We start from the raw sequence: 115,343 nt of genomic DNA, 5'->3' as shown, positions 1-115,343 counted from the left end.
TGACCGACATCACCGTCGATATTCCCCGTCCGCGTGAACAGCACCGGCAGGAAATCGCTGCATTGGAAGAGCAGATCATGGCTCTCTTGAAAACTGAAATCGATAAAGTCATAGACGAGGAGCAAGCATATGAAGCCGGCAGTTAAACGAATCATTTTTTTCGCCGCGCTCATCGTCTTCTGGGAACTGGGTTCCCGCTTTGAACTGTGGCACGAAACCATCCTTCCTTCCCCTGTCAGCGTCTACGATTCGCTGGTGGCCGGATTTGCCGATCTGACATTGGTCTATGACCTGATCGCGAGTTTCCGCAGGCTGCTGATTGGTTTGGTTGCAGCTGTCATCATCGGAACCGGCATCGGCATTCTGCTGGCACGTTCGAAAACGGCAGATGAAACCCTTGGAACCCTGGTGCTCGCCTTACAAAGTGTACCAAGCATCGTCTGGCTGCCCCTCGCAATGATGTGGTTCGGCCTTGGCGAAGGCTCCATCATTTTCGTCGTCATTTTGGGCGGTACATTCGTCATGATCCTGAATGTCCGGACCGGCATCAAGAACGTCGATCCCCTCTTCATCAAAGCTGCACGGACCATGGGGTCGAACGGCCTGGATCTGTTCATCAAAGTGATCATTCCGGCATCTGTTCCGTATTTCGTAACGGGTGCACGCCTGGCCTGGGCATTTGCCTGGCGGGCGTTGATGGCCGGAGAACTTCTCAGTTCCGGCCCCGGACTCGGGTATACGCTGCGCTATGCATCCGATTTCGGCAATATGTCACTGGTCATCGGCGTGATGATCATCATCGGCGTCGTCGGTGCAATCGTCGACCTGATGATTTTCCAGCGAATCGAAAAGAACGTCCTCAAGCGGTGGGGATTGGAGACATAAAAATTAAATGTTGCAGCAAAGCCATATCACGAATAACTATTTCAACACACAGGAGGAATTCATCTTATGAAACGTATTTTTTCACTTATTGCACCTGTCGCGATGGTCGGTATTTTGGCAGCTTGTGGTTCACCTGACGCAAGCGAAGATTCATCTTCTGTAACAATCGGCTATTTCCCGAACCTTGACCACGTGCCGGCCATGGTCGCAAAAGATCAGGAATTATATGAAAAGAACCTTGAAGACGGCACAGCCGTTGAATACGTGACTTTCGCGGATGGCGCGGATTTTATGACGGCATTGAAAACCGGTGATATCGATGCCGGCCTTGTCGGACCTGGTCCCGCAATGAACAACTACACAAATGGCGCAGATGTCACCATGGTTGCCGGCGGTGCTTCAGGTGGTACAGTCGTCATGGCGAGAAATGGCAGCGGCATTGAATCCATCGAGGATTTCGCAGGCAAGACGTTCATTACGCCGCGCGTCGGCTGCACACATGATGTTCAATTTGAAACCTTCATGAAAGAACACGGCATCACTTCAAACCGCATCGGCGGCGAGATGCTTCACCAAACAGGCAACCCTGCTCAATACGAAGCGATGTTCGCTACTGAAAAAGTGGACGTTGCCGTCGCCCCTGAACCTTGGGCATCTGTACTGAAGCAAAACACAGGCGCAAAAGTGATCATCGAACCGGATGAGATTTCATTCGGCACGACATTGCCGGCTTCTGTTCTGGTGACTTCAAGCAAGTTGATTGAAGAAAATCCGGAAACGGTTCAAGGCATTGTTGACGCACATAAAGAAGCGACTAAATTCATCGCTGAAAATCCAGACCAGGCAAAAGAAATCACCATCAACACCATCGATGACATCACTGGCCAGAAGCTGGAAGCCTCCATCATTGATGGGGCTTGGGAGAATATGATTTTTGATACCGCTCTTGCTCCTGAAGAAATCCAGGCATTCGGTGATTCATCGTTCGACTTGAAGTTCTTGAAAGAACAGCCGGATTTTGCGTTATTGACGGATACGCAATTTCTTGATCAATAATTCAACCGACAGCAGAAATTTTTTCTGCTGTTTTTTTATGTCCTTTTATTGGTCTGCTCTCTCTGAGCTTTTGAGCAAGGTTTTTCGATTGGAATTTGCTACACTGATTAATGGATTAGATTTACACTAAAAGGAGCGGTTCACATGCAGAAGTTAACAGGGAAAAATGCGTTGATTACAGGAGCTGGAAGAGGAATTGGCCGTGCTACAGCCATTGCTTTTGCAGCGGAAGGCATAAATGTAGGATTGGTCGGACGTACGGCTGAAAACTTGGAAAAAGTTGCAGCGGAGTTGGAACAGTACGGAGTCAAAACAGTATTTGCAGTGGCTGATGTAGCGGACCCGGAAGCGGTCAATGCAGCAGTCGAGCATGTACTAGCTGAACTTGGCACCATCGATATTCTGATCAACAATGCCGGTATCGGCAAATTCGGCAAGTTCCTCGAATTGTCGCCTGAAGAATTTAAAGGAATTATCGACACCAACCTGATGGGTGTATATTATGTGACCCGCGCTGTACTGCCGCAAATGATCGAGCGTCAAGCTGGTGATATCATCAACATTTCATCAACAGCCGGCCAAAAAGGTGCACCTGTCACAAGTGCTTACAGTGCTTCGAAGTTCGGCGTTATGGGATTGACGGAATCGTTGATGCTGGAAGTCAGAAAACACAATATCCGCGTCAGCGCCTTAACGCCAAGCACTGTCGCCACTGATTTGGCAGTTGAAGCAAACCTGACCGATGGCAATCCCGACAAAGTCGTACAGCCGGAAGACCTTGCTGAAATGATGGTTGCACAATTGAAGTTGCACCCTCGCGTTCTATTGAAATCGGCTGGTCTTTGGTCGACAAATCCATAAGCGTTGACTTCTAAAAAAAGCCTGATCGAAATGTATAGCGGTGCATAATCCCCAACCGGTCCGGCCACTTCGCTTTCCGTGGGCTCAGCTTCAGGCTCCTCGTCACTGGAAAACCCATGCTCCTGCATCGCTGCGCTAGCTTCGTCGCAAAGGCTTGACCTCACAAATTTCGGCCAATGCCTTTCCTGCGGGGTCTTCAGCTTTCGCTGTCCCACAGGAGTCTTCGTGGCCAGCCCGCTTGGAAGCGTATTGCTTCAATCAAAGAGAGAAGCTTGCTAGTCTGTTCTAGAAAGAATAGTCCTAACAAATCTAGAAAACCCTTCACTCAAAGATCCGGAGCACAAGGCGGCGACTCCTGCGGGAGCGACGAAGTGCCGAAATCCACTCGGGCGCTAGTCCGAGTTAGTTCGGCGCGAGCCCGCGGAAAGCGTCCGCCTGAAGCGCAGGATCCGGTATAAACATGATGAAGTGTGTGTTCATTCTTTAAATGACATCAATATTCTTTTGTCTACAAGCTAAAAGCTCAGTCCACTTTTGTGGACTGAGCTTTTTTTCAGTGCTTTATTCAAGGCTATTTATCCTTTATTTCTTTCAACAGTTCAATCACCTGTTTATTTTGTTCGATTAATTTGTCGTTTTGTTTGTGCAGTTTCACAAAATCGAAAAGAAAGACCAGCAAGATGGCTGTAACAAGAAACCCCATGGATAGACAAACCCCTTTTCAGTTTAGGTAAGAAACAGAATTAAAACGCTGTATTTCAGCTTATTCAAGCATCCATCTTTACCGTCTTTTTTGTAGACCAAAGTACGACCGGTATCAGGATCAGTGCAAGAAATCCGCCGCCCAAAGACATCACGGCGTAACTGGACTGTGCCATGACCAGTCCCGAAATCCCGCCGCCTGTGGCTCCTGCGAGCGCAACCAATACATCAACAGTGCCCTGCGTTTTGGCACGGGTAGATGGATGGGTCGAATCGACAAGGAGGGTGGTTCCGCTGATCAACCCGAAATTCCAGCCAAGCCCAAGGAGAGCCAGCGCGACAATCAGCACAAACAAGGAATCGTTCGGCGCCAGCGCAGCCACAATTCCAGCAGCCATGAATGTCACCCCGGCTGCTATCGACATGACAATACGTCCCAGCTTGTCGACAAGGACGCCTGTGACGATCGAAGGCAGATACATCGCCGCTATATGGATGCTGATGACCAGTCCCACATCTCCAAGATCATGCCCATAATGCCCCATATGAATTGGCGTCATCGTCATAATCGCAAACATGATCAATTGGGTCAGCACCATAACGGTTGCCCCGAGCACGACGCCTTTTTTATTGATGGAAGCCGCAGCCAGCGGTTCCATGTCTGGCGTGTTCACTTCAAGCCTTTGCTGATGCTCCGTTATCGCTTTTGAAACCAGCAATGGATCGGGACGCAGGAAAATCAGCAAGACCACTCCCGCCAAACTATACGCTGCTGCCGCTAAGATAAAAGGGCCCGCTAAAGCCGGAATGCCGATGGACTCAGCAAACCGGCCCATAACACCGATCAGGTTCGGCCCGGCAAACGCACCAAAGGTCGTTGAAACCAGCGCAATGCTGATGGCCGTTCCCCGTTGTTTTACAGTTGCCAGGTCTGTGCCTGCATAACGCGCCTGCAGATTGGTGGCGGTTCCTGCTCCGTAGATCAACAAGGACACAAACAACAGAAATACATTTTCGGATAAGGCCGCGGCCACTACTCCAATTGCACCAACTCCTCCGGCCAGAAAACCTGAAGCCAAACCGGTACGCCGGCTGAAGCGTTGGGACAGCCGGCCGATGAGGAGCGCTGCCGCTGCCGATCCCAGGGTAAACAAAGCAACCGGAGCACCGGCGAAGCGATCCGTGCCAAGCATGTCCTGTGCGAGAAGTGCGCCGACCGTTACTCCTGCAGCCAGCCCTGCTCCGCCGAAAATTTGTGACAGTACAACGATCCATAAGGTGCGGCGGTAAAGCCCCCTGACCTTTTCAGGTGATTCAATATAGCTTTGCAGCATCGCCTGCTGTTTGTCAGATTGCCTCATGACGTTTCCTCATTTCATGGTAACTACATTTTTCTTCTGAATAATTTTAAAATTGGCTCAAAGAATAAATCCATATTCTTTTTTCAGTATAACGGTTTTCCATATAGTCGCCATGAACTTTTTAAAAAAAGAGGCTAATGAACACTAAAAGCTGTTTTTCCATATCCGTATCTACCTTTATCCCGTTTTAACGGGCAGTAAGACTCCCGCTTCTATAAGCGAGAGATCAACTGACCGTAAAAGTCCGATTGGATCAACTAACAATCAGTGAGGGATGAAGAAAACCCCCACTGATTGAAATTTCTCTTTATAATGAAATCAGCAATGACCCGAATGGAGTGGCTGGAATAATGGCTGAAGCAAACAAAAAGAAACTGCAGCGCTCTGCCAGTTGGATGTGGTTAGCCGTGGCATTCGTCATTTTGATTGCCGTGAGTGGTTGGCTGTTGAAGAGCGAATCACAGGAAGCAAAAAGCCTAAAAGCTGATTTGCAGGCTATCATCACCCAACAACTTGGAGAGAAGAACAACCTGGACAAAAAACGCATTGACGGAATTTCGGTTTCCCGAGTTTCAGAGGGCTGGAATGTGGAACTTGCCTTAAATGCCGATAAAGGATTTACGATGGTTTCAACAAAACAGGCTATGTGGCAGCAAGCCATAGCTATACTGGCTCCCTTGTCAGACATCAGCAAATTGAACGATATCTCCATTTCGTGGATTTTTCCTGTGGAAGATTCCCAAAACGATGTAAACGATAAAAGCGTCATGTCTTTTCGGATGGACAAAGCAACGCGCGACCAATTGATTTGGGGCAATGTCGAACCTTCCATCCTCCCCGACATCGTTTTCGACTACACGGAACACCCTGTTCTGAACCAATGACCGCAACCATCCAAAAAGGTGAATCGATTATTTACCGATTCACCTTTTAAGATTACTGGCGTTTGATTTTCTTAAAGTAGCTCTCCATCACATTCCTTGTTTTCATTTTCATATAGTCATAGGCATTCGCCATGGATTCTTCCGGTGAAATTCCATCATCCGCTACAGCATGGACTTCTGCAAAATAAGGAGATAGCTGGTCTCTGTCTGTTTCGTCGATCATTCCCGAAATTAGGACGACCGGTTTCCCGTGGCGATTGGCCAATTCCGCAATGCCAATCGGCGTTTTTCCAGACAAGCTCTGGACATCGGTTTTTCCTTCTCCTGTCAACACCAGATCAGCATCAAGCAACTGCTCTTCAAAATTCATCACTTCAAGCACCACATCAATTCCCCGTCTGATCTCTCCTAAAAAGAATGCCTGGAAAGCCCCTCCTGCACCGCCGGCAGCACCTGCTCCTTTTTTATGGTGCAGCGCTGTACCGGTAAAGCGCTCAACAATATCCGCGAAATTCGTTAAGATTGCGTCGAGCGTCTGCACCATTTCAGGTGTCGCCCCTTTTTGCGGCCCAAAGACGGCTGATGCACCTAGAGGTCCGATCAAAGGATTTTCGACATCACTGGCAATCAAAAACCGGCTTTCCATGATGCGTTGATCAAATCCATGTGGGTCAATCTTCGATAAACCATTCAGCGCCACAGTTCCAGGGCCCAATTCCACGCCATTGGCATCTATAAACTTCATGCCCAATGCCTGAAGCATGCCGATTCCTGCATCATTGGTTGCACTGCCGCCAAGGCCGATGATGAACTTCCGGTAGCCGGCATCCAGTGCGCGAGCAATCAGTTCACCGGTACCATAGGTTGAAGCAAGCAACGGGTTTCGTTCCTCTCCGGCCAGTAGAGTCAGTCCAGATGCCTCTGCCAACTCCACCACGCAGGTTTCCTGGTCTCCGAGTACGCCATACTGCGCTGTAATTTTCCGTCCGAGTGGATCTTCCACTACTGTTCCAATCGTTTTTCCACCAGTTGAAGCGACCAGGGTAGCCAATGTGCCTTCTCCGCCATCAGCTGCCGGCAGTAAAACCACCTCTGCTTCTGGAGATGCCTCCTGAACCCCTTCAGCCATTGCCCTGGCTGCTTCTATCGCTGTCATGCTCCCTTTAAATGAATCAGGTGCTATCAAAATCTTCACTGGATCTGCCTCCTATGCAACGCGCTATATTGTAGATTATAGAACTAATCCCTCTAAAATTCACTCCACAGCAAAAAGCGGCTATCGCAAAAATCTGCGATAGCCGCCTTACCTCTTAACAGAAGCTGATAGCCATTCCGTCACAAGGCGAGGAATCCTGCAAGTAACTTTTCCATCTCGGAATGATGAATGGTCCGAAAGTCAATGCATACCCGTTCTTCCTGGATTCGCGTTACAATTGCCGGCTTTGCCTCCCTTAATTGGGCTGCTAATTGTTCAGCACTTAAAGTCCTGTGTGTAATCGCCGCAATATAGGTGGGGATTTCCACTCCCGGCATGGTGCCTCCTCCTATTTGGGAGGTGCTTTTCTGAAGCTCACCGACATAATTACGGGAATCCGAGCGCAAACTGCTTAAAAACGACTGTGCTTGAATCTTAATGTCTTCAGCTGGTCGGATGATATCGCGGACAGTGGGCAGTTCAATGATTTTCTCCGGGCCCGACAAATAGCTTTTCAAGGTTTCTTCCAGTGCTGCCAGCGTCATTTTATCCACCCGCAAAACACGCGCCAATTGATGTTTCTTCAATTGATCGATCAGTTCTTTCCTGCCGGCGATCAATCCAGCCTGCGGACCACCGAGCAGCTTATCGCCACTGAACGAAACAAGGTCCACACCGCTCTGGATCACTTCACGGACAAGCGGCTCCTCGCCAATGCCATGTTTTTTAAAATCATAAAGCGCGCCGCTCCCCAAATCTTCATAAAAGATGAGATTCGGGTGTTTCCCCGCCAGTTCAGCCAATTCGGATGTCTCCACTGTTTCCGTAAAGCCGATCATTTTGAAATTGCTGGTATGCACTTTCATGATCATGGCGGTTTCTTCGCCCACTGCATTTACGTAATCGAATAGATGCGTCTTATTGGTCGTCCCCACTTCAACGAGCTCTGCGCCGCTTTCTTCCATGATGGAGGACACTCGGAAAGAGCCGCCGATTTCAACCAATTGGCCGCGGGAAACGATGACTTCCTGTTTTTTGGCCAATGCGCTCAAAATCAGAAATACTGCCGCTGCATTATTATTGACCACCATTGCCGCTTCTGCACCTGTTGCTTCCAACAATAAATCTTCGATGATGGCGTGGCGCGACCCGCGGCTTCCTTCCATTAAACGATATTCAAGGTTGGAGTAATTCGCTGCTGTTTTTGCCACATGGGCGATTGCCGCATCGCTTAAGCGGGACCGTCCCAAGTTGGTATGCAAGACTGTCCCCGTTCCATTGATCACCCGTGACAATCGATCTTCCTGCCACTTGCTTACCCGGGTTTCCACTGACTTGAAAAGCTGGCCTGTAAAATCAGGGCCAAGCTCTTCACTCGCCCACTCTTCTGCCAGCAAGCTTTGCCGCAGCCTGCCGACTTCCTGCTGCAGAAAGTCCGTCAGCTGCGCGCCACTTAAGCTGAAATCTTTTTTCAGGTCTTCAAAGCGCGGGTCTTTCTGCAATTCATGGATTGCCGGCAACTGCCGCAAATACTGTTTCATAGCTTTTCCTCCATCCAGTAACGCTGATCTTCTGACCGTTTTGTAAAATTCAGTTCATCCAACAAGTCCAAAAACGGTATCATGTATTTCCTCGATAAATTAAGGATCTCTTTCGCCTGCTTCAAATCAAAAGAAGCTCCTGTATTCGTTCGCAGCTGGTTTAAAGCTTGTTCAAAAGCCGTACGGTGGATAAGTGTATCTTCCCTCAAGCGATAGGCCTGGCCGCTTTCAAGCAGATAGGCTGTCAGTTCTGCAATTTCCGGCTTCGGCAATGGACTGCCTGCAAAATACGCTTCCCATTTTTCCGCCTGGAAGCCATCCTTTTCCAGAGAGCCGATTACCTGCTCCATTCGTGCACGCCATTTTTTTGGAAGATGCGGTTCGAAAAGAGCCAGAGCTACAAACTGGCCGGATCGCTGCAGTTCATGTTGCTCCATCAATAAATTCAGACTGAACTCAAGCAAGGGTTTCGGATAAGCAGCCGCAACTGATTGGATCAGTTCAGCTTTGCCTATGCCTTTTCGCATCGGAAAGTCTCCATGAAACTGCCACAGCCTTGCCAATAACTCGTCTTTTATTTTAATGAACGTTTTGGTCAAGCTATAGCCTTGGCGCGGTATCTCCAGCCAGACACCAGAAGCCAAGCCTTCCGCCAAAGTTTCATTCAAGATGCCGTCATCCAGGGAAGTCTGCTGCATCAGCTGCTGCTGGTCGAGCAGAAGGGATTTGCTGAGGGCATCCGCCACTAAATCCTCTGGCGTCCCCTGTTGCTGATGGCGAAGCATAGTGATGGTCTCTTTGCCGAACTTGTACTTGCCGCCATTCGGCTGAATGACCCAGCCGCCTCCAATCGTCTCCATTGGACTTGGTCGCCGCAAAATAAACCGGTCCCCCCTGCGTACCACAATTTTTTCATCCAAGCGGATTTGGCATAACACTTCGTCCTGTGTGCTCGCCAGCTCATTGCGGTCAAAAAAGACAATTTTGCCCATCACTTCAGACGTACCGATATGAAGCCTGACAGCTGTCCGCTGTTTAAGAGGCGCAAACTTCCGGCCAATCACCTGCAAAGCAACATCAATGGTATCTGTTACGAGAAAATGCTCCGAATCCACCAGCACATCTCCTCGCTTCACGGCTGTCCGTTCGATGCCGCCGAGGTTGATGGCCGTCCGCTGTCCGGCTCTTGCCTTTTCGCATTCCTCATGATGCACTTGAATTTGCCTCGCTTTCACTGGAATCCCAGCCGGCAAAACCATCAGCTGAGCCGCTTTCCGGACGACACCTTCATAGACAGTCCCCCTAACGACCGTCCCTTGTCCCTGGACCGTAAAAACCTGGTCAATCGGCAAACGGAAGGAACCATAAGCGTCACGGAAATCAGTTGATTTCAATTCCGTTAAAATCAATTGCTTCAATTCATCGATCCCTGTACCCGAAAGACTATCAAGTGCAATAGAGGGCGCCTCATGAAACACGGTTCCCGCTAACCTTTCCTTAATATCATCCGTCACCAATTCAAGCATCACTTCATCGACCCGGTCCATTTTCGATATGGCTACGATGCAGCGTTCCACACCTAAAAACTGCAGGATCTCCAGATGCTCTTCAGTCTGCGGCATGATGCCTTCGTCCGCCGCCACCACCAGAACCACCAAATCGATTCCCGCAACACCTGCAATCATCTGGCGAATAAACCGTTCATGTCCCGGCACATCGACAATCGATACAAAGACGTCATCTTCCAGCTGCAACGGCGCATAGCCCAATTCAATGGAAATGCCTCGTTCCTTCTCTTCTTTCAATCGGTCCGTGTCGACATTCGTCAAAGCTTTCGTCAAACTGGTTTTGCCATGATCAATATGGCCGGCCATGCCGATTGTAAAATATCGTTCTTCCATCTTTTTCACACGCCTTCTCTAATCGCTTCTCCCTTTACTTTAGTCTTCAGCAAAGGCTGTTTCAAGCCTGAACTCCGCTCTTCACCGTTTTACCCGAGCGCTGTTCTTGCGCAGATCTTTTTTTCGGTATAAACTTGTACAGGTCGGCCGACAATATCCTGGGGTTGGATGGGTGACTGGTGTCCTCCTGGGTCTTCAAAACCCTGAGGGGCCTGCGTGCCAGGCTCGGTGGGTTCGATTCCCACACAATCCCGCCAATACATACTGAAATGCTGAGGCACCCGTGTAGATTCGACGGGCATAAGACGCGCTGGCGAAGCGGCATGTTTTCAGCCGCACAGCCAGAGTGGCTTATGCCCAAGAATCTGGGTGCCGAAGCTGGACATACAGAAAAGCTGAAGCGCCTGTCGAGCCCCGACAGGCTTAAGTCGAATCGGTTGTGTGGCGTTTCTTTGTCACACTGCCGGTTTGGCTTAAGACCCCGAGGGACTGGGCGCTGAAGCTAGACAACAGAAATGCTGAAGCGCCCGTACAGTAGAACCACAAAAAACAAGGTTAAAAAGATTGCCCTGCCGGCAATCTTTTTTTAATGAAACGAAAGACGACTTAAGTGACAAACTTACTTTGTTTTAGGATAATTCAATGGAGCGGAAGTGTTCAAACGCCAAATTGTCGGATCAAAGGATGAAGAAGATGAAAATTGTTTTAGCTTCACCGAATTACCCACAACTGCGCGGAAATACCATAACGGTTCAACGCATAGCAGACAACCTCAAAATGCTGGGTATGGAGACGGAAATCATTTCGACAACAGACGAGAACGCCATCCATACATTCCCTGCTGCTGATATCGTTCATGGATTCCATGCCTATAATTTCTATAAATTTCTGCAAAAGTTGGATCGCCAGCCGCCTCATTACATGGTGACCATCACAGGAACCGATTTGAACCAAGACCTATTTAATCCGGATAAACGGGAGGATGTTCTGGCTTCCTTAAACGGAGCAAAAGCCATCCATGTATTTGATGAGAAAGCCAGAGCACTCCTGGTAAAGGAAGTTTCCGGGATTGCCGGCAAAATCTTCATCATGCCCCAGGGAAATCAGGCTTCTCTTTCAGGAGTTTCACTTTTCAAGAAAGAACCCGATAGCTTTTTATTTTTCCTGCCTGCCGGTATCCGGAAAGTGAAGAATATACCCGCAGCAATTTCGATGCTCCATGACCTTCGCCAGCATTATCCGCAGCTTCGACTTTGGCTTGTCGGACCTGTGCTTGAAGAAAAGGAAGGCCAAGTTGTACTTGAACTTGTCGAACGCCACAAAGAGTGGATCCGTTACCTTGGACAAGTACCACATGAAGACATGGGTTCTGTTTATCGGGAGACGGATGTTGTATTGAATACCTCGCTGTCGGAAGGTCAGCCGGCCACCATTTTAGAGGCGATGGGCTATGCTCTTCCAGTGCTGGCTTCAGACATTCCCGGCAACAGCAGCATCATTTCCAATGGGGAAACAGGGTTTTTATACAAAACCCGAAACGAATTCCTTGATTATGCTGAAAAGCTCATGAATAATAACAAAATAAGGGAAAGTATTGGCCAAGCCGCTAAAGCTTATGTGAGACAGCATCATTCAAGCGAACGCGAAGCCGAGACTTTGCTGAAAGTTTATCAAGGGATTGTAAACTAAAAAAAATTACCCTGTATAATAGAATAGGAATTTGAAAAGGAGAGATTGACATGGTTGAAAAAGAAACAGTGAGATTAACTTCTTTATCTACAAAAGGCGGTTGAGGCTGCAAAATTGGTCCTGAGGACCTGGCGCAGGTTCTGCGTCACTTACCGAAAAATGTAGATGATCCAAACTTGCTGGTCGGTCTGGAAACAGCTGACGATGCAGGAGTTTATAAAATTAATGATGAAACCGCATTGGTCCAAACTTTGGATTTCTTTACTCCAATTGTAGACGATGCTTATATGTTCGGCCAAATTGGTGCGGCCAATGCTTTGAGTGATGTTTATGCCATGGGCGGCAAGCCTTTGACTGTCATGAACATCGTCGCGTTTCCGATCAACACCTTGGATAAAAGCATCTTAGCCGACATCCTGGCCGGTGCTTCCGATAAGGTCAAAGAATCTGGCGCCACCTTGGTGGGCGGCCATTCGATTGACGATCAGGAGCCTAAATTCGGACTTTCCGTCACAGGTACCATCCACCCCGACCGCATCCGCTCCAATGCAGGTGCAAAGCCGGGTGATCGCCTCATTTTGACCAAACCGATTGGTGTCGGTATTTTGACCACTGCCATCAAACAAGGGATTCTGGAAAAAGAAGACCTGGATGAAGTGATGAATGTCATGGCCACCTTGAACAAAACTGCGGCAGAAGTGATGGAAAAATACACCGTCAATGCCTGCACAGATGTTACTGGATTTGGGCTGCTCGGCCACACGATGGAAATCGCCAAAGGCGGCAAAGTCGGCGTTACAGTGTATAACCAAGATGTCCCTGTCCTTTCACGTGCCAAAGAGCTTGCGGAACAAAACGTCATTCCTGGCGGCACACGCAAAAACCGCCAATGGCTTGCAGATGACATCGATTATGCAGAGAACATCAGCGAAATCGATCAATTGATCTTATGCGATGCAGTCACTTCCGGCGGTCTGCTGATTTCAGTACCGGAAGCCGAAGCTGACGCCTTGCAGGGCGAATTGCTGAAAAACAACGTCCAATCCGCCATCATCGGGAATGTGACAAGTGAAAATGCTGGTCGGATTCACGTAAAATAAGAACTGCTGATTAAAGAAGAAAAGCTTAAAAGTAGCAATAGTTAAGCTTTGGACAAGGACTCTATGGGGGTCCTTGTTTTATTACGCTCAGCTACATACCAAAACATGAAGAGGTGCTTGTATTGAAAAAATGGATTTTAACGATTTCTGTACTTTTGCTGGCATTATTCCTGTCAGCATGTGGAGACGATTCAACTGATACTGAAAGTTCAACAGGGTCCAGCAACGAAGAGCCCTTTACAATCGGCGTAATTCCTGCCCAGACAGAGGGCGAAATGCAAACGGCCATGGATAAACTGCAAACCATCCTGAGCGAAGAATTGGACCGCGAAGTCGAAATTGAAGTTTACCCAGACTATAATGGTGTCGTAGAATCAATGAATTACGACCAGATCGATATGGCTTACCTTGGGCCTTTAACGTACGTCATTGCAGAAGCAAACAGCAATGCCAAGGCAATCATCACTCAGTTGGTGGACGGCGAGCCATTCTACAATGCGTATGTCATCACCCACACCGACAATCCTGCTACTTCACTAGATGAATTATTGGAGAATCCGGGTGAAGTCCAGTTCGCTTTCGGTGACCCGAATTCCACTTCCGGTTCATTGATTCCTTCAATTGAATTGCAGGACCGCGGAGTATACGAGTCTGAACAGGAAAATCAATTTGAGACTGTTCGCTTTACCGGTTCGCATGATGCAACTGCGCTTGCTGTTCAAAACAAGCAAGTCGATGCGGGTGCCATTGACAGCGCTATTTACAATCAGCTGCTGGAATCAGGCAAAATTGATGGAGAACAACTAAAGATCATCTGGAAATCAGAGCCTTTGTTCCAGTATCCATGGGCCGTTCTTGAAAGCACAGATGACGAAACTGTCGCAAAACTTCGCGAAGCATTTTTAGCAATAGAAGATCCTGAAATCCTTGATGCATTTGGCGCTACCGGTTTTACTGAAGCTACTAATGCCGATTACGAAAGCATCAAACAAGCCGCTATAAAGCAAGGTATCATTGAAGAATAGAGTTGATCAGCTTGTGGTTTAAAAAAAGTAATTTCATCACAGTAATAATCGTCCTTGTGCTGGTTTATTTCAGTATGCGGATTACGGAATTCGACTTGTCCAAGTTCAGGGATTTCCGCAACATGATCGATTTTCTGTCTCAATGGTGGCCGATGGACTTTTCCAAGCTTCCAGGTATGGTGGAAGATACACTCGAGACTTTAGCAATGGCTTTTCTTGGCAGTGTTTTTGGTTTATTGATCGCATTGCCGATCAGTTTCATTGCGGCGCGCAATACGGCGCCATCCAAGTCCCTCTTCCATTTCACCCGTGTGGCACTCAGTTTTGTGCGTTCGATCCCTGAAATCGTATTTGGTCTGATTCTATTGACGACCCTGGGACTTGGACCTTTTCCAGCAGTTATCGCCATCATGTTCCATAATGTTGGTGTCTTTGGAAAACTGGTCTCTGAATTGATTGAAGCTGCCGACCCTGGCCCTCAGGAAGCTATGCGGGCAGTGGGCGCGAAGAAATGGCTGGCTAATCTGTTCAGCATTCTTCCGCAAATCTGGCCGAACGTCCTGTCCCAATTTTTCTATCGTTTTGAAGTCGCCATCCGTACATCGCTTATCCTGGGCTTTATAGGCGGCGGTGGAATCGGCCAACGCCTGTTCAATGACTTTAAAACTTTCCAATACTCTTCCGTTTCGCTGGACGTCCTGATTATTATGATCATGGTGATCGCCATCGACTTTTTAGCCAGCACCATTCGAAATCGCGTCATTTAAAGGAGTGGCTATATGATACAAGTGAAAGACCTGTCTGTACATTATCCGGATACAAAAGTAGAAGCACTGACTGATATCAGCCTCTCACTTGAAAAAGGCGATTTCGTCTGTGTACTGGGTAAAAGCGGTGCAGGAAAATCGACGTTCATCCGCTGTCTCAATGGATTGCAAAAACCGACCGGCGGAAAAATTTACTTTGACGGTGAGGATATCTCTATCCATACTGAAGAAAACCTGCGAAAAGTACGTCGTGAAACCGGGATGATCTTCCAGCATTTCAGCCTGATTCCGCGTTTGAGCGTCATGCAGAATGTGCTGACCGGCATGTTCGGCTACCGTTCTTCTTTTAAAAATTTGATCGGTTGGTTCACTGCAGACGAGTTGGCCTTGGCTAAGCGTGTCATTGCAGATGTCGGCCTTACGGAAATGGCTTACCGGAAAGTGGAACAGCTGAGCGGCGGCCAAAAACAGCGTGTCGGCATTGCCCGTGCGCTTGCCCAACAGCCCAAAGTCCTGCTTGGGGATGAACCGGTCGCCAGCCTCGATCCCGGCACTTCCAACCATATCTTTACTTTACTGACGGAAATGCATGAACGTTTGGACTTGCTGACAATCATCAATGTTCACGATATTGAGTTGGCAAAGCGCTATGCTACCCGCATTCTGGCCTTGAAAGACGGAAAACTTATTTTTGATGGTCCACCTGAAAAATTCTCCGATGCGGAATACCGTCAAACCTATACAGCTGATCCGCAACCCGCTTTTTTCGATCCTGGCATTTAACAGCGAAGCGAAAGGAGATGTTCTGCATGATTAAAAGTCCATGAGCAGTTGATCAATCCAGGGTCGTGTACGACTCTACTCATCCGCAAATCATTACATCCAATCGATTGCACAGCAACAAATCCGTCGTTCTCAGTTTTGATGACGGCCCAAGCAAAGTACTGCCGCAAATTCTGGATATCCTGAAACAGGAAAATGTGCAAGCCATGTTCTTTTGGCAATCGCGTCTGCTCTACCCCGCTAGACCGTGGCAGCGCGTGCTCGATGAAGGCCATATCATCGGAACACATTCCATGAAACATCGAAACCTGGTGCAACTTTCCTACGAAGAGCAGTATCAGGATATCCGCAACAGCGTTCAGCGTATTGAAAAGACAACCGGCACACCGGTTGTCCATTTCCGTCCTCCTTATGGGCGTTTCAACAGCCACACTTTAAAGGCAGCACAGGCGCTGGGCTTAACGACTGTCATGTGGCGCATTGCTTCAATGGACTGGGAACTGAAAGACGATCCCGGCCAAATCATTCGGTATGCTACAGAAAACCTGGAGGACGGGGCCATCATTCTGCTTCATGAATTAGAGCAGACCGTTGCCGTACTGCCTCAATTGATTAAAACCATCAAAGAACAAGGCTACAGCTTTTCGCTGTTGCCTTCTGAAAACAAATAAAAAATCAGCACCGGTAAAAAACTGGTGCTGATTTTTTTAGGAACAATGCTTGTAGGTAATCAACTTCTTTTCGTCTTCTATTTATTTACTGATCCAACCGACTTTATAACTTAAACGACTTAAGCCAATCGCTACATACTTTCTGCTCACCAATACGCTTCGGAAATTGTACGTATTCAAACGATTACGTTAGTTCAGCTTGATAGACAGCCCTCTTTCCCTCTAAAGTAAATACATCTATCTCACTCACGCTGTTCCTTCTTTTCGAGTATTCGCACTCCACTCTCTCCACCTACCAGGACGATATCCGTCATGTTGATGAATAAGCCCGTTTCAACCACTCCTAAAATCAGTTTTAACTTTTGATGAAGTGCAGTTGGATCAACTATTTCATTGAATTGGCAGTCCACAATATAATTGCCGTTATCAGTGATAAAGATTTCATCGTTTTCTCTTCTGAGCTTCGGCTGACAGTACAAGCCGGCTATTTTTTCTGCAGTATTTTCCCAACCAAATGGAACGATTTCAACTGGCAATGGAAATGCTCCAAGTTGATTAACCAATTTGCTGTCATCCACAACGATGATCAATTGTTCAGCTGCATCATTCACCAATTTTTCCCGAAGCAATGACCCTCCTCCTCCCTTAGTTAAATGAAAGGAAGGATCCACCTCATCTGCTCCATCAATAGCCAAATTCAGGCGACGAGCTTTTGAAAGCGTAGTTAAGGGAATGCCGAATTCTTTCGCCCATTCTTCAGTTCTTAAAGAGGACGACACCCCTTTGACAGTCATCCCTTCCTTTACACGTTCCCCCAGTTTCTTCAACATCCAATAAACGGTGGAGCCAGATCCTAATCCCAATACCATGCCGTCTTTAATGTATTCAACCGCTTTTTCTCCGACTTCTTTTTTCTTTTCATCTATCATGTCTGCCATGATTTCCACTCCTCTTTTGAATTTGCTATTGATCCGCTTTAGACTGATTTGTATGGAAAGAACCTTCTTAATCAGTTTTTCTGTAAGTATCAGCACCAAAGTAATCTCTTTGTATCTGCCATAGAACTGCTGGTATATTAGCTGATCGATAATTATCGAAATACGGATCCAATAGCAGATTCTTCAGCTGGAGATTTCGTTCGTAATTGGCCTAAATTGAAAAAAAGGAGAGACTGCTCTCTCCTTTTTTATACTTAGTTCTGCTGGTCAAGAATATCTTGACGCACAGGAGTAAAAACATCCAAGATGACACATTCCTCAATCACGTTTACTTGATGTTTTACATTAGACGGAATATATTGGGTATCCCCTTTGTGCAGGATTTTTTTCTTACCGCCTACTCCAAACTCTACAATACCTTTTTCGATATAACTGATCTGCTCTTGCGGGTGCTGATCCACGTCTCCTCTAAAACCTTCTGCCAGGTGCACTCTTACAAGCATAAGTGAACCAGTGCTCGATAATACTTCTCTTGAAACCATAAAATCGTCCTTTCTTTATTGAGTGTATTTTATAAGAATAGACCCGGGTTAATCATTTTCGGTATAAAAAATGCAATATCCGGGAAGAAAGCCACGAATAGCAGTACCACGATAACAATCAAGATGTAAGGCAATACCGCCACTAAAGATCGCTCTATGCTCAAACCACCAATTTTTGCAGCTAGCAACAGACATAACCCATAGGGTGGGGTGATTAAACCGATCGCTAAAGTCATAACGACGATTAACCCTAAATGGACTGGATCCATTTCGAATAAGGTAGCTGTCGGTAAAATGATGGGAACAAACAAAATCATCGCTGGGATGGCATCCATGAAGGTGCCGATAAACAGGAAAAAAGCAATGATGATCAAAATGAACAGCCATTTAGTTCCTATATGATCGACAAAGAATTGCTGAGCTACAACTGATAATTGGTAATAGCTCATTAATTCACCAAGAGCACTTGCTGCCGCTAGGGCAAATAGCGATAGCGAACTCAACGCCAAAGTGTCTTTCAAGATTCCCGGTAAATCAGCTACCTTCAAGGTTTTATAATAAAACATACTGATTACCAATGTATAAAGAGAGGCTACTGCTGCAGCTTCTGTTGCAGTAAAGAAACCTGTAATAATACCGCCGATAATGATTACCGGCGTCAACAAGGCTGGCAGTGTTTCGAAAACCAGTTTTAAGAATGTTCCCATAGACGCTCTTTCAGATCGTGGATAGCCTCTTTTCAGAGCCATGATGTAAATGAATGTCATCATCCCAACACCAATCAAGATACCCGGGACAATACCGCCCAAGAACAATGCACCAATCGAAGCATTTGTTAATCCCGCAAAGATGATCATCGGAATACTCGGAGGGATGATGACACCGATTGTAGAAGAGGCTGCTGTAACCGCCACTGCAGTTTCTGTGTCATAGCCCTGCTTTTTCATATTCGGAATCAGTATTTTTCCGACTCCTGCTGTATCGGCTTGTGCTGCACCAGAGACTCCAGCAAAAATCATGGATACCAGAATATTGGAATGAGCCAATCCCCCTCTTATATGGCCAACTACTGAAAGAGATAAATCAATCAGTTTTTGTGAAATTTTCCCGTGATTCATTAAATTTGCGGCTAGGATAAATAACGGTACAGCCAACAGCACAAAAGAATCGATGCCGTTCAGCATTCTTATCGGCACGGTTACTTCAGGGAGGGTTTCAATACTCAAGACACCGATAAATGAAACAATTCCAATAACAAAAGCGATGGGGACACCGATGAACATAAGGACCAGAAAGATCAGAACAAGTAAAATGCCAATCATGCATCAGCCCCCCTTTTCAGATTTCTGAGGTCTTTAAAGCCGTTGAAGAGATGGCCAAGCGTATAAACGGCCATGGTGAAGCCCATAATCGGCAACGAAATCCAAACATAGCCCATTTTCATTTCGGGCAGGGCGACCCAATTATAATCCCAAAAAGTTTGTGCCGCTTCAATCCCGAAATATAAAATAGCCAGCGCAAAAAGTAAAATGATTGTGTCAATCACCAATACCAATACCGTCTTTTTTCTGCCTTTCAACTTAATCGTTAAAAAATCAAAGCTGAAATGTTCTCGTTGGTTGACCATGACGGCTGCTCCCATAAAGATAGACCAAATAAATGAATAGTTCGCCACTTCTTCAGTCCATATAATGGCAACACCCATGTGTCTGGATACAATTTGAATGATGATAGCAATAAAAAATATCGATAAGGTTATTACTCCAAACGTCATTTGCGCCTTCTCTAAGACCTTTATCATGGAACCATCCTTTCATAAAAATTAAAAGGGAGAATAGACAAGCTGTTTCTCCCTTTTAACAATCATAGAATTATTTTTGCTCTACAATCTTTTGATACATTTCTTCTGCCCCGATGTCTTTGGCTGCCTGTTCCTGAAGCGGCTTCGCTAATTCAGCAAATGGTGCTGTATCAATTTCTCCGATTTCGGCACCATCAGTGATTGCGATTTCTTTGTATTCATCTTCTTGTGCAAGCAAAGCTTCCCGTTCAGCTTGAACCGACTCTTCAGCTGCTTTTGTAATAATTTCTTGCTGTTCAGGCGTATAAGAATCAAATTCATTTCCGTTTACCAATAAAAATCTTGTTGTGTAATCATGCGCTGTTTCTGTCACGTATTTCCCATTGTCCGTTTTATGGTGGTTTTGCTGAACGAAATAAGGATACGAGTTTTCTGATGAATCAACTACGTTTTGTTGCAGAGCCTGATACAATTCGCCCCAAGCCACAGAAGTAGGTACTGCTCCTGCTTGTTTCCAGTAATCAGAAACCACACCAGAAGTCTGAGTTCTGATTGTCATTCCGTTTAATTCATCCATGGATTCAAGCGGTTTTTTGCCATAGAAATGTCTTACACCGGCAGACCAATATCCTACGATTTTAAAATCATTGTTCGATTTTTCATTGACGATAGTCGCCATTTCTTCTCCAACTTCACCATCAACCACTTGTTCCCAATGCTCGTAGCTGTCAAATAGATAAGGAAGAGCGAATAGATCGACCTCTTTAATACCTGTTTGAGTCATAAATCCTGGAGATACCAAAACAACATCTGCTGCCCCTAATTTCAGTTTTTCCACTAATTCGGATTCTTCTGTCCCGATTGTCCCGGCATGTACTTCCACTTCAATATTTCCATCAGATTCGCTTTCCACCACTTCTTTGAATTTTAATAACCCGACCTGATATGGATTATCCGGTGATGTTTGGTTATGCGCTGCAATCAGTTTAATTTTCTCTGGTGCCCCACCGTCTCCACCTGCTGATTCTTCACTTCCGCATCCTGTTAATGCTGCTGCTAAAACCAATGGCAAAACTAGAAACTTTTTCATCTTCTTGTTCATATCTTTTCCCCCTTATTTTGAAGTCCTTAAATCTCCCATGTCCTGTTACATAGCCATAGATTACCTGTTATTCAAAGTTTGTATGCCGTCTGGTCATTTCCTCATGCATATCTTTATTTCCATTCCCCTCTAATGTTCCGATTATAATGGCATCCAGTACAAGATGGACAGATTGATCAAATTGATTTCCGAGTGGTTGGATTGTTGCAGGCTCTTCCGGCCGACGATGTTTAGTGGCGGCTGGAATATTCAATACGCAGTCACAAATCGCTGCGATTTTGGATTCTTTGTTGGTTGTCACCAGGGAAACCTTTGCTCCTGACTCTTTAGCCTTTGAAGCAAATTGAAGGATAGCTTCTGTCGATCCCGATCCCGAAATAGCGACCAGCAAATCTCCCTCTTCAATACTTGGAGTGATCGTCTCGCCAACTACAAAAACCTGGAACCCACCGTGCATCAGCCGCATTGCGAAGGCTTTGCCCATCAAGCCTGATCGCCCTTCTCCATAAACGAAAATCCGCTTTGCCTCTTTTAGCTGAGTCGAAAGTTGGACCGCTTCTTCTTCTTTGACATTCGATAAAACCATTGAAATTTCATCAGCTACTTTTTGTATGATTGATTTCAAAATGCTCTGCCGCCTCCTTCATCTCTTTTGCTTCCTGTGCCGGATTTGCAGCCTTTGTAATGGCACTCCCGATAATTACAGCAGTAAGCTTTTTATCCAATAAAGAAGAGAGTGATTCTTTGTTGATTCCTCCTGCTATTGCTATTTCCATACCCGTTAATCCTTGCGCCAGCTTTAACAGGTCTCCACTCATTTCCTTTTCGAGCTGCATATCCTTTCCATGATGCAAACCGACAAGCTCGACTCCCATACTTTGCAATTCCTTAAGGCGGTCCGGATCAGTCACTCCCAATAAATCGATCATGACGCGTTTATTTAATTCTTTTGCTACTCCCAAGGCATCCGAAATTGTCTTGTTAGCTGAAAAAGCCATAACCGTTGTAATATCCGCTCCTGCCTCAAAAGCTTGGAGTGCTTCGTGTTTACCGGCATCGCATGTTTTCATGTCTGCCACCAAAATCTTATCGGGATAGGCTTCTTTAATCTCTCGGACAATTGCCATTCCATATTGCTTAATAACACCTGTCCCTACTTCAATCCAGTCAATATAAGGAGCTGTTTCATGCAGAATCGCAAAGGATTCTTCTCTTGTTAAGCGATCTAGAGCCAACTGGAATTTCATCTAATCATCCTTTCTTCAGAATAAGTTAGATCTCAACAGGAGTTTCTGATGACTAATTTAGGCTCAAAACGATGAATTTTCTCCTGATCTACTTTATCTGCCTTTTGAATTTTTTCCATTAAGAGTTCTGCAGCTTTTTTTCCAATTTCAGCTGCGGGCTGCTCTACGATGGTCAATGCTGGTTCAAAAAAAGAGGCAAACGAAACGTCATCAATTCCAATTACCGCTATATCTTTTGGAATTTGCAAATTTTGGCTTTTTAAATACTTTAGAATTTCAATCAAGGTTAGATCGTTTCCGGCTAAAATCGCTTGAGGTGGATCGTCAAGCGCCAATAATTCTTTGACACCTTGTTGAACCTGCTTGATTTCTAATGCCTTAATATAATCTTCTTCTATAGTTATTCCATTGCTTTCCAAGGTTTTTCGATGTCCTACAATCCTCTCAATTCGAGGGATCACAGCATCAATTTCATTTGTGATAATACTGATTCTCTGATAACCCATATCGATAAAATGTTGGACTGCTAATCTCGAAGCCATCTCATTGTTCACCATGACTGACGGAATGGAAACATTGGGTAATATGCGATCCACAAAGACTACCGGATAATTGCTTTGGACCATATCATTATAAATGTCTTCATTATGGCCGGTGGGGATAATGACCATGCCATCAACTTGCTTGGCACGCAGCATGTCAATGTATTTTCTTTCTTTGATGCAATCGTTATCTGCATTGCAGACAATCAGATGAAAATCTGTCTGATTGCAAATATCTTCAATCGATCTGATTACTTGTGCCGAAAAAGTGTGCAGGCTATTCGCTACAATAACTCCAATTGTCGTTGTAGTTTTTTGCTTTAAGCTTCTTGCTAAGATATTCGGCCGGTAATCCAATTCTTTAATCGCGTTTTCAACTCTTTGTTTCGTTTCCTCACTCATATGCCCATACCGGCCATTTAAAAAGTGGGAAACGGTGCTTTTTGAAACTTGTGCATGTTGAGCAACTGTCGCCATCGTAATTGATTTCATTTGAATCTTCTCCAAACTTATTTAAGGAAGGTATACCGGTTTACTAAACCGATGTACCTTAGTATAAAGAAGATGTAAGCGCTTTACAATAGGTTTGATAAAATAATCTGATTTTTTTATCATCATTCTTTTCTGAGAGGATTTATTTGAAAAAAATATGACAATGATTCCAAACGATAATGAAGGCTTAGATAATTGAATTATCTAAGCCTTCATTATCGTTTAATTTAGTTTAAAAATAATAGCTTCCATTCACTCTGATCTATCATCCCCATCAGGCGGTGGCCATGCGCTAATCAAACGGCGTGCATAGACAACTTGTCCCGCATGATAGCTGTTGTGATTGATCAGCACCATCAGCAAATCTGCTGCTGTTCTTTTTCTGCCGCCGAGACCTTCTTCCAAAGAATCTTTTGATGCTTGCTGCGTCGCTTGCCCTAGGCCTTTTAAAAACTGAGTCACTGCCTCTGTATATTGTTGTTCGTTTGAAGGGAATGGAGAACCTGGCCAAGACTCTGACAAGTCCTGAGGGCTTTCCGGCTCCTCTTCACGAAGCTCCGCTAAAATGAATTCCTGCCAGTAATTCATGTGAAACAAAAGTTCCCATACGGAATGGGGGCTCCCTTCCGGCTTTTCTCCAGCCATTTCCCAACTTAGGCCATTAAACAGCAGATCTGTCTGATAGTGAGCATACTTTCCCTGAAGTCCATTCTGTAAATAACGATTGATCATCATCGATTCCTCCTCACCTTATTAATTGTTTAATTCCCCAAAAATCATAAAAACCCTTTTCTTTCCTTCTCTGTTTTTGTATGTTTTCAGTACTGGAAACAGAAGTTCAGATGGCCTCACTACTCACTGGTCTCGTGCAAAGTCACACTTTCAATATAATGGATGTAGCGTCTAAGTTCTTTCGACTGCTCTCTCGTAACATCTCCGGCTACATACATCTTATAAATTTCAGATCGTCCCATATCCATCACAATGACCCGCAATTCCTCTTTCTGTAATTCGTATTTTTCATCATACAAGGCTTCCGGTGTTTTTAATCGGCTGACCATCTGCTTATAATCCGAAACGACGGCTTCCACAATTTCTTTCGGCTCGTATTTCTTTGCATAGTTTTCGAGCCCCAGCAGAGCTGACTGCAAAGCCTCCAACTGGATTTCACGCCCTTCTTGAAATTCAATCAGACGTGTTTCTTCTTCTTTTAGGTTTTGTCCTCTGAAACGTCTCCATGCCCTGATCAGTTTCCCTTGCAGATACAGCATGGTAGAACGCGTATTATTGGCAAGTACTTCTTCACGGCGGTCCAGAGATTTCTCGAATGCTTCGTATATTTCTTGCTTCATTTCTTTTTTGCGATAAAGCTCCTGGATGTATTTGCGTTCAAGCCTTAACGCCTTTAACCGGACTTCCCGCATCTTGCGCTGATATTTTTTATTTGCCTGGGCGGCCGTATCTTCTTCCGGCTGAATTTGTTGGAAACGTAATTTGTATTCTTCCATCAACTCATAAGCGGCGGCTTCATTCTCTTCCGTAATTTCGGATTTTATTTTTTTAATTGAGGCCAGCAGTATCCGCCTCCGTGTCTCCTCCAAATCCATCTTCAACGTATCTTCACCGTCGGCCAATTGTCCTTTACTGAGCATTGGGAGGAAAATCGTCGCCACAATCAATGTAAAGAGAATCGTTCCGGCTGCCAGAAAAAGAATAAGTGATCGGTTCGGAAAAGCTTCTCCATTGTCCATGAGAAACGGCAGCGACAATACACCTACCATCGTTACTGTTCCGCGTACCCCTGTCAAGCTGACGTACAAAGTCAATTTCAGGCTCGGCTTTGCCGCTTCTTCCATTTTGCCGAAGCGGAATTCATACACAGAGAACAGATATGCCCAAATAAACCGGATTCCCAGAATCATGATGCCAATAGCGGCAACATAGGAAAAAATTAGCCACAGGCTGGTGTTTGGATTTTCCAAAACTCCGCTCATCGAAGTCGGGATATTCAGACCCAACAATAAAAAGACGATCCCATTCAATATAAAGATGATGATTGTCCAAAGATTTTCTGTTACAACCTGTTCTTCGGCAATTAAAGTCTCTGTCTGCTCCCTTACCAGCGCGTGGACGATTCCGGCGACCACTACTGCAATAACTCCGGAGGCGTGCAGAATGTCTTCTGTAACAATGAAAATCAAAAATGGTGTCATGATCTGCAGTAAGGTGTGGAAGGTAACATCATTTATTCCCTGCTTTCGCAAGACCAGACGAATCCCGATGATCAATAAGCCCAAAGTCAGCCCCAACAGTCCGCCCGCCACAAATTTATATGAAAAATCCAATACGGCTTCTGATAAGGAAAAGTAACCGGTGACCACAGCGGCTACAGCATAATTGAACGCCACAAGACCTGACGCATCATTAATCAGGGACTCTCCCCGTACCAGACTCAACACCTTCTGGGGAATCCGGATGCGCTGCGCGATGCCATTGACCGCCACAGGATCTGTCGGAGACAGGATAGCCGCTAAAGCAAATGCAGCCGCGAGAGGAATTTCCTCTATCAGCCAGTGGATAAAGTATCCTCCCACAACAGTCGTCAGCAGCACCAAAATGATGGCATTGCCCAAAATGGGTCCTTTCATCCGCCACAGTTCTTCCCTTGGAAAGTGGCTGCCGTCATTGAATAGCAGCGGTGCGATGAACAGCAGCAAGAACCATTCCGTTTCGATATCAAAAGAAATGTCCTGATAAAGCAACACCAAGACAATACCGAGGGCAATCTGGATTAAAGCAGTCGGGATAAAAGGGATGTAATGGCTCACAACATTGGATATCAATAGGCAAATCAACAAAAGAAAAATCGTAAGCAATAAGTCCATGGCTGTTCTCCATTCTGCTCCTGGCGCGAATTCTTTCCATATGAGTAATTCATGTATACCCAAAATCATCTTCTGAGTATGCTTTTTCTGATTTATTTCATTTAAAACCCTGCTTGGATATGCTGCATTCCACCTCTTTTTTTCTGTAAGAAAAAGAGGTTGGATCAAAAGATTCGGGTATACTCTTTTTAACTGACATCAGGAGGTGCCGTCATGTTCTATCTCAGTCTGGCATTTATCATCGGATTTATGATTATTCATATATTTACGAATTACATCAAATTTTTGGACCGGAAGCCTAAGAACCGACTAATGTCATTCGTCTCGGGAGGTTCAATCGCTTATGTCTTTCTGCATCTGGTTCCCGAATTGACGCATTACCAGGAAGTGGCTGAAGAAGCTCAATTGGCTTCTTGGCTGGAAAGCCTCGATTTCGTCACCTATTTAGTGACGCTGGCCGGCATTGCATTTTTCTATGGGATCAGCCAACTAAACGATAAATCCCAAGAGAAAAATGAAAAGGAAAAAGACATCACCCGGCCTAGCAAGCCGGTATTTGCACTTGAGATTGTTTCCTTCTCTTTATACAATATGCTCATTGGCTACTTGCTGGTGGATTTAAGCGGTGAAAAGCTCGCCGATTACTTCATCTATTTTATTGTCTTTTCATTTCATTTTATCGCCAACAATCGTGTACTACACTTGACCCATGAAGATTTATATACCAATATCGGCCGTTGGATATTGGCAGCTGCAGTGCTGGTGGGCTGGTTGTTTTACAATTACACTGAAACTACCGAGCTGAATATCGCTTTCTTTTCCGCATTTCTCACAGGAGGCGTCATCCTGAATATTTTAAATGATGAACTGCCGGTTGAAAAAAACAGCAGTTATCCCTCTTTCCTTGCGGGCCTTGCCTTCATTACTATCCTGCTGCAGCTCATTTTGTAAAAAGCTGGCTCTTGCCATTACTGACTAATGGCTGTGCTATCGGGGGCAGGTTTATTTTATATGTTAAAGTGGTACAAAAGATATATGCAATATTCTAAAAAGTCTGTTATTAATGAATAGTATGAGTTGTTTTGACAGAAAAATAGGCAAAGTGAAACAAATCGCTGGAATGGGGGAATATCTGATGAAGATTATTGTAGCAGGTGGAGACGGATTTTGTGGTTGGCCCACTGCCTTGCATTTATCTCAAAAAGGACATGACGTGTCCATCATCGACAGCATGGTCAGAAGACAGATTGACGAAGAACTGAGATCAAACTCACTCACACCCATCGCCAGCCTTGAAGAACGGGTGGCTAAATGGCATGAACTGACTGCCAAAGAAATACGTACATATGAAGGCGATCTTCAGGATTTTGATTTCCTGAAAAGCGTCCTTGAAAAAGAACAGCCTGACGCGTTCGTCCATTTTGCAGAGCAGCGATCTGCTCCGTATTCCATGATCGACCGTGAGCATACGGTCTATACACAGGTTAATAATGTGGTCGGAACATTGAACGTTCTTTATGGCATAAAGGATATTGTTCCCGATTGCCATTTGATTAAGCTCGGAACCATGGGCGAATACGGGACACCCAATATTCCAATCGAAGAAGGCTATTTGGATATTGAACATAAAGGCCGCAAAGATCGGCTGCCATTTCCTAAGCAACCCGGGTCCTATTATCATCTTTCCAAAGTCCATGACAGCCACAACATCATGTTTGCCTGCAGGGTTTGGGGGATTCGCGCAACCGATTTGAACCAGGGAATCGTTTACGGGCTATCGACAAAAGAAACCGAGCTGGATCCAATTTTGGCCAATCGGCTGGATTACGATTCCGTGTTCGGAACTGCATTGAACCGATTTATCATCCAGTCAGCCATCGGGTTTGATTTAACCGTCTACGGAAAAGGCGGCCAGACACGCGGCTTCCTGAATATCGAAGACACGGTTCGCTGTATAGAAATTGCGGTTGAAAATCCAGCTGACTCAGGTGAATTCCGTGTATTCAATCAGTTCACGGAAGAGTTTTCAGTAATGGAACTGGCGCAGATGGTCCAGAAAGTAGCAGCAGACGAGGGCTTGACTATCGGACTTTCCCACTTGGAAAATCCCAGGGTGGAAAAAGAAGAGCATTTCTACGAGGCTGTTAACACCAATTTATTGGATTTGGGATTAAAACCTCATTTATTGACCGAGAATGTCATACGTGAAATTTTAAAAACCGTTATTAAACATAAAGATCGTGTCATCAAAGAAAACGTCCTGCCAACCGTGACGTGGAAATAAGTAGCGGTTGATCCATTGAACTTTTACGTAGGGAGTTGTTTCGATGAAGATCATGATCGTCACTGAGACTTTCTTGCCCTCTACCGACGGCATCGTTACTAGACTGACAGCTTGTATCCGCTGGCTTCATCGGGATGGACATGAAGTACGGATTATTGCCCCGGAATTGGGTGTGAAAGAATATGACGGAGCCATTGTCCAAGGTGTTCCTGCATACGCTTTTCCTTTTTACCGCTCCAAAAAATTCGCTTTTCCGAACCGCCTGGTGAAGAAATATATGGCCGACTTCGAGCCGGATATCGTTCATGTCGTCAACCCTGCGGTTGTCGGCTATTCAGGCGTGAATTATGCTAAAAACCTTGGCATACCGTTGATTGCTTCTTACCACACGAATATCCCTCAATATATGTCCTATTACAAGCTTGGCAAGTTGAATTGGCTGATGTGGTGGTTCATGAAAAAAATGCATAATAAAGCAGATCTCAACTTATGCACTTCGCAGACTGTTTTAAAGGAATTGACAGAAAAAGGGTTTGAACGGATGCAGGTATGGAAGCGCGGTGTTGATACGGAGCAATTTCATCCAAGACATTACACAGCTGAAATGCGTACCCGTTTAAGTGGTGGACAAAAAGATAAAATCCTTCTTCTTTATGTGGGGCGTTTGGCCGCTGAAAAGGAAATCGAAAAAATCCGAGATGTTTTAACGGAATCGAATCGATTTTGTTTGGCAATAGTAGGAGATGGCCCTCACCGAAAAGAACTCGAAAAACATTTCAAGGATACACGGACAGTGTTTACCGGCTTTATACACGGGGATGAACTGGCTTCAGCTTTTGCTTCAGCAGATGCCTTTGTCTTTCCTTCCACAACTGAAACGCTGGGTTTGGTCATTATGGAGGCCATGGCTTCAGGTCTGCCGGTAGTGGCGGCAGAAAGCGGCCCCACAAAAGAACAGCTTACAGATCGAAGAAACGGTCTGCTCTATGATTCAAAAGATCCCAAAAGTTTCAAAGACACCGTCCGTCTGCTTGAGGATTCCAGCTTCCGGCAACAACTCGCACAGCAGGCAGCCGCAGACGTATCCGACCTGGGATGGGCGGCTGCCGCGGAACAAATTCGGGATTTATACAGCCAGATAGCCGAAGCAAAAGCGGCGGAATCTTTTCAGGCTGCTGAATAAGAAAATCCGGATTGTCCGGAGAACAGAGGGATGCTATGGAGAACAGCGAAAAACGGCGGACTCCTGTTCAAACCCTGCAATTTACAGTGATCGGCATCTCCAATGCAGCTGTCGATATTGGTTCGCTCAATTTACTGTTGCTGCTGCATCCGACTGATCACAGCGTTAAATTGACTCTATTCAATACCATTGCCTATAGCCTGGCAGTGGCCAATAGTTATATATGGAATTCGATGATTACTTTTCGCCATACGGCTAGAGGCACCACCAAACAGCGTTTCGGTTTTTTTCTGCAAGCCCTGTTTAGCCTGTTCATTAATAATGGCGTTTTCCTGGGGTTCAATTTGCTGTTTCAATTCATTGGCATGCCTGCTTGGATTCGTCATAACCTGGCAAAAGGATTGGCAATGTTCGCTTCATTTTCAGCCAGTTTCCTCATGATCAAATACCTCGTATTCAAAGACGATCAACGCCGTAAGCAGCAGAAGTAGAATAACGAACCTCTTCATCAAAGCTTTTTTTGTTGGAGAGGCTTTTTCATGTCTTATGCATCCAGTCAGCAAACAGAATTCCTAAGGCTCATTAATATATATAGGCATCCCCATCCTGCACCAAAGGGTTTAAACTTCTTTGCGATTCGGATAATTGATATTATCTTCAAAAAGGTGGGATGGTTATGCGAATTTCCTGTATGGGCAGTCTGCTCATTTCAATCATACTTTCAATTATCTTGACGATTCTGCTGAATCTGCTGTTTTTCTAGAGATCACAATACACGCGCTATCGAACAATAATAGCGCGTGTGTCTTCTTAGTCCTTCAGAATCTCTTCCTTTAATTCTTTCAATCCATTCTGAAATACGTGATCGCTTCCTGACAGTTCCTTTACTGTTGCACTCGGCAAATTTTCTTTATACTTTTCAAGATGTTTGAAAGGTACAATTTCGTCATCGGTGCTGTGGAAAAGAACAACATCAGGTAAAAGTGAATTTCGGGACACAAAATCCTCTGCCAGCGTAAAGTCCTCCAGTTGCCAATCCGCATCGATTCCCCAAAAAGGTGCTGCAATCGTAATGACTTTGGCAAATGACTTTCCAAGCTCCTCTTCCGATAAAAACTTCAATAGAGCCGAGCCCCCTATGGAATGTCCCACCAATACCGCTCCATCATCCAAAGCTGCAATCTCTTTTTTTAATACGTCCTTCCACGGCGCGTACTGTGGATCTTCCGGGTTCGGCATTTTTGGAGCATGCACCTCATAAGCTGATCCCAATTCATCTTGCAAATACTGCACCAACCCCGCGCTTCCCTGTTGTTCTCCTTGAGGGCCAGCACTGTGAATGAATAAAATTTGCTGCGCCATTGCAACCGCCTCCTTTTAGTTCATCCCGAAGCCAAAAGCAGCTTGCCGCTAAAGTTATTTTCATTTACTATTTCTCCGTTATTTCGTTTTTCAAACATACCCTTTCTGCTCCGATGCTGATAAACTACAGGTATCTAAAGATATCGTAACGTTATAGACAGGGGGTGAATTCAATGACGGACAACACCGAAATGGAGCATGGGTTTCCAAGAAGCATCGGAAAGCCGGCACAACGAGCGTTGCTGGCAGCCGGCTATCATCGACTTCAGGATTTGACTTCAGTCACTGAACAGGAGTTGCTCAACTTGCATGGCTTCGGGCCAAAAGCATTGGGCATTCTGCGTGAGACACTTGCTGCGCAAGGCATGCGTTTTAAATCATAATCACCCCAGTTCCCGCCTGTCGAATTATAATAAGGGAGAGACCGCTTATGAGGAAACCTGGAAGAATCATCTTGTTGATTGTTTTCTTTTTACTCTTAGCCGTTGGATTAATCGCCTTATTCGTCAACGCCTTTACCGCAGGGAACAAGCGTTCAGAAACTATGCTTTTTGAAGAAGAAATCCGGGACATCTTCATTTCTGCAGAAAATGCGGATGTGACGGTACTCTCTTCTGAAAACGAAAGCACCGCTATTGAATTATCCGCAAGCAGTGATGATTTCAATTTATCGACTAGCCTCGAAGGCACAGAACTCACAGTAAAGGTCAGCGAAACTTCCAGTTTCCTAAATTCAGGATTGCTGGATACTTCCGTATTGACTGTCCATGTACCACTGGTGAATTCCAGGACCCTGGATATTCAAAGTGGCAATGGAAATCTCAGAATCTCAGAAATCGAGCCTTACGAAGTCTCCGTTTATACTGGAAACGGGAAAATCGAAATACACACTGTCTCTGCTAAATACTTCATTGCTGACACAGGGAATGGCGATATCAGTGTGAAAGAAAGTGATGCCCAAATGGTGAAATTGAGCTCCGCGAATGGAAATATCCATTTGGAGAATGTTTATGCTTTTAATGATTTACTTGCCACTTCCTCAAATGGCAGTATCGATCTGCAGGTTAGCGACCTGATCTATCCCATCGAATTTAAGGCAAGCAACGGTGACATTACCATCCAAACCGACAACAAGCCGATGCAGGGTTCTATTGAAGCCACAGCATCAAATGGAACTATCGATATTTTTGGAGATGATTCTGAAAGAATCACATTCGACGGGACGTTTCCCCTCTTAAAAGTAGAGGCCGTAAACGGTGATATCCTTGTGGAATAAATTTGCGTTACACGAATGAAAACTTTACATTTCTGTTTTGGATACGATTCACTCGCTTCAGTAGGGCTTTGTTGTGTTTGATCCCCAAAAGGCCTTTCGTAAAATCAGTGATGATTTCACGAAAGGTTTTCTATTAAGTTGCTAATTTCCGATTCCCTTATTTATCTGTTCGCTTTTCATGCATTTTTGATTTTGATCAATAACGCGAACTACAGCATCCCCTTGAGTTTAACTTCCTATATTCTCTCTTTCTATACTTGAAGCAAATGACCTATAAAATTATTCGAAATTTCTTTTTTTTCCTGATTCATTTATACTGGAAATACAATAGGCTTTTCTCGATTCCAGATTGTGAAAATTCCAGACCTGATTACTGCTGGGAGGAGAGATTAAATTATGTCGCGTCAGTCTTATCGAAAAGAAAAAAATCAGCTGATCTACACACAGCAGCATCTTGCTAACGAACGTACCTACCTGGCATGGATCCGTACCGTCATTTCAATAGTTGGCGTTGGCTTTCTGGCGACCAGTCTGCATTTCACTATGGGCGTTACACGCAATCCATTAGTTGATGTCTTTACTATTGCACTTGGTATCTTTGCCTGTATATTCGGTTTAACTGTTATTTTTTCAGCAACTCAAAACTATAAAAAGAAACGCCAGCAAATCATCAATGAAACTTTCACACCTTCGAATATGCATATCACCTTGATTTCTTCTATGTTGGCTATCATGATCATCATGGTCATCATTTACTTTTTCATGATTATGTAAGCTGTCTCTGTCCCTACAGATTTACAGCAAAGGAGCACACATTATGGATCCATTGGATATACTTGAGAACTTACATAACGTTAAACCCGCTTTTCAACCAATTATCAGCGCCGTCAAACATACCGTCATCGGCTACGAAGTTTTAGGCCGCTTCCAGTTTGAAGGCGCCTGGATCAGTTTGGGGGATTTCTTTCATGATGAAGATGTGCCGGATGAATACAAAGTTGAAGTCGACCAGCACCTCCTAAAACTGGCAATCAGCCAAATGCTCGACTCCGGCAATGATGGTCTGCTGTTCATCAGCCGGAATGCCCGGCAATTGCTGATTAACAGCGGTGAAGATTTTCTGGAGACTTTGCTGGTATACGCAGAACAAGGCTTCTCCATGAACCGGATTGTGCTCGAAATTACTGAACATGATTTTGATCAGGATTTCGATGTGCTGGAACATTTGCTGATTTACTATAAGACTTATGGCATCCAAATCGCCGTCGATCATGTGGGGGCAAAAAGCTCCAATATCGATCGAATCCGCCAACTCAGGCCTCATATCCTAAAAATTGATACCAGCTTCGTCCGGAATGCCAATCCTGACGTCTTCCAGGACGTCATCCAAACCTTGTCTGGGCTTGCACGCCGTATTGGCGCCAAACTTTCTTATGAAAATATCGAAGATAATTACCAATTGTATTTCGCTTGGAAACACGGCGGCCATTATTACCAGGGATATTATTTGGCAGAGCCGGATTTCGAACTGCCGCTGAATGGCTGCATTCCGAGTGATGTGGGAGAAAAGATCAAGGCTTTTGTTCAACGGGAAAAATCGATGGTAGAAGGACGTTACGCTTTTACGGCCAGACGGGAAGAGAAAGTGAAGAAGTTGATTTCAAAATGGCATGGTCCAGAAACAGCAGACCATTTTATCGAAGCTGTGGCTGAGTCATTCACTGAAGAAAGTTTCCGCTTATATATTTGCAACAGCGACGGCCTACAAGTGTCATCCAATTATAGAAAACATGGCAGCCAATGGGAAATAGAACCGGATCAAATCGGTTCACATTGGGCATTCCGTCCGTTTTTCCTTGAAAATACGATGCGCATGAAAACATGGAATAAAGGGATTTTATCAGATATCTATTCGGATATCGAAACAGGTGAACTGATTCGTACATTCAGCTATCCCTTATCAGAGGACTGCTATTTGTTCATTGATATCAGCCATGAGTTTATTTCCGAAAGAGATTACCTTCTGTTTCAGTAGTCGATAAATCGGGCTTTGTTCTGCTGGAATCAAGACTATATAAAAATCTTTAACCGGTTAATACATTTGAAGAAAGAAGGAGAAAAGAAATGGCACAGTCCCTGCAAAACTCTTTGGAACTGCAAATTTTTTTTGATACCCATAGTATCGAGTTTGAAGATAGTCTCTTAAATGAAGCAGTCAACGTTAAGGATAAAATTGATGAAATTTTATCGATCGGCAATATTGACCTCGTGACAAATGCCCATAAATTGGTTATTTTCATTATCGATGGCCAAGAAAGAGAGTTGGAGTTATTCGCCCAGCAGGAAGGAATCGCTTGGGCGACCCATTCCATCGAACTTTCCTTCAAACTGGAATGGGTGCAGGCTATTCGCCGTACATTCTGGAATTTCATCGAACAATTCAATCATTCCGTTCCACCAGAGAAAGCCATGGACTTTTTCCGTATGGAGAAAGAAGTAAACACACGAGTCGATTCGTTTTTGAATGCGTTTTTCCTCAGTTATTCTACATATAAGGATTCTTTGCTTAAAGCACACCGTCAACTGGTTGAAAATCTTTCAGTTCCGATCATCCCCATCAATAGTTCCGTCTGCATTTTGCCATTGATCGGTGCCGTCGATACGAAGCGGACATCCATTATTGAAGAAAAAGTACTGACGGAAATCGGTGACGCGCATATTCAAACGCTGATCATCGACTTATCAGGAATCGCCCATATGGAAACCGAGGTCATCCACCATTTGATGAAGATTATGGATGGCACAGCCTTGATGGGCTGCAGTACAGTCATTACTGGCCTGCGCGCAGAAGTTGTCCGCAAAATGATCCATTCACATTTGAAGTTTGATGAAAAAACAAAGACATTCGGCACGCTGCAACAAGCCTTAAAAGAATACTTAGTTGTTTAAGCAGCAAAAAACCTCTCCACAAACTGGAGAGGTTTTTTATTAAACTGGATTCTTCATGAAGTTATCGTCTTTTCTGAAATTCCCCATGACTTCCATTGTTTCGCTGATGCTGACGAACGCATTGGGGTCGATGTTTTTGATCAATGGCCGCACAAATGCCAGCTCGTGGCGGCTGATCACGCTATACAGGACTTTCACTTTTGCTGCAGAGTATGCACCTTCGCCGTCCACGACAGTGATGCCCCGGTATAGTTTATCAAGTAATTCATTTTTGACTGCATCGCCTTGGTTCGTTACCACCATCAAGCTCAGCTTAATGTGGCGCGTATGGACCCGGTCAATCACCAGACCGGTAATATAGATGGATGCCATCGTATACATCGCCAGCTCCCAAGAGAATACAAATCCAGCTACGAAGACCACCGCACTGTTAAGTACAAAAACAAGGGCTCCAAGCGGAATATCCCGCTTCATCGACATCAAGAGGCCAATAACATCAAAGCCACCGGTTGAACTGTAGAAACGGATGATGATTCCCATGGCCACTCCGGAAATCACTCCGCCGAACACCGAAGAAAGCAACGCATCTTCTGTCAGTTTAACGACAGGAATGTATAACATCGAAACGGATGTCACAACAACTGAAAACAGGCTATTGACAATGAAGGTCTTACCCAGCTTCATCCAACCGACGACGAGGATAGGAATGTTCAGGACAATCATCCAGATCCCCGCATTCAAAGGGGTCACCAATCCCAGCATCATCGCAATACCGGTAACGCCGCCCGCCAATACTTCATGGGGCAATAAAAACATATTAAATGCAACGCCAAGGACAATCGAGGCAACAAAAATAATCAATAATCTCGTCCATTTATTCATAACCAAACTCCATTCTTAAGGCAAACCTTAGTTGCTCTATTTTGTTCAAACCACAAAAAAAGGCCGTGCGGCTGCACGTCACCTGAAGAGCAATTATCATAATGTAATCTTTTACTTTTCAATAAAAACTACGGGAAAGTGAATAAATTGTTCTTTTTTATAGTTAACCAATGTTTCATATTATAGTAGCTTAGGGGCAGGAAAAGCAAGTGTTTCTTCTTTTTTTTACACGCTGTTCACAAATAGAAAAGAGATACGGAATATCCACATTCCGAATCCCTCTATTTTCATTCCTTTTCTAATTGGTGAATTGCTTTTTCCAGCTCTTCCTTTTCTTCTCCCTTAATCTCCGGATATTGCGGATTCAGCTGCTGCAACACTTTGACCATGACCTCTGAAACGATATAACGCGAATACCATTCATCGTCTGCAGGCAGTGCGTACCAAGGAGCATATTCTGTCGATGTGTTGTTCAATATGTCTTCAAAGATTTCCTGGTACCCATTCCAATGCTGCCTTTCTTTGACGTCATTAAATGAAAACTCCCAGTTTTTTTCGGGGTTTTTCATGCGTTCAAGCAATCGGCAACGCTGTTCATCAAAAGACATATTGAAAAAGAATTTCACCACAGGAAATCCATTTTCCACCATATACCGTTCATAATCATTAATTTGCCGATAACGGACGTTCCAGATATCTTCATCGATCAATTCATCCGGAAGCGGTGTACCCCCAAGTAGATCGTGGACTCTCGGAGCAATCACTTCCTCATAATAGGACCGATTCAAAATTCCAATTTGGCCTCTGGCAGGCATGCCTTCCTGAAATCGCCATAAATAGTCATGGGCCAGCTCTGTTTCAGATGGTTTTTTAAATGAAGTCACTTTGAGTCCCTGTGCCGTTAAATTCGAAAAGATATATGTAATCGCTTCATCTTTTCCAGCTGCGTCCATCGCCTGTAATACGACGATGATTCCTTTCTCTTCTTGGGCATGCAATTTCATATGAAGTTCTTTCAGCTTTTTGACACTTTCCGGAATCAGTTTTTCTTTGAGTTCTTGTTCATTGTATTTACCATTAACGTTCGCAGGATAATGGGAGAGTTTTATCTTTTCATCTTTTTTGACTAAGTAATCGTCAATATTCATAATTCTCCTCCTTTATAAACTTCAACGAGTCGGGTTGAGTGGCCTACTGCCTACTTCTTCCATACCCTCCATCGGAATAGAAGTAACCGCAAAAAAACCGCAATCCTCATCTCGGGTCACGGTTTTTCTCTACATCGCCTATTGCATCTCACCTTCAACTGAAACCTGCCATTCGATTCCAAAGCGATCAGTCACACTGCCATACAAAGGGCTCCAGAAAGTTTCCTGCAACTCCATGCCGACTTTTCCACCTTCCAATAGCTTGTTGAAAACGCTTCGTGCTTCTTCGATCTCATCGAACAATAGAGTTACAGACACATTATTGCCTCTTTGAAAATTCGGCATTCCCATTCCCGGAGGAACGTCAGAAATCATTAACGTGTCACCGTTTTTCAAATTGATTTGTGCGTTCATCACCATATCCTTTACTTGTTCAGGCATGTCTTCCGCATCCTGCGCTTCACCGTAAGTCATAACGCCAACTAATTCTCCACCTAGTACCTCTGTATAAAAATGTGCCGCTTCCTGGCCATCCCCATCAAAATTCAAATAAGGAAACAATTTCGTGATCATCATTGCCCCTTCTTTCTGAAAACCCCATTTATTTTTCCTGCTGCAGTTCCTTCAAATATTCCTCCAGACGGTCGTAGGTTTGGGTCATCCCATCAACAGCACCCATTTCGATTACACTCTCAAGCTCTTTTTCTGAATCGAACTTCGTAGCAGAAACAACTTTACATCCAGTGCCTTCCGCAAAAAAATCCGTTGTAATCAGCATGGTCGGCAGCCCTTCGACTTCATTTTCCTGTTCATCGGAAAATGTATCCACGTAAACGAGTCGGTTTGGCGGCTCAATTTCACGATAAACGGCTTTTCCCCAGGCTTCCTGTCCTTCCGGCGAGCGCATGCAGTAATGCCAGACGCCTCCAGGCTCCACCTCCATTTTGTAGACCGTCGTGTCCCAACCAGTCGGACCCCACCAGCGCGCAATATGATCCGCTTCCGTAAACATTGAAAATACCCGCTCTCTTGGTGCTTCAAAAGACCTTTCCAAGATCAGTTCCAATCCCTCGACTTTTGAAGAGACCTTGTTTGCAGACATGCTAAATCCTCCTTATCGTAATATTTGAAGCAATCAGCTCTGCTGCCTGATAAACGTAGGCAGTTTTCCTCCTTCCTTTTTTTTTAGGTCAATACAGAGACTGATCAATTTAAGTCCTCTATACCCATTTAGTTTTTACAGTTAAAATTTGATGATGATCCGTGATGATTCACCTTTGGCCAAAATATCAAACCCTTTATTGACCTCATCCAATGTGATGAAATCCGTAATCAATTTATCGACAGGCAAGCGGTCTTCCTGGAACAGATTCATGTAACGCGGTATGTCACGGCTTGGTACGCAACTGCCCAGATAAGATCCCTTAATGGTCCGTTCTTCGGCTGTCAGCGATAAATAAGGAAACGAAAACTGATGTTCCGGATGCGGCAGCCCTGTTGTGACTGTAGTTCCGCCACGCTTGGTGACGGCGTAGGCGACCTCCATCGCCGGTACGACGCCCGCGGTTTCAAAAGCATAATCCAAGCCACCTCCTGTCGCTTTCCGTACTTGTTCAACGACATCCGGATCTTTGGAATTAAACACATCGGTTGCCCCTAGTTCCTTCGCCTGTTTCAATTTGGTTTCATTGATGTCCACTGCAACAATTCGACTGGCGCCTGCCGCAATTGCCCCAAGCAAAGCGCTGAGTCCTACTCCACCGAGGCCCACGACGGCCACGGTGCTGCCGAGTTTGATCCCAGCTGTATTAACCACTGCACCGACTCCCGTGATGACTGCGCAGCCGAACAGTGCCGCTTTTTCAAATGGAATATCTTTACTTACTTTGACGACTGAATTTCTTGAGACGACCGCATATTCCGAAAAAGCCGATACACCAACATGGTGATGGACGGTTTCCGTTTCCGTGCTGAGACGATTTCCTCCACCGAGCAAGGTGCCCGCCGTATTGGAAGCTGCTCCAGGTTCGCATAAGGCAGGACGCCCTTCCCGGCACGGGCCGCATTGGCCACAACTTGGAACGAATACACAAGCGATGTGATCCCCTGGCTCCAAGTCGGTTACGCCTTCTCCCACTTCAACGATTACACCTGCTGCTTCATGGCCCAAAGCCATCGGCAGCGGCCGCGGCCGGCTTCCGTTCATCACCGATAAATCAGAATGGCATAAGCTCGCCGCTTTTATCTGGATCAGCACTTCCCCTTTTTCCGGAGAATCCAATTCCAATGTTTCAATTTGTATAGGCTGGCTTTCCTCGTAAGGAGTTGAAGCCCCAATTTCCCGTAATACCGCTGATCTCACTTGCATATTCCCACCCTCTCCTCAATCAAATTTTCAAGACTCAATACAGTTTGATGCCGATGAACTTTACGTCCGTCATTTCTTCGATGGCATATTTGACTCCTTCTTTTCCAGTGCCGCTGTTTTTCACTCCGCCGTATGGAATATGATCATAGCGCCGAACTGATACTTCATTGATCCAGACGCCTCCTGTATCAAGTGCATCCGCCATCCGCATGGCACGGTTGATATCAGCAGTGAAAACAGCCGCCTGCAGGCCGAAATCCGAATCATTGGCGTGGTGCACCGCGTCTTCTTCTGTAGTGAACGGCATGACACTGACAATCGGCGCAAATACTTCTGCACAGACCACTTTCATGTCAGGGGTTACGTCACTGACAATGGTCGGCTCCATCAATGTACCTCGACGTTTGCCGCCTGCCGATAAAGTCGCACCTTGTTCGACAGCTTCCGTGACCCACGATTCTGCCCTTTCAGCCGCTTCCTCTGTGATCATCGGACCCATATCGGTCGACTCATCCAATGGATCGCCAGTTTGAAGCGCTTTCACTTTCTTTGTCAGCTTTTCGAGAAAAGCCTGATAAACAGCTTCCTGCACATAAATCCGCTGGGCAGAAACGCAGGCTTGACCGGCATATGTGAAGCCGCCGATTACAATGGCATTGACGGCAACGTCCAGATCCGCATCCTCAAAAATGATATTTGGAGCATTCGACCCCAGTTCCAAGGTAACTTTTTTCCGTTTGGCCATTTCATGTATTTTCCAGCCGACAGCACTGCTGCCGGTGAATGTCACCCGTTTGACTTTCGGATGGGTCACCAAAGTTTCCGCCAGCTCCTGCCCAGGACCCATGACAATATTGATCACCCCTTTAGGCAATCCGGCTTTTTCGAACAGCCGGTAAAGAAGAACCGGGGACAGCGGTGTTTTCTCTGCAGGCTTTAAAACCACCGTATTGCCTGCCGCAATCGCCGGGGCGACTTTATGGAGCACCAGATTCAGTGGAAAGTTGAAAGGCGTAATGGCTGCCACTACGCCCAAAGAAACACGTTTTGACATGCCGATTTGATTTTCTCCACCGATTGCACTGTCCAGTGGAATCATTTCTCCATAAATCGATTTGGCACCCTCCGAAGCAAAACGCAGCACCTGCACCGCACGCGCTACTTCTACACGGCTTTCCTTGATGGGTTTCCCTGCTTCCAAAGACAGTAGATGGGCAAACTCATCGGCATCGATTTCCAGCAGATCAGCCGTTTTCCGTAAAATCGCTGCACGCTTATGCGCTGGCATTCTCTTCATGGTTTTGGTATAAACACGATGGGCACTGGCAACTGCATCAGCCGCATCTTCAGCAGTCGCACACGAAATCTTCCCGATTACTTCATTGTTATAAGGATTAATCACTTCAATTTCATCCCGACCATCTTTCGGCAATTCCTTGCCATCAATAATGGAACCGAAATGGTATTTTCCGATTTCAATCATTACAGGTTCTCCTCCTTCTTCAGTTACAAAAACCCGGTTCTTGTTGGAAATTCCGGCTTTACCTCAAGGACTCGTTACTTAATATAGTATGCCCTTTTCAAAAATTGTCAATATTCTGTCAATAAAAGATGGGAGTATCCTTAACTTTTTTCGCGCTCTCTACGCTAACTTCCGAGTAACGCATAAAAAAAAAGAATTTCTTCACGGAGACCGAGAAGAAATTCTTTTAGTTGTATTGCCATTTAATTATCCTGCTTGGAAATCGGTGCAATTTCTTCGTCTGTCATCAGGAAGCCGTGGCAGTTCATCAGCACTTCCTTAAATTCAGTGGAAAGACGGGCTGCATCATAGGCACATACCGAAAGAGCTTTGATATGAGGCATAAGCTGTTCGATTTCGCATTCATATTCTTTGATATCTTTTATGATTTCCACTTCGTCCCGCCATTCAATATGTCCCCACGTGCGGAAGCTCTGTTCCTCTTCCATAAATGGACTGATCAAATCAGAGAAATAGGCAAGGATTGTCGGCGGATGGAAATTTCCGTTCCGCCAGTAAAACGTGAAATTATTGACGTAATGAATGTTCTTCAGCTGTTCTTGGGTAACAAGTTCTTCTACACGCTTTAAAATCTTGGGATAAAGGCGCTCGCTCTCAACGAAGAGGATTTGATCCCCATTCTCGATGCCTGCAATAATATAAGAGGCTGCATTGACAATATAACGCTCGAGCTCCTCCACATAATAAAAAACATGGGCCCCTTCAGAAGTCTGTAAAATATCTTGAATCTCTGTAATCTCTTTTTCCAAATGGTCGTTCCCCTTTTATCCGGCAAGTTACAAAATAGGCAAATCGTCTTTTTCACTCTATCTACTATACACAACAAATAGGCTAAAAGATAATACAAAGCCCCTTTCCCCGTCAAGCAGACAAATTGCCGCCTCATCTCATAACACTGCCTCCTGAAATCTTAAGCGATTCTCCAACAATGTTCCCGGCAGCTTCCGTCAGTAGAAAAGCAATGGTATTCGCCACTTCAGAAGCCGTCGACAAACGTCCGGATGGGATGTCTTTCTTTGCATTTGCCAGTTCATCTTCAAAACTGCTTTGGTTTTTCTGCGCTTTTCTGCGGAGGCTGGTTCTTGCCATTTCGGTGTCTACATAGCCCGGGCAGACAGCATTGACACGTATGCCGTGTTCGATTGCCTCAACCGCCATCGATTGGGTCCAACCGACAACAGCGAACTTGCTGGCCGAGTAAGCCGTGTTGCCATAGGTTCCACGCAACCCCGACAAAGAAGCCAGGTTGACGATGTCCCCTTGTTTTTTCTCCAGCATCTTGCGATATAGTTCCTGCGTCAACAGGAATGTCGAAGTAAAATTCAAGTTCATCATCTCTTCGATGAACGGTTCGTCAAGCTCCTCGACCAGCTTCCCTCCTGAAATACCGGCTGAATTCACCAACCCGTTAATAAAGCCCAATTCATTTTCAGCTCGCTTAATAAGAAGCGTTCGATCTTCGGATTTGGTCAGATCGGCTTCCTGCATACAGAGTCTGTCTTCCGGCATCTGTTCAAGCAGTTCGCATTTCAATTTTTCCAGCTTTTCTTTGTTGCGTCCGGTGATGGTGATCCGTGCACCCATCCCAGCAAGTAACTTTGCTGTCTCCATACCGATGCCCCCAGTGGCTCCAGTGATCAATACATGCTTATGAGCTAATGCTTCAGTTGAAAAAATAGTCATGCCGCAGCCTCCTTTAGAATATGCTCCCTCTTTTCCCTCTTGCTTTCGCCCACTAAACATTTTCCGGATCTGCCTTCTTTTACAACCAGCAGCTATCGAGGTTAAAAAAGAGCAGGCATGCAAATCGAGGCCTTTCCTGTATATAATACAAGTAGTCAGTTAATCATCAACAAGGGGTGTCCGGTTATGGAAAAAATTATTCGTCAATTGAATCTTGAGGACCTTCATCATTTGGAAGAAATGGACACCGGCATAGAGGATGACTACATTCTTCGGGTTTATAAGCGGATATCCAACGGTTCCAGCCGTTTATACGGCCTTTTCCTGGATGGCCGACTGGCAAGCATCGGTGGTTATACGATTTTCGCCAAGCAATACATCATGCTCGGCAGAATGCGCAGCGACCTTCGCTATCGCGGAAAAAATTTATCGACGCAATTGATGGCCCATATTATGGAACAGGCCTTTAAGCTTCCCGCCATTCAATGGATTGGTGCAAACACGCAAGAGGAGAATATATCTGCTCGGCGCGTCATGGATAAACTGGGACTTGCAGAAATATCCACACTTTACAGTGCCATTTCATCTGATATTTCTTCGCTTGGAGCTGGCAGCCCTGTCTGGCCGGAAATCACGGAGATTCCCCATAAGCAGGCATGGATCGACCGCTTGTATATCCAAACTGGAGCTGTCTTTCCTTACGAATGCTACTACACATTTCCAGCTTCTGAGGCATTGTTTGAGGATGCCGAGCTCGCACAGTGGTCTTTCTTTGAAAATCCACGCAAGGATCGGGTGCTGATCGCTAAAAAAGATTACAAACGGGATTATTACCTGCATGCCATTTATCCATGGGACGACCTTATGGAGCAGCCGGGTTTCTGGGAAACCGTCTCAATGGCGCAAAATCAATTGAGCAAAAAAGTAAAAACACAGGCCTTGCTCTGGATGGACTTAAGCCCTGACCAAGTCCACACATTACCTGCCCTTCACCCTTTTGAGCTGCCTTCTCCATGGCTGTTGTATGGTATTGACCGCCACAACTGAAAGCAGCTTCCTGCTTTCTCTGGTTCATTCCAAAATCAAAAAGCGAGCCTTCCTTTTTGAAATTCAAAAAGGAAGGCTCGCTTTTCATTTTTAACCACAACACATCGGGAACTTAAACGCTTTCCGTCAATTCGTTTTCACGATCGATTCTCAGCTGCTTCACTTTTAATTGCTCCATTTCAGCTTCTGTCAAAAATTGAACCTTGTAGCCAACCAATGCCATGATGATCCCGATGATCGGAACTGCGTAATTGAGCACCGCATAAGGCGCGTAGGCAAACGGATGGACGGCTAAAGTTGCCAGGATGAAGACACCGCAGGTATTCCATGGAATGAAAGGAGAAGTCAGAGTTCCTCCATCTTCAAGCGCACGTGACAGGTTTTTGGAATGCAAGCCTTTCTCCTGATAGGCCGTGGCGTACATTCTGCCGGGCAGCAGAATGGATATGTACTGCTCTGAAGCTGTCGCGTTTGTGAAGAAGGCGGAGACGATTGTAGCGGCAATCAAGCTGCCGGCTGATTTCGCCACTTTCAAAATTTGTGTGACGATGGCTTTCAGCATGCCGGTATGTTCCAGTACACCGCCGAACACCATCGCAAAAATGGTCAGTGAGACCGTGAACATCATGGAAGCGATGCCTCCCCGATTAAATAATTCATCGACCATTTCATTATTTGAGACAATTGCAAAACCGTCATGGAGCGTATTGACTGCATCCCCTACATTGCCGCCTTGGGCAAAAATCTGGCAGATAAAGCCGAGGAACACCCCAACTACCAGGGCGGGCAAAGCCGGCACTTTCAATGCCACAAGTACGACGATGGCAGCAGGCACCAGCAGAAGCCAAGCAGAAATGACAAAATTGCTGTCTAATGCCGCTAAAATGCTTTGGATATTCCCTTCATCAATTGCTGATCCGCCAAATTGGCGGCCAAGGAAAAAGTAGACAACCAAAGCAATGACCAGGCCTGGAACAGTTGTATACAGCATATGCCTGATGTGTTCAAATAGATTTGTGTCGGTAACGCCTGCCGCGAGGTTGGTAGTGTCGGACAGCGGAGACATCTTATCACCAAAATAAGAACCCGATATCACCGCACCTGCCACCATTGCAGCGGGGATTCCCATACTCATGCCGATTCCCATGCCCGCTACCCCGATTGTCCCCATCGTCGACCAGGAACTGCCGATTGCGAGTGCAACGATTCCGCAAATGAGGCAGATCGTCATCAAAAATAGTGACGGCGTAATGATCTGCAGGCCATAGTAAATCATGGTCGCTATAATGCCGCCGCCAATCCATGAGGCAATGATCATGCCGACCACAATGATAATCAGAACAGCAGGCAGAGCCAAGCGGATTCCTTTATAGGCCCCTTCTTCGATTGTTTCCCATTTATAGCCGAGTCGCCAGGCGATAAACCCAGCCACTATAGCACCTAAAGCAAGTGGTACGTGCGGGCTGCCTTCAAAAACGATAATCGTGATCGCCATTGCGACAATCATCGTGACCAGTGGAATCAGTGCCAGTAAAAAAGGTATTTCGATCTCTTGTTGTTTTGTTTTCATCCTATGTAACCCCTTACTTTTATGTATTACTTTTATATTACAGCAAAATTTAAAATAGTCTATCTATATAAGTTGAACTAATAATCTATAATTGAAAACGTTTCAATTACGGATATTCCACAAACCAACTCCGCTTTCCTACGGGCTTGCGCCGAACTAACTCGGGCTAAACGCCCGAGTGGATTTCGACACTTCGCTTGCCCGCGGGAGTCTCCGCTGGTTTGCTCCATATCCTGTTGATCAGTTAGTGAAAACGATTAGAAGAAAGACCGCAAGGCGGTGACTCCTACGGAAGAACGGAGTGATGAGACCCCGCAGGAGCTTGCGACGAGGAGGCTCAGCGCGTCGTCCGCGGAAAGCATCCGCCTGGAGCGCTTTCTTCGTTTCTCCACTCTTTTTGAGAATAAAACAGCAGACAATAAAAAATAGCCGCCTCTCTCGAAGGGGCAGCCGCTCCATCATCTCAATCGACTTTCTTCAGGATTCCCATCCAATGCACGATAAATTTCTGCTTCGAAAAACTTACGGCGGTGATCAGCCGATTTTCTTCTGGACAATTCTCCATTATCAAACACCCGGCTGCATAGATAAAATGGAGCTTCCGTGTTTTCCACGACCTGCCATTTGCCATGAAGAGCCTGTTGACTGCCAAAATCCACAAGGAAATTTTGACCTACAGGCAATACCGGGTATTTGCATTCCACTTTGGCTGATGTCGTTTTGTCTGGAGCCTTCTTGAATCTTTCCACACTTAACACTCCTTTATAAGGCTATCCCCCTATGGAATTCCGGGTCCATTGCTGCCAGCCTCTTCCTCTCTTAAATACCCACCCCCCGGACAGATTCAAACTCCTGATCTGCCAACTCACATTGACACAATACAGACATGACCGCAGGTTTCCTGTTGTTCGATAAGTGGTATTTAAAAGAACAACTACGTTTTGCAGCAAGAAAAAATGGTTCACTGACAAGTGCTTCATTTATATTGATCCGCAAAGCGCCATAACTTGTTCGGAGGTGCGCTATGAAGTTTCTGGAGTATTGGGTCTACCTGTCATTATCGATTTTCAAAATATTTCTGTTCAGCATGTATGCCGGCACTGAATTTCAGGCCAGCTTCTTTGTTCTTAACCTTGCCTCCATCGTCGTCTTGTCGAGCTGGACATTGTTATTGAGCTACAAGAAACGCCGATGGATTTTGTTGACCCTGCTGTTTTTGCATAGCACCCTGCTCATTTCCGACCTTTGGTATTACCGCTACTTTAATGATTTACTGTCCATAGCCCTGCTTTCGGACGTTACCCAGATGAGTGACGTGGGCGGTGGATTCATGACCTTGATCGAAGCGATAGACTTTTTCTTTTTCGCAGATCTGCTGATTTTTTCCCTCATCCTCTTTGCCACTCGTAAGAATCAGGAGCCGGTCAATCAAAAGAAAAAAAGAATGATGGCCGGATCAGGTTTTGTCCTTGGCCTGGCATTGGTTATCATTCCTATCGCAATCAGCTATACAAATGAAGAACAATGGCTCGTCGATGAGCCGATTTCAAATATGCGTGAATACTACCAGCTTGGATTTTGGGGCTATCACGGCTTGGATTTTGTCCAGGGTGTAGGTGCTCTCTTTAAAAACGACAGCGTAACAGCAGAAGAAGAAGCGCGGATCCTGGAGTTGAATCCTGAAACGCCTTCAGCTGTTTCCGACTCGGAAAAACCCAATATCATTGTCGTTCAATTAGAGTCTTTCCAAACCTCTGTGATTGGCCAGCAGGTCAATGGGCAGGAGCTAACCCCCCATTTAAATGCATTGAAAGAAGAGTCGAATTTTTTCCCGTCATTCTATCATCAAACACATGAAGGCCGTACCTCTGATGCCGAGTTTATCACACTGACTTCCCTGCATCCTTTGAAATCCGGTTCCGTATATACACAATACGCTGATAATGAATTCGATGCGTTGCCGGAACTGCTGAAAAACGCTGGCTACGACACGGCAGCCATGCATGCTTTCGAAAAGGATTTCTGGAATCGCGATGATTTCTACAAAAATATAGGCTTTAATCATTTCTTCAGTAAAACAGATTTTCCGGACAATCAGGACATCGGCATGGCTTTGAATGATGAAGATTTCTTTACGACTTCCATCGAGCTTACTGAGCAGCTGAAAGAGCCTTATTTTGCTTTTCTGGTTGCACTTTCAAGCCATACGCCTTATGAAATACCTAAGGAGCTGGAGCAGCTGGATTTGACCGGTTATGAAGATCCTCTGTTGAAAGGCTATTACGAAACCATTCATTATGTGGATGGGGCTGTCGGTGTGATGATTGAAAAGCTGAAACAGAAGGATATGTGGGATGATTCCCTTATCATCTTCTACGGCGACCATGATAGCGGATTGACACAGCCCGACAACGAAATGGCAAAGGAATTGGGTGCTGAAACCGAAGTCGAGTTAGTTGAACTCGATCAGCAGGTACCACTTTTCATTAAAGAACCGAAGATGGAAGAAGGCAGCATTGTCAACAATCCTGGCGGCCAAATTGATATCGCTCCGACCATTCTCGATCTGTTGGACATCAACCCACCCTATATGCTTGGCCAATCCCTTCTGGATGACGACAGCAACCTGACCGTTTTCCGTGACGGAGCTTTCCGTTACGAGGAGGTTTATTTCCAACCTGATTTGACTGCTCCCGGTGGAAGCGGAACGTGCTACGATACCACTTCAGGCGCGGAAGTTGAAATCGGCCAATGCCGAGAACATATCGAAACTGCAGCCGATCAACTCCGTATATCGGATACGATCATCCAGAAAAATGCGCTGCAGCAAATCAATAAAAACAAAAAGTGACAAAAAACCATCTTTGCGTAAAAACGGAGATGGTTTTTTGCGGAAAACCGAGGTGCTTCAATGTCTTTTCTCAGATTCCCACTATATGATGGAGTTATTAAGAGTTGAGCACACTTTTACTGGAAAGGATGATGGCCATGAGAGCGCTGACAAAAAACATACTGCTCCTTGTCCTTCTCGTCGCTTTGAGTGCCTGTTCCGGCAATTCACAGGAAAGCGGCGCTGCAGCCGGCCAACTGAACGATGGTGAACCCGCGCCTGCTTTCGAATTGATGGATCTGGAAGGCAATGAGCAGAATCTCGCGGATTATGCCGGCCAAAAAGTCTATGTGAAGTTTTGGGCTTCCTGGTGTTCAATCTGCTTGTCAGGAATGGAAGAGTTGAATACATTAGCCGGTGAAGAAACGGATTTTGCAGTCCTGACCATTGTATCTCCCGATTCGAATGCTGAAAAGAGTACAGAATCATTCACGAAATGGTTCGAAGGGTTTCCAAATGCCGAAAACATAGCTGTGCTATTGGATGAAGGCGGCATTTTCTTCGAAAAATACGGCATCATCGGCTATCCAACTTCCGTCTATATCGGTTCAGATGGAACACTCGTCAAAAGTCAGACTGGCCATTTCAGCAATGAAGAAATCAAAGCAAGCTTCGAGACGATAAAATAACAAAACGTGTTTTCCTTCGCCTTTTGGCACAGGAAAACACGTTTTGTTATAAGAATTCATTTCAGACAATCAAACCCATCACAATAAATAAAATCCTATTCCCATAATGAGGTAAGCAGCCAGGAGGGTTAGACCTTCAAACCAGTTCGACTCGCCGTCATTCATGACATTGATTGCCAGAAACACAGCCGTAATCATCGCCACCAGTTCAGAAATCGTGAAGACCAGCGGCATCTGCTGTGGCATGAAAAGGGAAATCAGCACCAGAATGGGCGCAACGAACATGGCGATCTGCAAAGTCGAGCCGATGGCGATTTCCACGGCCACATCCATCTTGTTCTTCATCGCCATGATAAGTGCCGAAGCATGCTCAGCGGCATTCCCGACGATTGCGACAATAATGACTCCAATGAACAGTTCAGACCAGCCGAACTCTTCCCCCACTTCTTCAAATGTATGGACCAGATTTTCAGAGACATACGCTACGATCAATGTGGCAAGGAGCAGGATGATGAGTGCTTTCTTCTTCGGCCATTCCGGTTCTTCGTGTTCAGTTTCCTGTGCTGCGTCTGCATGGCTGTAAACGCCCCGGTGTGTAACCAGCTTGAAGAACAAGCCCGCCAAATACAAAAGAATCAGGATAATTGAGATGCCGACACTCAATTGGATGGTCTCCGTTTCATTCATGGTCATCGAAAAAATTTCCGGGATTACAAATGCCACGACAACTGCAAAAATCAGCAAGCCGGAATTATGGGTGGCGTCATGGACATTGAACATTTGCCGCTTGAATTTGATGCCGCCGAGGAAAAACGACAATCCTCCAACCAGAAGCAAATTCCCCAATACCGAACCGGTCAAGGAAGCCAATACCACTCCAATCAACCCTGCCTGCAGAGCAAAAATAGAGATGATCAATTCCACTGCGTTCCCGAAGGTTGCATTGAGCAGTCCACCGATGCGCGGACCGCTGACGATTGCCAGGCTTTCTGTCGCTCTTCCCATAAAACTGGATAATGCAACTACGCTTACGGAACAAATGAAGAACATGGCAATGCTTGGCCAATCCATAAAAGAACCGATCACCGTCAAAGGCACACCGACTGCCACTAAAATGCCAAATACCCGATTCATAAAATCCCTTCTTTTCATTTTGATAATAATGGATACCCAGTTTTTTGAATTTCTTAACATGACAAAAAACACGCCCCCCCACTCAATGGCTGGACGTGTTTCAAATCAATTTTTTAGGAATCCTTCTTTCATGAAAGAAGGGTTCGGATAGCGGTAGAAGCCTTCACCGGTTTCTCTTCCAAGCTTCCCTTTGTCCAAGTATTCCGATTTCAGCATGTGAGCCAATTCCACAAACTTTGGATTGCCGGTGGCTGCCGCCTTCGCCTGGACAATATTGTGGGCTGTATTGATGCCGACCACATCCAAAATAGCGAAAGGGCCAAGCGGCGCCCCTGTTGCGATCATCCAGGTCTTATCGACGGTCTCAACGTCCGCGACCTTTTTGACCAGCAGCAGTTCAGCGGCTTCCAGGAAAGGCACCAACAGTGAATTCAAGATATAGCCAGGCTGTTCCTTATAAAGAGGCAATGCTACCATGCCAATCGCTTCGGCAAATTTGATCATGTCCTCAAAAACTTGATCAGCTGTTCCCGGATGTTTCATAATTTCAGCAGTATTGTTGATGCGGATTGTATTGGCAAAATGCAAAGCCAGGAATTTTTCCGAACGCCCTGTCGCTTCTGCAAACTGGCTTGGCAGCAGCGTCGAGGAATTAGTCGCAAATACTGTCTTCTCAGGAGCTGATTTGCCCAGTTCCGTATAGAAAGCCGTTTTAATGTCCGCTACTTCAGGAATCGCTTCAATCACTAAATCTGCATCAGCAACCGCTTCGGCCAGATCGGTATGGAAAGACAGACGGCCATAAGCGGCGTCCACTTCCGTTTCACTCACGCCAAAGTCATTGCGGTAGTTTTTCTTCAACTTGGCCAATCGTTTTTTCGAGCTCTCAATCGCTTCTTCGTTGAGATCGTATATCGTTACATCAAATCCTTTATATGCTGTTTGGTAGGCAATCTGGCTCCCTAATACACCACTGCCCGCAACCGTTATTTTCTTGTAATCCATCATCATTCTCCTTTATATCCGATTCGTTTCATGCTTTGACAATAGCTTCCGCTAAAACCCAGTCAAGGAACTGTGCGCCTTACTTATTGAAAAAAGGGATTCTTGTCCGCACTGTTCTATACAACGGCCCAAGTAATTTCCGCAGTGCATGGACTGGCGGCAGCGGACTTCTGCTGTGCCACTGAATCCATTCCAATGCAATCAGGCTCAAAATCAGCCAGATGGAACCAGCAATATAACCGGCAAGGACGTCGCTCGGAAAATGGGCTCCCAAGTAGATCCGGCTGCTGCCGATCAAAAAGATGAGGAGGCTCAGAACAGTCAAAGTCAGCCCTTGAACCCATGCCTTCTGATGCGTCCGGATAACAAGGTACATCACAAAACCATAGAAAATCAAGGAGCCCATTGAATGGCCGCTCGGAAAACTGTAGCCGATTGCATCAATTTCAGCATTGATGCTTGGACGCTCCCTTACGTACAGATTCTTCAACAGCAATGTTAAGAGCGAGCCGCCCCCTACTGCAATAATGAAAAAGAGAATCCCCCATTTATCTTTCAATTTAACTCCCAATACTGCCAGAACAATAATCGATAAGCCCGTCAAAAACCAGGCTGAACCCATCTCGGTGAAGATGAACATCACCGTATCCATCGTCTCTCCAGCTCCCGCTTCAAGTAGGCTGATGATGAAACGATCAAACAGACCGAATTCCTTTTCCATCACTTCTTCCGCCAATTCGGCAAATAACACAATAAAAAGTGCCGCAACGCCCAGCCCGCCAAGCAATAGCAAAAATGCCAGGCCAGCTATTTTTTCATTTTTCTCCATCCTATCGCTCCCACCTACCTACTGCAGATATGTTCTCTTTACCCTTCTCTTTCAAAGATTATGTAAAAAAACCAATTATGTGGAACCAATAATTTGTTAGACACGCGGCACAGTGGTATTTTTACTAGAAGAAAAGTAAATAACTCAGGAGCTGATTTTTTTGGAACAACTAACTGGAAAGATAGCCATCATTACCGGTGCCAACAGTGGGATCGGCCTGGAAGCTGCTAAAGTGTTCGCCGATCGCGGCGCACAGATCATCATGGCCGTACGCGATACAGCAAAAGGCGAGGCAGCCCGTGATTTAATCCTTACTACGTATAACAAGGCAGCGATAAATGTGATGAAACTGGATTTGGCAGACCTTGAAAGCGTCCGGACATTCGCGGATAACGTTAAGAGCCAATACGATTCACTCGATTTGCTGATCAACAATGCCGGTGTCATGACCCCGCCTTATTCAAAGACGAAGGATGGATTTGAATTGCAGTTCGGCAGCAATCATCTCGGCCATTTTGCGTTGACCGGCCTGTTGTTGCCCCTGCTGAAAAAAACACCCGGTTCGCGTGTCGTCTCCCTCAGCAGCCTGGCCCATAAAGGAGCATCCATCGATTTTGATAATCTCGATGGCACAAAAGGCTATAAGCCGATGAAGTTCTACAGCCAAAGCAAACTGGCCAATCTGCTGTTTGCCCAGGAGTTGGACAAGCGCTTTAAGCAAAATGGCCTTCAGACACTGAGTCTTGCCTGCCATCCTGGAATTTCCGCGACCAACCTCTTTAAGTTCGGTAAACGCGATGCCCCACGATTGCTCAAGACAGTGATGCATAATTTCCTGCAGCCACCTGATATGGGTGCTTTGCCGACCATCTATGCGGCAACAGAGCCGCAATTGCAAGGCGGCGAATATATCGGCCCGGACGGCAAAGGCCAACGCAAGGGCTATCCGACGCTGGACACGCCTCACGCTTCTGCGGGTGATGAAGAAGTATCCAAAAAACTCTGGGAAGTATCGGAACAATTGACCAGTGTAAAGTTTGATTTTGCCAATGCCACAGCCCAATAAACAAGCCGCTTTCATGTTCATCCATGAAAGCGGCTTTTCCTATTCATCAGAGAGCGATTACTCCGGCAGCACAATTGGATAATGCTTATTGAGAAACTCCTCAATCACTGTGCGATGGCTTCCGACCATTTTTTCCGGCAGTTCTTCTGAAGCAAAGAACTTGAAGCTCAATGATTCTTTTTTGTCGACGGTCAATTTACCTCGGTATTCAGTGGAATAATAAGCGAGCGTCACCACATAGAACTCATCGCCGTTTTCGGCTACCACAAAATGCTGTGGGCCAGAATAGACATTGATCAGTTTGAGTTCTTCAATCGTCAATCCTGTCTCTTCCATAACTTCCCGTTTTGCTGTGTCCTCTGTGGATTCCCCAAGTTCCATCAGTCCGCCCGGAAGACCCCACAAATCCTTTGGGAATTTCCGCTCTTCAAGCAGCAAGCGGCCATCTTCATCGACAATCACTACTACCGCCCCGACAAGTATCAGCGGACGATGACCGACAATTGCCCGCAACTCTTCTATATAACCCATTTTGCCATAACCCCTTATCTTTTAACGTTTATTGTAAAGTAAAACTTTAACCGCGCATCCTCTTTCGGAATCCCCACACGGCAGTTCCGAAGATAACCGCTGTATAGGCGATTACCCATACCAACGGCGTAAGAACCGCGCGGTAGTCTCCGGCAAAGACAGCTCTTGAAGCGTCCACGGCATGGGCAAACGGCAGCAGATAAGCGACTGTTTCGAAAATGCCGCCAATCATGTCTAGCTCAAACCAAGTTCCGCTCAGCCAGGTCGTGATATTGACAAAAATTGCAAACATCGCCCCCACTTGGCGGTCGGTGAAAAAGGTTCCGAAGAACAGGCCGAATGCGATATAGAGAAGTGAAATGATCACCAGTACGCCGAAAGCTGGGATTGCATCATATGTGATTGGCATGCCCAGCAGCAGTGCCGTTCCATAACAGGCAGCCATCTGGATGAACGCTACCGGCAGCAGCGGCAGCGCGTAGCCGATCAGATAATCGATTGCAGTCATCGGAGAAGAAAAAATCCTCATCAAAAAGGAACTGCTTTTATCGCGGCCAATCAGCATGCCCGTAAACAGCGTAATGAACGAAAAACTGAACACGATGATTGCAGGAGCAAGCTTACGCAGCGTAAAGAGATCAAAAGGCATATTCTCAGCCATCATCGAAAACAGCCACAGCATCAACAGCGGCAGAATCATGCCGAACAGCAATGTCATCGGATCCCGTAAAATCTCTTTGCGGTTGCGCTGTGCAAATGTCAGAGCCCTCATCCGGTTCCCTCCTCTGCGGTAAGCTGAAGAAAGACATCCTGGAGTTTGGCTTGTCCGGTCTGTTTCCGTAATTCGTCCAAGGTACCGAGGGCGCGCAGCCTGCCTTTATGCATAATGCCGATGCGATCCGCCAGCGCCTCCACTTCCTCCAAATAATGCGTCGTCAGAATGATGGTGATCTGCCCTTTCAAATCCAGCAGAATCTGCCACAAATCCAATCGTGCACGGACATCCAGGCCAACTGTAGGCTCATCCAGAAAAATGATTTCCGGCTCTGAAATCATTGCCATCGCAATGCTTAAGCGGCGCTCCAATCCGCCTGACAACGTCCTGCCTTTGCTTTTGGCCCAATCCTTCAGATCAAACTTGTCCATCAGCTGTTCCGCTTTCTGTTCTGCTTCCTTTTTGTCGCTGCCATAGATCCTGGCAATGAACTCGAGGTTTTCCTTGACGGAAAGGTTACGCGCTACTGCTGTTTCCTGCGGTGAGATATTCAATTTCTTTTTCACTGCCTGCGGATTTTCGGAAATACTATCCCCCAGCATGATGGCATCTCCACTCGTCGGCTCCATCAGACAGCTCAGTAATTTAATGGTTGTGGTTTTCCCCGCTCCGTTTTCACCCAAGAGCGCAAAAAACTCCCCTTGTCCGATTGTCAGCGATAGATGATCTACGGCAACCCGATCTTTGAATGTTTTGGTCAATTCTTTAATCGCTATTTCCATGAATCCTCCAACGCCTCCTTTTCTCCATTCTAACGCCATTTGAAGCTGATGGATAATAAAGCAACAAGCCATCGTACAGATATGTTAAAGCGAATAAAATATTTTTAAAACCGTTGAAATTTTGTGGTATTTTTTTGTTATTAGTAATATAATTTAATCATAAACAATGAACTGAAATTTCATGCGGCCGCATAGAATATGTTCATTTATAGCTTTGCTGGATTTGTCTGTGCTGTTTTTAAAATTGTTGGGACGTACACAAATCTATCAATCAAAAGGAGAAAAAGAAGATGAAGAAGCTGTTTATGATCTTATTTGCAGTTGTACTCGTATTTGGTTTTGCCTCCAGCTCATTGGCTGGCGGCAAAGACGACAGCCATGTAACGAAAACGGTGACGTTTGAAAAAGGCATCACCACCATTGTAACGACAACAGTTGATGTGAGCCATGATAAAGAGGTAGAGGTAAAAAAATCCACCGATACTTCAACAGTCAAGAAATCCAAGAAAGATGTTTCTGAAAAAGTCGATGTGGTAATAACCAAAGAACAACATCCAAAAAATCATAAATTGTACCGGGATGTCAAAACCGAAACCACTTATAAGATCATTAAAGTCACCACATGGGATGAAGTGACAAAAACAACAAAAATCAAAACAATCACCACTCCTGTCAAAATCATCAAAACCACTGTCCATACACTCAAACACAGAGGAGCGCCAGGTAGCAATGGCAAAGTGATCAGCGATGAAACCAAGGTTGATACTGAGAAAAAATATGGTAAGCCGGAAGTGAAAGTGACGACCAAAAAACAGGTTTCCAAAGAAAATGTCAAAACTTCCACAACTAAAAAAGTCATTGACGTCAAAGTGACTTACGGCGAGTGGGAAAAACACCATTAAAATCAAAAGCGGACTTTCCATCAAGCAATTGATGGAAAGTCCGCTTTTTTATCTGTCAAAATTCCAATCGAGCCAAAGAAACGATAAAATAAGCCTTACAGATTCCAGACTGACTGGCATAATGGAAATGGAGGGAGTGATTTTTTGCTTACAGGAAAAACAGCCATCATCACGGGCGGCAACAGCGGGATCGGCTTTGAAACAGCAAAGGGTTTGCTGCAGATGGACACAAACATCATCCTGGCTGTGCGCAATACGGTAAAAGGTGAAGCCGCACGTGCCGCATTGCTCAACCTCTATCCCTCATCTCAGATTGGCGTCATGCAGCTGGATTTAGCGGATCTTGAGAGTATTAGATATTTCGCAGAAGAATTCAAAAATTCCTATGACAAACTTCATCTCTTGATTAATAATGCAGGCCTCATGGCACCTCCCTATGCTAAAACAAAAGACGGTTTTGAAATGCAGTTCGGCAGTAATCATCTTGGCCATTTTGCATTGACCGGTCTGCTTCTGCCGGTATTGGCAAAAACGCCGAATTCACGTGTTGTGACCATCAGCAGCCGGGCACATAGCCGCGGTTCCATCGACTTCACTAATCTCGATGGGTCAAAAGGTTATCAGGCAAAGAAATTCTATAACCAAAGCAAGCTTGCCAATCTCTACTTTGCGCTGGAACTGGACAAGCGGTTGAAAGAGCATGGCCTTGAGACGATCAGCATCGCCTGCCATCCCGGCGTTTCTGCCACCAATATATTCAAACTGGGCAAGTGGGAAATCCCGGCTCCATTTAAACGCCTTGCCAACCTTTTCCTTCAGCCACCCGATATGGGTGCGTTGTCGACATTATACGCTGCAACCGAACCGGATTTGACAGGTGGCGAATATATCGGTCCTCACGGCCAGTTCCAGCGAAAAGGCTTTCCGGCACTTGGCACCCCACACGCCAATGCGACAGACCAGAATATCTCCCGACAGCTTTGGGAAGTATCGGAAAGCTTGACGACTGTCCTTTATCCCTTCGAATCTTCTTTACAGGAATGATCCAACCAATCTCAGCTGTTTATTCACAGGCAACTGCCTGGGATTTTTGCCGTCCAAAAAATTTTCGCACCAAGACATATTGTTTATTCCTAAGGGAATACTTAAGGGACAAGTATGAATATCACACGTTACATCACTTTTCATCAATGGAGGAATTTTTAGCATGAGTAAAAAAAGCGTTAATGTTGGCGGAATAGAACTCAAGTGGGATTTGGAAACAGGAGAAGCTCTTTTTGAAGGTGGAGATGTTGTCCTTTTTTGGACGACCGCCATGGAAACCTTCTTTGACACGATCAAAGATATTTCAGGTATAGAAGCGACGCAACTTGTGTTGGAAACAACCGGATTTCGCCAAGGGGTTATCGTAGGTGAAGGCTTCAAAGACATGAAGCAGATTGATACATCAAATGTTGTTGAGTGGATTTCCAATACATACGCTCCTGCCGGATGGGGAAAAGTCGAGATCATTGACATGGATGCTGAAAAAAACACCTTTACGCTGCATATACAGAACGATTGGGAATATAAAATGAACCTGCTGAAAAACAAGGACACAGAAGGCATCTTCGTCCCTTCGCATTATGCAGGGGTATTGACGGGTTTGTTCGGCATCAATTTCTGGTATAAAATCATCCAGTACCAAAAAGAAGATACTCCTTACAGCATCGTCGAGTATTTCCCTTCCGACGTGACAGTCCAGCAAAATATCCATGAACTGTCCCGGAAGCAGGAAGGTGACCAAATCCGTAAGTTGGAAGCTTTAGTCGATGAACACACAAAATCTTTGCAGAGTTTAGTGAAGGAACTCTCCTCTCCAATCATCCCAGTACTCGAAGGCATTATCGTAGTACCGATGATCGGCAGCTATGATGAACAGCGGACAGAGGATTTGATTTTTAAAACCCTGAGCGAATTGCCAAAACATAAAGCCAATTTCCTGCTGATTGATCTGACCGGGTTAAACCAGCACATTACCGAGCATACCGCTTCCCTGATCGATAAGCTGGGCGCTTCCGCCAGGCTTCTTGGAACAGAAGTCATCCTTGTCGGCATTTCACCTGAACTGGCAATCATCATTGCGCAATCCCAAAACAGCCTGAAGACTTTTGAATCCTTGCAGAGCCTGCAGCACGGAATCTATTATGCGCTCGGCCGAAGCGGACGGAAGATTGTCTGAAACATCGGCCCGGGTTCCAGCGAAATAGCGCTTCTTCTGAGAGACATTTCCTCCAAAAAAGAATATACTAATTCCTGTCTGTTTTATTAGCATGGATAGGATAGCCATTGTTTCGCTCAATGGTTAATGGAGGAGATCACTTGAACGCAAAAGCTTTTTCACTCGCGTTATTTTCTGTTTTAATATGGGGGTCTTCCTTCGCAGCCATTCGGGTCGGGCTGCAGGGCGGCTATGATGCGGGACAAAACGTACTGGTCCGCTTCCTGATTGCTTCGGCTCTGTTCCTCATATATGCACTATGGCCGGGAACGAAATTCCGCATGCCCCGTAAAGGCGACATTCTCCGGATCCTGATACTGGGGTGGATCGGCATCAGTGTCTACCATATCTTCGTCACCTTTGGAATGGAGACCATTTCTGCTGGTACAGCCGGTATGCTCGTCGGTTCCGGTCCGATCTTTACAGCGTTGATCGCTGCATTTTTCTTGAAGGAACGCTTGAGCAGCCTTGGCTGGATGGGTCTTGGCATCGGTTTTATCGGCATTCTCTTTATCGCCTTCGGATCGGCTGGCGCTTCGCTGACACTGACAAACGGGGCTTTGCTGGTGTTGGTCGCTGCATTTGCTTCAGCTCTTTTCTTTGTTTTCCAAAAGCCGCTGTTGACGCATTACTCTGCAATCGAACTGACCGCCTACTTTACATGGGCCGGTACTTTGCCGTTCCTCCTCTTTTCTCCTGGTCTGTTCAGCGCGATGCAGTCTGCGACCTTGGAAGCCCATCTGGCGACACTGTATGTTGGCGTATTTCCGGCCGCAATTGCCTATGTGACATGGGCAACCGCCTTGTCGCTCGCCAACGCCAGCTCTGTCTCGAGCCTGATTTACCTGGAGCCGGCTGTGGCAATTGTCGTTGCCTGGATGTGGCTGCATGAACTGCCGACTCCCTTGTCGCTCATTGGCGGTGTCATCGCCATCGCCGGGGTTATGATCGTCAATGTTCTAGGCAGAAAACATCGTGTACTTTCCGGAAAAACTGCAGAATCGTCCTTATAAAAAACAGCGTCACCTGAAATTACTTCAGGTGGCGCTGTTTTTTTTTTTGAAAAAGTTCTACCCATTGCAGCATTATTCCTCTACTCGGAACCAGCCCGGTGCATTGGTCACCATATTCCACAAGTTCTCTGGAATATCCAACTGTTCTTTTTTGCTCAAGTGGATCGCCTGGAAGATTTCTTCGTCCCGGCTCTGTTTAACTTTCGCCAGCCAATCCGGATCCATGATCAAAGCATGGCCAAGCGATACCAGCGGTGTGATTTCCAATGCTTCCTTCACTTGCTTCAGCGTCTGCAGACCGCCGACTCCAATGACCGGCACACGATTGCCGATATGCTGCTGAATCATTTCCACGCGTGACCGGTTGTCTTCTTCGCGGATCGATCCTCCAAAAAATCTGCCGACGGATGCATGGATATAGTCGATGCCCTGGTCAGCGATGGCGTTCAGGAACTCTAATGTATCATCCATCGTGATCCCTGGCTCTTCGCGTTCTTCCGGGCTGATGCGGTAGCCGACCACAAATGGTTTATCGGCATGTTCAGCAACCGCTTCCTGGATTGATCGAATGACCGCAAGCGGAAACGCCATGCGCGCGGTGACATCGCCTCCCCATTTATCAGTGCGGACATTGGAATGCGGCGAGAAGAATTGCTGGATCAAATAGGTATTGGCACCATGGATTTCGATGCCATCAAAACCGGCCTCGATCGCACGTCTTGTCGCTTCTCCGAATGCCGCAATCGTTGCTTCGATTTCTTCTTCCGTCATTTCACGTGGAATTGCTGCATTGGGGCGCGGTGCCGGCACAGCGCTCGGTGCAACCGGCTGCTCGCCTTTCAGCAGCTCTTCATTCGACATGCGGCCTGCATGGTAGAGCTGCAGAATCGCTTTGGCGCCGCCTTCTTGAATGGATGCAGCCAAACGGGTCAGGCTGCCGATCCGTTCATCGCTGTCAGCACCTAAAGGATCAGAAAATCCGACACCAAGCGGTTCGACATGTGCACAGGCTGTAATGACAGCACCCAGTCCGCTTTCGGCACGTCGCTTGTAATAAGTCAATTCATCCTCTGTAACATCGCCATTCGGATCTGAAGACGAAGTCGTCATCGGGGCCATCAAAACCCGATTTTTCAAAGTCAGGCCAGATGTGAATGTGAACGGTTCAAATATATTTTGTGTTGTAAGGGTCATATAAATTCCTCCTTGACTATCTCTTTACCCATCAGAAGGCGTCGGCAAGCCTGACGTCTCCATTACTATCATCGTAACCGATAGCCAGGCAAAAGGAGACGCATCTGCTTGGCAGCAACAGAAGTTCAGTCTTTTGGCTGATAGGTAAAAGCCGTCCGGCGACTGAATGTCTGTCCTGACGGCTACGTATCTTTTATTCATTTAACGATGCTGTAATAGACACGTGAGGTAAGACGATAAATTAACCAGTAAATGGCCGCAAATGCGACGACCACGCCGACGAATGACAACAGCCACGTGACTTCGTTTGTCACGCCGAAAATCAGCAGCAGCTTTTGGACAATCGGATAAGCGAAAATGACATGGATTGTGGCGATGCCAATCGGCAAGAAGAACATCCAGACAATCTGGGAACGTGTGGAATCCTGGATCATTTCCTTGTCCAGTCCGACCTTTTGCATAATCTGGAATTTTTCCCGGTCGTCAAATCCTTCAGAAACCTGTTTGAAATACGTGATCAGTACAGTGCCGATGGTAAACAAGAAACCCAGAAAGATTCCTAGGAACAGGAAACCACCGTTCATGCCATACCATTCCTCACGTTGGAGCAGACGGGATTCATAAAGGTTTTGGCTGCCACTCTTAAGGCCATATTCTTCATTTAACTGTTCTGCGAACACTTTTTTCTGATCTTCCGTGCCTTTGGTATTCCAGCCGAGTACTGCATCAATAGTCAAGTAGCTTCTTTCCGGGAACTGCTCTGTAAAGTTTGCATGGATATCCGCAAGGTGTGAGATATCCGGTACTACAATGGCCATCGATTCGCTTAAATCCATGTCCTCACTAAATTCATTTTCGATTTCAGCAAGCCGGTACGTCTTGTCACCAATCGTCAGCTCCCTTTCCTCATAAGCTCCCGAATGGTAATACAATGCCTGATCATCGGCCAAAGAATAGGAGTTGCCGGTCATCTGATTGAAATCCTCCAGCGGCAGTATATTCAATTGAATGACTTCATCCGGTTCAGACAGTTTTTCATCAAGAATCATTTCGCTTCCGTTTAAAGCACCAAATAAAGCTTCATAACGGTAGCTCTTGATTTCCGTCGTTTCCAAATTCATTGATTTCTCTATTTTCCTAATCTCATCCTGAAGCTCAAAAAAACGTGCATTCATTTCATCAATATCGTCGACTTTACCAAAAAGGGTCATATTATTTTCATAAGGGTAGCGGTTCTCCAGAGCTTCTTCTGACCCAACAAAAATCGTCACCGTCGTTGAAACCGAAATGATGACCATGGTCGCCAGGATACAGATATTTGCAAGCCCTACGGCATTCTGCTTCATGCGGTACAGCATTCCCGAGATGGAGATGAAAGCGCCGGGACGGTAGTAAACCTGCTGGTTCCGCTTTAAGGATTTCAGGATGAAAATCGATCCGGAGATGAAGAATAGGTAGGTACCGATGATGACCAGCAGCACTGCCAGAAAAAACTTCGTCATGGCTTCAAGCGGATCCGGAATCGTCACGGAAATCCCATAGCCCCAGGCCAAAAAACCAAGTGACAAGATAAACAGGATGATTGAGCCTTTCGGTTCCTTTTCACCTTCCTGCTTGCCTTTCAGCAATTTGATCGGATTGGCAAAAGTGAATTGGCTGACATTATAAAGAAACGTCATGCCGAAAATCAGCAGGAATAACCCCGTTGTCGCCAAAACGATCAAGCCTGACGTCGAATACGCGATGTCCACAGGCAACCTGACCAAATAATTCAGCAGCATGAAGAACAGCCTTCCGAAGATCAGTCCACCAACCAGCCCTGCTGCAATACTCAAAAAACTTGTAAAGAGCGTTTCAAAAAACAGAAGTTTCGCTATATGCTTTTTTTCCAGCCCTAAAATGCCGTACAGGCCGATTTCTTTTTTTCTGCGTTTGATCAGGAAACTGTTTGTATACAGAATGAAGATAACTGAAAAGATTCCGATCACCACCGTACCGAGCATAAACAGCGGAGATAAGGAACTTGAACGATCCTGGACGAATTCATTGGTCAAGAGTGAAGCCATCAAGTAAAACATCATGATGATGGTGCTCGAAGACAATAGATACGGAATGTATAATTGTTTGTTCGATTTGATATTGCGTAGCGCCAACGAAGAGAAAAAACGGTTATTCATCCTGCTCACCCCGACTGGACAAGACCTTCAAGGACTTCGAAATGCGATCCATGAACTGATCAGCAGGTGCATCGCCCCGGTAAATCTCATGGTAAACCGCTCCATCGCGGATAAACAGAATGCGGTTGGAAAAACTTGCCGCACGGGCACTATGTGTCACCATTAAAATGGTTTGTCCGCTTTCGTTGATGCCTGTCAGGATTTCCATCAGGTTCTGTGAAGCTTTTGAATCGAGCGCTCCCGTCGGTTCATCGGCCAAAATGATTTTCGGCTGAGTGATCAAGGCGCGCGCCACAGCGACCCGCTGCTTCTGCCCACCCGATACTTCATAAGGGAATTTATCGATGTGGGCTTCAATCCCAAGATTCTTCACAATCAGCAGCAGCCGTGCTTCCATCTCTGCAACCGGCGTTTTCGACAGCACCAGCGGCAGCAGGATATTGTCGCGAATCGAAAAGTTGTCCAAAAGATTGAAATCCTGAAAGACAAAGCCAAGTGTATTTCTGCGGAATGCGGAAATCTCCTTATCTTTGATTTTCGATAACGGTTTGCCATCCAGGAAAACTTCTCCCGATGTCGCATCGTCCAAAGTGGATATGATGTTCAGCAGCGTGGTCTTGCCTGACCCTGATTCCCCCATGATGGAAACGAACTCGCCTTCCTCTATTGAAAAATTGACGGTTGTCAGTGCTTCTGTCTGCTGATTTGAAAATTTCGCTGTATATACTTTCTTCAAGTTCCTGATTTCTAATAAGGTCATTGCCAACCCCTCCTTGCTTTTAATCATACGGCAGGATCGAACCGGCTGCCTGTACCTATCCTTACAAACAGAAAGGCAATCTTACGGTTTCGTAAGATTGCTTGGGAAAAGCCACTTTTATATCCGAGAGGTGGTGGAGAAATCATTCTAGCCAGACGCTATCAGGTCCTCTATTCAATCGAACAACTGCAATTCGTCACGCGACATGTCAATGGCGACACGTGTCCCTTTGCCAGGCTTTGAGTCGATCGCCAACCGGTGTCCGAGGCGCTGGCAGATTTTTTTACTGAGAAACAGGCCGAGACCTGTCGATTTTTCATGAAGCCGGCCGTTCATGCCGGAATAGCCTTTATTGAAGATCTTCGGAAGGTCCTCTGAATGGATGCCCAAGCCCGTGTCTTCGATGATCAATGTTTCTGCGCTGTCCGGATCGCAGTAAATGGAGATTGAACCTTCCGGTGTATACTTCAAGCTATTCGACAAAATCTGCTCCAGCAAATTCTGCAGCCATTGGCCATCGGACAGCACGTTCATTTCGAGTGGCTGGTAATCAAGCCGAATGCCTTTGTAGATGAACAGAATGGAATATTTCTTGATCGCTTTTTTAACGACTTCATCCAGATCGACAAGGGATAATTCCATTGCCGCACCGGGTTCTTCCAGCTTGATGTAATTGAGCGCCATATGCGTATAATCTTCGAGTCTCACCAGTTCCTGTGAAATCTGCTTTGCTTCTTTTGCCCGCGAGCTTTGCGTCAGGAGGCTGATGGCAGAAATCGGCGTCTTGATCTGATGGAGCCACAATGTGAAATAATCCAGCTGGTCGGTCTGCCGTTCTGCATGCAGATTATCGGATTCCCGCAGCTGTCCAAGCAAAGACTCTATTTTTTCTATGTAGAGCTGGTCTAAGGAACCGGAACTTGTTTGAATCTCTTCGAGGCGTGAGGCATTCACCAGCTCCAGATCGCGGATCAGCTTGTAGCGTTTGGCATACGTGAAGTAATGGACAACCAAATAAATCAGCAGCAGAAATGCTGCCACCTGCAGGCTGTAGACAAACAAAGTCAGCGGGAGTCTTCCTAAGACATAGACTACTCCAAAAATGACGCTCATGCCGATGAACAAAAACAGCTGTGGCCGGATCGACAGCAGAAAGCTCTGATACAAAGCGCCTCTTGAACCTTTATGCATGGGCCGCCTCCTTATTGAGTGCATAGCCGATATTCTTTTTGGTCAGGATAAAATCCACAAGCCCTGCCTTCGCCAGTTTTTTCCGCAGCCGCGCAATATTGACGGCCAATGTATTGTCATCGATGAATGACTCGTCTTCCCACAGCTTGACCATGATTTCTTCCCGAGTCACATAGTCGCCTTTTTGCAGGAACAAGAGCTCCATGATCTTCAGTTCTGTTCGGGTCAAATCCACTTCCTGCTCCCCGGCGAACAACTTTGATTCACCTGGCTTCAGAAGTGTCTGGTTAAAGTTCAAGAAATTATCCGATTCCTTGAAATCGTAGGTCCGTCTGAGGAGCGCCTGCGTTTTGGCGACCGCGACCGTCAAATCGAAAGGCTTGGAAATAAAATCGTCCGCCCCCATTTGGATGGCCATGACGATGTCCATATTTTCATTGCGCGAAGAAATGAAAATGATCGGCACCTGCGACACTTTCCGGATTTCCTGGCACCAGTAATAGCCGTTGAAAGACGGCAGCTGGATATCCAATAAGATCAATTGCGGTGCCTTGGCTTTGAATTCTTCCAGCACTCGGCTGAAATCATCCACCAAAAAAGCTTCATAATTCCATTTTTCCAGCTCTTCTTTCAGTATGCCGGCGATCGTCAAATCGTCTTCCACAATCATGATTTTGAACATCTTATCATTCCAATCTTTTAATCTGCATAGAATAATCGATTCCGTCTATCCCTCTTCCCAGTTTAGCGAAGTTTCTTCCTGGCCACCATCAAAAACAAACCACCCTGGATTGTGGATGCAGTCTCACAATGGAAGGTGGTTCGCTCAGTAAAGGGCTATTGCTTGGTTTTCATGTATTCGTGATAGCCTTGTTTGAAGAAGCCATACCACTCGTCGATTTCTTCCTGCGGCGCGGCATTCAGCGCTTCCAATACATGTTTTCCAAATTCCAAAAATGCCGAGCCGTTGGCGGTGATGAGTTGTCCACTCCGGACAGCTTGCTGGTGAAGATAGCCGACTTCGTTGCTGTACTGATCACCTGCTGTTTCCTTCAGATCTTCCAAGTAGTTGCTGGTATGGGGGATTTCGTTTAACAGGCCATTTCTTCCGAGGAATACCGTCGCGTCACAAATCGCTCCGACTACAACTTCTTTTTCGATGGCTTTTCCGACAAGTTCCATGATCCGTTTGCTGTCTTCTTTTCGCCAGGAATTTCCACCAATCAGAATCAGTCCAGCGTACTCATCAGGTACATCATCCACGCCATAATCGGGCAGTACCGTAAAGCCGCCAATCGATTTGACCGGATCCTTCGTCAACGACACGGTCTTGACATCGAACCTTTGCCCTTCTCCTTCCGGTTCTTCGTTCAGCGCCGCAGCCAGGGAAGCCGCTTCCCAGTCCGCATACTCATCCAAAAGCACGAACAAAACTTTTTGATTGCTCATCTTTTTTCCTCCTCCCGTTTGAATACTTACTTTTCTGTTAACTGGATTATATCATAGGCAAATCACTCGAACAGCTGTGACATGATTGCTCGACAGAGAGGGTATAATAAGAGTACATCCTACTGAAAAAAGGAGAATTCGATCATGCATAAAAAAGAACTAACCCATACCGGTTGGCAGTTGGATAACAGCTATTCACGCCTGCCAGATATTTTCCACAGCAAAATTACGGTCAACCCGGTGCGTTCACCTAAACTGGTTGTATTAAATGAAGCATTGGCGGAAACGCTCGGGCTGGACCCTTCTGAATTGACGGAAGAAGACGGCGTTGCTATTCTTGCCGGCAACCAGGTTCCAGAAGGCAGCTTACCCCTTGCCCAGGCTTACGCCGGACATCAATTCGGCAATTTCACGATGCTGGGCGACGGCCGGGCCTTATTGGTGGGCGAACAACTGACGCCTGATGGCAAGCGCTTGGATATCCAATTGAAGGGTTCCGGGAGAACGCCCTATTCCCGCGGCGGCGATGGCCGGGCAGCGCTTCGTCCCATGCTCCGCGAATACCTGATCAGTGAAGCGATGCATGGTCTCGGCATCCCGACTACCCGCAGCCTTGCCGTTGTCGAAACAGGGGAGACGGTCCGCCGCGAAACTGCGCTTCCGGGGGCTGTCATGACTCGCGTCGCCGACAGCCACCTGCGCGTCGGCACGTTCCAGTACGCTGCACGATTTGGTACAAAAGAAGAGTTGAAAGCCTTGGCTGACTACGCATTGGAACGCCATTTCCCCCATGTCCAGAACAATTCAACTCCTTATCTGGCACTGTTTCAGGAAGTCATCAAGCGACAGGCCTCATTGCTTGCCAAATGGCAGCTGGCTGGATTTATTCACGGGGTCATGAATACCGACAATATGGCCATAAGCGGCGAAACGATAGACTACGGGCCTTGCGCATTCATGGACAGCTTTGATCCGAAGACGGTCTTCAGTTCAATTGATGCTCAGGGACGCTATGCTTACGGCAACCAACCGATGATTGCCGGATGGAACCTGGCCCGTTTTGCAGAAAGTTTGTTGCCTTTGCTGCACGAGACTCCGGAAGAAGCCGTCAGCATGGCACAAGACGAACTCACCAATTACATTGAGCAATTCCAGAGCCACTGGCTTGCGGGCATGCGTGGAAAACTCGGGCTCTTCAATGAAGAAGCTGAAGACTCTACGCTGGTGGAAGAGCTGCTCAATCTGATGCACGCACACGATGCCGATTACACCAACACATTTCGTGCTTTGACATTCGATAAGCTCCAGGGCGGCGAACTGTTCGATGCACAGGAATTTAAGGAATGGCACCGCTCCTGGCAAGCACGGCTGGATCGCCAGGAAGAATCGCCGGAAGAGAGCCATCAATTGATGCGCCGCAGCAATCCGGCACTCATCCCCCGCAACCATCGGGTAGAGGAAGCTTTGGCAGCAGCTGAATTCCAGGGTGATTACAGCGTGCTGCACCGGTTGCTTGCGGTTCTCGCCGACCCATATGCCCACTCTCCAGAACAAGAGGCATACGCTGAACCACCCGAGCCGACAAGCGGCCCTTACCAGACGTTTTGCGGGACATGATTTATCGATATAAAGGCATCTCAATCAGTTAAAAATTTCTTTTTGTAGTTTCGTCTTTATATTGTTACAATATTCAGTGAAAGAGGTTCTTTGCATTAAATTTTTTAAAACGAAGTGATTACTTACCAAAAAATTTATCTAAGGAGCTGGGATGATGAATCAGGAACAATTGGAATTTGTAAAAAACGGAAAAGGCTTTATTGCTGCGCTTGACCAAAGTGGCGGCAGCACACCGAAAGCATTGGCGCTTTATGGCGTATCGGAAGACCAATATTCGACTGAAGAGGAAATGTATGACTTGATCCACGAAATGCGGACACGCGTCATGACGGCACCTTCCTTCAATTCCGATTCGATAATTGGCGCAATTCTTTTCGAACAGACGATGGACCGCAAAGTGGAAGGCCAGTATACGCCTGACTACTTATGGCAGCAAAAAGGCGTCGTACCTTTTCTGAAAGTCGATAAAGGGCTTGCCGATGAAGAAAACGGCGTTCAGGTCATGAAGCTGATTTCAGATTTGGATGACGTGCTGAAGCGCGCCAATGAACGAAATGTCTTCGGAACCAAAATGCGTTCCGTGATTAAGGAAGCCAATCCTGACGGCATCAAGAAAGTGGTCGAGCAGCAATTTGAAATCGGCAAACAGATTCTCGCAGCCGGCTTGGTTCCAATTCTTGAACCTGAAGTTGACATCAACAGCAAAGACAAAGAACAATCTGAAAAAATCCTCAAAGAGGAAATGCTGAAGCACCTGGATCAGTTGAGTGACGATCAGAACGTCATGATCAAAATCACTATTCCAACAGTCGATAATTACTACAAAGAATTGATCGACCATCCGCGTGTACTTCGGGTAGTCGCACTTTCCGGCGGATACAAACGAGACGACGCCAACCAGAAATTGGCGGCCAATGAGGGGCTCATCGCCAGCTTCTCACGTGCATTATCCGAAGGCGTCAGCGCCAGCCAGTCGGATGAGGAATTCAACAACATGCTGGAAAATTCCATCAAAGGCATTTATGAAGCTTCCATTACGTAAAAAAATATGCCCCGCCGCCAATTAAGGCTGCGGGGCATATTTTTATAAAGGAGCTTAGTAGCGGCTCTCCGGGATTTTCCGGAACCACTCGAACTCACTGATGTGCAGCTCGCGCAATTGGTATTTCATGATTTTCCCGGAGGCATTCCGCGGCAATGATTCGGCTATCATATATTTACGCGGAATCTTATATCCCGGCAATTGCTCAAGGAAGTAATCCATCAATTGGTCTTCGTCGATGGTTTCCCCTTGTTTCGGCACGATGATGACACCGACAATCTCGCCCCATTCCTCTTCCGGCAAGCCGACAGTCGCAGCTTCTGCAACTTGAGGGTGGCTATTGATCACCTGCTCCACCTCGATCGAATAGATGTTTTCTCCAGCCGAGATGATGCGGTCTGCTTTTCGATCCACCAGCGAGATAAACCCGTCTTCATCGATAGTCGCCAAATCCCCCGTCAGCAGCCATCCGTTTTGGAAAGCTTCTTCCGTTTCCTCTGGCTTATTGTAATATTCCTTCATGACTGTTGCCCCTTTTAGGACAAACTCGCCGATTGTGCCAGGTTCAACATCCAGAAACTCATCGTCCACTACCCGTACCTCGGTGAAATACATCGGTTTGCCTCCTGATCCCACCTTGTTTTCATGCTGTTCGGGCAATAGGAAGACACCACCCGGTCCACCTTCAGTCAACAGGCACAGATTATAGAATTGCTGGTGTCCGAAAAAGTCCATCGCTTTTTTAACGAGGTCAGGGTCGATCGGATCGGAACCGTACATGCACTTGGCAACAGAAGACAAGTCCACTCCTTCCGTATCCGGAAGCTGAAGCAAACCGCTGTACATATCCGGCAAGCCAAAGAAAACAGTGATTTGGAACTCATTGATGAGCTCAATGGCTTTTTTAGGATGGAAGTCACGCATGATGATATTGGATGTTCCGAGCAGGATGCCCGTCACAAGAAATAAATTCAATTGAGCTGAGTGGAAAAGTGGCACCGCATGAAGGAGGCGGTCCCGGGCGCCAAGTTCGACCCCGAAAACAAATGAAGCACTGACATTCGCCAGACGCTGATGATCGAATAATGCACCTTTCGGTTTTCCTGTAGTACCTGAAGTGTAAAGGATTTCAGCGTCATCAGTACTCAACAGCTCAACCGTAGGCTCCAACGCATTTTCACTCAGTACGCTTTCCCAGCTGATATAGTCGGCATTGTCAGGCGCAGGCTGGACAATGACCTGTTGAAGAGAAGCAGCCTGCTGCTTGCCTTCTGTAATCACGCGCTCAAACTCCGCATCGCAAAAGATGAACCGGCTTTCGGATTGGCCGAAAATATAGCCGCTTTCATCGGGACTCAGCCTATAGTTGACCGGTACAGCAACGCCTCCAGCCTTCAATACTGCAAAAAAAGCCAGAACGTAATAATCGGAGTTTTTCATGAACAAGGAAACTTTATCTCCTTTTTGCAGCCCCGTATCGATCAGTCCATTCGCCAGACGATTTACTTCTTCGTTCAGCTCCTGATAAGAATACGTTCGCCCTTCATAGGTGAGTGCCATCTTATCCGGAAAACGTTTAGCGTTTTGTGTGAGTGATGCCGTGATGTTCATTTTATCTCCTCCTTCTTGGTTAATTGGTCTAACCTGCCTGTCCCCCCACTTCTCCCGTCTTAGAAATTTCCGATGTTTCGGATTCCGTTAGAAATTTCCATATTTCCTTAAATAGTATATTTAACTTTAACGTATTCAGAAAATATAGTCAATTTAAGTTTTCCGTGGCCGCTTCCTAAGAAAAGCCGGAAGATCAAAAAACGCGCTCTATTGCCAGGGCAATGAGCGCGTAACGAAAAAACTATTATATGGAAAGGAATTGCCGCAGTGGGATGGAACACCTGCTGAGTAAAGTTTCACTTTACTGCTGATCGATGCTATTTTTTGGCTGGGGAATATTCACTCCAGCCACCTGTCCAAGCAATTCTACGCCTTTAACGATGTCTTCTTCATTGGCATAGCTGAACGACAACCGAAGATACTCGAGCCCTTCCTGCTGATTGAGGAAAAAGTATTTGCCCGGGACGAAGGAAACCCCTGCAGCTAATGCTTCCGGAAGCAATTCTGAAGTATCGACACCCGGAATTTTGACCCATACAAAATATCCGCCTTTCGGAACGAACCAGGAAACCGCCGGAGGCAAAAATTCTTCTAAAGCCGCCAGCATGCTGGCACATTTTGACTCGTAGGCATCCGTCAAAAATTTCAGGTGTCCATCAAAATCGGTGGCTTCCAGGAACGAAGCCATCGTCGCCTGATCGAATGGATGGTTGAGGTCTTTTTTGAACCAGTTCAAAGGATCGATGATACGGCTATCCGCGACAACCCAGCCAATCCGCATGCCTGGAGCCACCACTTTTGATAATGAACCCACGTAGAGCACCCGGTTATTGGTGTCCATGGCCTTCAGCAGCTGCGGGCCTTCATGAAAGCCCAGCTCTCCATACGCGTCATCTTCCAAAATGATGAAATCGTATTGTTCCGCAAGCTCCAGCACATGCTGTCTGCGTTCCGGCGACAGCGTCGTGCCTGTCGGATTCTGGTAAGTCGGGATGGTATACAGCAGTCTTGGCAATGGCTGTCCTTTTTCTTTACGGTCGGCCAGCATTTCCGCAAGCTGTTTTGTCTGAAGTCCGTTTTCATCAATTGGGACCGTCATGTAATGCTCTGTGTAGTTCTGGAAAATTTCCAGGGCTTCCATATAGGTCGGCGATTCGACTGCCACTACAGCTTCGTCGTCCAATAAAACACGGGCAATCAAATCAATGGCCTGACAGGCACCGGAAGTCACGAGAAGCTCTTCATCCACTGTTTCAACTCCTCGGTGTGCCATGCGTTCCCGAAGGAATTCCTTCAGCTGCGGAACCCGTGGACTGCCCAGGTAATGGAGCGGCAAGTCGTGCTCTTCATCAAGCAAGCGGGCCACTGCTAATTTGATTTCTTCAGAAGGAACTAATGCGGGTGCAGGATAACCTGAACTGAGGCGCAGGCAGCCCGGCGGCAGCGCCGAAAGCCACTGGCCAGGCGGGTCATTTTTAAAAGCCATTTCAATATCTTTTGAAAAATGGAAGTCTGTTTTCACGTAGGTCGTTCCCCTTTCGTCTGGCTGATGGAATAATGTGAAATCTCTTATTTCTTATTCTACAGGGTGCGGCCTGCAATGTGTAGGCTGTCATAAAAATACCTGCCGCATTCCCACGCTTTCAAAAGAGCCCTGTAACTTTTTTGGCGCTTTAACGTTCTTATGCTAAAGTGATTCACTTATTTCTTAGCATACGAGGAGGCATATCCATGAAAAATAAATTTTGGCTGGGAGCCTTTTTGATTCTGATAACCGCCTTACTTTTGGCAGCTTGCGGCAGCGGACAGGGAAATGAAAATCCTTCAGACAACCCAACGACCGAAGAACCCGATACAAATGATGAAACGACTGGAGGGAGCACAGAAGGTGAAATGGAACCCACTATCGAACAACTCAACGAGGATACCTATCGCTACAGTTTAGTGAACCAGACAGACGAAGCGCATACATTTGAATTCACCAGCAGCCAGCGCTACGACTTTTCACTGGCTAATGAAAACGGTGAAGAAGTTTTCCTTTTTTCATCCGTCAGCAGCTACTTGCAGGCATTGGGTGAAGAAACCGTCGATCAGGGGGATGAACTGAGTTATGAGTTTGAAATCCCGCCGCTTGAACTGGAACCGGGCACCTATGAACTGACCGCCTGGCTGACACCTCGGCAAGGCGAGACCTATGAAGTGACGACCGAGCACATTGTGGAATAAAGCGAAACCTCTATTCCAAGAGGATTTTCTTCATCCTCTACTGCCAGCGGGATCATAAAAAATGAAGAACTGAAAAAAGACCATCGAGTGGATGGTCTTTTTTTCGTTTTCAACTACCGAAAGCTCGGTGACACCTATTTTCCACTTAGCCAGAGCCAGTCACATCAACAATAATGATGGTCGCCATTACATTCACTTCAGCTTAGACGATCAAATCGTTTTCCGCTTTTATATCGATGGCGTCCTGCAGCAGCCGTTGAAGAACAGCCGCAAAAACGGCCACCACCATTGAAGCAAAAATAACAACGATGCCAATCAGGATGCCCGGCGCATCGTCAGCTTTTGTCAACAGGTACAAAAATGGAAGCTCCAAAACATAGAGGATGCTGATGGTGACTGCACAATACTTGATGGTTTTTAAAGCTTTAACCGACAGCTTCGAGAATGCCTCGTTCCGGTCAATATAACTCAATAGTTTTAATGTCTGATACAAGGCGATAAAGAAGGGAATCATAGCCAAATACATGCCGACCAATAATGGATACTGCAACTTTTCCAGCTCAGGCAGCGCCCAATAGGGGGAATTTGGATTGAACCTGGACAAGCCGTATATGCATACAGCCAGCACCGGCACTCCCATAAGAATAATAACAGTCTTCAGAAAAAGGGTGGATCCTCGGCTCATGAAAAACACCTCGCTTATTTGTTGTTGAATTTATAATAACTTATAATTTATCGTATTACAATAAATAAATATTGTTTATGAAAACTTAATTGTTGTTAGTCCCCATTAAATTCCCTTAAAACAGAAAAACATCCCCACCATCCTTGTCAGATTGGCGGGAATGCTTTTCGCTTGTTTTTATTCGTCAATGAAACTTACTGCCAGTGCTCATGGTTTTTTAGCTTTGCTGGTTTCAACCGGTACCTCTACGCGTACTGCATCGTAGATCGAGTTGGCCAGCAAACGGTAAGAGTGTTCAGTATGGGCACGGAAAGCCAAGTCATTGGCAAACAGCGTGTACGTCGTCTCGCCGCTATCTGCTGTAAACGCCATCGTTTGGCCGCGAGCTTTTTCATGTTCCGGCCACCAGCCGGCAATGTAGAAATCATCGCTGTCCTGGAAGCTGGCCAATACTGCTGCACTTTCTGGAACACTGGAAATCCAAGAACCCGTCGTTACATACAAGTTTTCCTGCTGCTCATAACCCGCAGTCAACGGGTGCGGAGCTACTGTCGCTTTCACAAGCCCTTCATGTCTGGCTCCTGTGTTGCCGAACGCAAACCCTGGAAGCAATCCGCTATCACTGACTGCCTTCAATGCCGGTGCACCGATGCCGACATAGGTTTTCCCGCTTACTTGTTGAGCATCAAATGCGCTGGCATCACTGACAATGACATCCGCATTCGCTGGCTCCACCAACTCGAAGCCGAGCTGGCGCAAGGAGAAGTTCAATTGCGCAGAACCGGTTGTTGCAACACGCGGCTGCTCCAGAACTTCAACAGCGGCATTTTTACCATTGCCAAAAGACTCCGCTTCAAAATAATAATCATCTGCATACGGACGCAGATCATTCGTAGCTACTACATAATCGCCTGCTTCCGCTTGTCCGATGCTTTCTGTCAGCACTTCCACCGTCTTGCCTTCAGCAAGCAAGGCATTAACAACACGAACTGCGTCATTGGTCGAGTTTTCAAGAATTTGTTTTGGTGGATTTCCTTGAATAGCACTTGTTGGAATGACTACCTCCGTTACTTCCTTGGTTTTGCCATCAAATAAGCCTTCCTCGCGAACTTCCACAAGGTCGAACCCTCTCAAATCCGAGAAGTTGACGACGATCGGGTCATACATCGCGTCCCAATCGGATACATTGTCTCCTTCATATAACATGGCATTTGCCAAGCCGCGTTTTGCCTGATGCATCGGCACGATGAATGTTCCTTTCGGATACGTTATGCCGCCAATGGCTGTCGGCTTGGTCGTCTTCTCGACTTCCACACCGTTGCGGATCAAATACTCCGCCATATTATAAGCTTCCAATACATTTTTTTGCGTTTTGGAATCTGCCGGAATGACGTAATAATCCGGGAAGAAGTTTTCATTGCCGTCACGGATCCGGCCGATCGACTCACCCGCTGCGTTGACCAGATGTTCATCAACAGCCCGGTTGTCTTCTCCATTGACTCCACGCTTGAAAATTTCCAACTGTTCTTTGTACAATTCATCTTTATTGTCGTGCACATATTTTGCGGCACCCAGGCCGCTGCCCACCAAGGCGTTGTAAGAATCCTGGCTGAGCGTCGGGACTTCGATCGTGTGGCTTAGCGCCCCATGGAGCATGCCATACATCGCAGTGTACGCCGGTGTCATATCATCCCAACCAGATCCGTAGCCTTCTTTGGCTATAAAATAAGAGGTCAGATCTGAATTGGCGATTCCCGCATTGCCTAAAGCATGTGCTTGTTCCATCATATTGCCGATCAACAAGTCATATTCAAAATTCGGGTTATGCGGCGGTGTCGCCGGCTCAATCAAGAATCCATCGACATAGCCATGAAAATCGACGAAAGATAAAGGGGTCCACTGTGACACCACTTCATTCACCTGCTGTGTTTCTAACTGCGTTTGATAAGCATTATCCCGGTTCAAGTCAAAGCCCTCACCGTTTGCCCGTGTATTGGCCGCTCTGCCATCTGGGTTGCTCGTGAACATGTACAGGAAAATTGCATCATCCAAAACATCGTCCACATTCAAGGTCTCGCTAATTTCTGTTGTACCTTCTGTATTATTGAAGGTGATTTCTTCTTCGAGTGCAAACTTCTCCAGCAATTCAACTTGAACATCCACACCTTCCACTTCATCCGGGTGGATATTATTGAACCAGATTGGAACCTGGTAATCTTCCATCGAGCCATTCTCAAGCTTTTCGATCAGGCTTGCCGGATCTTCCAAAGCTGTCGGCAGTGTTTCATGAAGATATGTATCCACTGCCTCTTCATCTCTCGCAAGAATGACGAAATGAATGTCGCGCCCTTGAGAGGTTTCCCCTACTTTTTGATACTCAAGATACCGGTCATTGTCTCCGTCTTCTTCAGCAGCTTCGAAAATTTCATCGATCGCTGGTTTCAATTCGTCGTAGACTTTGAATTCGTCATAGACATTCCACTCGACAGTTGCAGCCGCTTTAGCGCCGCTTGCTGAATCGATCATGGCCAATTCATAGTCACCGATGAACTGCTGATATTGCGTACGGATTGTACGGTTTGATAAATCTCCCGTCCCGTAGGGCAAGCCGAACTCCAATGTTGCTGTGATTTCAGTGGTGCCTTCCACGAAGCTTGGTCCTTCGACAACGGTAATGAATGGTGCGCCGTCGTAATTTGTTCCTGAGGTCCACGTCTGCCATTCGGATAATGGTTTCCCTCCAAATTGAAACGCCAGATTCTGCAGATCCACGCCTTCTCCTAAATCAGCGCTGAGTTCTACAGTACGCGCTTCTGTCATTGAAAATACCGATTGGCTGAGTGCCAATTCCGTGGCCCGATCTGTCTCAACAGCGGCCATTGACGGCACAAACAACGACAACATCAAAACGGCTGCTGCCACACTCGAAAACATCTTTTTCATCCATTCACCCATCCCTTCCAATTTGTTTTGATTCTTACATCCATCAATATAACAGAATATTTCGTATTCCGAAAAGCTAAATCAATTGTTTTTCAAAGTCAGTACTTTCTTCCAGTTTTTCAATCTATTTATTCTGTCAACTATAGTTTGATAGTCACTTGATTAAAAGCTGAAAATAGGACCATTCAGTCATTCCACAAAAAAGCACGAACTTTTGTTTTTCACAAAAGTTCGTGCAAGCTTCAATAATTGAAGTTGTTCTTTATTCACTTTCTAAAGAAGCAATATACTCTTTAACAACCTCATAGACATATTCCTGGTTCGCTATTGCAGTATCTGCATTATAAGCGCCGTCGTTGGTTTTATTGTTCGACAGAATTCGGATTGCGAGGAAAGGTACATCATAGGCTTTCGAAATCATCGCAACAGATGCCGATTCCATTTCTTCAACTGACGTGCCATAGTTTTCATGGAACCAGTTGATGCGGTCCACTTCGTTATTCCACAAGTCAGCCGAGCCGATTGTCCCTTCGACGATCTTGCCTTTCGTGTAGCTGTCCTTCACGGCGTTCGCTGCAGCCAATAGATCAGCATCCCCTTCATAATAACGGGCTTTTTCTGCATTCGGATCTTCTCCTGCACTTCCTTCAGAAGCCATGACGTCCATCGGCTTCCATTCGGTCGGTTCAATGCCTTCACCTGCTGCACGGTCTCCCGTCTTCATCGAGCCGATGTTGACCGTACGTTCTCCAAGAACGATATCGAACACATTCAGTTCCGGATCGTGCCCACCTGACGTTCCCTGGTTGATGATGGCGGCCGGATTGTATTTTTCAATAGCGATTGCCGTAGAGGCAGCCGCGTTTTCCATGCCTTTGCCTGTTTTTGATACGATGACTGGATAGCCATCAACCGTACCGATATAAAATTCATACGTCGAACCTGATTCTTCCACCTTTACGTTTTCAAGGCGCTCCGCGAAGGTTTCAGCTTCAATCGGCATAGGTCCCTGAATCAGGATCGGTCGTTTGGTTTCTTCTTTGTCTTCTGTTGCTTCAGCTTCATCCGCTGAACTGCACCCAGCGAGCACCGCCAATAAGATCATGGCTATGATTCCCAATAAAATGCGATTGCTTAGTCCTGTCTTCGATTGAATCTTTTTCATGTGAATTTCCTCCTTGATGTCTGCTCAACGGCAATGCGGCCAAAGAAAAAAGGCCCTGAAACGGTCTGAAAAACACTACCTTTCGGACATTTGGGAGCCAAAGTTTCAATTGAATAAGGAGAGCTGATCCACACGCCAAGCATTCAAAAAGTGATTGGCCGAAAACTCGGCTAACCAGATACTTCGGCTCGTAGTCCGGTTCTTTAAGGGGAACCTGGTAGAAACACTCGGACCGTATTACCGAGTTTATACGAGCGATATATTGTTTTTCTGTTACTTGGCAACTATAGCAAACACAAAACAACTGGTCAACAAAATAACGAACATTAAACCATAAGTAACGATTTAATGTTCGTTAAAATAGGATATAATGATGGGTTCTACTCTTTAAGAAGCATAATCCCCTTCTTTTTCCTCACTTGTTTCTTTCACCTTCTTTTCCAATTGTTCATATATATCTTTGCGGATCGTGTCTTTCCTCTCTTTTTCCTGTCTGAAGTATTGAGTAAGGGTTTCATGTCTAGTAGTTGCCAATTTATTGTATTGATCGGCCGCTTCCTTGTCTTTGAATTTGCCAAACTCCTCCAGCTCATCTTGTAGACGATTCATTTTATTGTTTTCAGCCAGGGATTTCCCGTAGATTTCATTATTGTAGCTCAATAAGTCTCCGGCAATATCGTTGCTTTGCTGGAGAATTTCCAAATACCGGTCATTTCCCCAGGCCAACCATTCCCAGTATAGGCGACTGTGTTCCTGTTTGAGGTACTCATTCAAATCGCTTTCCGAATAGACGGATTTATATTGTCCATTCCCTGCTTTCGCTACAGCTTCCAGCTGGGCCTGGCCTTCGTTGTCAACATCAAAGCCGATGATGTTCACTTCTGCCTGAATAGCGGATCCAGTCAATGAAGCAGCAGCAGACACTGGATCGCCGCCACAAGTTTCAATGCCATCACTGACCACATAAACTACATTACGGACATTTTCACCTTTTTGTTCTTTGAGATCTTCCTTGGCAGCTTCAATCGCCCCTGCTAAAGGTGTCCAACCTGTCGGAGCGAACTGATCCAAGGATTTGCTGAATGCCTGCTCATCATAGACACCCAGATCATAGACCACTTCATTGCTGTTACAGGACATATCCTTGTCCGCATTGGTGCCGGTCCCTTCATGTCCATAAACCCGAAGCATGACGTTGGATCCTTCCGGCAAGTCTGCTGCATATGTCTGCACTGCTTCTTTAGCCAGTTTCATCTTTTCACCGCCCGATACCTGTCCTGCCATGCTTCCACTTGCATCGAGCAGAATTGCGACATTGACCGTTTCCTCTTGAGGCAATGTAATGCTGTCTTCCGGAGTAGAGGAATCCATGGTAATCACGGGATCAATGGCTTCAAACTTCTCTGCGGCTTCCTCAATGTCCACCGCCACCAGTGAGACTGCAAAGGAGTAAGCTTCCTCTCCTGACATTCCTTCAGGTGCCGCTTCCAGTTCTGCTTGCAGCTCTTCCTTTTGCTGATCCGTCATCTGCTGGATATTGTACTTGCCTTTCTCTTTCACAATCTCTTCTACATTATGTACAGCCGCTTCCGCGGTTTCGGTTTCTGCCACCTTTTTTTCTACCACCGTTTCTTCTTCAGCTGTTTGCTCTTGCCCGGCAGCCGGCACCTTGGATGCATCATCTTCATTATCCGAACATCCCGTAAGTATTACGGTGGATAAAAAGCCAGCCACCATCAATCCGTTGAACTTCTTCATAAAACGTTTCACTCCATTCGTCTTTCTTTCATAGTTTACGGCTTTGTTCATAAAGAAGTTTCGTTTTCCACAGTTATTTGGAATAAACGAAAAGCCATACCTTCCATCCAGTTCAATGGAGGAGTATGACTTTTCAGCTTTATGGCGTCAGTCAGTTTCACAAATATCTTTCAGATTTTTCAGGGTCTGTTCTGCCGAATTGTCCATCAGCTTTTTCACGATCAGCTTATTGGCGACTTTCCCAAACACACTGCCCGGCAATTCATATCCCATTTCAAACTTGACCTCTGTTCCGGTTCCTTCCGTATGATAAGTCCAGGACTGCTTTGAATTGATGGCTCCACTGATTTGGCCGTTCCAAAAACGGCTATTGCCTGCACGTGATTTTTCTATCACTTCAAGTGATATCGGCAGGTTCATTCCCAGCAACGTATATTTCATGTCCATGGTTGTCCCTACTTCGCCGTCCCCTTTTAAATTCTCAAGCTCCGAAAGACCTGTATACCATTGGTGCCAATAAACAGGATTTGACGCATAGTTGAAAACTTCCTCAACCGACCGATCGATCACAATACTTTTTCGAATCGTCCACATGCTTTTCTCCTCCTTCGTATACTGATTTTCACCTTTTTGGACATATTCACTGTTTTGCAGTTAATGCACTCAATTTCCGTTTTCGTTATGTAGGTTCATCTTATTATCCTTTTAGAACATTGTAAAAGAAAGCCACTTGTGCCGGCCAAAACCATAGCTTTCAAGAAATGATAGTGGGAAATCAATTTTTTTCATGTTTACAAGAACGCCGTTTTATTCACATCAAAAAACTCTCCAGTGCATCGGCCGGCCACTGAAGCCGTTGATGCGCTGGAGAGCAACTGTCATTCCTGGCGTTTCTTCACCGGAATCCAGATTTCACTATAGACATTCTGCAGATCCGACATATCCCCGTTGAAGGAAATTTCCGGTCCGTCGACCAATTCATAGTTTGAAGATGGCAGCCAGTCCGAAAAGATTTTGCCCCAGGTGTCCTGCAGCTTTTGCGGAAACGGGCCTTCCAGACTGAAAATCGCCCAACTTCCCGCAGGCACTTCCACGATATCAAAGCCTTCGAAATCGCTTTCTAAGGTCGTAATCGATCCCACCAGATGATCCAGCTGGCCTTTTTCCTCCAAGCGCCCATCATCAAAGTTAAGCGATGCGTTAACGACGGTCTGGACATCCGTATTGCGCCATTGTTGCAGCTGTCCGCGCTGTTCGCCAGTAATGGACTGCCCCATCTTCATGATTTCCGGATTGGGCCCTTCGAAAACGATGGGCACGCGTTTTTTGATTCCTACTAATTTAAAAGCGTCTTTTTCTGCGATGCGGCATTCCATATCCATTCCTCCTTGAATCGTCAATTGGAAAGTCAGGCGTGGAAATGCTTTGAAGCGACCGCTGTTCTTCACTTCCGATGGACTCATGCCAGACCATTCACGGAATGCCCGGCTGAAGCCGTCTGCCGAGTCATAGCCATATTTGACGGCTACATCCAAAACCCTTTGTTCCCGCTGCAGATCGATGGCGGCCTCCGACAATCGGCGGCTGCGGATATAGCTGCTCAATCCCATGCCCGACAAATACGAAAACATTTTCCGGAAATGGAATTCTGACACCCCGGCAATTGTTGCTACTTTAGTGAAATCGATGTCTCCATCCAGATGGTCCTCGATATAGCGCAGCGCTTCATTCATATGCTTCAGCATATCCACGCACACCCCTCCTTTCCCTTTCTATTCTAATGGGAATAAAACCAGCGCATCCGACTTTTTCTGTACGGAAACGGTCGCTTCATTGTTGTTCACGCATCGTCTTCTCAGCCGGAAACTTATTGGGGACCTTACTATTTCCAGTAACTCATCTGCTTCGAGACGATTTTCATAAACTCATCAAAAGAAGACGAGTATCGGTTCCAATGATGGTACCACTTCCTGATGGTGTCCAATAACCAGTAAGGCATCGGCTTGCCATCGATGAGCGGATAATATTCCTCATAGGCTTTTTTCAAATGCTCCCACCTAAAATCATTGCCGGGTTTTATATACTCGGAAACATCCAGAAGCTTCGCCCGCCCGTTCTGCAATAAAATATTTTTCAAATGGATATCCCGTGGATTTAACCCGATTTGCCGGATATAATTCCTGGCCTCTTCTACATCCTCCATCACTCGTTTCGAAACATGAACTCCCTGCAGCAGACAATCAAACAGGGTTAAGCCTTCTTCATACTTGATCACCAGCAACCGGTCCGTTAGACCATAACAGCTGGAGAAATAAGGCGAGAAGTCAATTTGCGCATAAACTTTCGCTTCCGCTTCGAGCTTATCCTGTTTGTTTTCTGCATATATTTTGAAAGCATATTTTGGTGTTTCCAAAAATTGGAACACTGCTGCATCAGTTCCGACTCCGATGCAGCGGAATCCCTCTGCAATCCCTTCTATGCTCACCGGTTCATTATCCGGATTGGCTACTATCTTAATTGCTGACAGCAATTCCGCAATCTCTTGCCATGATTTCTCCATAACAACTCTCCCTCATCCCCAAAATTGCGTAGCGATTCTTGGTCTTTAGTTGACGAATGTCTCCGCGCTAAGATCCCATTTCGGCGAAAACATTGACAGACTCATGCACATGCTCTATTGTTAACTACGCGATGAGCTCGTTTGCGTAAGACGGACAAGCACTCCTTTTTGGAAACACGTTGTGGAGCGTGGCTTGATACGCCGCAAACTATCGAAAACATCTTGCCCTCGGGCAAGGTGTTTTTTTCTGTTTTATGGTCAAAATTTCAGACGCCTGCTTAATGAAGAATATACAGGCTAATTGGACCTATTAGTAGACGAAAATCCATTATTTCATCTGGCTGGCAGATTTTATTCTTATTCAGGTGAATAAAACCGGTGTACTTCTTATACTATATGGCTTGTGGAGGCTTTGTTTGCGGGATAATCGGCTTTGTTTGCGGAATCGACACCGTTGTTTGCGGAATACCGATGTTTGTTTGCGCAATATCCGGTTTGTTTGCGGAATAGCAGACTTTGTTTGCGCTACAGCAAATTCCCCGCTCATCCGCTGTCCCCAACACAAAAGCCCCTGTCCTCAAGCAAATCGCTCGAGGGCAGGGGCTTTCTGCTTCACAATTCGTAGACGCGTGCTTCAAAAGGCTTCAATTGCTTTGGATCCGGCTGCTGGTAATTGTTCAACAAGCAGCGTGCCGATTCCGGCTCGTCCCAATAGCAGGCGTATTCCGTCAAATTGGTGATGACCAATAGGGTCTTTTCTTCATTCGAACGGGTGTAGGCATAAATCGATTCGTGGCCGACATCCTGCAGCTCGTAGTTTCCATAGACCAGGACATTCTGTTGCTTGCGCAGCCAGATCATTTTCCGGTAAAACCAAAGAACGGAATGCGGGTCCCGCAGCTGTGCTGCCACATTGATCTCTTCGTAGTTCGGATTGACGCGGAGCCATGGCTCGCCGGTTGAAAATCCGGCATTCGGGCTGGCATCCCATTGCATCGGCGTACGAGAATGGTCACGGCTTTGCGCCTTGATGATCGTCATCACAGCGTCGTGCTCCATACCTTCCGAACGGTTGAAATGGTACAGGTTATGCGTTTGGATATCGTTGTAATGCGCCAGTTCTTCAAACGGCGCATTGGTCATGCCGATTTCCTGTCCCTGGTAGATGAACGGCGTGCCCTGCATGAAGAAATACATGCAGGCGATCGCTGTGGCACTTTCTCGCCAGTACTGCTGGTCATCGCCCCAGGAAGAGACAATGCGCGGCTTGTCGTGATTTTCCACGAATAATGCGTTCCACCCATGCCCTTCCACAGCTTTCTGCCATTTGGTCAGCACTTCCTTCAATTTCGGCACGTCAATTCCCGTTGTCGAATCGGTATCCCAAAGGCCCATGCTTTCGAATTGGAACACCATATCGAATTTCCCGTCATCCTCGGAAATCCATTCCTTGATGTCTCCTGCCTGAACGCCATTCGCTTCGCCGACCGTCATGATGTCGTGTTTCGCAAATGTCTCATCACGCAATTCCGCAAGCAGGGGCTGGATGCCTTTGACATTCATCATTTTTTCCCATGCCGGCACATACAGATTCTGTTCCGGGTCCTCGATGTCGCTCAACTCTTTTTTGATATGGCTGATGGCATCTACCCGGAATCCATCGATTCCTTTGTCGAGCCACCAATTGACCATGTCATACAAAGACTGCCGTACTTCCGGGTTTTCCCAGTTCAAGTCCGGCTGTTTTTTAGAGAATAAATGCAGATAATATTGTTTGGTTTCCTGATCGTATTCCCAGGCGGTTCCGCCGAAAATACTTTCCCAATTCGTCGGCTCATCGCTCCAGATGTACCAATCACGTTTAGCGTTATCAAGTGAAGCGCGTGATTCCATGAACCATGGATGCTCATCACTCGTATGATTGATGACCAAATCGATGATCAGCTTCATATCCCGCGCATGCACTTCTTGGAGCAAGCGGTCAAAATCCGCCATCGTTCCGAACTCTTCCATAATATCCTGATAGTCGCTTATGTCATAACCATTGTCATCATTGGGTGACTTATACATTGGACAAATCCAAATCACATCAATCCCAAGGTCTTTCAAATAATCCAACTTACTCGTCACGCCGTTGATGTCCCCAACGCCGTCACTGTTCGAATCCTTAAAACTTCTCGGATACACCTGATATGCAACTGCTTCTTTCCACCATTTCTTGTTCATAACTGATCCCTCACAAAGACCTTGGCCCGTCTCCCTATCAATCAATCGGCCTTAACCCCTGATTTGTTCCGAAGATGTCCGAACGCCTATTTCAACTTTTATTCGTTTCCATTATCCAGCAACATTTTTTTAGAAAAACTAATTACAAGTTGATAGTGTAGCAGAATTCGCAAAAAATTACCAAGGCAGCAGACCGACTATTTTATGGATTTTAGTTGGATTCATCACCTTCCCCTTTGTGAATATCTTTTTATATAACCGCTATACCAATAAAAAAACCTATTTTGTGAAGTTTTCTGACATTAATTTTATGTTACCGTTTTCATTTGGACACATGTCTGATCTATGGCTTATTTTGTCCTTACAGCCTTTACCCTTTAAATCAAGAGCGATATTTGAATAATTTTGTTTATGGAGTTCCGGACAAAATCATGCTTCCTCTCTATCCTAAAAAGTAGATTTCGAGGTAACCGGAACCTGCAGTCGACTTGGCAAAAAAAATTTCACTGTTGTTCTTGATAATCATTAACTTTATGAAATTCGGGAATACACTATTAGAGAAACGGAAAGGATGATCGATTATGAAAAATAAATTGGCAGCCGCGCTGCTCGCGATTTTCCTCGGCGACTTCGGCGCGCATAAATTTTACTTAGGCAAACCGGGCATGGGGATTCTGTATCTGTTGTTCTTTTGGACAGGCATCCCTGCAGTTATTGGTATAATTGAAGGAATCCTCTACCTATTGCAGTCTGAAGAAGACTTTCAGAGAAAACATGGCAGAGGCTGATCCACTGGATTATTTCTACAGTTTTAAGGAGGCAATGAATTTTGCAGCTTGAACCGATTTCCGACCACCTGCAGAAAGACTTGAAGATTTTATTTGTCGGGTTCAATCCGAGCATCCGCTCTTCGGAAACCGGCTTTCATTACGCCAATCCGAACAACCGGTTCTGGAAAATTCTCCACCAAGCTGGATTGACGCCTCGAAAATACCGGCCTGAGGAAAACAGTGAGTTGCTTGCGCTTGGATATGGACTGACGAATATCGTTGCGCGTCCGACCAAGGAAGCCGCGGAAATTTCCAAAGAGGAATATGCCGAAGGCGCCAAGCTGCTGGAACAGAAAATCAGACAGGTGAATCCGAAAGCTGTCTGTTTTGTCGGCAAAGGCGTCTACCAACAATTCAGCAAACAAAAAACCGTTTCCTGGGGCGTCCAGCAAGAACCGGTCATCCCGGGAATTGTTGAATATGTCGCTCCGTCCTCGAGCGGACTGGTGCGCATGAAGCTGGATGACATTGTGGAGATTTACAGCGGGTTGAATGATTATATTTAATGCATGATTAAAAAGCTGCACCTGGCCATATGCCATGTGCAGCTTTTCAGTTAGGTTTTTGTTTTTATCTGTGAACAACTTCGCCAGACCAATGCCACTGATCAAGGATCCACTGAAATTTGCCAGTTGAATTATTAGGCGTTTTGTTGATTGGTCTGCTTGGCTTCAACAAGCTTAGTGTCCAATGCCAACATTCTGCTGCCGTTGACCGCAAGGAAAATCGCGATTGCCAGGAAGGCGATGTCCAATTCATAGCCTGCTCCTGTCCCATCACCCAAAAAGCCAGCTGAAAGTTTGGCGGTGAAAATGGCACCCAGCATAACAATTGCCAATAAGATCGATACGATGCGAGTTCCAAAACCAATGATCAACGCAAATCCGCCGACCATTTCGATGATGGCCACTGCGTAAGCAAGTGATCCCGGTATGCCGATGCTGTCGAACCAGCCTACTGTATTGCCGATGCCCCCCTGAAACTTCACCAATCCGTGAATAAAGAAACTGATTCCCAATACGACGCGCAACAACAATGTACTTGCTTCAACTTTATTTGTCATTTTTATTTCCTCCTATGAATGCTTTATTTCTTACTGCCTGCTAATGAATCTGAAAGCCATTTATTAAAATCCTGATAGTTCTCCATAGAAACGGTATGCGGGGACGGGTAATTCTTAAATGTTACATCTGCTCTCAACTGCTGAAAATAATCCCGGCTCGCCTCTCCCCATTCAAATGGCAGTGCTTGGTCCATTTCTCCGTGTGAAATGAACAGCGACAGCCCCTTCATCGATTTATCCCGGAATTCGGTTTTGACGAACGCTGGAACATAGCCGCTCAAAGCAACAATCCCTTTCACCGGGTTTTCTGTTTTCAACCCGACCGTCATCGATAAAATCGCTCCTTGGCTGAATCCCATCAAATAGATCTGGGCTTTGTCCACGGGATATTCATCTTTTGTCCAATCTACAAAGCCGATGACCTGCTCAACTGCCCGGTCAAATGCATGGCGATGCGGTTTGCCGTACCCTTCAATTGTAAAAAAAGCAAAACCCGGCGGTTGAGCAAGAGGTCCGCGGATACTGAAAATAAAACATTGCTCTTCAAATCCGCTTACCAAGCTCAGCATATCTTTTTCATTACTGCTCATGCCATGCATGATAAAAAGTGCTGGATAGGTTTTTGTTGGATCCAAATCGTTCGGACCACGCATTTCATAAATCAATGGTGCGCTCATTATAGCCCTCCTCTCTCTTCCAAGTTTTAAGAACCTGATCACTCTTAATCCCAAAAAGAATATTTTATTCTTATAAGCGAACTTAAAGTGGTAAAAAAATGACCTGGCAGGCCGCTCTTTTGTTTCTTTATAAGAATATTAATTTCTTATAAGATAACAACGATGTACTAGATTGTCAACCGTTTGTTTGCTAAAATAGAATTATATTTTCTATAAGGCAACTATTGAGGTGAAATCATGGAAATCGGAACAAAAATACGAGCGATACGCAATCGCAAGAAAATCACCATTGCGCAAATGTGTGAAGAAACCGGTTTATCAAAGGGATTTGTCAGCAATATTGAAAACAACAAAACTTCTCCATCCATCAATACCTTACAGACGATCTCGAACTTTTTAGAAGTGCCTATGCCGTATTTATTGTTGGAAAAGCGGGAGCATATGAGCGTCGTAAAAAAAGAGGAAAGAACGCGCTCAACTTTCAATAGCTTGAAAGTTGAGCATTTATCGTCCAAAGGCGGATTACGGATGAGGCTTGTCGAATTCCCTCCTGGAGCATCGATGGGCGAACAAAATGCACACGAAGGTGAAGAATGTCACCTGGTTCTCGAAGGCAAGTTGCTTGCTGAACAAGGAGAAGACCATATGGTGGTGGAGGAAGGCGATTCTTTCAGCTGGAACGCCAGCGTGCCTCATTTCGTCAAAAACATCGGCGAAGGAAAAGCAGTTGTCCTGATTTCTGTCTATTCGGATACTGAACTGACGGACGGAATTTAACTTAGTTCTCCAACAAATAAACGTTGTTGCCGGTATCAGTTGATACTCGGAAGAACAGCGTTTTTTATTATCGATGACTATAGGGATTTCAGCAATCCCTGAATCTTCCGAACCGTGTTGACATTTCGGATGGTGACGCGCTGATAAAGGGCAGATCCAACGATTTTCAACATGCCGCTTTTGGTGACCATGTCTCTGCCGACCGCCCAAAGGATCGCACCTGGCACGTAAATGACCTGGTCGATGTCCGGCTTGATGGCCAATCCGTCCAGTACTGTTTCTTCATCGACATCCTGCCATAAAAATAATACATCGCTTTTCATCTGCTGATCGTTTGACCAATTTTCCGGAATGGCCTCCGCGATTTTCTGAAATTCGTCTTCATCATAGACCAGTACATTGATTTTCAGATTAAAATGGCTATCGATTGCTCTTTCCAAAATCGCTGCCAATTGTTCTTTTCGGTTGTTCTCGTCAGCAAAAATGATATTTCCCGAATTGATATAAGTGGTGACTGAAGACATTCCAGCTTCTTCGAATGCCAGTTTCAATTTCTTCATGTCCACTTTGTTCTTGCCGCCTACATTAATTCCCCTCAGCAATGCCACATACTTCATGAAAATCCTCTCCTTCGTTAACTGATGGATTTATTCCACAAAACCAACATCCTTCATAATCTTTTCGAATGCCCGCGCCGGGATCGATTCCTCCAGCTCTTGGACCATCTTCTCCAGTTCCATAGAAAACCAGTCGTAATCATCTTTTGATAACACCAGCTTCAGCAGGCTCAGCACGGAAAACACGGTCGCACCACTCAAGCTTCCTTTTCCCATGTCCAGCATCCCCTCCAGCGTACCGAGCTCCACTGGATGCGGAAGATGATAGCGATACAGCACTTCTTCGTGCGCAGATTTATTGCGGTACGGGAACACAATGCGCAAAATGGCATCCAAGTCCACCGGCTTCAAATGGATCTCCCCGTACTCTTCGCTGTACTCCTCCGCAAAGTCCCGGGCAATGCGCTCCCTCAGCTCTTCATCGATGACCGTATAGAAATGCGTGATCTGGCCAAGCGACAAAAAATTGACCAGCACCCAAAGCGGTACGTTCTTATGCTTATCGTAAAAATCGCGGATGGCCGGATACCTCACTTTGTCGCGTTTCTTATGGCTTTTGATCAGGTTGGCGAGTGTTGAAATGATGCGGTCGCGCTCATGGTGGTGCCGGCTGTCTCGACTGTAATTGTCCGGTTCCAAAAAGCTGGCTGTCTCCCTGAACTTTTCGGAAAAGCGGTATGCCACTTTCGACTTGATATTTTTTTCGAATTTCAGCAGCTCGTTCAGCAAAAGCAGCCGCAGCTTCCGGTCAAAGCTGTGCAACGCATAGATATGTCCGAACTCCGTGCCTTCCTGATAATGTTCAAGGCCATAGGGATTGAGCCGTTCATCATCCAAAAGGAATGGCTCCTTATAGCCATCGATCAAAGCGTAATAATTTTCGCGCGACAAAATCCGTTTTGCTGCCGCTTTATCAGGCACATCCAAGCCCCGCTCCTCGAGTATCTCCAGTTGTTCCGCGTGGGAGGCAAAATCCTTCACATGTCTCATCCTTTACACATTCTTCTTATCTTCAACTGTAAGCGAAACGGCTGTATTAATAAACCACTTGCCCACCAAAATAAAAAAGCCGTCCCCGGCATATACTGTTGCCGGGGACGGCAGGGTGAATCTATTTAATTGGCAGGAGTGTTTTTACACAGTCCAGACATCATCCGCGATCTTCACGACATGGCGGACTTTTTCCCATTGCTGTTCCGCTGTCAGCAGATTCCCTTCTTCTGTCGAAGAAAATCCGCATTGAGGACTCAGGCATAACTGTTCCAATGGCACATAGGCAGCGGCTTCGCCAATGCGTTTTTTGACTTGCTCCGGATCTTCCAACTCACCGAACTTCGAAGTGATCAATCCAAGGACAACCGTCAAATTCGTTCGGTTGACATGGCGCAATGGTTCAAAGCCGCCTGAACGTTCATCATCGAATTCCAAGAATAGACCATCGACATCCAGTCCGCCAAAAATCGTTTCAGACAAAGCTTCGTATCCTCCGCTTGCGGTATACGTGGATTTGAAATTACCGCGGCAGATGTGCATGGTGACAAGCAAGTCTGCTGGCTTGCCGGCAATCGCTTCATTGATGGCGCGTGCACATTGTACAGCCATTTTATCCGGATCCTGGCCTTTGGCACGAAGAGATTCCCTTCCCTCTTCAGAAAAGAACGTCGCCCAAGACGTGTCGTCGATCTGCAGATAACGGCAGCCTTCATCGTAAAGGGCCGCAATGATATCCTGATAGGCTTTGATCAAATCTGCAAACAGCTCTTCGTCCGTATCGTAGACGCCATCTTCAAATGACGCACGGAAAAGCAGCATATTCGGGCTGGGAATCGTGAACTTGGCTACCGCCTCCCCAGCAATGCTTAGAAGAAATTTGAAATGCTCAATCATGTAATGGCCATTGAACTTGATCTTGCCGGTCACTTTGATGCCGTGTGCTCTCGTTTCCACGCCTTTGAATTGAAGGCCTTTATCCGTTTCGTAGAACTCCACTCCATCAAAGCCGCCAAGAAAATCAAAGTGCCACCATTTCCGGCGCAATTCCCCGTCCGTCACAGATTTCAATCCCGCCGATTTTTGCTGTTCGACGAGCTTAGTGATTTCCTCATCTTCAATCAGACGGAGCTCATTGTCCCTAATCTCACCATTTTCATGTTGGAGGCGTGCTTTTTTCAATCGCTCCGGGCGTAGGAAGCTGCCTACATGGTCTCCTCTAAAAGGAGCTAAAGCCGGATTTGTTTGCGTTGTCGAGTTCGTCAATGTCATGTCCCTCTTTCCATAGCTGGTATAGGTCGCGTGATCAGTACTGCTCTTCGCAAAATAAAGCCTTGTTCTTCGTTTCTTCAATGGTAAAGATTTCTCAACTCGGCTCTTTTGCCTGGTCGCAAAGAGATGGGCCAAATTCCTTTGGCCCATCTCTTTGAAAGCGTCTGTCTGGAGTGATTTCTTCAGACAGCTTTTAATCTATATCCGATGACCCAATCAGTTCAAGCCGTGGCTGACCATTGCGTCGGCGACTTTTTTGAAGCCGGCGATGTTGGCACCGATAATTAGGTTGCCCGGTGAACCGTATTGTGCCGCAGTTTCTGTGCAGGTCTTGTAAATGGTTTTCATGACTTGCAGAAGTTTTTCGTCCACTTCTTCTGCTGTCCAGGAATAGCGCATGCTGTTCTGGGACATTTCCATTGCAGAAACTGCAACGCCGCCTGCATTGGCTGCTTTCGCCGGAGCGAATAGCACTTTATTATGCGTCAGTACGCGGACCGCTTCTTCCGTACAAGGCATATTTGCGCCTTCTCCTACAGCCTTCACCAAATTCTCGACCATGGCTTGTGCACTTTCTCTGTCGATTTCGTTCTGTGTAGCGCAAGGCAGGACGATATCACATGGAATTTTCCAGATTTCCGATTTTTCTTTGCCGTATTGCGCATTCGGATGACTTTCAAGGTAATGGTAAATCCGTTTTCTATCGACTTCTTTCAGCTGTTTGACGGTTTCAACATCAATGCCGTCCGGATCGTAGATGTAGCCTTCCGAATCGCTGCAGGCAACGACGGTTGCACCGAATTCAATGGCTTTTTCCATTGCATAGATCGACACGTTTCCAGATCCGGAAACAATGACTTTGCTGCCTTTGAATGAATGCCCTTGTTCTTTCAGCATTTCTTCGACAAAATAGACAGTTCCATACCCTGTTGCTTCCTTACGGATCAGACTGCCGCCATTATCCGGATTTTTCCCCGTGAAGACACCTGCTTCAGAAGCATTCCGGAGACGTTTGTATTGGCCGAACATATAACCGATTTCCCGTTTTCCGACGCCGATATCTCCTGCTGGAACATCGATGTCCGGACCGATATGGCGGGTCAGTTCTGTCATGAAGCTTTGGCAGAAACGCATGATTTCACGGTCTGACTTTCCTTTCGGATCAAAATCAGATCCGCCTTTTCCACCGCCGATCGGCAACCCGGTCAAGGCATTCTTGAAGATTTGTTCGAAACCAAGGAATTTTACGACACTCGCTGTCAGTGAAGGATGGAAACGCAAACCGCCTTTGAATGGTCCAAGCGTACTGTTGAACTGCACACGGTAACCCCGATTGACATGCACGTTGCCGGCATCGTCTTCCCAAGTCACACGAAACGCGATAAATCGTTCCGGCTCAGAAATGCGTTCCAAAACGCCTTGTTCCACGTATTCCGGATGCTGTTCAAATACTGGCTGCAAAGAATCAAAGACTTCCCAAGTTGCCTGCAAAAACTCTGCTTCTCCAGGATTCCGGTCTCTGACCTTTTTATGGATGGATTGTATATATTCATAAGATGATTGCTTCTTAATCGAATTTTCCTGCTGTACAGATGTCAATTGCGTTCAATCCCCTCTTGAAAATATGCAATATATTTGAATAATTATTCATATCATTTAATATTTATCTCTCATTATACAAACTGGTGCAACACGGTGCAAACTAATATTTGCTACATAGCACCCTTCCAATCTTTCATAACCTGGTTTCCATAAAAAAGTAAACGCTATCATTGCCTTCTATTCAGTGTTTTCATTTTTTTGTGACAAATTAATTTCTTTAAAAAATAATAATGTGTTTTTGTGGAAAAGCTCTACTTTTCTGCGGTTTCACTTTCTATTTATTTCATTTGCGGGGTATTTCTTCTATAAAATAGTACGTTGGAGAATTTCTCATATGATAGAATGAAACGTTTAAAAAAAGAGACACAAAATCGGCACCTACACCCAAAATGAATAACTTGTTATAGTTACACACAGGCTGAAAATGTACCTTATTTAACATGAGTACCCCCGCCATCATAGGGTCACCGTCTTATATGCTCCATTATTCCACGTACAAAAGGTCAATTAACAGCAATTTGAAAGGAAGAAGAACGTGAACCAAGAAAAAAGATTGCCACATAATGAAAAGGAAAGACTTCTATATGGTGGACTCATTTCTACTATGACTGTCCTATTTATGACTTCGTTCAGCGTCATTTACTTTGCCGGTGAATTTAATGGCGACATCGCTTGGAGTATCGCTAAACTGCTGCCCCTTATGTGGATCATCGTGATGATCATTGAACCTGTTATTTTCGGACGGCTCGCCGAAGCTTTAACCGCCAGATTCACTCACCCATCGGACAGCTTCAATTCGAAGATCCTCTTCCGCATTCTATTCACCGTACTCGGTATGTCAGCAGCCATGACTTTGATCGGCGATGTTGTCGGCAACGGTCTCCACTCCGAACTGTTCAGCAACTGGATTGCGAACTGGCCACGCAATTTCGTCATTGTCTTGATCGCTGAAAGCCTGGTTATCCAGCCGATCGCACGTTTCGCTATGGTCAAGCTCCATGAAGCGCAGGACCGAAAAGCAGGAATTACTCCAGAAGCAGAAGTTCTTTAAAAATCGAAAAAGCTCACAGACATGTTTTGTCTGTGAGCTTTTTTATATTAGGACCCTTATTAATTAAAGTCCACGGTATCGTTTATTTCTTTTTTATCTTTTTCCGTTTCTTTGTTCGTCAGCTTTTTGACAAAAGTTTTTACTGATTTCAAAGTATCTCCTGAATCCCAGTATTCTGCTGAATCTGCATCGACTTTAATCAGCACAACATTTGGATCGTCATAGCTTGTGTCCAGCATTTTATCGAAAACCGGATTCCAGTATTCCTTTTTCTTCGCAGTATCTTCAATGAATTCAGCGGTTCCGCTGACCGATACATAGGATTTCCCTGCATATGCCAAATTGACATTCGGATTGCTGGCGATTTCGTGGTACTTTTCCGTATCTTTCATCGTCAGGAACCATAGCTCTCCATCAAATTCCACTTCCTGTGTCTGCATTGGACGTGAAATGATTTTATTGTCTGTCGAGATGGTTGTGAACATCGCTACTTTGATGTCCTTGATGAGGTCATTGACGGTCTTGATTGCTTCCTGGTTGTTTGTTGTATTGTTTACCATACTATTTTTCCTCCTAGATAAGTTGGTTTAAGTAAGACGCCTATGGTTGATAGAATTCCCTGATTCCGCCTCATTAAACGTCCTTCCTTTCTTATAATCGATTACCTTCCCTTCGTTTAGGGTAAATAAATAGGGTAGATACAAAACCAATCATCAAATCGGAGGTCGATTTTTTATGGCTAAAACAGCAATCATCACAGGTGGAGGAAGCGGACTGGGACAGTCTACAGCGGTCCGATTAGCGGAAGAAGGCGTCAATATCGCCGTAGTCGATATCAGTGAAAAAGGTGGAAACGAAACCGTTGAGATGGTCAAACAGCTTGGGCCTGACGCAATTTTTATTAAAGCGGACGTCTCCAAATCGGAAGAAGTAAAGAACTACGTCGATCAGACGATGGAACATTTCGGCACCATTGAATATTTCTTCAATAATGCGGGGATTTCCGGCAGCGGAAAGTACTTTCTGGACACCGATATCAGTGAAATCGAAAGCATCGTCGGGATAAATCTACTTGGCGCTTTATATGGCATGCGGTATGTAGCTGAAGCGATGCTGAAAAATGGCGGCGGATCCATCGTTAACACCGCTTCCAGTGCAGGCGTCATCGGACAGGATTCTGTAGTGACTTATTCCGCTACAAAACACGGCATTGTCGGCATGACGAAAAGCATAGTGGCGGAATACGCAAAAGACGGTTTGCGCGTCAATTCCATTGCGCCAGGACCGACCGAAACACCGATGGTCGAAGCCTTCTACCGCGACAATCCGGAAATGAAGGAAAACGCCACATCCGGTATTCCGCAAAAACGGCTCGGTACGCCGGAGGAAGTCGCAGAACTGGTCACTTTTCTGTTGACCTCTAAAGCCAACTATATTAATGGAGAAGTCATCCGCATCGATGGCGGATTCACCAATACCAAATAAGCATAGAACCATCCAAAGTTTTCAGGCAAACTCCATTTCGGGGTTTGTCTTTTTTGTTTCTGTTTTAAATCTCCCTTTCCCGATCCATTCCCCAAGAAAATAATTCATAAAAATACTCAATCCCTTATAAGAATTACACAATCAGCTTTTCGCACAATATAAAATCTCCCCTAATAAAATCAGCATTTCATTAATGTTATTTGAAAATAATTTAATTCGCTCTTGTAAAGTGATTATTCAATCATGTATAGTCTATACAAGAATGAATAACGGAGGCCAATGATGAATACTTTGTTTTTGCTTCCCAATACTGATGAAGAAATCATTGATACATATGACGAGGATATTATTGTCACCACCAAAGAAGGCCGCATCATTAAAGCTTCTACATTAAGCGGTGAAGCTTATGGCGTAGCGCCTGAAGAGCTGCTTGGAAAATCTGTCTATGACCTGGAAGCAGCAGGAATCTTCTCTCCTGCCATCACTCCGTTGGTGCTGGAGAAAAAGAAAAAAGTGGTGCTGCGGCAGGATACACCTTCCGGAAGAAAAGTCCTGATCACCGGCATTCCCTTATTCAACGATCGTGGTGACGTTGAGTTTGTGGTCAGCTATTCCTATGACATGTCACAGCTGATGGTCATGAAGGAGTACCTGGAGAACCTGGAATCAGAGATGTCCAAAGTAAAAGGCGAACTTGCCCACCTGCGCAGCCAGCAGCTTCATATTGAAGGCTGTGTTATGGAAAGTCCTTCTTCCAGCCGGGCACTCCAGACAGCCATCAAAATTGCGCAACTGGAAGTCCCGGTCGTTATCCATGGCGAGCCCGGCACCGGGAAAACCGCTCTCGCGAAATTCATTCATTCACAAAGCAGCCGGCGCAATGCCGCATTTATCGAAGTCAATTGCAGCGCAATCCCGGAATCGGTGTTTGACATCAGTTTTACAGGATTGGATCGAGAAGGCTATATCGGACTGGCGGCCGGAGGCACCTTGGTGCTCAATGAAATTGACCAGCTTTCCCTTTCTTCTCAGGCAGCGCTGTTCAAACTCTTGCAGCAGCCCCACACTGCCCGTATCATCGCCATCAGCCACACTTCCATTGAAGAAGCTGTCACTGCCGGGCATTTCCGTGAAGACCTGTTCTATTCACTGCACCTGGCTTCAATTGAACTGAAACCGCTGAGAGAGCGGCCGGATGACCTGGATCAGGGCATCAGCCGTTTTCTGGAGGAACTGAACCATACGTACAATCAGCAAAAAGCAATTTCAGATGACCTGTACTTCCATTTGCTGCAGCTATCCTGGAAAGGCAATTTCCGTGAGTTGCGCAATGTCTTGGAACGCAGTTTTATCGAAAGTGAGTCGCCTCTGATCAGACTCGATGATTTGCCCATCACTTATCAGCCAGACTCAGATGAACGCATCGGCCTTGAGCTCGACGGCAAAACACTCCCGCACATTCTGGAATCCGTCGAAAAGAACGTCCTGCTGAACGCACAGAAGCGCTATCGGACAACTACCGAGATGGCAAATATCCTCGGCATCAGCCAACCGTCCGTTGTCCGCAAACTGAAAAAATATACAAGCACACCACCTGGGGGGAAAATGACATGACTATGCTTCAAAGCGAAAAAAAGACGATCGAACCGGCTGATACCTGGAAATTCCTGATTCCTTCCATCATCGGCGCACTCTTATTCCTCTGTCCGATATCTTATAACGGCGAAGTGACCATCGGCGTCGGCATTCTGGCCTCTTTCCTGCTGACGACATTCGGTGAAGTGATTCCGCCATTCATCGTCATCCTGCTCGGCTTCTCAGCAATCGCCAGCCTAACGGCTACTGCCGTGAAACCCGCGTTCGTCCGGGATTCACCTTTTTTACGCGCCACCTTCATAAACGGACCATTCGGCCTCATCGTCCGTGTGCTGGCTTTTGCATTCGGCATCATGGCCTATTATGAAATCGGGCCTGAAGCGATCGCTTCACGGAATACGGGCGGCGTTGTTCTCTACGACCTGGCGCCGGTCCTGTTGACCTGGTTCCTGTTCGCCGGAATCCTGCTGCCGTTATTGGTGGAATTCGGCTTGATGGAATTTGTCGGTACTTTACTCAATAAATTCATGCGACCTGTCTTTACCTTGCCTGGCCGTTCATCGATTGATGCAATGGCATCTTGGATGGGCGCCGCGCCGGTTGGTGTCCTGGTGACCATGAAGCAATACGATGAAGGCAATTACACGGAGCGTGAAGCTTCCGTCATTGCGACGACCTTTTCCATCGCTTCCGTCGCTTTCAGTTTGGTTGTCGCGAATGTCGTCGGCATCGGCCACTTGTTCTTACCGTTCTACCTGGCTGTATCGGTTGCCTGTCTGGTAGCCGCTGTCATCATGCCGCGCATTCCGCCGCTGTCCCGTAAAAAGGATGACTATTACGCGCCGGTCGGCAAGCAGATCGATGACGCCATTCCCGAAGGCACCTCATTGGTCAAATGGGGATATGATGAAGCCCGCCGCAAAGCAGGCGGTGCCGCAAGCCCGAAAAAACTGGCACAAATCGGCATCGAGACCGTGCTTGATATCTGGCTGGCGTTGATCCCATTGGTTATGGCTCTTGGAACAGTCGCTCTGATCGTAGCGGAATACACACCGCTCTTCAGAATCATTTCCTACCCGCTTATTCCTGTACTGACCTTGATGGGATTACCGGAAGCGGCTGAAGCAGCCCCTACTTTCCTTGTCGGATTCGCGGATATGTTCCTGCCGGCTGTACTTGGAAGCGGCATCGAAAGCGAATTGACCCGCTTTGTTCTTGCTGGTGTATCGTTGACGCAAATCATTTATATGTCTGAAATCGGCATCCTGATCCTGCGCTCGAATATCCCGGTGAAATTCTGGGAACTGGCTGTAATCTTTGTATTGCGTACCATCATCACTTTGCCGATTCTTGTGTTGTTCGGCCATCTATTCGTATAGAAGCGTAAAATCCACTTCCGATGAGGAAGTGGATTTTTTTCATTTAATGTCCTTGAGATACGCTCCTATTAAACAAAATTGGTGTCCCAATAGAAAATGCACGTCCAGGAGAAGTGAATTCCTGGATGTGCATAAAACTGTGTTAAATAGGCTGATGCTGGAGCTTCCGTAATTTTTGTGCCGCTGTCACCATGTTTTTCAGCGAAGCGACGGTTTCTGCTTCCTGCCTGGTTTTCAAGCCGCAATCCGGATTGATCCAAAATTGCTCTTTGGAAATCACCGCTAAACTGTCTGTTAAAATCGCCTCCATTTCCTCTACGCTTGGGACACGCGGGCTATGAATGTCATAGACGCCCAGTCCAACACCCAGTTCATATGGATTCTTTTTGAGTGACTCAATCAGTTCTCCATGGCTTCTTGACGTCTCAATTGAAATGACGTCTGCATCAAGGGCGCGTATTGGCTCAATGAAATCATTGAATTCGCAATAGCACATATGGGTATGGATCTGCGTTTCATTCGCCACACCCGATGTCGCCAGTTTAAAGGCATTTACCGCCCAATCCAAATATTCATGCCAATTTTCTTTGCGAAGCGGCAAACCTTCACGCAATGCCGGCTCATCAACTTGAATAATTTGGATGCCGGCTTTTTCAAGGGCGTCTATCTCTTTCCTCAATGCCAGTGCAAGCTGGTTGGCTGTTTGTTCATGCGAAATGTCGTCCCGGACAAATGACCAGTTCAAGATCGTCACCGGCCCTGTCAGCATTCCTTTCACGTATTTCGAAGTCAATTGCTGCGCCTCCACGACTTCCTTGACTGTCATCGGTGCAGTCCATTCAACGTCCCCATAAATGATCGGCGGTTTCACACAGCGGGAACCGTAAGATACCACCCAAGCTTTTTGGGTAAAGGCAAAGCCCGTCAATTTCTCGCCGAAATACTCCACCATGTCTGTCCGCTCAAATTCCCCATGGACCAACACATCCAATCCAATTTCATCTTGAAGCTCAATCCAGCGTGCGGTTTCATTCTTCACAAATTCCGCATACGCCGAATCCGTGATCTCCTTTTTGCGCCAAGCACTCCGTGTACGCTTTACTTCACCGGATTGTGGAAAACTGCCAATGGTCGTAGTCGGAAAAATCGGCAGCCCGAGAGCTTGCTGCTGCTGTTTCTGCCGTTCTTTGAAAACCAGCGGACGCGTAAAATGTTCCGGCTTCACTTGCGAGACAAGCTCTTTCACCTGAATGTTTTCTCTAACTTCATGCTGTGTCAACGCTTCAATCGCGCGTATGCTTTCGGATACGTTTCGATTGCCGGACCATGACCCTTCCCGTACATAGGCAGTCAGCTGTGTCAGTTCTCCAATTTTTTCATCCGCAAACGATAGGACATCCAACAGGACATGCGGCAGGGCTTTCTCTTTTTTTGTGGTCACCGGCACATGCTGCAGGCTGCAGGAAGATTGAATCCATGCTTCTGCCACATCACATACGGCTAAGACGGCTTGAAGATTCACTGCTTTTTCCGCTAGGTTAGCACGCCAAATATCCCGTCCGTTCACAGTCCCGATTCCCAATACCCGGTCTTTTGGAAAACCGTATTTGCGGATTGCAGCCATATTTTCTTCTGCCCCCTTAACAAAATCAAGGCCGATACCTGCAACAGGCAATTGCGACAGTTCTTCATATGCCGAAAGGGCTTCAAAATAGGTTTGCAGCATAATTTTTGCAGCCGGGACTTCATCCGCTAGTTGTGTGTAGATTTCCTTGACCAGTTTGACGTCTTCTTCGTTCAATGACAACGTTAATGCAGGCTCTTCCACTTGAATCCATTCCGCTCCCGCATCGACGAGTTGCTGAAGGACTTTCGCATAAAGCGGCAAAAGCTGCAACAGGAACAGTGCCTTCGACTTGGCATCATATCCTTTCGCGAGCTGCAGAAATGTGAACGGTCCAATCAGTGTAGGTTTTGTTATGATTCCTAACTCTTCTTTCGCCTCATTGAAATAGGAAACCAGATGATTATGCGTCAACTGCAAAAGCTGTCCTTCGTATTCAGGAACAATGTAATGGTAATTTGTATTGAACCATTTAGTCATTTCACAAGCCACTACTTCATCCGCTCCACGGGCCATCGCAAAATAAGTGCCCAGATCGACCTTGTCCTCTGACCATTTGTAGCGGGCCGGCACTAAGCCGAACATGACCGCGTGATCAAGCATACGGTCATAAAGAGTGAAATCCCCGACAGTCAACAACTCCAATCCAAGCGATTGCTGCCGTTTCAGATTGTTCAAGCGAATCTCTTTCATTTCTGCGAGGAACTGCTCCTGTGATAATCCACCTTTCCAAAACGATTCCAAACTGCGCTTCCATTCCCGATTTTCTCCGATATACGGGTAGCCTACGACTGTACTCACTGTTTTCATCCGCTATTCCTCCTTTAGGATTTACAAGATGCCAAATACAAAAAAGCCATCTCCGCTTATGGGAAATGGCTTAACATTCAAGTTCAATAGACGCTTAAAAAGCATGCAAAAACTTGTTGTCCCAAAATGAATGTCACCACCTATTTCCACGTAGGTATTTGGCGCGCACTAGAAATTGGCAGGTCTCCTGGCTCATCTTCAACGCTCATCACACCTTCCCGTCTGAGACAGTGGTTTTTGTGAATCGCTCCGATTTACAGTTGCGGGACAGCGACGGATTTTCACCGTTCTTCCCTTTTAAGCCAAGCCGCAGCTTGGCACCAACTCTTACACGTTATGTAATTCTGACAACTATAGCATATCAACCACAGAAAATATAGAGTTTTCCGATAAAAGAGATTGGTTTGGTTTTCAAGAGACTTCACAAAAGCAATAACCAAAGACAATTACACAGGAAGCCGCATATCAGTATGCGGCTTCCTGTGGTGCGCTCATTTTGCCCAGTGATGGAAGAAGAAATAGAACGCGATGAGCACGATGACAATGACCGAAAGGATGAGCATGGGCACAAGACCAAAAGTAGGTTCCATTTAAACTCCTCCTCCTTTTACCCTTATCATACTCCGCTTCATCAAAAATTTAAAATAAAAAGATTGATTATTCAGTTATTTAAAAATACGGAGTTTGCATTCCCACTAAAATCGCTGATGCTAAAATTCATTTGAGGAGAATACGTATTTTAGTCTTCCGGCAGTGGCAATTATTCTCGCTGACTCTCACTTCAAGTAATAACTTACAACATTTTTGTAGGATTTAAAGTATGCCCTAGCCGGTTGTATGAAAAGCTTGCAGGGTTTCGTATTCTGGTCGTTTTCTTTAGATCAGCTATCGATAAATTAATGATATCTATTCTTATGAAACGGCTTTACTTTGTTTTCTATTTTCTTTTATCAGGTTTAAAACCTGTAATCCATCACTTGGACCACCGCCTAAAAATGGTGGATAGGTGAAGGGAATCAATGACGTTGCACATATAAAAAAGTTTGCGCCTGCCAGATTGATCAAGATAGTGCCTGTTACTCCGGAAAAGAAATGCGAAGCAAAGTATAGTGCCGCAAACCCAAACAATGAAGCAATCGGTCCGACAACAAGGAAAATTAGTCTTTGTTTAAATGTATTCGGCGGCAGTTCTTCCCGGTTCGAAGGCTGGCAGAAGCCTGAAAGCGCTATGGTGAGATAGCAGGTAATTCTGCCAAGATTCAACTTCAGTTTTTTCTCTTTACTTGATGAACCCAAAAAAATCTCTGCCTTGGCTTTTTTGTTCTGTGCAATTGTTGCAATTGCATGGCCCATTTCATGTATGAAAAGAGCCGTTGTGATCATAAGTAAAACTGTAAGCACTTCAAAGAGCATCAACAAAACGCTACCTCCGTTTCTGTAAATGTAACCTACATTAATTTTATGTATGCTATCATATTACCAATAATTAGAAAACTTGAAAATGTTTTTCGGAAAATCAATAAGCACTTTAATCTCCTTCATAACAGTACATTTTTATAGAAAAAAAGAGAGAAGATATGCTCTAAACAGCCTCCTCTCTCCCTTTCTTCGATTTTATCGGTCACTCGATCAATCCAGCCTGTTGTAAGAATTCTTCAGCTACAACTTCTACCATCTGGCCTTCATCGTCTGCATGGTTGGTTCATCGATTATAATGCTTTCTTGCGCCTTTTACAGTAATTAAAAATAAAATTTAATTCGTAAATCAATATTTATATATTGTAATTCGATAAATAATAATTTATACTAAACTTAATCTTAACCAAACGAGGTGCTTTAATATGAAACGGGAAACACTGTTCCTGAAAATCGTTCTTTTCCTGATGGCCCTGCCGGTCGTGGCCGTGTGCATCTTTGTCGTACCTCCACTTTCAAGTTTTGTCGGGGAACTCATACCGGAATGGCCATTTTTGCAATACTTCTTCCTGATTGCCCTGTACGGTACCGCCATTGCGTATTTTGTGGCCTTGTATCAAGCGATGAAACTGTTGGGTTATATTGACCGGAACATCGCTTTCTCTGAAAGATCCGTTAAGGCACTGAAGAACATCAAATACTGTGCCTTCACCATCACCATTCTGTATCTATTGTGCTTGCCGATCATCCTGTACGTGGCGCAGGTCGATGATGCACCGGGACTTGGTGGTCTCGGTATGGTCATTACATTCGGTTCCATTGTAATAGCTGTCTTTGCAGCAGTTCTTCAAAAACTCCTGGAAAATGCAATTGAAATAAAATCAGAAAATGATCTGACGGTCTGAGGTGAATAATATGGCAATTATAATCAATATTGACGTGATGCTGGCCAAACGGAAAATGAGTGTAACCGAGCTTTCGGAGAAGGTCGGCATCACGATGGCTAACCTGTCCATCCTGAAGAACGGCAAGGCGAAAGCTGTCCGCTTATCAACCTTGGAGGCAATCTGCAAAGCATTGGATTGTCAGCCGGGAGATGTCCTGGAATACCGCCCTGAAGAAGAGGAGCCCTCATCTTAACTGGTTTTTTCGCTTCAGCTAATGACCGACAAGCGAGGTGTGCATGATGAAAACAAATTCGGCTGCACTGCTTTTTCTGAAGGCAGTACTCGTACTGCTTGCCCTTTTGGCGCTTGCCTTCTGCCTGTTTGCCATTCCTGGAATGGCCAGCAGAGACGCAGCGGCCCATCCGGAAACAGCTTATCTGCAATACCCTTTCCTGTTATCTGCCTATCTGTTATTCAGCCTGTTTTTCATTGCCTTGTACAAAACGTTCAAACTGCTGGCTTTTATCGGGCGGAACCAACCATTTTCCAAGGAATCGATTCATGCATTAAAGACGATCAAGTATTGCGCTCTCGCAATCGCCTTCTGCTTCATTGCCGGATTAGCATTCCTCATTTTCGTTATCGGCGGCGATATCGCCGGACTGTTCACGCTGTGCATGATTTGTATCGTGGCTTCAGCGGCTGTCTGCGCGTTTGCAGCACTTCTTGAAAAACTTACCGTTCAAGCTATTCGATTGAAAGAAGAAAATGATTTGACGGTTTGAAATAGCTAGCCGCCGTAGACTAATGAAATAAAAAAATCCACTCGCATAAGATTTTGCGAGTGGATTTTTTTGCTTACTAGATGAAAAACGGAATGAATATACTGGCCAGCAACAAAATCAGCGCACCGCCGAGACGAGAGGAAATCTGCGCAAATGGCATCAATTCCATTCTCCGTGCTGCAGATAATACAGCTACGTCGCCTGTTCCACCCATGTTCGCCATGCAAAGTCCGGCTGTAATGGCCGCTTCGATCGGATAGAAGCCCATGAACTTCCCGACGATGCCTGAACCGATGACCGCTCCCAGAACCACCGCAAGAACAATCAGCACATATTCAATACTTAATGCATTCAATACAGCAGCCAAATCTGTGTAAGCGACACCGATTCCGATCAAGAGCGCATTGGTCCAGTTTCTTGCGACAAATTCATACCACTGGCTTGCGCCTTCGACAATAATTTCCGGCAAGACATTCGCCACTTTGAAGCCTGCCACCAAAATGATCATGAGTGCATAAGGATGAAGCGGTATCAAATCTCCTAATAGATTTCCTAATAGATAAAACGATACGGCAGCCAGAACACCAATGCCCATTTTAGCCAAACTGTATTCCGGCGCTTCTTTTTTCTCATAATGAAAACCTTTGATCAATTGGCCGTTGCCTGTCAAACTCGGATACTTTTTTCCGACAATGTTCAATACACTGGCAAGGATAATGGCAAACACATTGCCCAGCGCCAGTGCAGGCACTAGAATCGATAAATAATAACCGGGCTCATTACCGAGCATTTCGGAATAGACCTGGGACATGGGCACTGCACCAGCTCCCATACCTCCGCCCATAATCGGCATTGCAATGACCAGGACCGCATCCTGAATGCTGAATCCAATCACCATGCCGACCAAAGCGGCCAGCAACACCGCTCCTGTAACTGCTGCAAGCAATGGCAAGGCATAACGGACACCAGCTTTCACCAACACTTTCGACTCCATCCCTAAGATACTACCGGTGATTAACGCCGCAATATAGAAGTTCAGGAAGTCCCCATCTCTCATGAATTCCGAGATGAGGGTGGAGGTCGTTTCAGGCATCAAGCCACTGTAGACCATATAGGCAGAACCAAAGATGGCCACAATTGCACCACCGCCTAGGAATGTGCGGATAATCGGGGTATGGTCCCCTATCCATCCAAGCAATTCGCCCAGGACCATAATGATCAACAGCGCCCCGATCATACCTGCCGGCAGATTATCTGTATACATTGCATAAATGGCGATTGCCGCAAAGAAGCCAAACCATAGAATCGGGATATTGAAAATAGAGAATGTCCCTAAATTTTTTCTCATCGGCACTTCTGCCGGCACTTTTCGTTTTGTTTCTTCCACTTTCGTCAGCTCCATCCCGTTTTCTATTTCATCATGATTGATAACCAAATGAAGGAAAGCGCTTTCAATCAACTAATACTCATCATAGTTAAATTGTCAGAAAACGAACACCTTATGAAAGTATTGGATTTATTGTAATTAAAAAAAGCAGCCGGATTGGCTGCTTTTACACATAAGGTTTAATGAGATGTTGATTTGAATTTTTTATCAGGTAACGGTAGATCGGCCGGCCGATACCATAAACGAGATTTTCTTCGAGGTAACCGATTTCCGTCAGGAACTTCAAATACTTTCTCACCGATACTCTTGAAATCCGGCTGATTTCTGCAATGTCCTCCGTGGAAAAAGAATCTGCCTTTATCTGCATAATTACTTCTATAATTTTTTTCAATGTCGTTTTCGTCAGACCTTTCGGCACTGTTCCAAAGCTCGAAGTCTCTTGGACCGTTTCCCTCTTCTTTCGGAACATCCGGTCAAGCTCCTGCTGATCCACCTTATTCCGGTCACCGATCCCATAATAATGGTTTTGGTATTGCAGCAAAGCTTCCTGGAATCGGCTGAACTCAAAGGGTTTGATTAAGTAATCCACGGCACCCAGCCTCAATGCCTGCTGAATCTGACTGATTTTAGATGCCGCTGTAATCAGGATGACGTCCAGATCTTTTTTTTCTTCACGAAGCTGCCGCAAAAAGTCTAGGCCGTTCATCCCAGGCATGTGGATATCAAGCAACAGTAAATCCACTTCTTCCTTAGCCAGAAGCGCGTGCGCTTCAGCTGTATCAGCCGCATGGCCGATCACCGTAAATCCCTCCACCCGTTCAACGTATTGGCGGTTCAAAACGGCTACCATGGGATCGTCTTCTATGATCATCACTTTAATCAATGCTTTCACCTCCTGCTGCTTCGTATGGAACAATGATAGAAAATACAGTAAGGTCCTGCTCTGGCAGAAGCTCTATCGAACCTTCCAGTTTTTCCACACTATTTTTCGTCAGATAAAGGCCAAATCCGCGATTCTTCCCTTCTTTAGAAGAGATGCCTTTCGTAAAAATAGTCTCCTGCATATCTGAAGGAATGCCAAGACCTGAATCTGTTATAGTCATCTCCAGCAAATCGTCGACGTAAGAGAACTCCACGGTTATGAGTTGCTGTTCACTGTCCAGAACACTGTCAATCGCGTTATCAATGACATTTCCAAGAATGGTGATGAGCTCATGGGTGATGGCCGGGTCCTTTGGCTGTGGAATTTCTGTTTCGCACCGTATCAGGAGTTCGACATGTGCTTCTCTCGCATAACTGATTTTCCCGATCAGAAATCCTGAAAGAACAGGGTCTTTGATATGCTGTGTGACAGCACCGACTTCGTGAACCTGGTGATCCGCCAGTTTGGCAATGAACTCTTTTACTTGTCCATATTCTTCAAGCTTGATCATACCAAGCAGTACATGCAGCTGATTCATGAATTCATGGGATTGTGCCCGAAGCGAATCTGCATAGAGCTGGACGCCTGTCAGCTGTTCAGCCAATAGATTCACTTCTGTTTTGTCCCGAAACGTCGCGATTGCTCCAATCACTTGATCATTGACCATGAGAGGCGCCCGGTTTGAAATCACAGAAATCCCATTGAAATTCTGCTCTTCATCCAAATCAGGCTTGCGATCATCCAGCATCCGTTGCAGCATTGCGCCTGGCAGAAACTCATTGATGTCCATGCCGACCGGTTCCTCATCCGTTAAGCCGGCTTTGTGAAAAATTTGCCTTGCCGATTTATTGACCAAAACAATCTTTGAATCCGCATCAACCGCAATAATTCCTTCATGGACAGATTGGAGCATTTGATTCCGCTCTTCATGAATACGCGCGATTGCGTAAGGTTCCAAACCAAACAAGCTTTTTTTAATATACCAGGCCAGCCAAAAGGCACCGATGATGCCGACCAATAGCCCGATAGCGGAACCCGTCAAAATTTTGAATTGGCTCTGTTGAATGGCTGACTCGACTTTATCCAGTGAAATTCCGACAGCCACCGCACCGATTTGATTTTCCTCGTTGTCCATGATTGGCGTAAATGAACGCAGGGATTTCCCGAGTGTTCCTTCTGAACGGGATGTATATTCTTCTCCTATCAGCACGCGCTCTTCATCCCCACCGATAAATGGTTTTCCGATCAGTTCAGGCACCGGATGTGATTTACGCAATCCTTCCATATCCATAACGACGATAAACAGAACATCCGTCGCCTCCTGTATGGTGACTGTATATTCCTGAATCCCGGCTTCCAGTTCAACGGATTGCAGACCCTCATGCACGACCTGCGATTCTGAGACCGTCCGCGAAATATTGACAGCTTTTTCTTCCAGTTGATTTTCTATATTTTCACTTGTCGTGTCGGTGATGAGAAGGATCGTAATCGACAGTGAAATCAGTACCACAAGACAAATAAAGAAGATGATGATGGTACTCAGTTTAAAGCGTGGTGAATTCATGGACTGCCGCTCCGTTCCTATTATTGCTTGCCCGCGGTTTTTTCCGGATGGTAAACCTTCTCCGAACATAAAGCTGAGCTGAACTCTTCTGTTATTCTACTAGGAACCGCATCCCTTGAATATATATTTAACAAAGAACCTATCTTGAAAGCAAAAAACCGCTGCCCGGATTTTCATCCTGGCAGCGGTTTTCAGCTTTCATGCATTATCCCAGCTCCTGCCCGCAATTCGGGCAGAATTTGGAGCCTTCATTTTTCTGGCCGCAGTTCGGACAGAACTTCGGTGCCGCTTGCCCGCTTGTTTCTGGCTGTGCGGCCGAATCGCTCGAGCCAGCATCAGCAGTGTTCTGCTGCTTGCTGGAATCCGACTCTTTTTGGCCGTCCATCATTTCTTTGGCGATGTTCATGCCCATCATCATGCCGGCCATGTCCGATGCCGCGTTGGATCCCGATGATTTGCCCATGGCATCGGCCACTGAGATCTGCTGGTATTTGCCCACGTCGCCGACCATGCCGTGTGACGCGCTTTTGTTGATCATGTCCTGGATTTCCTTCGGATAATTGAAGCTCATGACCTGGAAGCCGGTGACTTTCATGCCGTCGTCCATCAGCTGCATATTCAGGTCGTCCTGGATGCCCTTGCCGATTTCATGCGCATTGGCCTGCAGATTGAACATGTCCTTGCCCTCTTTTGTAATCCATCTCATCAAGAGCTGATCCAGGATTGCCGTGATACGGATTTTCACATCGTCCACCAGATAGCTGTTGCGGACACCTGCAATCTTATCGATCAAACCCACATAATCGCTGACCTTGAACTGAAAGGTACCGTTCGCCCGGATTGGCATGCCGCCGGGCAGCTGAGGCGCCGGGATATTGATCGGGTTTTGCGTCCCCCATTTGACCGTGAACTCCTTGGTGTTCACGAACAGCACTTCGACACGCATGCCGCTGTTGAAACCGAAACGGAAACCTTTTAAAGTCGATAGAAATGGCACGATTTCCGATTCGATATCGTACTCGCCTTCGTCTTCGAAGATTCCTTCGATTTTGCCGTTATTGAGGAAAATAGCATCCTGCCCAGGCCGAATAATGAGCCGGCTGCCTTTTTTGACTTCGTTATTGTTCCATTTCCAGAAAATCATATCGTCCCTGAATTCTTCCCATTCCACTACATCTGAAAATTGATTGCTGAAAAAACCCATTCTGTTCATCTCCTCCTCTGGTTCGATCCGCTTTAAAACTTACGTCCGCCTCCACTGAAGGAGCGTCCGCCCCCTGTACTTCCGCCGCCAAAGCCGCCGCCCCCGCCACTTTTCTTCGGAACTTTGCGGCGTGAGATGGTCTTGTTGCGGAACTGGTCGAGCTTGCCGGTCACCCGTGAATTGTCCCCATCAAAATAGGTGCTTGCCGTCGTCGTCACACGTCCACCCGAATTGTAGACCATGAAACCGACGATGCCACCGCCTAGCAACAGCGCAACAGCCAGCTGGAACCAGTTTTTAAAGAAGATGCTTTCCGGATTGACGCCGGGGCGGAATTCCATGTAACGGCTCGCAGTCGTCACCGTTTCACGGAATGCACCTGCATAGTCACCTCTTTGCATTTCCGGAAGGATCCGGTCCAGCACCAGGTTGACGCGCTGGTTGTCCAGCGTCGTTTCAGCTGTTCCAAAACCAGCCAGATACACATCGCGTGTCGCAATATTCATCGTCAGCAGTACAGCATTTTCCTGGCCGTTTTCTGCAGCCCATGCGTCAAAGAAATCACCCATATAATCTACGACATCAAACGCTTCCGGGTCTTCAGAGGTCAGGAACAGGAAATCCGTTCCATGCCTGCCGCTATGTTCCGCTGCGACAGCTTCCAATTCCGCGATCTCCGAGTCACTCAACAGATTGGCGTTATCGTATACACGCTGATCCACTGCAGCAGACGCCGACACTCCGCCGATGCCTATGAAAATCAGCAGGAAATACAGAGTCATCAGCCATTTGGATTGAAAATCCCTCACCAAAGAACACCTCCCACAGCGAATGAAATCACTTTCAAGACGGCGAAAGCGGAAGCTGCAATGCCGGTGAACCAGGCAGCGACTTTGAACGCACTGATCGGCGGCTTGCCGACCACTTTACCGGTTTGGCCGTTCATCGCAAACGTATGTTCCTTATTTTCAAAATCATAATAAACCATCCATACCGGAAACAATGTATAGTAGACATTCTTTTTATGTGCCTGAATTTGTTTATTGGTATAGCTGACGGTTGAATAGCCGGCAATGGTGCTGCTTATGTACGAGTCGATATAAGGAATAATCTTCGATTCGACCCGTGAAAACAGCGCTTCATCATCGTAATCGTACTTCTCGGCCAGGTACCCTGCCAGGTAGGGCATTCTGAAATCCTTAAGTTCCCCGTAATCATACGGCTCCAGTTTGTCCATCAATTCATCGTCCATTTTCTCCGACGCATCCGCAGGCACTTTGAGGTAGCTGAGGTCCATTTCCCGGCGGACATCATAGAAATCCGTCTCCGTATAGATGGTATCGCCCCGCGTATAATTGCGGACTCTGGTCGCCAGTGCCGCTACGTCCGCTTTGCCATCGATATCGTACAGCCAAAACGGCACATACATGCCCGTCATCTTTTTGATCCGGTCGCCGCTCGCAAAGCCTGGCGGCGTCAATCGCCCGTTCTTCGTCCATTTTCGGAAAGCGGCGACAGCCTCGTCTTTGCTGATGGTGAAAGGGATCACTTTGGCAGGGGCCAAGTCACCCGTCAACCGGTCTGCCAACAGCACCGGCGCCCCGCAGAAGCTGCAATGGGTCGCGGTGGTTTCCGCTTCAGTCAGGATGACCGCTCCGCAGTTTTCGCAGTGATATTCCTTCGCTTCCTCCGGATCGAATTTCCGCAGGATGTTGGTTTCCGGAAATGTCTCGATGTCATCCTGCCGGCCGCAGCTCGGGCACGACAGGTGGCCCGATTCGCTGTCGAACGCCATATCCGAGCCGCAGTTCGGACATTTATACTGAATGACCATTCTGTCCGCCTCCTTTCAGCTTAAAGGAAACTGTCCGTACAGCAGCCATCATTCATTTTTGCCCAACTGGCTCTTCAACGCTTCCAGTTCATCGTCCACATTGATGCCGGCTTTCAATGATTCCAGTTCGTCATCAACCGAAGTATCGCTGTCGTATTTCGAAGCAAGATCCTTGATGTCAGTACCCGAACCTTTGTTCAATTCCGACATGGCGATGGCCTCGTCAAGCTCCTGGTTGATTTTCTGTTCCATCTTGTCGAAGGCGGAAATCCGTTCGCCTGCTCCGTCCACGGAAGAAGCAAAATCGTTCATGCGTTTTTGCGTCTTCGCGACCGATGCCTTTCCTTTCAGTTCAGAGCGGCGGGACTCCAGTTCGCCGATATCCGATTCCAGCTTGTCATGCATTTGGCGCATCTGCTGCGTATTGGCGGCTGCAAGCTCAACAGCCGTCTGTTTGTCTGTCACTTTTTCGGAAAGCTCTGCCTTGCGCTGCAGGAATTTCCGCGCGTCGTCTTCGTTGCCGGCTTCCAATGCTTTTACGGCATAGCGCTGCATGTCGCCAATTTCTTTTTCCAGCTCTTCAAGTTCACGCCGTTCGCGCTTTTCAGCCGCCATGATTGCTGCCGTCTCTGATTTCACTTTTCCAAGATCGCTGTTCAAATCACGCAAATACTGATCGATCATCTTTTCCGGATCCTCTGCCTTATCCAATAGCGCGTTGATATTGCTTGTCATAATGTCTTTGAACCGTCTTAGAATTTCCATCATCATTCTCCTCTTTGTATGGTTTTTTGGGACTGCCGAGCAGTCTCTTTCTTACTTGAAAGATTACCCTCTACCTGTAAAGATTAAGCCTGCCAACAGCGCGATCCATTTGCTGATGCATGTACAAGATGAAAAGAATTCTCCCTATCAGTATATCGTATTGCCGCGTCCAGGTGATCTTTATAGGGGGAAAATTCAATCAACTGAAATCAAAAAAAGCCGATCAGCACCTCCTGAACCTAGCTTCAGTTCATCGGGGTACTTTCGGCTGTCATTTCTTCTGCATTCTATTTCTTAACGGATGGCTGTGGGGTCGTTTTGCTGTTCCCATGCCGGCAATGTTTTCGACAAGGCTTTGTCTTCCTTATAGCCCAGCACGTATTCCGCCTGCATGATCGTGTGGATTTCACGTGTCCCTTCGTAAATGACAGGCGCTTTTGAATTTCGCAGATAGCGGCTGACCGGGTATTCGTCCGAGTAGCCATAGGCCCCGTGGATTTGGAACGCATCGTCTGCCGCCTGGTTGGCAAAATCACAGGCCTGCCATTTCGCCAATGACGTTTCCCGGGTGTTGCGTTTCCCTTGGTTCTTCAATTCGCCGGCGCGATAGACAAGCAGACGGCTCATCTGAAAACCTGCTTCCATTTTCGCAATCATCTGCTGGACCAATTGGTGCCGCCCGATTTCCTTACCGAATGTCTGGCGTTCATGGCAATAGCTGACGCTCGCTTCCAGACACGCCATGATTTGACCGACTGCACCCGCTGCCACCGTGAAACGGCCATTATCCAGTGCCGCCATGGCAATCTTAAAGCCTTCGCCTTCTTCGCCCAGTAAATTCTCTTGCGGAACCTTGACGTCTTCAAAAAACAATTCGCCCGTGTTGCCCGCCCGGATGCCATGCTTGCCTTTGATGGCTTTGGAAGAGAATCCTGGCCATGTACGCTCCACGATAAAAGCGGAAATCGCTCCATGCTTTTTCGACTGCTCGCCCGTATAGGCGAAAACCAGGAAATGGTCTGCCACATCGCTTAGAGAAATCCAGGTCTTCTGTCCATTCAATACATAATGGTCGCCTTGTTTCACGGCGGTCGTCTTCATCGCTGCTACATCCGACCCGGCACTTGGTTCCGTCAATCCGAAAGCGCCGATCTTTTCACCTTTGGCTTGTGGCACTAAATATTTTTGCTTTTGCTCTTCCGTCCCCCATTGGAGAATCGTCAGGCTGTTGAGGCCAGTATGGACAGAAACGGCGGTGCGGAAAGCCGTATCGCCCCGTTCCAACTCCTCACAGACAATTGCCAGCGAATTATAATCCATGCCGCTGCCGCCGTATGCCTCCGGTATGCAGACACCCATCAGCCCGAGGTCAGCCAGCTTGCCATAAATCGCCGGATCCGATTTGCCTTCGCGGTCCCATTCCTCGATGTATGGCATGATTTCTTTGTCGACGAACCCTCGTGTCGTGCGGCGCAGCATTTCCTGTTCTTCTGTGAATGAAAAATTCATAATAAATTTCCCCTTTATAAAGTATTGGTTTGCCGTGTGGTATATCGTCCTAAAATCTCATGGTTATGTTCTCCCGGATTCGGCGGATGCCGTTTCACTTTGACGGGTGTTCGCGACAATTTCAGCGGACTGCCAATCATCTTGATTTTTCCGGCTGTCGGATGATCGTGCTCGATGAACATATTGCGCGACTGCAGCTGCGGATCATTGACCACGTCCTGCATGGTCTGAATCGGCCCGGCCGGAATCTTGTGTTCCCTGCATAGAGCCTGCCAATGAGCCGTTTTTTCTGTCAGTAAAACCTGCTGCAGCAAAGGCACCAGCGTTTCCCGGTTCTCCACCCGTTTCGGATTGGTCCGATAGCGCTCATCCTCTGCGTATTCCGGTGTTGCTAACACCGCGCACAATGCTTTGAATTGATGATCATTGCCGACAGCGAGCACCATTTCCCCATCAGCAGTCCGAAATGTTTGGTAAGGTACGATATTGGCATGGGCGTTGCCTAAAGCCGTCGGTATATTTTCATTCATCAAATAATTGCTGCCTACATTGATCAACGCACTGACCGCTGTATCGTATAAGGAAATATCCAGCTTCTGCCCTTTGCCGGAACTCACCCGTTCCAGCAATGCCGCCTGAATGCCGATGCAGGCATATAATCCCGTCAACACATCCACAATCGCAACCCCCGACTTCTGAGGTCCTGATTCCTTAGTTCCCGTGATGCTCATCAAGCCGCTCATCGCCTGGATAATAAAATCATAGCCCGGCACATCGCGATCCGGTCCTGTTTCACCGAAACCGGTGATGGAACAGAAGACGATTCCAGGATTGACTTGCGACAAGGTCTCGTAGCCCAATCCGAAGCGTTCCATGGTGCCCGTCTTAAAATTGCTGACGACCACATCACTTTCTGCAGCAAGCTTTTTGATGATTGCCACGCCTTCCGCTGTTTTCAAATCGACAGTAATTGCTTTTTTATTGCGGTTGGCACTCAAATAATAAGCACTCACGTCATTCCGGAAAGGAGGACCCCATTTCCGTGTCTCATCACTGCCACCGGGAGATTCCACTTTTATGACTTCCGCTCCCAGATCCCCAAGAATCATCGTGCAGTAAGGACCTGCAAGAACACGCGATAAATCGAGTATTTTTATACCTTCCAATGCCCCGGTCATTTTTCACGGCTCCTTTCAATGCTGTTCCCATACAAAAAAGCCAGTCCAAAAAGACAACAGCAAAACTGCTTGTCTGAATGAACTGGCTTTTATCTACGTATGAAACTTCCGGAAAGAAATTTCGGCAGACTAGGCAGTATGGGTATTTCTTCTTTTCCGTGCTCAGCTTGATCGTACGGAAAGAGCGCTATCGCGTTCTGGTACGATTCTTATTGCCACTTTAATACAGAAGACATGTTTTGTAAATAACAAAAGCCTATTTATTTTTAATTTTCTGTAAACTAATTATTTTTCTTTGTGGGCTTCGTAATGCTTATGTAAATCCTTCAAAGCAGATGCTAAGGCATTTCCAGCTTTTCCAAGGTAATGGGTTTTGATGGCCGCCAACGGTTTTTCAATGCCATCCTGCAGGCTGTGCCCCCTCAATAATTGATGGACAAATTCCTGTCCGTGAACAGTCGCCAAGGTGCAGCTGGCCGCTACAATCACGCTGTATTTCTTGTCGATTTCTGCGGTGATGGTCAAGGTCTCATACATATTCTGCGCCGCCATGCCCGCCGGCAGCCTGGCGTGGCCCGCAATAAAAACAGTATTCATGATTTTTTCCTCCTCGGCATTTCTCTGAAACTTTGTTCGTCAAAACTTAAGATTTGCTGGAAGCAATCGTCACTCTCCCCTTCCACAATAAGCCCCTACCACTGCAGCCATGGCTTTCGCACTGATCAACAGGCTCTTTTCATCGATTTCGAATTTCGGATGATGATGCGGATACGATTCTTTTCCTTCAGGCTTTGCACCGACATAGAAAAAGCAGCCCGGCTTTTCCTGCAGATAATAAGCGAAATCCTCCGAGGGCGGCTGCGGTGCAACTTCTGTGACAGCCGACACTTCGGGGATAGCTGCCTCTTCGAGCGCTTGGCGAACCTGTTCGGTGACTCCCGGATCATTATAGAGAACGGGGTAATCATTGGCGTATTTTAAAGTGGTCTCTACACCAAAAGAAGTTTCCAACCCTTCCGCAAATTGGCGAACCTGTTTTTCCACCAACTCCCGGGATTCATGCGACATGGTCCTTACATCGCCTTCGAGCGCGACAGAATCCTTGATGACATTGAACTGGCCCTTGCCGTCGAAAGAACCGATCGTCACCACAGCGGTATCGAATGGATCCACCCGCCGGCTGATGATGGTCTGGCAGTTCATCACAAAGGAACTGGCTGCCACAATCGCGTCATTTGCCATATGCGGTGAAGAGCCATGGCCGCCTTTCCCTTGGATATGCAGCTTGAAGCGGGCTCTCCCGGTTTGCGTATTGCCGCTTCGGTAAAAAATTTTGCCGGTTTCCATCGTCGACATGACATGGATTCCGAAGACCGCCTCCACGCCATCGAGAACTCCAGCTTTGACCATTCCGATTGCGCCTCCCGGCGGCATTTCCTCGGCCGGCTGGTGAATGACTTTGATCGTCCCTGTCAATTGACCTTTCATCTCGGCCAAGGTTTCAGCAAGCACCAGCATATAAGCTGTATGTCCATCATGCCCACAGGCATGCATGATGCCTTCCGTTTTGGAGGCGAACGGCAGTCCCGTTTCCTCCTGGATCGGCAAGGCATCAAAATCTGCGCGGATCGCAATGGTCTTTCCGGGCTTTTCTCCCTTAATCGTTACAACGATGCCCCGATGGTCACCGACATCGGTTTCCACAGTATCCACTGGCACGTCTTTATAGAAATCCTCGATATATGCGGCAGTCTGTTCTTCTTCAAACGACAGCTCCGGATGCTCGTGAAGATGCCGCCTTATCTCAATGATGCGCTGTTCTTTGGCATCTAATCGTTTCATCAATTCTGCAGTAAGCATGGCAATCACTCCCTTCCTAGATTCTACACTTTCTTGGAAAAACAATGCTTTTCATCTTTCATGCTGTATAATTTCATAATAAAAAACCGTCTTTACCTATACCATGGAAAGTCCGGCTTGTTTGACTTTCCCCCTCGCTCTTTTAGTTCTACTGCGGACCTTGAAAATTTATAGATCCCACAAACAACCAAAACAATGGCTGCAAGAACTAAAATAAGAAGCAGCTTGCCTTCATTAAAACTGTTTAGGAACACCAATAGCAAGGCAGACATTGAAAAGAAGACAGTAAAACAACGTCTCAGCCATTTCAACCCAAAGTATGCACCGCCGAACGCCAAGAGGCCGTTCATGGTAAACAGCACCTAAACTATAGCGTCATTTCCCATTTCCGTATAGACCACCAATTGCTCCGCTACAAAAGCCAGCGACGTTAACGCTGCGTCCCGATACTTCTTGCAAAAGGGGATCAGTAAAGGCCCCAATAAAAAACTGTAGATCCGAACTGAAACCTCATCCAAAAGAAAAATGGAGCCGATGGTGAACAGCATGAATGCGGTTACTGCAATAATGCCTGCACCACCAGGATTCCAGCGCTTCCAAACCTGCAGATACAAGGCAAATATAATCAACGTTG

At 46.2% G+C, this 115,343-nt stretch carries 110 protein-coding genes, 1 tRNA gene, 1 pseudogene and 2 riboswitches (2 of these 114 cut by a window edge); of the genes and pseudogenes, 42 read left to right on the top strand and 70 right to left on the bottom strand.

Annotated features, from left to right (window positions below; genetic code table 11):
- The 4 genes from K8U60_RS06115 to K8U60_RS06100 all read left to right on the top strand — a co-directional run.
- Positions 1-146: the 3' end of an ABC transporter ATP-binding protein gene (locus K8U60_RS06115; RefSeq protein WP_223635815.1), read on the top strand. The gene continues 643 nt to the left of window position 1, outside the view; the window shows 146 of its 789 coding nt (coding positions 644-789); its start codon lies off the left edge, out of view; the stop codon is at positions 144-146.
- A complete protein-coding gene (locus tag K8U60_RS06110; RefSeq protein WP_223635812.1) occupies positions 130-885 on the top strand; it encodes an ABC transporter permease in 756 nt (251 codons plus the stop codon). Before K8U60_RS06115 ends, K8U60_RS06110 begins: the two co-directional genes overlap by 17 nt.
- A 66-nt stretch (positions 886-951) precedes the next feature.
- A complete protein-coding gene (locus K8U60_RS06105) occupies positions 952-1,941 on the top strand; it encodes an ABC transporter substrate-binding protein (protein WP_223635809.1) in 990 nt (329 codons plus the stop codon).
- A 144-nt stretch (positions 1,942-2,085) separates the two neighbouring features.
- On the top strand, positions 2,086-2,802 hold the full coding sequence (locus K8U60_RS06100) for a 3-ketoacyl-ACP reductase (protein WP_223635806.1): 717 nt from the start codon (positions 2,086-2,088) through the stop codon (positions 2,800-2,802).
- Between the two features lie 571 nt (positions 2,803-3,373).
- On the opposite strand, the gene K8U60_RS19035 is transcribed toward K8U60_RS06100, so the two are convergent.
- Together K8U60_RS19035 and K8U60_RS06095 are read right to left on the bottom strand one after the other, a co-directional pair.
- Positions 3,374-3,505 carry a hypothetical protein gene (locus K8U60_RS19035; protein WP_263298578.1) on the bottom strand — a complete coding sequence of 44 codons (132 nt, stop codon included), beginning with the start codon at positions 3,503-3,505 and terminating at the stop codon, positions 3,374-3,376.
- 64 nt (positions 3,506-3,569) lie between these two features.
- Positions 3,570-4,865, bottom strand: coding sequence for an MFS transporter (locus K8U60_RS06095; protein WP_223635803.1), 1,296 nt, complete (start codon positions 4,863-4,865; stop codon positions 3,570-3,572).
- Positions 4,866-5,215: 350 nt separating this feature from the next.
- Here K8U60_RS06095 and K8U60_RS06090 point away from each other — a divergent pair, with 350 nt between their 5' ends.
- Complete coding sequence (locus K8U60_RS06090; protein WP_223635799.1) at positions 5,216-5,749, top strand: hypothetical protein; 534 nt, start codon at positions 5,216-5,218, stop codon at positions 5,747-5,749.
- Positions 5,750-5,801: 52 nt separating this feature from the next.
- Here the strand turns inward: K8U60_RS06090 and K8U60_RS06085 are convergent, their stop codons facing one another.
- The 3 genes from K8U60_RS06085 to selB all read right to left on the bottom strand — a co-directional run bounded on the left by K8U60_RS06085 (position 5,802) and on the right by selB (position 10,386).
- Entirely contained in the window at positions 5,802-6,944 is a 1,143-nt protein-coding gene (locus K8U60_RS06085; protein ID WP_223635796.1) for a glycerate kinase, read from the bottom strand.
- A gap of 140 nt (positions 6,945-7,084) precedes the next feature.
- Complete coding sequence (selA, locus tag K8U60_RS06080) at positions 7,085-8,485, bottom strand: L-seryl-tRNA(Sec) selenium transferase (protein WP_223635793.1); 1,401 nt, start codon at positions 8,483-8,485, stop codon at positions 7,085-7,087.
- The gene (selB, locus tag K8U60_RS06075) at positions 8,482-10,386 is read right to left on the bottom strand and encodes a selenocysteine-specific translation elongation factor (RefSeq protein WP_223635791.1); all 1,905 of its coding nucleotides are present in this window, start codon (positions 10,384-10,386) and stop codon (positions 8,482-8,484) included. Before selB ends, selA begins: the two co-directional genes overlap by 4 nt.
- 160 nt (positions 10,387-10,546) lie before the next feature.
- Here selB and K8U60_RS06070 point away from each other — a divergent pair.
- From K8U60_RS06070 to K8U60_RS06040, 7 genes are all read left to right on the top strand, one after another.
- Positions 10,547-10,643 (top strand) — tRNA-Sec (locus K8U60_RS06070).
- Positions 10,644-11,079: 436 nt separating this feature from the next.
- On the top strand, positions 11,080-12,075 hold the full coding sequence (locus K8U60_RS06065) for a glycosyltransferase (protein ID WP_223635788.1): 996 nt from the start codon (positions 11,080-11,082) through the stop codon (positions 12,073-12,075).
- 50 nt (positions 12,076-12,125) lie between these two features.
- Positions 12,126-13,175 carry a selenide, water dikinase SelD gene (gene selD / locus K8U60_RS06060; RefSeq protein ID WP_223635786.1) on the top strand — a complete coding sequence of 350 codons (1,050 nt, stop codon included), beginning with the start codon at positions 12,126-12,128 and terminating at the stop codon, positions 13,173-13,175.
- A 122-nt stretch (positions 13,176-13,297) separates the two neighbouring features.
- Positions 13,298-14,200, top strand: coding sequence for a phosphate/phosphite/phosphonate ABC transporter substrate-binding protein (phnD, locus tag K8U60_RS06055; protein ID WP_223635784.1), 903 nt, complete (start codon positions 13,298-13,300; stop codon positions 14,198-14,200).
- Between the two features lie 11 nt (positions 14,201-14,211).
- Positions 14,212-14,967 (top strand): phosphonate ABC transporter, permease protein PhnE, encoded by a 756-nt coding sequence (phnE, locus tag K8U60_RS06050; RefSeq protein WP_223635783.1) that lies wholly within the window; start codon positions 14,212-14,214, stop codon positions 14,965-14,967.
- 12 nt (positions 14,968-14,979) lie between these two features.
- Positions 14,980-15,750: a phosphonate ABC transporter ATP-binding protein gene (phnC, locus tag K8U60_RS06045; RefSeq protein WP_223635781.1), complete on the top strand. Its 771-nt coding sequence runs from the start codon at positions 14,980-14,982 to the stop codon at positions 15,748-15,750.
- 65 nt (positions 15,751-15,815) lie between these two features.
- Positions 15,816-16,421 carry a polysaccharide deacetylase family protein gene (locus K8U60_RS06040; RefSeq protein ID WP_223635779.1) on the top strand — a complete coding sequence of 202 codons (606 nt, stop codon included), beginning with the start codon at positions 15,816-15,818 and terminating at the stop codon, positions 16,419-16,421.
- 242 nt (positions 16,422-16,663) lie between these two features.
- Here the strand turns inward: K8U60_RS06040 and rpiA are convergent, their stop codons facing one another.
- The 11 genes and pseudogenes from rpiA to K8U60_RS05985 all read right to left on the bottom strand — a co-directional run bounded on the left by rpiA (position 16,664) and on the right by K8U60_RS05985 (position 25,970).
- Positions 16,664-17,359, bottom strand: coding sequence for a ribose-5-phosphate isomerase RpiA (gene rpiA, locus K8U60_RS06035; protein ID WP_223635777.1), 696 nt, complete (start codon positions 17,357-17,359; stop codon positions 16,664-16,666).
- A 67-nt stretch (positions 17,360-17,426) separates the two neighbouring features.
- Positions 17,427-17,564: pseudogene (locus tag K8U60_RS06030) on the bottom strand (hypothetical protein); the annotation flags it as partial.
- 49 nt (positions 17,565-17,613) lie between these two features.
- Entirely contained in the window at positions 17,614-17,901 is a 288-nt protein-coding gene (locus tag K8U60_RS06025; protein WP_223635775.1) for a cupin domain-containing protein, read from the bottom strand.
- Positions 17,902-17,930: 29 nt separating this feature from the next.
- The gene (locus tag K8U60_RS06020) at positions 17,931-19,223 is read right to left on the bottom strand and encodes a TRAP transporter large permease (protein WP_223635773.1); all 1,293 of its coding nucleotides are present in this window, start codon (positions 19,221-19,223) and stop codon (positions 17,931-17,933) included.
- Positions 19,220-19,675, bottom strand: coding sequence for a TRAP transporter small permease (locus K8U60_RS06015; RefSeq protein WP_223635770.1), 456 nt, complete (start codon positions 19,673-19,675; stop codon positions 19,220-19,222). The genes K8U60_RS06020 and K8U60_RS06015 overlap by 4 nt, the downstream gene beginning before the upstream one ends.
- A gap of 97 nt (positions 19,676-19,772) precedes the next feature.
- On the bottom strand, positions 19,773-20,804 hold the full coding sequence (locus K8U60_RS06010) for a TRAP transporter substrate-binding protein (RefSeq protein WP_223635767.1): 1,032 nt from the start codon (positions 20,802-20,804) through the stop codon (positions 19,773-19,775).
- A 67-nt stretch (positions 20,805-20,871) separates the two neighbouring features.
- Positions 20,872-21,429, bottom strand: coding sequence for a 6-phospho-3-hexuloisomerase (hxlB, locus tag K8U60_RS06005; RefSeq protein WP_223635763.1), 558 nt, complete (start codon positions 21,427-21,429; stop codon positions 20,872-20,874).
- On the bottom strand, positions 21,401-22,051 hold the full coding sequence (gene hxlA / locus K8U60_RS06000; protein WP_223635760.1) for a 3-hexulose-6-phosphate synthase: 651 nt from the start codon (positions 22,049-22,051) through the stop codon (positions 21,401-21,403). Before hxlA ends, hxlB begins: the two co-directional genes overlap by 29 nt.
- A gap of 32 nt (positions 22,052-22,083) precedes the next feature.
- Complete coding sequence (locus K8U60_RS05995; RefSeq protein WP_223635756.1) at positions 22,084-23,085, bottom strand: LacI family DNA-binding transcriptional regulator; 1,002 nt, start codon at positions 23,083-23,085, stop codon at positions 22,084-22,086.
- Positions 23,086-23,337: 252 nt separating this feature from the next.
- Positions 23,338-23,820 (bottom strand): DinB family protein, encoded by a 483-nt coding sequence (locus K8U60_RS05990; protein ID WP_223635753.1) that lies wholly within the window; start codon positions 23,818-23,820, stop codon positions 23,338-23,340.
- A 116-nt stretch (positions 23,821-23,936) separates the two neighbouring features.
- Positions 23,937-25,970: a Na+/H+ antiporter gene (locus K8U60_RS05985; protein WP_223635751.1), complete on the bottom strand. Its 2,034-nt coding sequence runs from the start codon at positions 25,968-25,970 to the stop codon at positions 23,937-23,939.
- A gap of 213 nt (positions 25,971-26,183) precedes the next feature.
- Between K8U60_RS05985 and K8U60_RS05980 the strand changes: the two genes are divergently transcribed.
- The 4 genes from K8U60_RS05980 to K8U60_RS05965 all read left to right on the top strand — a co-directional run bounded on the left by K8U60_RS05980 (position 26,184) and on the right by K8U60_RS05965 (position 29,928).
- A complete protein-coding gene (locus K8U60_RS05980) occupies positions 26,184-26,921 on the top strand; it encodes a hypothetical protein (RefSeq protein ID WP_223635748.1) in 738 nt (245 codons plus the stop codon).
- Between the two features lie 184 nt (positions 26,922-27,105).
- A complete protein-coding gene (locus K8U60_RS05975; protein WP_223635746.1) occupies positions 27,106-28,254 on the top strand; it encodes an NAD-dependent epimerase/dehydratase family protein in 1,149 nt (382 codons plus the stop codon).
- A 43-nt stretch (positions 28,255-28,297) separates the two neighbouring features.
- Entirely contained in the window at positions 28,298-29,437 is a 1,140-nt protein-coding gene (locus K8U60_RS05970) for a glycosyltransferase family 4 protein (RefSeq protein WP_223635744.1), read from the top strand.
- A 35-nt stretch (positions 29,438-29,472) separates the two neighbouring features.
- Complete coding sequence (locus K8U60_RS05965) at positions 29,473-29,928, top strand: GtrA family protein (RefSeq protein WP_223635742.1); 456 nt, start codon at positions 29,473-29,475, stop codon at positions 29,926-29,928.
- A 319-nt stretch (positions 29,929-30,247) separates the two neighbouring features.
- Here the strand turns inward: K8U60_RS05965 and K8U60_RS05960 are convergent, their stop codons facing one another.
- Entirely contained in the window at positions 30,248-30,799 is a 552-nt protein-coding gene (locus K8U60_RS05960; protein WP_223635740.1) for an alpha/beta fold hydrolase, read from the bottom strand.
- Positions 30,800-30,972: 173 nt separating this feature from the next.
- Between K8U60_RS05960 and K8U60_RS05955 the strand changes: the two genes are divergently transcribed.
- The 5 genes from K8U60_RS05955 to K8U60_RS05935 all read left to right on the top strand — a co-directional run bounded on the left by K8U60_RS05955 (position 30,973) and on the right by K8U60_RS05935 (position 35,024).
- Positions 30,973-31,182 (top strand): helix-hairpin-helix domain-containing protein, encoded by a 210-nt coding sequence (locus K8U60_RS05955; protein WP_223635738.1) that lies wholly within the window; start codon positions 30,973-30,975, stop codon positions 31,180-31,182.
- A gap of 47 nt (positions 31,183-31,229) precedes the next feature.
- Positions 31,230-32,075 (top strand): DUF4097 family beta strand repeat-containing protein, encoded by an 846-nt coding sequence (locus K8U60_RS05950; protein WP_223635736.1) that lies wholly within the window; start codon positions 31,230-31,232, stop codon positions 32,073-32,075.
- 396 nt (positions 32,076-32,471) lie between these two features.
- Positions 32,472-32,849: a YidH family protein gene (locus K8U60_RS05945; protein ID WP_223635734.1), complete on the top strand. Its 378-nt coding sequence runs from the start codon at positions 32,472-32,474 to the stop codon at positions 32,847-32,849.
- Positions 32,850-32,892: 43 nt separating this feature from the next.
- Positions 32,893-34,110 carry an EAL domain-containing protein gene (locus K8U60_RS05940; RefSeq protein WP_223635732.1) on the top strand — a complete coding sequence of 406 codons (1,218 nt, stop codon included), beginning with the start codon at positions 32,893-32,895 and terminating at the stop codon, positions 34,108-34,110.
- A gap of 89 nt (positions 34,111-34,199) precedes the next feature.
- The gene (locus K8U60_RS05935) at positions 34,200-35,024 is read left to right on the top strand and encodes an STAS domain-containing protein (RefSeq protein ID WP_223635729.1); all 825 of its coding nucleotides are present in this window, start codon (positions 34,200-34,202) and stop codon (positions 35,022-35,024) included.
- 39 nt (positions 35,025-35,063) lie between these two features.
- Here the strand turns inward: K8U60_RS05935 and K8U60_RS05930 are convergent, their stop codons facing one another.
- The 8 genes from K8U60_RS05930 to K8U60_RS05895 all read right to left on the bottom strand — a co-directional run bounded on the left by K8U60_RS05930 (position 35,064) and on the right by K8U60_RS05895 (position 42,648).
- Positions 35,064-35,906, bottom strand: a complete 843-nt coding sequence (locus tag K8U60_RS05930) for a YitT family protein (RefSeq protein WP_223635726.1) — start codon at positions 35,904-35,906, stop codon at positions 35,064-35,066.
- A 287-nt stretch (positions 35,907-36,193) separates the two neighbouring features.
- On the bottom strand, positions 36,194-37,054 hold the full coding sequence (locus K8U60_RS05925; RefSeq protein WP_223635723.1) for a PPK2 family polyphosphate kinase: 861 nt from the start codon (positions 37,052-37,054) through the stop codon (positions 36,194-36,196).
- Positions 37,055-37,192: 138 nt separating this feature from the next.
- Positions 37,193-37,630 carry a VOC family protein gene (locus tag K8U60_RS05920; protein ID WP_317851910.1) on the bottom strand — a complete coding sequence of 146 codons (438 nt, stop codon included), beginning with the start codon at positions 37,628-37,630 and terminating at the stop codon, positions 37,193-37,195.
- 25 nt (positions 37,631-37,655) lie between these two features.
- Positions 37,656-38,156: an SRPBCC family protein gene (locus K8U60_RS05915; RefSeq protein WP_223635720.1), complete on the bottom strand. Its 501-nt coding sequence runs from the start codon at positions 38,154-38,156 to the stop codon at positions 37,656-37,658.
- Positions 38,157-38,297: 141 nt separating this feature from the next.
- Complete coding sequence (locus K8U60_RS05910; RefSeq protein ID WP_223635717.1) at positions 38,298-39,422, bottom strand: zinc-dependent alcohol dehydrogenase family protein; 1,125 nt, start codon at positions 39,420-39,422, stop codon at positions 38,298-38,300.
- A gap of 34 nt (positions 39,423-39,456) precedes the next feature.
- Positions 39,457-40,905 carry an aldehyde dehydrogenase family protein gene (locus tag K8U60_RS05905; RefSeq protein ID WP_223635714.1) on the bottom strand — a complete coding sequence of 483 codons (1,449 nt, stop codon included), beginning with the start codon at positions 40,903-40,905 and terminating at the stop codon, positions 39,457-39,459.
- A gap of 242 nt (positions 40,906-41,147) precedes the next feature.
- Entirely contained in the window at positions 41,148-41,714 is a 567-nt protein-coding gene (locus K8U60_RS05900; RefSeq protein WP_223635711.1) for an MEDS domain-containing protein, read from the bottom strand.
- 133 nt (positions 41,715-41,847) lie between these two features.
- Positions 41,848-42,648 (bottom strand): SDR family NAD(P)-dependent oxidoreductase, encoded by an 801-nt coding sequence (locus K8U60_RS05895; RefSeq protein ID WP_223635708.1) that lies wholly within the window; start codon positions 42,646-42,648, stop codon positions 41,848-41,850.
- A 186-nt stretch (positions 42,649-42,834) separates the two neighbouring features.
- Between K8U60_RS05895 and K8U60_RS05890 the strand changes: the two genes are divergently transcribed.
- The gene (locus K8U60_RS05890) at positions 42,835-43,695 is read left to right on the top strand and encodes a GNAT family N-acetyltransferase (protein WP_223635706.1); all 861 of its coding nucleotides are present in this window, start codon (positions 42,835-42,837) and stop codon (positions 43,693-43,695) included.
- A 112-nt stretch (positions 43,696-43,807) separates the two neighbouring features.
- On the opposite strand, the gene nhaC is transcribed toward K8U60_RS05890, so the two are convergent.
- Positions 43,808-45,265 (bottom strand): Na+/H+ antiporter NhaC, encoded by a 1,458-nt coding sequence (gene nhaC, locus K8U60_RS05885; RefSeq protein WP_223635703.1) that lies wholly within the window; start codon positions 45,263-45,265, stop codon positions 43,808-43,810.
- A 458-nt stretch (positions 45,266-45,723) separates the two neighbouring features.
- Complete coding sequence (locus K8U60_RS05880) at positions 45,724-46,014, bottom strand: hypothetical protein (RefSeq protein ID WP_223635700.1); 291 nt, start codon at positions 46,012-46,014, stop codon at positions 45,724-45,726.
- Positions 46,015-46,289: 275 nt separating this feature from the next.
- Here K8U60_RS05880 and K8U60_RS05875 point away from each other — a divergent pair, with 275 nt between their 5' ends.
- Positions 46,290-48,116: an LTA synthase family protein gene (locus K8U60_RS05875; protein WP_223635697.1), complete on the top strand. Its 1,827-nt coding sequence runs from the start codon at positions 46,290-46,292 to the stop codon at positions 48,114-48,116.
- 137 nt (positions 48,117-48,253) lie between these two features.
- Positions 48,254-48,784 (top strand): TlpA family protein disulfide reductase, encoded by a 531-nt coding sequence (locus K8U60_RS05870; RefSeq protein ID WP_223635695.1) that lies wholly within the window; start codon positions 48,254-48,256, stop codon positions 48,782-48,784.
- A 78-nt stretch (positions 48,785-48,862) separates the two neighbouring features.
- On the opposite strand, the gene cax is transcribed toward K8U60_RS05870, so the two are convergent.
- From cax to K8U60_RS05855, 3 genes are all read right to left on the bottom strand, one after another.
- On the bottom strand, positions 48,863-49,918 hold the full coding sequence (gene cax / locus K8U60_RS05865; RefSeq protein WP_223635693.1) for a calcium/proton exchanger: 1,056 nt from the start codon (positions 49,916-49,918) through the stop codon (positions 48,863-48,865).
- Between the two features lie 105 nt (positions 49,919-50,023).
- A complete protein-coding gene (locus tag K8U60_RS05860; RefSeq protein WP_223635691.1) occupies positions 50,024-50,923 on the bottom strand; it encodes a 3-hydroxyacyl-CoA dehydrogenase in 900 nt (299 codons plus the stop codon).
- A gap of 79 nt (positions 50,924-51,002) precedes the next feature.
- The gene (locus K8U60_RS05855; RefSeq protein WP_223635689.1) at positions 51,003-51,752 is read right to left on the bottom strand and encodes a phosphatase PAP2 family protein; all 750 of its coding nucleotides are present in this window, start codon (positions 51,750-51,752) and stop codon (positions 51,003-51,005) included.
- Between the two features lie 160 nt (positions 51,753-51,912).
- On the opposite strand from K8U60_RS05855, the gene K8U60_RS05850 reads away from it, so the two are divergent.
- Positions 51,913-52,818 carry an oxidoreductase gene (locus K8U60_RS05850; protein WP_223635687.1) on the top strand — a complete coding sequence of 302 codons (906 nt, stop codon included), beginning with the start codon at positions 51,913-51,915 and terminating at the stop codon, positions 52,816-52,818.
- A gap of 57 nt (positions 52,819-52,875) precedes the next feature.
- Here K8U60_RS05850 and K8U60_RS05845 read toward each other — a convergent pair whose 3' ends face one another.
- The 3 genes from K8U60_RS05845 to K8U60_RS05835 are packed head-to-tail and all read right to left on the bottom strand — an operon-like array spanning position 52,876 to position 54,846.
- Positions 52,876-53,349 carry an NUDIX hydrolase gene (locus tag K8U60_RS05845; protein ID WP_223635685.1) on the bottom strand — a complete coding sequence of 158 codons (474 nt, stop codon included), beginning with the start codon at positions 53,347-53,349 and terminating at the stop codon, positions 52,876-52,878.
- 46 nt (positions 53,350-53,395) lie between these two features.
- The gene (locus K8U60_RS05840; RefSeq protein ID WP_223635683.1) at positions 53,396-54,121 is read right to left on the bottom strand and encodes an ABC transporter permease; all 726 of its coding nucleotides are present in this window, start codon (positions 54,119-54,121) and stop codon (positions 53,396-53,398) included.
- The gene (locus tag K8U60_RS05835; RefSeq protein ID WP_223635681.1) at positions 54,118-54,846 is read right to left on the bottom strand and encodes an ABC transporter ATP-binding protein; all 729 of its coding nucleotides are present in this window, start codon (positions 54,844-54,846) and stop codon (positions 54,118-54,120) included. Before K8U60_RS05835 ends, K8U60_RS05840 begins: the two co-directional genes overlap by 4 nt.
- Positions 54,847-55,136: 290 nt before the next feature.
- On the opposite strand from K8U60_RS05835, the gene K8U60_RS05830 reads away from it, so the two are divergent.
- From K8U60_RS05830 to K8U60_RS05815, 4 genes are all read left to right on the top strand, one after another.
- On the top strand, positions 55,137-55,748 hold the full coding sequence (locus tag K8U60_RS05830; protein WP_223635679.1) for a hypothetical protein: 612 nt from the start codon (positions 55,137-55,139) through the stop codon (positions 55,746-55,748).
- A gap of 144 nt (positions 55,749-55,892) precedes the next feature.
- Positions 55,893-56,792 carry an oxidoreductase gene (locus K8U60_RS05825; protein ID WP_223635675.1) on the top strand — a complete coding sequence of 300 codons (900 nt, stop codon included), beginning with the start codon at positions 55,893-55,895 and terminating at the stop codon, positions 56,790-56,792.
- Between the two features lie 163 nt (positions 56,793-56,955).
- Positions 56,956-57,969: an STAS domain-containing protein gene (locus K8U60_RS05820; protein ID WP_223635671.1), complete on the top strand. Its 1,014-nt coding sequence runs from the start codon at positions 56,956-56,958 to the stop codon at positions 57,967-57,969.
- A 140-nt stretch (positions 57,970-58,109) separates the two neighbouring features.
- On the top strand, positions 58,110-59,021 hold the full coding sequence (locus tag K8U60_RS05815) for a DMT family transporter (RefSeq protein WP_223635668.1): 912 nt from the start codon (positions 58,110-58,112) through the stop codon (positions 59,019-59,021).
- A gap of 72 nt (positions 59,022-59,093) precedes the next feature.
- Here K8U60_RS05815 and K8U60_RS05810 read toward each other — a convergent pair whose 3' ends face one another.
- The 6 genes from K8U60_RS05810 to K8U60_RS05785 all read right to left on the bottom strand — a co-directional run bounded on the left by K8U60_RS05810 (position 59,094) and on the right by K8U60_RS05785 (position 65,792).
- Positions 59,094-60,215, bottom strand: coding sequence for an NADH-dependent flavin oxidoreductase (locus K8U60_RS05810; RefSeq protein ID WP_223635665.1), 1,122 nt, complete (start codon positions 60,213-60,215; stop codon positions 59,094-59,096).
- 197 nt (positions 60,216-60,412) lie between these two features.
- Positions 60,413-62,392: an FtsX-like permease family protein gene (locus K8U60_RS05805; protein ID WP_223635662.1), complete on the bottom strand. Its 1,980-nt coding sequence runs from the start codon at positions 62,390-62,392 to the stop codon at positions 60,413-60,415.
- Positions 62,385-63,152 (bottom strand): ABC transporter ATP-binding protein, encoded by a 768-nt coding sequence (locus K8U60_RS05800; protein WP_223635659.1) that lies wholly within the window; start codon positions 63,150-63,152, stop codon positions 62,385-62,387. Before K8U60_RS05800 ends, K8U60_RS05805 begins: the two co-directional genes overlap by 8 nt.
- A 174-nt stretch (positions 63,153-63,326) precedes the next feature.
- On the bottom strand, positions 63,327-64,343 hold the full coding sequence (locus K8U60_RS05795) for a sensor histidine kinase (RefSeq protein ID WP_223635656.1): 1,017 nt from the start codon (positions 64,341-64,343) through the stop codon (positions 63,327-63,329).
- Positions 64,336-65,025, bottom strand: coding sequence for a response regulator transcription factor (locus tag K8U60_RS05790; RefSeq protein WP_223635653.1), 690 nt, complete (start codon positions 65,023-65,025; stop codon positions 64,336-64,338). Before K8U60_RS05790 ends, K8U60_RS05795 begins: the two co-directional genes overlap by 8 nt.
- Before the next feature lie 155 nt (positions 65,026-65,180).
- Positions 65,181-65,792 carry a type 1 glutamine amidotransferase family protein gene (locus K8U60_RS05785; RefSeq protein WP_223635650.1) on the bottom strand — a complete coding sequence of 204 codons (612 nt, stop codon included), beginning with the start codon at positions 65,790-65,792 and terminating at the stop codon, positions 65,181-65,183.
- 141 nt (positions 65,793-65,933) lie between these two features.
- Here K8U60_RS05785 and K8U60_RS05780 point away from each other — a divergent pair, with 141 nt between their 5' ends.
- On the top strand, positions 65,934-67,409 hold the full coding sequence (locus K8U60_RS05780; protein ID WP_411730347.1) for a protein adenylyltransferase SelO: 1,476 nt from the start codon (positions 65,934-65,936) through the stop codon (positions 67,407-67,409).
- A 154-nt stretch (positions 67,410-67,563) separates the two neighbouring features.
- The gene (locus K8U60_RS05775; protein WP_223636033.1) at positions 67,564-68,451 is read left to right on the top strand and encodes a fructose bisphosphate aldolase; all 888 of its coding nucleotides are present in this window, start codon (positions 67,564-67,566) and stop codon (positions 68,449-68,451) included.
- A gap of 54 nt (positions 68,452-68,505) precedes the next feature.
- Here K8U60_RS05775 and K8U60_RS05770 read toward each other — a convergent pair whose 3' ends face one another.
- Both K8U60_RS05770 and K8U60_RS05765 read right to left on the bottom strand, forming a co-directional pair.
- The gene (locus K8U60_RS05770) at positions 68,506-70,062 is read right to left on the bottom strand and encodes a class I adenylate-forming enzyme family protein (protein WP_223635644.1); all 1,557 of its coding nucleotides are present in this window, start codon (positions 70,060-70,062) and stop codon (positions 68,506-68,508) included.
- 301 nt (positions 70,063-70,363) lie between these two features.
- Positions 70,364-71,584 carry an aminotransferase-like domain-containing protein gene (locus tag K8U60_RS05765; RefSeq protein WP_223635641.1) on the bottom strand — a complete coding sequence of 407 codons (1,221 nt, stop codon included), beginning with the start codon at positions 71,582-71,584 and terminating at the stop codon, positions 70,364-70,366.
- A 209-nt stretch (positions 71,585-71,793) separates the two neighbouring features.
- On the opposite strand from K8U60_RS05765, the gene K8U60_RS05760 reads away from it, so the two are divergent.
- Positions 71,794-72,288: a BsuPI-related putative proteinase inhibitor gene (locus K8U60_RS05760; RefSeq protein ID WP_223635638.1), complete on the top strand. Its 495-nt coding sequence runs from the start codon at positions 71,794-71,796 to the stop codon at positions 72,286-72,288.
- 202 nt (positions 72,289-72,490) lie between these two features.
- On the opposite strand, the gene K8U60_RS05755 is transcribed toward K8U60_RS05760, so the two are convergent.
- The 8 genes from K8U60_RS05755 to K8U60_RS05720 form a co-directional block, all read right to left on the bottom strand.
- On the bottom strand, positions 72,491-72,973 hold the full coding sequence (locus tag K8U60_RS05755; protein WP_223635635.1) for a DUF2975 domain-containing protein: 483 nt from the start codon (positions 72,971-72,973) through the stop codon (positions 72,491-72,493).
- A gap of 207 nt (positions 72,974-73,180) precedes the next feature.
- Complete coding sequence (locus K8U60_RS05750) at positions 73,181-75,916, bottom strand: M14 family metallopeptidase (protein WP_223635633.1); 2,736 nt, start codon at positions 75,914-75,916, stop codon at positions 73,181-73,183.
- A gap of 262 nt (positions 75,917-76,178) precedes the next feature.
- Positions 76,179-77,081 (bottom strand): 5'-methylthioadenosine/S-adenosylhomocysteine nucleosidase, encoded by a 903-nt coding sequence (gene mtnN / locus K8U60_RS05745; protein ID WP_223635630.1) that lies wholly within the window; start codon positions 77,079-77,081, stop codon positions 76,179-76,181.
- Positions 77,082-77,252: 171 nt separating this feature from the next.
- Positions 77,253-77,355, bottom strand: a riboswitch (purine riboswitch).
- 113 nt (positions 77,356-77,468) lie between these two features.
- Positions 77,469-78,839 (bottom strand): vWA domain-containing protein, encoded by a 1,371-nt coding sequence (locus tag K8U60_RS05740; protein ID WP_223635627.1) that lies wholly within the window; start codon positions 78,837-78,839, stop codon positions 77,469-77,471.
- A 147-nt stretch (positions 78,840-78,986) separates the two neighbouring features.
- Positions 78,987-79,433: an SRPBCC family protein gene (locus tag K8U60_RS05735; RefSeq protein ID WP_223635625.1), complete on the bottom strand. Its 447-nt coding sequence runs from the start codon at positions 79,431-79,433 to the stop codon at positions 78,987-78,989.
- Positions 79,434-79,717: 284 nt separating this feature from the next.
- Positions 79,718-80,584, bottom strand: coding sequence for an AraC family transcriptional regulator (locus K8U60_RS05730; protein ID WP_223636030.1), 867 nt, complete (start codon positions 80,582-80,584; stop codon positions 79,718-79,720).
- Positions 80,585-80,721: 137 nt separating this feature from the next.
- Complete coding sequence (locus K8U60_RS05725; RefSeq protein ID WP_223635622.1) at positions 80,722-81,399, bottom strand: protein kinase family protein; 678 nt, start codon at positions 81,397-81,399, stop codon at positions 80,722-80,724.
- A gap of 612 nt (positions 81,400-82,011) precedes the next feature.
- A complete protein-coding gene (locus tag K8U60_RS05720) occupies positions 82,012-83,625 on the bottom strand; it encodes a glycoside hydrolase family 13 protein (protein ID WP_223635619.1) in 1,614 nt (537 codons plus the stop codon).
- A gap of 581 nt (positions 83,626-84,206) precedes the next feature.
- On the opposite strand from K8U60_RS05720, the gene K8U60_RS05715 reads away from it, so the two are divergent.
- Both K8U60_RS05715 and mug read left to right on the top strand, forming a co-directional pair.
- The gene (locus K8U60_RS05715; RefSeq protein ID WP_223635617.1) at positions 84,207-84,413 is read left to right on the top strand and encodes a TM2 domain-containing protein; all 207 of its coding nucleotides are present in this window, start codon (positions 84,207-84,209) and stop codon (positions 84,411-84,413) included.
- Between the two features lie 38 nt (positions 84,414-84,451).
- A complete protein-coding gene (gene mug, locus K8U60_RS05710) occupies positions 84,452-84,961 on the top strand; it encodes a G/U mismatch-specific DNA glycosylase (RefSeq protein WP_223636027.1) in 510 nt (169 codons plus the stop codon).
- A gap of 134 nt (positions 84,962-85,095) precedes the next feature.
- Here mug and K8U60_RS05705 read toward each other — a convergent pair whose 3' ends face one another.
- Positions 85,096-85,518, bottom strand: a complete 423-nt coding sequence (locus K8U60_RS05705) for a DoxX family protein (RefSeq protein ID WP_223635614.1) — start codon at positions 85,516-85,518, stop codon at positions 85,096-85,098.
- A gap of 23 nt (positions 85,519-85,541) precedes the next feature.
- On the bottom strand, positions 85,542-86,195 hold the full coding sequence (locus tag K8U60_RS05700; protein WP_223635611.1) for an alpha/beta hydrolase: 654 nt from the start codon (positions 86,193-86,195) through the stop codon (positions 85,542-85,544).
- Between the two features lie 237 nt (positions 86,196-86,432).
- On the opposite strand from K8U60_RS05700, the gene K8U60_RS05695 reads away from it, so the two are divergent.
- Entirely contained in the window at positions 86,433-86,972 is a 540-nt protein-coding gene (locus K8U60_RS05695) for a helix-turn-helix domain-containing protein (RefSeq protein ID WP_223635608.1), read from the top strand.
- A gap of 77 nt (positions 86,973-87,049) precedes the next feature.
- On the opposite strand, the gene K8U60_RS05690 is transcribed toward K8U60_RS05695, so the two are convergent.
- The 4 genes from K8U60_RS05690 to gdhA form a co-directional block, all read right to left on the bottom strand.
- On the bottom strand, positions 87,050-87,589 hold the full coding sequence (locus K8U60_RS05690; RefSeq protein WP_223635606.1) for a DUF1697 domain-containing protein: 540 nt from the start codon (positions 87,587-87,589) through the stop codon (positions 87,050-87,052).
- Positions 87,590-87,619: 30 nt separating this feature from the next.
- On the bottom strand, positions 87,620-88,579 hold the full coding sequence (locus tag K8U60_RS05685; RefSeq protein WP_223635604.1) for an Abi family protein: 960 nt from the start codon (positions 88,577-88,579) through the stop codon (positions 87,620-87,622).
- A gap of 144 nt (positions 88,580-88,723) precedes the next feature.
- Positions 88,724-89,851 (bottom strand): 5-methyltetrahydropteroyltriglutamate--homocysteine S-methyltransferase, encoded by a 1,128-nt coding sequence (locus K8U60_RS05680; protein WP_223635602.1) that lies wholly within the window; start codon positions 89,849-89,851, stop codon positions 88,724-88,726.
- 216 nt (positions 89,852-90,067) lie between these two features.
- On the bottom strand, positions 90,068-91,450 hold the full coding sequence (gene gdhA, locus K8U60_RS05675; RefSeq protein ID WP_223635600.1) for an NADP-specific glutamate dehydrogenase: 1,383 nt from the start codon (positions 91,448-91,450) through the stop codon (positions 90,068-90,070).
- A 538-nt stretch (positions 91,451-91,988) separates the two neighbouring features.
- Between gdhA and K8U60_RS19110 the strand changes: the two genes are divergently transcribed.
- Positions 91,989-92,504 carry a DUF2798 domain-containing protein gene (locus tag K8U60_RS19110; RefSeq protein WP_223635598.1) on the top strand — a complete coding sequence of 172 codons (516 nt, stop codon included), beginning with the start codon at positions 91,989-91,991 and terminating at the stop codon, positions 92,502-92,504.
- 59 nt (positions 92,505-92,563) lie between these two features.
- On the opposite strand, the gene K8U60_RS05665 is transcribed toward K8U60_RS19110, so the two are convergent.
- On the bottom strand, positions 92,564-93,064 hold the full coding sequence (locus K8U60_RS05665) for a pyridoxamine 5'-phosphate oxidase family protein (protein ID WP_223635596.1): 501 nt from the start codon (positions 93,062-93,064) through the stop codon (positions 92,564-92,566).
- Between the two features lie 175 nt (positions 93,065-93,239).
- On the opposite strand from K8U60_RS05665, the gene K8U60_RS05660 reads away from it, so the two are divergent.
- From K8U60_RS05660 to K8U60_RS05650, 3 genes are all read left to right on the top strand, one after another.
- Positions 93,240-93,989 (top strand): SDR family NAD(P)-dependent oxidoreductase, encoded by a 750-nt coding sequence (locus K8U60_RS05660; RefSeq protein ID WP_223635594.1) that lies wholly within the window; start codon positions 93,240-93,242, stop codon positions 93,987-93,989.
- Between the two features lie 282 nt (positions 93,990-94,271).
- On the top strand, positions 94,272-95,603 hold the full coding sequence (locus tag K8U60_RS05655) for a sigma 54-interacting transcriptional regulator (protein ID WP_223635593.1): 1,332 nt from the start codon (positions 94,272-94,274) through the stop codon (positions 95,601-95,603).
- Positions 95,600-96,964: a YjiH family protein gene (locus tag K8U60_RS05650; RefSeq protein WP_223635590.1), complete on the top strand. Its 1,365-nt coding sequence runs from the start codon at positions 95,600-95,602 to the stop codon at positions 96,962-96,964. Before K8U60_RS05655 ends, K8U60_RS05650 begins: the two co-directional genes overlap by 4 nt.
- Before the next feature lie 142 nt (positions 96,965-97,106).
- Here the strand turns inward: K8U60_RS05650 and metE are convergent, their stop codons facing one another.
- Together metE and K8U60_RS05640 are read right to left on the bottom strand one after the other, a co-directional pair.
- Complete coding sequence (gene metE / locus K8U60_RS05645; protein WP_223635587.1) at positions 97,107-99,398, bottom strand: 5-methyltetrahydropteroyltriglutamate--homocysteine S-methyltransferase; 2,292 nt, start codon at positions 99,396-99,398, stop codon at positions 97,107-97,109.
- 160 nt (positions 99,399-99,558) lie between these two features.
- A riboswitch (cobalamin riboswitch) is annotated at positions 99,559-99,738 on the bottom strand.
- A 572-nt stretch (positions 99,739-100,310) separates the two neighbouring features.
- On the bottom strand, positions 100,311-100,811 hold the full coding sequence (locus K8U60_RS05640; protein WP_223636024.1) for a site-2 protease family protein: 501 nt from the start codon (positions 100,809-100,811) through the stop codon (positions 100,311-100,313).
- Positions 100,812-101,239: 428 nt separating this feature from the next.
- On the opposite strand from K8U60_RS05640, the gene K8U60_RS05635 reads away from it, so the two are divergent.
- From K8U60_RS05635 to K8U60_RS05625, 3 genes are read left to right on the top strand one after another with little or no spacing between them, the layout of a single operon-like run.
- On the top strand, positions 101,240-101,719 hold the full coding sequence (locus K8U60_RS05635) for a DUF2975 domain-containing protein (RefSeq protein WP_223635583.1): 480 nt from the start codon (positions 101,240-101,242) through the stop codon (positions 101,717-101,719).
- Positions 101,720-101,729: 10 nt separating this feature from the next.
- On the top strand, positions 101,730-101,954 hold the full coding sequence (locus K8U60_RS05630; protein WP_223635580.1) for a helix-turn-helix domain-containing protein: 225 nt from the start codon (positions 101,730-101,732) through the stop codon (positions 101,952-101,954).
- Positions 101,955-101,997: 43 nt separating this feature from the next.
- On the top strand, positions 101,998-102,486 hold the full coding sequence (locus K8U60_RS05625) for a DUF2975 domain-containing protein (protein WP_223635577.1): 489 nt from the start codon (positions 101,998-102,000) through the stop codon (positions 102,484-102,486).
- Positions 102,487-102,562: 76 nt separating this feature from the next.
- Here the strand turns inward: K8U60_RS05625 and K8U60_RS05620 are convergent, their stop codons facing one another.
- The 12 genes from K8U60_RS05620 to K8U60_RS05565 form a co-directional block, all read right to left on the bottom strand.
- The gene (locus tag K8U60_RS05620) at positions 102,563-103,945 is read right to left on the bottom strand and encodes a 2-hydroxycarboxylate transporter family protein (protein ID WP_317851908.1); all 1,383 of its coding nucleotides are present in this window, start codon (positions 103,943-103,945) and stop codon (positions 102,563-102,565) included.
- Between the two features lie 94 nt (positions 103,946-104,039).
- Entirely contained in the window at positions 104,040-104,747 is a 708-nt protein-coding gene (locus tag K8U60_RS05615) for a response regulator (protein WP_317851912.1), read from the bottom strand.
- Between the two features lies 1 nt (position 104,748).
- On the bottom strand, positions 104,749-106,359 hold the full coding sequence (dcuS, locus tag K8U60_RS05610; protein ID WP_223635572.1) for a DcuS/MalK family sensor histidine kinase: 1,611 nt from the start codon (positions 106,357-106,359) through the stop codon (positions 104,749-104,751).
- 205 nt (positions 106,360-106,564) lie between these two features.
- Positions 106,565-107,563, bottom strand: a complete 999-nt coding sequence (locus K8U60_RS05605; protein WP_223636020.1) for an SPFH domain-containing protein — start codon at positions 107,561-107,563, stop codon at positions 106,565-106,567.
- 32 nt (positions 107,564-107,595) lie between these two features.
- Positions 107,596-108,372, bottom strand: coding sequence for a TPM domain-containing protein (locus tag K8U60_RS05600; protein WP_223635569.1), 777 nt, complete (start codon positions 108,370-108,372; stop codon positions 107,596-107,598).
- Positions 108,369-109,397: a TFIIB-type zinc ribbon-containing protein gene (locus tag K8U60_RS05595; RefSeq protein ID WP_223635566.1), complete on the bottom strand. Its 1,029-nt coding sequence runs from the start codon at positions 109,395-109,397 to the stop codon at positions 108,369-108,371. The genes K8U60_RS05600 and K8U60_RS05595 overlap by 4 nt, the downstream gene beginning before the upstream one ends.
- A gap of 48 nt (positions 109,398-109,445) precedes the next feature.
- Positions 109,446-110,162, bottom strand: a complete 717-nt coding sequence (locus tag K8U60_RS05590; protein ID WP_223636018.1) for a PspA/IM30 family protein — start codon at positions 110,160-110,162, stop codon at positions 109,446-109,448.
- 294 nt (positions 110,163-110,456) lie between these two features.
- Positions 110,457-111,671: an acyl-CoA dehydrogenase family protein gene (locus tag K8U60_RS05585; RefSeq protein ID WP_223635563.1), complete on the bottom strand. Its 1,215-nt coding sequence runs from the start codon at positions 111,669-111,671 to the stop codon at positions 110,457-110,459.
- A gap of 14 nt (positions 111,672-111,685) precedes the next feature.
- Entirely contained in the window at positions 111,686-112,849 is a 1,164-nt protein-coding gene (locus K8U60_RS05580) for a CaiB/BaiF CoA transferase family protein (RefSeq protein ID WP_223635561.1), read from the bottom strand.
- 285 nt (positions 112,850-113,134) lie between these two features.
- Positions 113,135-113,446 carry a DUF3870 domain-containing protein gene (locus K8U60_RS05575; RefSeq protein ID WP_223635558.1) on the bottom strand — a complete coding sequence of 104 codons (312 nt, stop codon included), beginning with the start codon at positions 113,444-113,446 and terminating at the stop codon, positions 113,135-113,137.
- Positions 113,447-113,515: 69 nt separating this feature from the next.
- Positions 113,516-114,709 carry a M20 family metallopeptidase gene (locus K8U60_RS05570; RefSeq protein ID WP_223635555.1) on the bottom strand — a complete coding sequence of 398 codons (1,194 nt, stop codon included), beginning with the start codon at positions 114,707-114,709 and terminating at the stop codon, positions 113,516-113,518.
- 362 nt (positions 114,710-115,071) lie between these two features.
- Positions 115,072-115,343 carry the 3' portion of a hypothetical protein gene (locus tag K8U60_RS05565; RefSeq protein WP_223635553.1) on the bottom strand. 106 nt of this gene lie beyond the right edge of the window, so 272 of the gene's 378 nt are visible here — the last part of the coding sequence; its start codon lies off the right edge, out of view; it ends in the stop codon at positions 115,072-115,074.

The organism is Planococcus circulans (assembly GCF_020023385.1).
Lineage (GTDB): Bacteria > Bacillota > Bacilli > Bacillales_A > Planococcaceae > Planococcus.
This window is presented reverse-complemented; position numbering and strand designations above follow the sequence as displayed.

What these genes read in the sequence shown, in the direction of transcription:
- K8U60_RS05660 (WP_223635594.1), top strand. Translation starts at nt 93,240, where the DNA reads ATGGCTAAAACAGCAATCATCACAGGTGGAGGAAGCGGACTGGGACAG.
- phnC (WP_223635781.1), top strand. Translation starts at nt 14,980, where the DNA reads ATGATACAAGTGAAAGACCTGTCTGTACATTATCCGGATACAAAAGTA.
- mtnN (WP_223635630.1), bottom strand. Translation starts at nt 77,081, where the DNA reads ATGAAAAAGATTCAATCGAAGACAGGACTAAGCAATCGCATTTTATTG.
- K8U60_RS05590 (WP_223636018.1), bottom strand. Translation starts at nt 110,162, where the DNA reads ATGGAAATTCTAAGACGGTTCAAAGACATTATGACAAGCAATATCAAC.
- K8U60_RS05830 (WP_223635679.1), top strand. Translation starts at nt 55,137, where the DNA reads ATGAAGAAGCTGTTTATGATCTTATTTGCAGTTGTACTCGTATTTGGT.
- K8U60_RS05935 (WP_223635729.1), top strand. Translation starts at nt 34,200, where the DNA reads ATGGCACAGTCCCTGCAAAACTCTTTGGAACTGCAAATTTTTTTTGAT.
- K8U60_RS05775 (WP_223636033.1), top strand. Translation starts at nt 67,564, where the DNA reads ATGAATCAGGAACAATTGGAATTTGTAAAAAACGGAAAAGGCTTTATT.
- metE (WP_223635587.1), bottom strand. Translation starts at nt 99,398, where the DNA reads ATGAAAACAGTGAGTACAGTCGTAGGCTACCCGTATATCGGAGAAAAT.
- K8U60_RS05735 (WP_223635625.1), bottom strand. Translation starts at nt 79,433, where the DNA reads ATGTGGACGATTCGAAAAAGTATTGTGATCGATCGGTCGGTTGAGGAA.
- K8U60_RS05870 (WP_223635695.1), top strand. Translation starts at nt 48,254, where the DNA reads ATGAGAGCGCTGACAAAAAACATACTGCTCCTTGTCCTTCTCGTCGCT.
- K8U60_RS05785 (WP_223635650.1), bottom strand. Translation starts at nt 65,792, where the DNA reads ATGAGCAATCAAAAAGTTTTGTTCGTGCTTTTGGATGAGTATGCGGAC.
- K8U60_RS05580 (WP_223635561.1), bottom strand. Translation starts at nt 112,849, where the DNA reads ATGACCGGGGCATTGGAAGGTATAAAAATACTCGATTTATCGCGTGTT.
- K8U60_RS05945 (WP_223635734.1), top strand. Translation starts at nt 32,472, where the DNA reads ATGTCGCGTCAGTCTTATCGAAAAGAAAAAAATCAGCTGATCTACACA.
- K8U60_RS19035 (WP_263298578.1), bottom strand. Translation starts at nt 3,505, where the DNA reads ATGGGGTTTCTTGTTACAGCCATCTTGCTGGTCTTTCTTTTCGATTTT.
- K8U60_RS06090 (WP_223635799.1), top strand. Translation starts at nt 5,216, where the DNA reads ATGGCTGAAGCAAACAAAAAGAAACTGCAGCGCTCTGCCAGTTGGATG.
- dcuS (WP_223635572.1), bottom strand. Translation starts at nt 106,359, where the DNA reads ATGAATTCACCACGCTTTAAACTGAGTACCATCATCATCTTCTTTATT.
- K8U60_RS05640 (WP_223636024.1), bottom strand. Translation starts at nt 100,811, where the DNA reads ATGCTCTTTGAAGTGCTTACAGTTTTACTTATGATCACAACGGCTCTT.
- K8U60_RS05750 (WP_223635633.1), bottom strand. Translation starts at nt 75,916, where the DNA reads ATGAAAAAGATGTTTTCGAGTGTGGCAGCAGCCGTTTTGATGTTGTCG.
- K8U60_RS06025 (WP_223635775.1), bottom strand. Translation starts at nt 17,901, where the DNA reads ATGGTTTCAAGAGAAGTATTATCGAGCACTGGTTCACTTATGCTTGTA.
- K8U60_RS05840 (WP_223635683.1), bottom strand. Translation starts at nt 54,121, where the DNA reads ATGAGGGCTCTGACATTTGCACAGCGCAACCGCAAAGAGATTTTACGG.
- K8U60_RS05680 (WP_223635602.1), bottom strand. Translation starts at nt 89,851, where the DNA reads ATGACATTGACGAACTCGACAACGCAAACAAATCCGGCTTTAGCTCCT.
- nhaC (WP_223635703.1), bottom strand. Translation starts at nt 45,265, where the DNA reads ATGAAAACAAAACAACAAGAGATCGAAATACCTTTTTTACTGGCACTG.
- K8U60_RS05955 (WP_223635738.1), top strand. Translation starts at nt 30,973, where the DNA reads ATGACGGACAACACCGAAATGGAGCATGGGTTTCCAAGAAGCATCGGA.
- K8U60_RS05760 (WP_223635638.1), top strand. Translation starts at nt 71,794, where the DNA reads ATGAAAAATAAATTTTGGCTGGGAGCCTTTTTGATTCTGATAACCGCC.
- K8U60_RS05695 (WP_223635608.1), top strand. Translation starts at nt 86,433, where the DNA reads ATGGAAATCGGAACAAAAATACGAGCGATACGCAATCGCAAGAAAATC.
- K8U60_RS05665 (WP_223635596.1), bottom strand. Translation starts at nt 93,064, where the DNA reads ATGGTAAACAATACAACAAACAACCAGGAAGCAATCAAGACCGTCAAT.
- K8U60_RS05940 (WP_223635732.1), top strand. Translation starts at nt 32,893, where the DNA reads ATGGATCCATTGGATATACTTGAGAACTTACATAACGTTAAACCCGCT.
- K8U60_RS06095 (WP_223635803.1), bottom strand. Translation starts at nt 4,865, where the DNA reads ATGAGGCAATCTGACAAACAGCAGGCGATGCTGCAAAGCTATATTGAA.
- K8U60_RS06015 (WP_223635770.1), bottom strand. Translation starts at nt 19,675, where the DNA reads ATGACGTTTGGAGTAATAACCTTATCGATATTTTTTATTGCTATCATC.
- K8U60_RS05975 (WP_223635746.1), top strand. Translation starts at nt 27,106, where the DNA reads ATGAAGATTATTGTAGCAGGTGGAGACGGATTTTGTGGTTGGCCCACT.
- K8U60_RS05835 (WP_223635681.1), bottom strand. Translation starts at nt 54,846, where the DNA reads ATGGAAATAGCGATTAAAGAATTGACCAAAACATTCAAAGATCGGGTT.
- K8U60_RS06020 (WP_223635773.1), bottom strand. Translation starts at nt 19,223, where the DNA reads ATGATTGGCATTTTACTTGTTCTGATCTTTCTGGTCCTTATGTTCATC.
- K8U60_RS05715 (WP_223635617.1), top strand. Translation starts at nt 84,207, where the DNA reads ATGAAAAATAAATTGGCAGCCGCGCTGCTCGCGATTTTCCTCGGCGAC.
- K8U60_RS05925 (WP_223635723.1), bottom strand. Translation starts at nt 37,054, where the DNA reads ATGAATATTGACGATTACTTAGTCAAAAAAGATGAAAAGATAAAACTC.
- K8U60_RS05720 (WP_223635619.1), bottom strand. Translation starts at nt 83,625, where the DNA reads ATGAACAAGAAATGGTGGAAAGAAGCAGTTGCATATCAGGTGTATCCG.
- K8U60_RS05605 (WP_223636020.1), bottom strand. Translation starts at nt 107,563, where the DNA reads ATGGGTTTTTTCAGCAATCAATTTTCAGATGTAGTGGAATGGGAAGAA.
- K8U60_RS05575 (WP_223635558.1), bottom strand. Translation starts at nt 113,446, where the DNA reads ATGAATACTGTTTTTATTGCGGGCCACGCCAGGCTGCCGGCGGGCATG.
- K8U60_RS05920 (WP_317851910.1), bottom strand. Translation starts at nt 37,630, where the DNA reads ATGATGATCACGAAATTGTTTCCTTATTTGAATTTTGATGGGGATGGC.
- K8U60_RS05685 (WP_223635604.1), bottom strand. Translation starts at nt 88,579, where the DNA reads ATGAGACATGTGAAGGATTTTGCCTCCCACGCGGAACAACTGGAGATA.
- K8U60_RS05995 (WP_223635756.1), bottom strand. Translation starts at nt 23,085, where the DNA reads ATGAAATCAATTACGATGGCGACAGTTGCTCAACATGCACAAGTTTCA.
- K8U60_RS05875 (WP_223635697.1), top strand. Translation starts at nt 46,290, where the DNA reads ATGAAGTTTCTGGAGTATTGGGTCTACCTGTCATTATCGATTTTCAAA.
- K8U60_RS05585 (WP_223635563.1), bottom strand. Translation starts at nt 111,671, where the DNA reads ATGAATTTTTCATTCACAGAAGAACAGGAAATGCTGCGCCGCACGACA.
- K8U60_RS05810 (WP_223635665.1), bottom strand. Translation starts at nt 60,215, where the DNA reads ATGACCCTTACAACACAAAATATATTTGAACCGTTCACATTCACATCT.
- K8U60_RS05985 (WP_223635751.1), bottom strand. Translation starts at nt 25,970, where the DNA reads ATGGACTTATTGCTTACGATTTTTCTTTTGTTGATTTGCCTATTGATA.
- hxlA (WP_223635760.1), bottom strand. Translation starts at nt 22,051, where the DNA reads ATGAAATTCCAGTTGGCTCTAGATCGCTTAACAAGAGAAGAATCCTTT.
- selA (WP_223635793.1), bottom strand. Translation starts at nt 8,485, where the DNA reads ATGAAACAGTATTTGCGGCAGTTGCCGGCAATCCATGAATTGCAGAAA.
- K8U60_RS05855 (WP_223635689.1), bottom strand. Translation starts at nt 51,752, where the DNA reads ATGGAGAAAAATGAAAAAATAGCTGGCCTGGCATTTTTGCTATTGCTT.
- K8U60_RS05740 (WP_223635627.1), bottom strand. Translation starts at nt 78,839, where the DNA reads ATGAAGAAGTTCAACGGATTGATGGTGGCTGGCTTTTTATCCACCGTA.
- rpiA (WP_223635777.1), bottom strand. Translation starts at nt 17,359, where the DNA reads ATGGCAGACATGATAGATGAAAAGAAAAAAGAAGTCGGAGAAAAAGCG.
- K8U60_RS06100 (WP_223635806.1), top strand. Translation starts at nt 2,086, where the DNA reads ATGCAGAAGTTAACAGGGAAAAATGCGTTGATTACAGGAGCTGGAAGA.
- K8U60_RS05755 (WP_223635635.1), bottom strand. Translation starts at nt 72,973, where the DNA reads ATGAGCCGAGGATCCACCCTTTTTCTGAAGACTGTTATTATTCTTATG.
- K8U60_RS05845 (WP_223635685.1), bottom strand. Translation starts at nt 53,349, where the DNA reads ATGGGTTATATAGAAGAGTTGCGGGCAATTGTCGGTCATCGTCCGCTG.
- K8U60_RS05635 (WP_223635583.1), top strand. Translation starts at nt 101,240, where the DNA reads ATGAAACGGGAAACACTGTTCCTGAAAATCGTTCTTTTCCTGATGGCC.
- K8U60_RS05770 (WP_223635644.1), bottom strand. Translation starts at nt 70,062, where the DNA reads ATGAACATCACGGCATCACTCACACAAAACGCTAAACGTTTTCCGGAT.
- K8U60_RS05805 (WP_223635662.1), bottom strand. Translation starts at nt 62,392, where the DNA reads ATGAATAACCGTTTTTTCTCTTCGTTGGCGCTACGCAATATCAAATCG.
- K8U60_RS05705 (WP_223635614.1), bottom strand. Translation starts at nt 85,518, where the DNA reads ATGACAAATAAAGTTGAAGCAAGTACATTGTTGTTGCGCGTCGTATTG.
- K8U60_RS05690 (WP_223635606.1), bottom strand. Translation starts at nt 87,589, where the DNA reads ATGAAGTATGTGGCATTGCTGAGGGGAATTAATGTAGGCGGCAAGAAC.
- K8U60_RS06105 (WP_223635809.1), top strand. Translation starts at nt 952, where the DNA reads ATGAAACGTATTTTTTCACTTATTGCACCTGTCGCGATGGTCGGTATT.
- K8U60_RS05860 (WP_223635691.1), bottom strand. Translation starts at nt 50,923, where the DNA reads ATGGATTACAAGAAAATAACGGTTGCGGGCAGTGGTGTATTAGGGAGC.
- K8U60_RS05890 (WP_223635706.1), top strand. Translation starts at nt 42,835, where the DNA reads ATGGAAAAAATTATTCGTCAATTGAATCTTGAGGACCTTCATCATTTG.
- K8U60_RS05730 (WP_223636030.1), bottom strand. Translation starts at nt 80,584, where the DNA reads ATGCTGAAGCATATGAATGAAGCGCTGCGCTATATCGAGGACCATCTG.
- K8U60_RS05650 (WP_223635590.1), top strand. Translation starts at nt 95,600, where the DNA reads ATGACTATGCTTCAAAGCGAAAAAAAGACGATCGAACCGGCTGATACC.
- K8U60_RS05625 (WP_223635577.1), top strand. Translation starts at nt 101,998, where the DNA reads ATGATGAAAACAAATTCGGCTGCACTGCTTTTTCTGAAGGCAGTACTC.
- K8U60_RS05570 (WP_223635555.1), bottom strand. Translation starts at nt 114,709, where the DNA reads ATGCTTACTGCAGAATTGATGAAACGATTAGATGCCAAAGAACAGCGC.
- K8U60_RS05960 (WP_223635740.1), bottom strand. Translation starts at nt 30,799, where the DNA reads ATGGCGCAGCAAATTTTATTCATTCACAGTGCTGGCCCTCAAGGAGAA.
- K8U60_RS05930 (WP_223635726.1), bottom strand. Translation starts at nt 35,906, where the DNA reads ATGAATAAATGGACGAGATTATTGATTATTTTTGTTGCCTCGATTGTC.
- K8U60_RS05970 (WP_223635744.1), top strand. Translation starts at nt 28,298, where the DNA reads ATGAAGATCATGATCGTCACTGAGACTTTCTTGCCCTCTACCGACGGC.
- K8U60_RS05790 (WP_223635653.1), bottom strand. Translation starts at nt 65,025, where the DNA reads ATGTTCAAAATCATGATTGTGGAAGACGATTTGACGATCGCCGGCATA.
- K8U60_RS05630 (WP_223635580.1), top strand. Translation starts at nt 101,730, where the DNA reads ATGGCAATTATAATCAATATTGACGTGATGCTGGCCAAACGGAAAATG.
- K8U60_RS05990 (WP_223635753.1), bottom strand. Translation starts at nt 23,820, where the DNA reads ATGATGATCAATCGTTATTTACAGAATGGACTTCAGGGAAAGTATGCT.
- cax (WP_223635693.1), bottom strand. Translation starts at nt 49,918, where the DNA reads ATGAATCGGGTATTTGGCATTTTAGTGGCAGTCGGTGTGCCTTTGACG.
- K8U60_RS05700 (WP_223635611.1), bottom strand. Translation starts at nt 86,195, where the DNA reads ATGAGCGCACCATTGATTTATGAAATGCGTGGTCCGAACGATTTGGAT.
- K8U60_RS06065 (WP_223635788.1), top strand. Translation starts at nt 11,080, where the DNA reads ATGAAAATTGTTTTAGCTTCACCGAATTACCCACAACTGCGCGGAAAT.
- K8U60_RS05820 (WP_223635671.1), top strand. Translation starts at nt 56,956, where the DNA reads ATGAGTAAAAAAAGCGTTAATGTTGGCGGAATAGAACTCAAGTGGGAT.
- K8U60_RS05795 (WP_223635656.1), bottom strand. Translation starts at nt 64,343, where the DNA reads ATGCATAAAGGTTCAAGAGGCGCTTTGTATCAGAGCTTTCTGCTGTCG.
- K8U60_RS05910 (WP_223635717.1), bottom strand. Translation starts at nt 39,422, where the DNA reads ATGCAAGTGAGATCAGCGGTATTACGGGAAATTGGGGCTTCAACTCCT.
- K8U60_RS05905 (WP_223635714.1), bottom strand. Translation starts at nt 40,905, where the DNA reads ATGATTGAAATCGGAAAATACCATTTCGGTTCCATTATTGATGGCAAG.
- K8U60_RS05965 (WP_223635742.1), top strand. Translation starts at nt 29,473, where the DNA reads ATGGAGAACAGCGAAAAACGGCGGACTCCTGTTCAAACCCTGCAATTT.
- K8U60_RS05915 (WP_223635720.1), bottom strand. Translation starts at nt 38,156, where the DNA reads ATGTCTGCAAACAAGGTCTCTTCAAAAGTCGAGGGATTGGAACTGATC.
- K8U60_RS05895 (WP_223635708.1), bottom strand. Translation starts at nt 42,648, where the DNA reads ATGACTATTTTTTCAACTGAAGCATTAGCTCATAAGCATGTATTGATC.
- K8U60_RS05595 (WP_223635566.1), bottom strand. Translation starts at nt 109,397, where the DNA reads ATGGTCATTCAGTATAAATGTCCGAACTGCGGCTCGGATATGGCGTTC.
- selB (WP_223635791.1), bottom strand. Translation starts at nt 10,386, where the DNA reads ATGGAAGAACGATATTTTACAATCGGCATGGCCGGCCATATTGATCAT.
- K8U60_RS05980 (WP_223635748.1), top strand. Translation starts at nt 26,184, where the DNA reads ATGTTCTATCTCAGTCTGGCATTTATCATCGGATTTATGATTATTCAT.
- K8U60_RS05725 (WP_223635622.1), bottom strand. Translation starts at nt 81,399, where the DNA reads ATGGAGAAATCATGGCAAGAGATTGCGGAATTGCTGTCAGCAATTAAG.
- K8U60_RS05950 (WP_223635736.1), top strand. Translation starts at nt 31,230, where the DNA reads ATGAGGAAACCTGGAAGAATCATCTTGTTGATTGTTTTCTTTTTACTC.
- K8U60_RS06110 (WP_223635812.1), top strand. Translation starts at nt 130, where the DNA reads ATGAAGCCGGCAGTTAAACGAATCATTTTTTTCGCCGCGCTCATCGTC.
- K8U60_RS05655 (WP_223635593.1), top strand. Translation starts at nt 94,272, where the DNA reads ATGAATACTTTGTTTTTGCTTCCCAATACTGATGAAGAAATCATTGAT.
- K8U60_RS05800 (WP_223635659.1), bottom strand. Translation starts at nt 63,152, where the DNA reads ATGACCTTATTAGAAATCAGGAACTTGAAGAAAGTATATACAGCGAAA.
- K8U60_RS06010 (WP_223635767.1), bottom strand. Translation starts at nt 20,804, where the DNA reads ATGAACAAGAAGATGAAAAAGTTTCTAGTTTTGCCATTGGTTTTAGCA.